Source organism: Desulfotomaculum sp. OF05-3 (assembly GCF_003435535.1).
Classification (GTDB): Bacteria; Bacillota; Clostridia; order Lachnospirales; family Lachnospiraceae; genus Pilosibacter; species Pilosibacter fragilis.
On record NZ_QWGO01000003.1, the window covers coordinates 1 to 115,343 of the forward strand.

Annotated in this window: 113 protein-coding genes and 10 tRNA genes; 101 read left to right on the forward strand and 22 right to left on the reverse strand. The window is 47.6% G+C overall.

Annotated features, from left to right (window positions below; all coding sequences use genetic code 11):
* Positions 1-148 precede the first annotated feature (148 nt).
* Positions 149-736: an HD domain-containing protein gene (locus DXA87_RS02460; protein ID WP_015553866.1), complete on the reverse strand. Its 588-nt coding sequence runs from the start codon at positions 734-736 to the stop codon at positions 149-151.
* A 433-nt stretch (positions 737-1,169) separates the two neighbouring features.
* Between DXA87_RS02460 and DXA87_RS02465 the strand changes: the two genes are divergently transcribed.
* The 63 genes from DXA87_RS02465 to DXA87_RS02775 all read left to right on the forward strand — a co-directional run bounded on the left by DXA87_RS02465 (position 1,170) and on the right by DXA87_RS02775 (position 45,381).
* A tRNA-Asn gene (locus tag DXA87_RS02465) sits at positions 1,170-1,242 on the forward strand.
* A 53-nt stretch (positions 1,243-1,295) separates the two neighbouring features.
* Positions 1,296-1,367 (forward strand) — tRNA-Glu (locus DXA87_RS02470).
* A gap of 7 nt (positions 1,368-1,374) precedes the next feature.
* Positions 1,375-1,447 (forward strand) — tRNA-Thr (locus tag DXA87_RS02475).
* Positions 1,448-1,464: 17 nt separating this feature from the next.
* Positions 1,465-1,538, forward strand: a tRNA-Ile gene (locus DXA87_RS02480).
* A 40-nt stretch (positions 1,539-1,578) separates the two neighbouring features.
* A tRNA-Asp gene (locus tag DXA87_RS02485) sits at positions 1,579-1,652 on the forward strand.
* A 35-nt stretch (positions 1,653-1,687) separates the two neighbouring features.
* Positions 1,688-1,760: transfer RNA gene (locus tag DXA87_RS02490), tRNA-Val, on the forward strand.
* A 37-nt stretch (positions 1,761-1,797) separates the two neighbouring features.
* Positions 1,798-1,881: transfer RNA gene (locus tag DXA87_RS02495), tRNA-Leu, on the forward strand.
* A gap of 114 nt (positions 1,882-1,995) precedes the next feature.
* Entirely contained in the window at positions 1,996-2,688 is a 693-nt protein-coding gene (locus tag DXA87_RS02500; protein ID WP_117484611.1) for an AzlC family ABC transporter permease, read from the forward strand.
* A 143-nt stretch (positions 2,689-2,831) separates the two neighbouring features.
* Positions 2,832-3,155: a branched-chain amino acid transporter permease gene (locus DXA87_RS02505; protein ID WP_015553864.1), complete on the forward strand. Its 324-nt coding sequence runs from the start codon at positions 2,832-2,834 to the stop codon at positions 3,153-3,155.
* A 281-nt stretch (positions 3,156-3,436) separates the two neighbouring features.
* The gene (locus DXA87_RS02510) at positions 3,437-3,919 is read left to right on the forward strand and encodes a pyridoxamine 5'-phosphate oxidase family protein (protein WP_158552997.1); all 483 of its coding nucleotides are present in this window, start codon (positions 3,437-3,439) and stop codon (positions 3,917-3,919) included.
* Positions 3,920-4,038: 119 nt separating this feature from the next.
* Complete coding sequence (locus DXA87_RS02515) at positions 4,039-5,475, forward strand: M20 family metallopeptidase (RefSeq protein ID WP_117503159.1); 1,437 nt, start codon at positions 4,039-4,041, stop codon at positions 5,473-5,475.
* Between the two features lie 170 nt (positions 5,476-5,645).
* Positions 5,646-7,082 carry a M20 family metallopeptidase gene (locus tag DXA87_RS02520; protein WP_117503223.1) on the forward strand — a complete coding sequence of 479 codons (1,437 nt, stop codon included), beginning with the start codon at positions 5,646-5,648 and terminating at the stop codon, positions 7,080-7,082.
* Positions 7,083-7,381: 299 nt separating this feature from the next.
* Positions 7,382-9,100 carry a M28 family metallopeptidase gene (locus DXA87_RS02525; RefSeq protein ID WP_117503160.1) on the forward strand — a complete coding sequence of 573 codons (1,719 nt, stop codon included), beginning with the start codon at positions 7,382-7,384 and terminating at the stop codon, positions 9,098-9,100.
* A gap of 51 nt (positions 9,101-9,151) precedes the next feature.
* The gene (locus DXA87_RS02530; protein WP_158552998.1) at positions 9,152-10,759 is read left to right on the forward strand and encodes an ABC transporter substrate-binding protein; all 1,608 of its coding nucleotides are present in this window, start codon (positions 9,152-9,154) and stop codon (positions 10,757-10,759) included.
* 176 nt (positions 10,760-10,935) lie between these two features.
* Positions 10,936-11,009 (forward strand) — tRNA-Arg (locus tag DXA87_RS02535).
* Positions 11,010-11,122: 113 nt separating this feature from the next.
* Positions 11,123-11,671, forward strand: a complete 549-nt coding sequence (locus DXA87_RS02540; RefSeq protein WP_117503162.1) for a M48 family metallopeptidase — start codon at positions 11,123-11,125, stop codon at positions 11,669-11,671.
* Between the two features lie 39 nt (positions 11,672-11,710).
* Complete coding sequence (gene recJ / locus DXA87_RS02545; protein ID WP_117503163.1) at positions 11,711-13,432, forward strand: single-stranded-DNA-specific exonuclease RecJ; 1,722 nt, start codon at positions 11,711-11,713, stop codon at positions 13,430-13,432.
* 91 nt (positions 13,433-13,523) lie between these two features.
* Positions 13,524-16,178: a cation-translocating P-type ATPase gene (locus DXA87_RS02550; RefSeq protein WP_181968020.1), complete on the forward strand. Its 2,655-nt coding sequence runs from the start codon at positions 13,524-13,526 to the stop codon at positions 16,176-16,178.
* Positions 16,179-16,504: 326 nt separating this feature from the next.
* Positions 16,505-17,272, forward strand: coding sequence for a tRNA pseudouridine(38-40) synthase TruA (truA, locus tag DXA87_RS02560; protein WP_117484616.1), 768 nt, complete (start codon positions 16,505-16,507; stop codon positions 17,270-17,272).
* The gene (locus tag DXA87_RS02565; RefSeq protein ID WP_117503164.1) at positions 17,272-18,561 is read left to right on the forward strand and encodes a hypothetical protein; all 1,290 of its coding nucleotides are present in this window, start codon (positions 17,272-17,274) and stop codon (positions 18,559-18,561) included. Before truA ends, DXA87_RS02565 begins: the two co-directional genes overlap by 1 nt.
* A gap of 72 nt (positions 18,562-18,633) precedes the next feature.
* Positions 18,634-18,706: transfer RNA gene (locus tag DXA87_RS02570), tRNA-Gln, on the forward strand.
* 43 nt (positions 18,707-18,749) lie between these two features.
* Positions 18,750-18,822 (forward strand) — tRNA-Gln (locus DXA87_RS02575).
* 188 nt (positions 18,823-19,010) lie between these two features.
* Entirely contained in the window at positions 19,011-19,763 is a 753-nt protein-coding gene (locus tag DXA87_RS02580; RefSeq protein WP_117503165.1) for an acyl-ACP thioesterase domain-containing protein, read from the forward strand.
* Positions 19,760-20,602, forward strand: coding sequence for a S1-like domain-containing RNA-binding protein (locus DXA87_RS02585; protein WP_117503166.1), 843 nt, complete (start codon positions 19,760-19,762; stop codon positions 20,600-20,602). Before DXA87_RS02580 ends, DXA87_RS02585 begins: the two co-directional genes overlap by 4 nt.
* A 22-nt stretch (positions 20,603-20,624) precedes the next feature.
* The gene (locus tag DXA87_RS02590; protein ID WP_117503167.1) at positions 20,625-20,999 is read left to right on the forward strand and encodes a RidA family protein; all 375 of its coding nucleotides are present in this window, start codon (positions 20,625-20,627) and stop codon (positions 20,997-20,999) included.
* A 341-nt stretch (positions 21,000-21,340) separates the two neighbouring features.
* Positions 21,341-22,441 carry an ABC transporter ATP-binding protein gene (locus DXA87_RS02595; RefSeq protein WP_117503168.1) on the forward strand — a complete coding sequence of 367 codons (1,101 nt, stop codon included), beginning with the start codon at positions 21,341-21,343 and terminating at the stop codon, positions 22,439-22,441.
* Positions 22,442-22,658: 217 nt separating this feature from the next.
* Complete coding sequence (locus tag DXA87_RS02600) at positions 22,659-23,747, forward strand: helix-turn-helix domain-containing protein (protein ID WP_015553849.1); 1,089 nt, start codon at positions 22,659-22,661, stop codon at positions 23,745-23,747.
* Positions 23,748-23,750: 3 nt separating this feature from the next.
* Positions 23,751-24,437 carry a cell division ATP-binding protein FtsE gene (ftsE, locus tag DXA87_RS02605; protein WP_015553848.1) on the forward strand — a complete coding sequence of 229 codons (687 nt, stop codon included), beginning with the start codon at positions 23,751-23,753 and terminating at the stop codon, positions 24,435-24,437.
* Entirely contained in the window at positions 24,427-25,341 is a 915-nt protein-coding gene (locus DXA87_RS02610; RefSeq protein WP_117503169.1) for a permease-like cell division protein FtsX, read from the forward strand. Before ftsE ends, DXA87_RS02610 begins: the two co-directional genes overlap by 11 nt.
* Before the next feature lie 13 nt (positions 25,342-25,354).
* A complete protein-coding gene (locus tag DXA87_RS02615) occupies positions 25,355-26,587 on the forward strand; it encodes a M23 family metallopeptidase (protein WP_117503170.1) in 1,233 nt (410 codons plus the stop codon).
* A 134-nt stretch (positions 26,588-26,721) separates the two neighbouring features.
* Positions 26,722-28,119, forward strand: coding sequence for a S41 family peptidase (locus tag DXA87_RS02620; RefSeq protein WP_117503171.1), 1,398 nt, complete (start codon positions 26,722-26,724; stop codon positions 28,117-28,119).
* A gap of 485 nt (positions 28,120-28,604) precedes the next feature.
* Positions 28,605-28,922 carry a 30S ribosomal protein S10 gene (gene rpsJ / locus DXA87_RS02625; protein WP_015553845.1) on the forward strand — a complete coding sequence of 106 codons (318 nt, stop codon included), beginning with the start codon at positions 28,605-28,607 and terminating at the stop codon, positions 28,920-28,922.
* A gap of 222 nt (positions 28,923-29,144) precedes the next feature.
* Positions 29,145-29,780, forward strand: coding sequence for a 50S ribosomal protein L3 (rplC, locus tag DXA87_RS02630; protein WP_117503172.1), 636 nt, complete (start codon positions 29,145-29,147; stop codon positions 29,778-29,780).
* Between the two features lie 27 nt (positions 29,781-29,807).
* A complete protein-coding gene (gene rplD, locus DXA87_RS02635) occupies positions 29,808-30,428 on the forward strand; it encodes a 50S ribosomal protein L4 (RefSeq protein WP_117470152.1) in 621 nt (206 codons plus the stop codon).
* Positions 30,428-30,727 (forward strand): 50S ribosomal protein L23, encoded by a 300-nt coding sequence (gene rplW / locus DXA87_RS02640; RefSeq protein WP_117470153.1) that lies wholly within the window; start codon positions 30,428-30,430, stop codon positions 30,725-30,727. Before rplD ends, rplW begins: the two co-directional genes overlap by 1 nt.
* A gap of 75 nt (positions 30,728-30,802) precedes the next feature.
* Entirely contained in the window at positions 30,803-31,648 is an 846-nt protein-coding gene (gene rplB / locus DXA87_RS02645; RefSeq protein ID WP_117470154.1) for a 50S ribosomal protein L2, read from the forward strand.
* An 18-nt stretch (positions 31,649-31,666) separates the two neighbouring features.
* A complete protein-coding gene (rpsS, locus tag DXA87_RS02650; protein ID WP_015553840.1) occupies positions 31,667-31,948 on the forward strand; it encodes a 30S ribosomal protein S19 in 282 nt (93 codons plus the stop codon).
* A 29-nt stretch (positions 31,949-31,977) separates the two neighbouring features.
* Positions 31,978-32,364 (forward strand): 50S ribosomal protein L22, encoded by a 387-nt coding sequence (gene rplV / locus DXA87_RS02655; RefSeq protein WP_015553839.1) that lies wholly within the window; start codon positions 31,978-31,980, stop codon positions 32,362-32,364.
* A 12-nt stretch (positions 32,365-32,376) separates the two neighbouring features.
* Positions 32,377-33,033 carry a 30S ribosomal protein S3 gene (gene rpsC, locus DXA87_RS02660; RefSeq protein ID WP_015553838.1) on the forward strand — a complete coding sequence of 219 codons (657 nt, stop codon included), beginning with the start codon at positions 32,377-32,379 and terminating at the stop codon, positions 33,031-33,033.
* Positions 33,033-33,470, forward strand: a complete 438-nt coding sequence (rplP, locus tag DXA87_RS02665) for a 50S ribosomal protein L16 (RefSeq protein ID WP_015553837.1) — start codon at positions 33,033-33,035, stop codon at positions 33,468-33,470. Before rpsC ends, rplP begins: the two co-directional genes overlap by 1 nt.
* The gene (rpmC, locus tag DXA87_RS02670; protein WP_021905521.1) at positions 33,460-33,669 is read left to right on the forward strand and encodes a 50S ribosomal protein L29; all 210 of its coding nucleotides are present in this window, start codon (positions 33,460-33,462) and stop codon (positions 33,667-33,669) included. Before rplP ends, rpmC begins: the two co-directional genes overlap by 11 nt.
* A gap of 107 nt (positions 33,670-33,776) precedes the next feature.
* Positions 33,777-34,031: a 30S ribosomal protein S17 gene (rpsQ, locus tag DXA87_RS02675; protein ID WP_021905520.1), complete on the forward strand. Its 255-nt coding sequence runs from the start codon at positions 33,777-33,779 to the stop codon at positions 34,029-34,031.
* A gap of 25 nt (positions 34,032-34,056) precedes the next feature.
* On the forward strand, positions 34,057-34,425 hold the full coding sequence (gene rplN, locus DXA87_RS02680) for a 50S ribosomal protein L14 (RefSeq protein ID WP_015553836.1): 369 nt from the start codon (positions 34,057-34,059) through the stop codon (positions 34,423-34,425).
* Positions 34,426-34,439: 14 nt separating this feature from the next.
* Complete coding sequence (gene rplX / locus DXA87_RS02685; RefSeq protein WP_117503173.1) at positions 34,440-34,745, forward strand: 50S ribosomal protein L24; 306 nt, start codon at positions 34,440-34,442, stop codon at positions 34,743-34,745.
* A 23-nt stretch (positions 34,746-34,768) separates the two neighbouring features.
* On the forward strand, positions 34,769-35,308 hold the full coding sequence (rplE, locus tag DXA87_RS02690) for a 50S ribosomal protein L5 (protein ID WP_021905519.1): 540 nt from the start codon (positions 34,769-34,771) through the stop codon (positions 35,306-35,308).
* 16 nt (positions 35,309-35,324) lie between these two features.
* Entirely contained in the window at positions 35,325-35,510 is a 186-nt protein-coding gene (locus DXA87_RS02695; protein WP_008396318.1) for a type Z 30S ribosomal protein S14, read from the forward strand.
* 251 nt (positions 35,511-35,761) lie between these two features.
* The gene (gene rpsH, locus DXA87_RS02700; RefSeq protein ID WP_015553834.1) at positions 35,762-36,163 is read left to right on the forward strand and encodes a 30S ribosomal protein S8; all 402 of its coding nucleotides are present in this window, start codon (positions 35,762-35,764) and stop codon (positions 36,161-36,163) included.
* Between the two features lie 165 nt (positions 36,164-36,328).
* Positions 36,329-36,871: a 50S ribosomal protein L6 gene (gene rplF / locus DXA87_RS02705; RefSeq protein WP_117503174.1), complete on the forward strand. Its 543-nt coding sequence runs from the start codon at positions 36,329-36,331 to the stop codon at positions 36,869-36,871.
* Between the two features lie 18 nt (positions 36,872-36,889).
* Positions 36,890-37,258, forward strand: a complete 369-nt coding sequence (gene rplR, locus DXA87_RS02710; protein ID WP_015553832.1) for a 50S ribosomal protein L18 — start codon at positions 36,890-36,892, stop codon at positions 37,256-37,258.
* 18 nt (positions 37,259-37,276) lie between these two features.
* Complete coding sequence (rpsE, locus tag DXA87_RS02715) at positions 37,277-37,786, forward strand: 30S ribosomal protein S5 (protein ID WP_015553831.1); 510 nt, start codon at positions 37,277-37,279, stop codon at positions 37,784-37,786.
* Positions 37,787-37,801: 15 nt separating this feature from the next.
* Positions 37,802-37,984: a 50S ribosomal protein L30 gene (gene rpmD, locus DXA87_RS02720; RefSeq protein ID WP_015553830.1), complete on the forward strand. Its 183-nt coding sequence runs from the start codon at positions 37,802-37,804 to the stop codon at positions 37,982-37,984.
* A gap of 26 nt (positions 37,985-38,010) precedes the next feature.
* Entirely contained in the window at positions 38,011-38,451 is a 441-nt protein-coding gene (gene rplO, locus DXA87_RS02725; protein ID WP_015553829.1) for a 50S ribosomal protein L15, read from the forward strand.
* 1 nt (position 38,452) lies between these two features.
* Positions 38,453-39,775: a preprotein translocase subunit SecY gene (gene secY / locus DXA87_RS02730; RefSeq protein ID WP_117503175.1), complete on the forward strand. Its 1,323-nt coding sequence runs from the start codon at positions 38,453-38,455 to the stop codon at positions 39,773-39,775.
* A gap of 106 nt (positions 39,776-39,881) precedes the next feature.
* A complete protein-coding gene (locus tag DXA87_RS02735) occupies positions 39,882-40,526 on the forward strand; it encodes an adenylate kinase (RefSeq protein ID WP_117470223.1) in 645 nt (214 codons plus the stop codon).
* A gap of 4 nt (positions 40,527-40,530) precedes the next feature.
* Positions 40,531-41,295 carry a type I methionyl aminopeptidase gene (map, locus tag DXA87_RS02740; protein ID WP_015553827.1) on the forward strand — a complete coding sequence of 255 codons (765 nt, stop codon included), beginning with the start codon at positions 40,531-40,533 and terminating at the stop codon, positions 41,293-41,295.
* Positions 41,296-41,305: 10 nt separating this feature from the next.
* Positions 41,306-41,479 carry a hypothetical protein gene (locus DXA87_RS17875; RefSeq protein ID WP_158552999.1) on the forward strand — a complete coding sequence of 58 codons (174 nt, stop codon included), beginning with the start codon at positions 41,306-41,308 and terminating at the stop codon, positions 41,477-41,479.
* 5 nt (positions 41,480-41,484) lie between these two features.
* Complete coding sequence (gene infA, locus DXA87_RS02745; protein ID WP_015553825.1) at positions 41,485-41,703, forward strand: translation initiation factor IF-1; 219 nt, start codon at positions 41,485-41,487, stop codon at positions 41,701-41,703.
* Positions 41,704-41,935: 232 nt separating this feature from the next.
* On the forward strand, positions 41,936-42,049 hold the full coding sequence (gene rpmJ / locus DXA87_RS02750; RefSeq protein WP_003022746.1) for a 50S ribosomal protein L36: 114 nt from the start codon (positions 41,936-41,938) through the stop codon (positions 42,047-42,049).
* A gap of 108 nt (positions 42,050-42,157) precedes the next feature.
* Complete coding sequence (gene rpsM / locus DXA87_RS02755) at positions 42,158-42,526, forward strand: 30S ribosomal protein S13 (protein WP_015553824.1); 369 nt, start codon at positions 42,158-42,160, stop codon at positions 42,524-42,526.
* An 87-nt stretch (positions 42,527-42,613) separates the two neighbouring features.
* Positions 42,614-43,015, forward strand: coding sequence for a 30S ribosomal protein S11 (gene rpsK / locus DXA87_RS02760; RefSeq protein ID WP_015553823.1), 402 nt, complete (start codon positions 42,614-42,616; stop codon positions 43,013-43,015).
* 15 nt (positions 43,016-43,030) lie between these two features.
* A complete protein-coding gene (gene rpsD, locus DXA87_RS02765; protein ID WP_015553822.1) occupies positions 43,031-43,624 on the forward strand; it encodes a 30S ribosomal protein S4 in 594 nt (197 codons plus the stop codon).
* 112 nt (positions 43,625-43,736) lie between these two features.
* Positions 43,737-44,699 carry a DNA-directed RNA polymerase subunit alpha gene (locus tag DXA87_RS02770; RefSeq protein ID WP_117470158.1) on the forward strand — a complete coding sequence of 321 codons (963 nt, stop codon included), beginning with the start codon at positions 43,737-43,739 and terminating at the stop codon, positions 44,697-44,699.
* Positions 44,700-44,844: 145 nt separating this feature from the next.
* Positions 44,845-45,381 (forward strand): L17 family ribosomal protein, encoded by a 537-nt coding sequence (locus DXA87_RS02775; RefSeq protein ID WP_015553821.1) that lies wholly within the window; start codon positions 44,845-44,847, stop codon positions 45,379-45,381.
* A 281-nt stretch (positions 45,382-45,662) separates the two neighbouring features.
* On the opposite strand, the gene DXA87_RS02780 is transcribed toward DXA87_RS02775, so the two are convergent.
* Entirely contained in the window at positions 45,663-46,283 is a 621-nt protein-coding gene (locus tag DXA87_RS02780) for a DUF4190 domain-containing protein (protein WP_117503176.1), read from the reverse strand.
* A gap of 250 nt (positions 46,284-46,533) precedes the next feature.
* On the opposite strand from DXA87_RS02780, the gene DXA87_RS02785 reads away from it, so the two are divergent.
* From DXA87_RS02785 to tsaB, 5 genes are all read left to right on the forward strand, one after another.
* The gene (locus DXA87_RS02785; RefSeq protein WP_117503177.1) at positions 46,534-48,684 is read left to right on the forward strand and encodes a Tex family protein; all 2,151 of its coding nucleotides are present in this window, start codon (positions 46,534-46,536) and stop codon (positions 48,682-48,684) included.
* A 96-nt stretch (positions 48,685-48,780) separates the two neighbouring features.
* Positions 48,781-49,971, forward strand: a complete 1,191-nt coding sequence (locus tag DXA87_RS02790) for a MalY/PatB family protein (protein ID WP_117503178.1) — start codon at positions 48,781-48,783, stop codon at positions 49,969-49,971.
* Complete coding sequence (locus tag DXA87_RS02795; RefSeq protein WP_117503179.1) at positions 49,968-50,462, forward strand: YcxB family protein; 495 nt, start codon at positions 49,968-49,970, stop codon at positions 50,460-50,462. Before DXA87_RS02790 ends, DXA87_RS02795 begins: the two co-directional genes overlap by 4 nt.
* A complete protein-coding gene (tsaE, locus tag DXA87_RS02800) occupies positions 50,459-50,884 on the forward strand; it encodes a tRNA (adenosine(37)-N6)-threonylcarbamoyltransferase complex ATPase subunit type 1 TsaE (protein WP_015553816.1) in 426 nt (141 codons plus the stop codon). The genes DXA87_RS02795 and tsaE overlap by 4 nt, the downstream gene beginning before the upstream one ends.
* Positions 50,885-51,598 (forward strand): tRNA (adenosine(37)-N6)-threonylcarbamoyltransferase complex dimerization subunit type 1 TsaB, encoded by a 714-nt coding sequence (tsaB, locus tag DXA87_RS02805; protein WP_117503180.1) that lies wholly within the window; start codon positions 50,885-50,887, stop codon positions 51,596-51,598.
* Positions 51,599-51,854: 256 nt separating this feature from the next.
* Here tsaB and DXA87_RS02810 read toward each other — a convergent pair whose 3' ends face one another.
* The 4 genes from DXA87_RS02810 to DXA87_RS02825 all read right to left on the reverse strand — a co-directional run bounded on the left by DXA87_RS02810 (position 51,855) and on the right by DXA87_RS02825 (position 55,780).
* Positions 51,855-52,325, reverse strand: a complete 471-nt coding sequence (locus DXA87_RS02810) for an L-2-amino-thiazoline-4-carboxylic acid hydrolase (protein WP_117503181.1) — start codon at positions 52,323-52,325, stop codon at positions 51,855-51,857.
* 130 nt (positions 52,326-52,455) lie between these two features.
* Positions 52,456-53,448: an agmatinase family protein gene (locus DXA87_RS02815; RefSeq protein WP_117503182.1), complete on the reverse strand. Its 993-nt coding sequence runs from the start codon at positions 53,446-53,448 to the stop codon at positions 52,456-52,458.
* Positions 53,449-53,566: 118 nt separating this feature from the next.
* Positions 53,567-54,499: a glutaminase A gene (glsA, locus tag DXA87_RS02820; protein ID WP_117470165.1), complete on the reverse strand. Its 933-nt coding sequence runs from the start codon at positions 54,497-54,499 to the stop codon at positions 53,567-53,569.
* Positions 54,500-54,538: 39 nt separating this feature from the next.
* A complete protein-coding gene (locus DXA87_RS02825) occupies positions 54,539-55,780 on the reverse strand; it encodes an Nramp family divalent metal transporter (protein WP_015553811.1) in 1,242 nt (413 codons plus the stop codon).
* Between the two features lie 173 nt (positions 55,781-55,953).
* Between DXA87_RS02825 and DXA87_RS02830 the strand changes: the two genes are divergently transcribed.
* Entirely contained in the window at positions 55,954-56,754 is an 801-nt protein-coding gene (locus DXA87_RS02830) for an IclR family transcriptional regulator (protein WP_117470166.1), read from the forward strand.
* Between the two features lie 23 nt (positions 56,755-56,777).
* On the opposite strand, the gene DXA87_RS02835 is transcribed toward DXA87_RS02830, so the two are convergent.
* Both DXA87_RS02835 and DXA87_RS02840 read right to left on the reverse strand, forming a co-directional pair.
* Positions 56,778-57,509, reverse strand: a complete 732-nt coding sequence (locus DXA87_RS02835) for an SDR family oxidoreductase (protein ID WP_117503183.1) — start codon at positions 57,507-57,509, stop codon at positions 56,778-56,780.
* A 403-nt stretch (positions 57,510-57,912) separates the two neighbouring features.
* Positions 57,913-58,236 (reverse strand): RraA family protein, encoded by a 324-nt coding sequence (locus DXA87_RS02840; RefSeq protein ID WP_147326506.1) that lies wholly within the window; start codon positions 58,234-58,236, stop codon positions 57,913-57,915.
* 436 nt (positions 58,237-58,672) lie between these two features.
* On the opposite strand from DXA87_RS02840, the gene trxB reads away from it, so the two are divergent.
* The 7 genes from trxB to sdaAA all read left to right on the forward strand — a co-directional run bounded on the left by trxB (position 58,673) and on the right by sdaAA (position 66,370).
* Positions 58,673-59,653, forward strand: coding sequence for a thioredoxin-disulfide reductase (gene trxB / locus DXA87_RS02845; RefSeq protein WP_015553807.1), 981 nt, complete (start codon positions 58,673-58,675; stop codon positions 59,651-59,653).
* Between the two features lie 69 nt (positions 59,654-59,722).
* Positions 59,723-61,045, forward strand: a complete 1,323-nt coding sequence (locus DXA87_RS02850) for a C40 family peptidase (RefSeq protein WP_117503184.1) — start codon at positions 59,723-59,725, stop codon at positions 61,043-61,045.
* A gap of 459 nt (positions 61,046-61,504) precedes the next feature.
* Positions 61,505-62,989, forward strand: a complete 1,485-nt coding sequence (locus DXA87_RS02855; RefSeq protein WP_117503185.1) for an RNA-binding domain-containing protein — start codon at positions 61,505-61,507, stop codon at positions 62,987-62,989.
* A gap of 132 nt (positions 62,990-63,121) precedes the next feature.
* Positions 63,122-63,304 carry a hypothetical protein gene (locus tag DXA87_RS18095; RefSeq protein WP_199537896.1) on the forward strand — a complete coding sequence of 61 codons (183 nt, stop codon included), beginning with the start codon at positions 63,122-63,124 and terminating at the stop codon, positions 63,302-63,304.
* A 104-nt stretch (positions 63,305-63,408) separates the two neighbouring features.
* Positions 63,409-64,413 (forward strand): tyrosine-type recombinase/integrase, encoded by a 1,005-nt coding sequence (locus DXA87_RS02860; RefSeq protein WP_348982195.1) that lies wholly within the window; start codon positions 63,409-63,411, stop codon positions 64,411-64,413.
* A gap of 380 nt (positions 64,414-64,793) precedes the next feature.
* On the forward strand, positions 64,794-65,471 hold the full coding sequence (sdaAB, locus tag DXA87_RS02865) for an L-serine ammonia-lyase, iron-sulfur-dependent subunit beta (RefSeq protein ID WP_015553802.1): 678 nt from the start codon (positions 64,794-64,796) through the stop codon (positions 65,469-65,471).
* A gap of 14 nt (positions 65,472-65,485) precedes the next feature.
* Positions 65,486-66,370 (forward strand): L-serine ammonia-lyase, iron-sulfur-dependent, subunit alpha, encoded by an 885-nt coding sequence (gene sdaAA, locus DXA87_RS02870; RefSeq protein WP_117503186.1) that lies wholly within the window; start codon positions 65,486-65,488, stop codon positions 66,368-66,370.
* Positions 66,371-66,543: 173 nt separating this feature from the next.
* Here sdaAA and raiA read toward each other — a convergent pair whose 3' ends face one another.
* The gene (raiA, locus tag DXA87_RS02875; protein ID WP_015553800.1) at positions 66,544-67,071 is read right to left on the reverse strand and encodes a ribosome-associated translation inhibitor RaiA; all 528 of its coding nucleotides are present in this window, start codon (positions 67,069-67,071) and stop codon (positions 66,544-66,546) included.
* A 354-nt stretch (positions 67,072-67,425) separates the two neighbouring features.
* Here raiA and DXA87_RS02880 point away from each other — a divergent pair, with 354 nt between their 5' ends.
* From DXA87_RS02880 to prfB, 3 genes are all read left to right on the forward strand, one after another.
* Positions 67,426-67,698 (forward strand): hypothetical protein, encoded by a 273-nt coding sequence (locus tag DXA87_RS02880; protein WP_147326507.1) that lies wholly within the window; start codon positions 67,426-67,428, stop codon positions 67,696-67,698.
* Between the two features lie 316 nt (positions 67,699-68,014).
* Positions 68,015-70,591 carry a preprotein translocase subunit SecA gene (gene secA, locus DXA87_RS02885; protein ID WP_021905488.1) on the forward strand — a complete coding sequence of 859 codons (2,577 nt, stop codon included), beginning with the start codon at positions 68,015-68,017 and terminating at the stop codon, positions 70,589-70,591.
* A 148-nt stretch (positions 70,592-70,739) separates the two neighbouring features.
* Positions 70,740-71,879 (forward strand): peptide chain release factor 2, encoded by a 1,140-nt coding sequence (gene prfB / locus DXA87_RS02890; protein WP_117470224.1) that lies wholly within the window; start codon positions 70,740-70,742, stop codon positions 71,877-71,879.
* A gap of 225 nt (positions 71,880-72,104) precedes the next feature.
* On the opposite strand, the gene DXA87_RS02895 is transcribed toward prfB, so the two are convergent.
* The 4 genes from DXA87_RS02895 to DXA87_RS02910 form a co-directional block, all read right to left on the reverse strand.
* Complete coding sequence (locus tag DXA87_RS02895; protein WP_117503188.1) at positions 72,105-72,722, reverse strand: hypothetical protein; 618 nt, start codon at positions 72,720-72,722, stop codon at positions 72,105-72,107.
* Positions 72,723-73,056: 334 nt separating this feature from the next.
* Complete coding sequence (locus DXA87_RS02900) at positions 73,057-74,472, reverse strand: cell wall-binding protein (protein ID WP_117503189.1); 1,416 nt, start codon at positions 74,470-74,472, stop codon at positions 73,057-73,059.
* Between the two features lie 237 nt (positions 74,473-74,709).
* A complete protein-coding gene (locus tag DXA87_RS02905; RefSeq protein ID WP_117470177.1) occupies positions 74,710-76,236 on the reverse strand; it encodes a BCCT family transporter in 1,527 nt (508 codons plus the stop codon).
* Positions 76,237-76,414: 178 nt separating this feature from the next.
* Positions 76,415-77,770: an MATE family efflux transporter gene (locus DXA87_RS02910; protein WP_117503190.1), complete on the reverse strand. Its 1,356-nt coding sequence runs from the start codon at positions 77,768-77,770 to the stop codon at positions 76,415-76,417.
* Between the two features lie 243 nt (positions 77,771-78,013).
* On the opposite strand from DXA87_RS02910, the gene DXA87_RS02915 reads away from it, so the two are divergent.
* Positions 78,014-78,904, forward strand: a complete 891-nt coding sequence (locus DXA87_RS02915) for a LysR family transcriptional regulator (protein ID WP_117503191.1) — start codon at positions 78,014-78,016, stop codon at positions 78,902-78,904.
* Positions 78,905-79,039: 135 nt separating this feature from the next.
* On the opposite strand, the gene gltS is transcribed toward DXA87_RS02915, so the two are convergent.
* The 3 genes from gltS to DXA87_RS02930 form a co-directional block, all read right to left on the reverse strand.
* Positions 79,040-80,230 carry a sodium/glutamate symporter gene (gene gltS, locus DXA87_RS02920; RefSeq protein WP_015553794.1) on the reverse strand — a complete coding sequence of 397 codons (1,191 nt, stop codon included), beginning with the start codon at positions 80,228-80,230 and terminating at the stop codon, positions 79,040-79,042.
* Positions 80,231-80,446: 216 nt separating this feature from the next.
* Entirely contained in the window at positions 80,447-81,289 is an 843-nt protein-coding gene (locus DXA87_RS02925; RefSeq protein WP_117470180.1) for a response regulator, read from the reverse strand.
* Entirely contained in the window at positions 81,286-82,584 is a 1,299-nt protein-coding gene (locus DXA87_RS02930; RefSeq protein ID WP_015553792.1) for an ATP-binding protein, read from the reverse strand. Before DXA87_RS02930 ends, DXA87_RS02925 begins: the two co-directional genes overlap by 4 nt.
* Positions 82,585-82,835: 251 nt before the next feature.
* Between DXA87_RS02930 and DXA87_RS02935 the strand changes: the two genes are divergently transcribed.
* The 5 genes from DXA87_RS02935 to DXA87_RS02955 all read left to right on the forward strand — a co-directional run bounded on the left by DXA87_RS02935 (position 82,836) and on the right by DXA87_RS02955 (position 90,421).
* Positions 82,836-84,116 carry an aminotransferase class I/II-fold pyridoxal phosphate-dependent enzyme gene (locus DXA87_RS02935; protein WP_117503192.1) on the forward strand — a complete coding sequence of 427 codons (1,281 nt, stop codon included), beginning with the start codon at positions 82,836-82,838 and terminating at the stop codon, positions 84,114-84,116.
* Between the two features lie 164 nt (positions 84,117-84,280).
* The gene (locus DXA87_RS02940) at positions 84,281-84,754 is read left to right on the forward strand and encodes a GtrA family protein (protein ID WP_158553000.1); all 474 of its coding nucleotides are present in this window, start codon (positions 84,281-84,283) and stop codon (positions 84,752-84,754) included.
* Positions 84,755-84,811: 57 nt separating this feature from the next.
* Positions 84,812-87,565, forward strand: a complete 2,754-nt coding sequence (locus DXA87_RS02945) for a YfhO family protein (RefSeq protein ID WP_117503194.1) — start codon at positions 84,812-84,814, stop codon at positions 87,563-87,565.
* Complete coding sequence (argH, locus tag DXA87_RS02950; RefSeq protein WP_117470183.1) at positions 87,562-88,935, forward strand: argininosuccinate lyase; 1,374 nt, start codon at positions 87,562-87,564, stop codon at positions 88,933-88,935. Before DXA87_RS02945 ends, argH begins: the two co-directional genes overlap by 4 nt.
* A gap of 580 nt (positions 88,936-89,515) precedes the next feature.
* Complete coding sequence (locus tag DXA87_RS02955) at positions 89,516-90,421, forward strand: LysR family transcriptional regulator (RefSeq protein ID WP_117470184.1); 906 nt, start codon at positions 89,516-89,518, stop codon at positions 90,419-90,421.
* A 60-nt stretch (positions 90,422-90,481) separates the two neighbouring features.
* On the opposite strand, the gene DXA87_RS02960 is transcribed toward DXA87_RS02955, so the two are convergent.
* Positions 90,482-91,825 carry a butyryl-CoA:acetate CoA-transferase gene (locus DXA87_RS02960; RefSeq protein ID WP_117470185.1) on the reverse strand — a complete coding sequence of 448 codons (1,344 nt, stop codon included), beginning with the start codon at positions 91,823-91,825 and terminating at the stop codon, positions 90,482-90,484.
* A 479-nt stretch (positions 91,826-92,304) separates the two neighbouring features.
* Between DXA87_RS02960 and DXA87_RS02965 the strand changes: the two genes are divergently transcribed.
* From DXA87_RS02965 to DXA87_RS02995, 7 genes are all read left to right on the forward strand, one after another.
* A complete protein-coding gene (locus DXA87_RS02965; protein ID WP_015553784.1) occupies positions 92,305-93,489 on the forward strand; it encodes an acetyl-CoA C-acetyltransferase in 1,185 nt (394 codons plus the stop codon).
* Between the two features lie 41 nt (positions 93,490-93,530).
* Positions 93,531-94,307 carry an enoyl-CoA hydratase-related protein gene (locus DXA87_RS02970; protein WP_117470187.1) on the forward strand — a complete coding sequence of 259 codons (777 nt, stop codon included), beginning with the start codon at positions 93,531-93,533 and terminating at the stop codon, positions 94,305-94,307.
* Positions 94,308-94,346: 39 nt separating this feature from the next.
* Positions 94,347-95,186: a 3-hydroxyacyl-CoA dehydrogenase NAD-binding domain-containing protein gene (locus DXA87_RS02975; RefSeq protein WP_021905470.1), complete on the forward strand. Its 840-nt coding sequence runs from the start codon at positions 94,347-94,349 to the stop codon at positions 95,184-95,186.
* Between the two features lie 344 nt (positions 95,187-95,530).
* Positions 95,531-96,682 (forward strand): acyl-CoA dehydrogenase, encoded by a 1,152-nt coding sequence (locus DXA87_RS02980; protein ID WP_117470188.1) that lies wholly within the window; start codon positions 95,531-95,533, stop codon positions 96,680-96,682.
* A 54-nt stretch (positions 96,683-96,736) separates the two neighbouring features.
* The gene (locus tag DXA87_RS02985) at positions 96,737-97,522 is read left to right on the forward strand and encodes an electron transfer flavoprotein subunit beta/FixA family protein (protein ID WP_117470189.1); all 786 of its coding nucleotides are present in this window, start codon (positions 96,737-96,739) and stop codon (positions 97,520-97,522) included.
* Positions 97,523-97,552: 30 nt separating this feature from the next.
* Positions 97,553-98,602 carry an electron transfer flavoprotein subunit alpha/FixB family protein gene (locus DXA87_RS02990; protein ID WP_117503195.1) on the forward strand — a complete coding sequence of 350 codons (1,050 nt, stop codon included), beginning with the start codon at positions 97,553-97,555 and terminating at the stop codon, positions 98,600-98,602.
* Positions 98,603-98,994: 392 nt separating this feature from the next.
* On the forward strand, positions 98,995-99,633 hold the full coding sequence (locus tag DXA87_RS02995; RefSeq protein WP_117503196.1) for an AEC family transporter: 639 nt from the start codon (positions 98,995-98,997) through the stop codon (positions 99,631-99,633).
* 98 nt (positions 99,634-99,731) lie between these two features.
* Here the strand turns inward: DXA87_RS02995 and DXA87_RS03000 are convergent, their stop codons facing one another.
* Entirely contained in the window at positions 99,732-100,796 is a 1,065-nt protein-coding gene (locus DXA87_RS03000; RefSeq protein WP_117503197.1) for a LysR family transcriptional regulator, read from the reverse strand.
* Between the two features lie 440 nt (positions 100,797-101,236).
* Between DXA87_RS03000 and DXA87_RS03005 the strand changes: the two genes are divergently transcribed.
* Together DXA87_RS03005 and DXA87_RS03010 are read left to right on the forward strand one after the other, a co-directional pair.
* Complete coding sequence (locus tag DXA87_RS03005) at positions 101,237-102,547, forward strand: Na+/H+ antiporter NhaC family protein (RefSeq protein ID WP_117503198.1); 1,311 nt, start codon at positions 101,237-101,239, stop codon at positions 102,545-102,547.
* 98 nt (positions 102,548-102,645) lie between these two features.
* Complete coding sequence (locus DXA87_RS03010) at positions 102,646-102,921, forward strand: hypothetical protein (RefSeq protein WP_117470194.1); 276 nt, start codon at positions 102,646-102,648, stop codon at positions 102,919-102,921.
* 80 nt (positions 102,922-103,001) lie between these two features.
* Here the strand turns inward: DXA87_RS03010 and DXA87_RS03015 are convergent, their stop codons facing one another.
* Positions 103,002-103,469, reverse strand: coding sequence for a hypothetical protein (locus DXA87_RS03015; RefSeq protein ID WP_117503199.1), 468 nt, complete (start codon positions 103,467-103,469; stop codon positions 103,002-103,004).
* A 284-nt stretch (positions 103,470-103,753) separates the two neighbouring features.
* Positions 103,754-104,971 carry an argininosuccinate synthase gene (locus tag DXA87_RS03020; protein ID WP_117503200.1) on the reverse strand — a complete coding sequence of 406 codons (1,218 nt, stop codon included), beginning with the start codon at positions 104,969-104,971 and terminating at the stop codon, positions 103,754-103,756.
* 570 nt (positions 104,972-105,541) lie between these two features.
* Here DXA87_RS03020 and DXA87_RS03025 point away from each other — a divergent pair.
* The 3 genes from DXA87_RS03025 (at position 105,542) to DXA87_RS03035 (ending at position 107,893) form a co-directional block, all read left to right on the forward strand.
* A complete protein-coding gene (locus DXA87_RS03025; RefSeq protein ID WP_117470225.1) occupies positions 105,542-106,162 on the forward strand; it encodes a cyclodeaminase/cyclohydrolase family protein in 621 nt (206 codons plus the stop codon).
* On the forward strand, positions 106,159-107,004 hold the full coding sequence (locus tag DXA87_RS03030) for a bifunctional 5,10-methylenetetrahydrofolate dehydrogenase/5,10-methenyltetrahydrofolate cyclohydrolase (protein WP_117503201.1): 846 nt from the start codon (positions 106,159-106,161) through the stop codon (positions 107,002-107,004). Before DXA87_RS03025 ends, DXA87_RS03030 begins: the two co-directional genes overlap by 4 nt.
* A gap of 460 nt (positions 107,005-107,464) precedes the next feature.
* Positions 107,465-107,893 (forward strand): DMT family transporter, encoded by a 429-nt coding sequence (locus DXA87_RS03035; protein ID WP_015553770.1) that lies wholly within the window; start codon positions 107,465-107,467, stop codon positions 107,891-107,893.
* On the opposite strand, the gene DXA87_RS03040 is transcribed toward DXA87_RS03035, so the two are convergent.
* Positions 107,844-109,091, reverse strand: a complete 1,248-nt coding sequence (locus DXA87_RS03040; RefSeq protein WP_147326508.1) for a hypothetical protein — start codon at positions 109,089-109,091, stop codon at positions 107,844-107,846. The genes DXA87_RS03035 and DXA87_RS03040 overlap by 50 nt on opposite strands.
* A 933-nt stretch (positions 109,092-110,024) precedes the next feature.
* Here DXA87_RS03040 and DXA87_RS03045 point away from each other — a divergent pair.
* The 4 genes from DXA87_RS03045 to bioB all read left to right on the forward strand — a co-directional run bounded on the left by DXA87_RS03045 (position 110,025) and on the right by bioB (position 113,942).
* Entirely contained in the window at positions 110,025-111,050 is a 1,026-nt protein-coding gene (locus DXA87_RS03045; protein ID WP_021905458.1) for an ATP-binding cassette domain-containing protein, read from the forward strand.
* A 1-nt stretch (position 111,051) separates the two neighbouring features.
* The gene (locus DXA87_RS03050) at positions 111,052-111,732 is read left to right on the forward strand and encodes a methionine ABC transporter permease (protein WP_015553767.1); all 681 of its coding nucleotides are present in this window, start codon (positions 111,052-111,054) and stop codon (positions 111,730-111,732) included.
* A gap of 27 nt (positions 111,733-111,759) precedes the next feature.
* Positions 111,760-112,635 carry a MetQ/NlpA family ABC transporter substrate-binding protein gene (locus tag DXA87_RS03055; protein ID WP_117503203.1) on the forward strand — a complete coding sequence of 292 codons (876 nt, stop codon included), beginning with the start codon at positions 111,760-111,762 and terminating at the stop codon, positions 112,633-112,635.
* 323 nt (positions 112,636-112,958) lie between these two features.
* A complete protein-coding gene (gene bioB / locus DXA87_RS03060; protein WP_117470227.1) occupies positions 112,959-113,942 on the forward strand; it encodes a biotin synthase BioB in 984 nt (327 codons plus the stop codon).
* A gap of 375 nt (positions 113,943-114,317) precedes the next feature.
* Here bioB and DXA87_RS03065 read toward each other — a convergent pair whose 3' ends face one another.
* Positions 114,318-115,082: a TSUP family transporter gene (locus tag DXA87_RS03065; RefSeq protein WP_015553764.1), complete on the reverse strand. Its 765-nt coding sequence runs from the start codon at positions 115,080-115,082 to the stop codon at positions 114,318-114,320.
* Between the last annotated feature and the right edge of the window lie 261 nt (positions 115,083-115,343).

Here is a 115,343-nt window from a genome sequence, read left to right on the forward strand (position 1 = left end):
ATGGATTTCAATATGTGGTTTTGAAGGTATGTGTGAGTAGACCAGGCAGAGATGTCTGGTCTTTTTTTGTAAAGCGCAGATTGATGCAAGAGTCCTCATAGTAGTAGCTTTAAATTGATTTGAAGTGTTATTATGAGGACTCTTTTTATTATTCTTTCACAAAACCTTTCTTGATCGCATCCTGGATCAGATGATCCGTAATTTCGTAGAGACGCTCGGAGCCGAGCTTCGTCTTGCTCTGGCGGCCGTAGACCTGCTTGGAGGTGATCTGGTGCTGCTTCCAGTCATCACCGTTATTGCTGTGATTTAAGAGAAGCGGTTGAAGATTGTCCATGGCATGGGCATATTTGGATTCAGATGTTTCGCAGTCCTCAAACTCGTCGAAGAGAGCGATGAGCTCATTTTTCTGATCCTCCGGTAGGATGGAGAAGATACGCTCTTTAGCAGCGTCTTCGCGGGCCTTTTGGGTCTTGCGACCTTCCTCGTCGTAGGCGAAGGTGTCACCTGCATCAATCTCCACGATATCGTGGATCAGGCACATCAGCATGACCTTTGCGATATCTACGGATTCATTGGAATACTCACGGAGAAGGTAGGACATGATGGCCATATGCCAGGCATGTTCTGCGTCATTTTCCCGGCGGCCATGGCCGGAGAGATGTGTCTGGCGCAGGATATTCTTTTCTTTATCAATCTCAAGTACAAAATCTAACTGTTGTTTTAAACGTTTATCCATGAATGTTTGCCTCCCGATATGTAAATTGACCTATAGGGTGTGTTTTTTGATGAGTCCAGAGGATTGATGAGTTTATCCTACCAATTTATGAGAGAAAAGTACAGCGGTTTTTTAGAATGGGAATTGTAACTGTTCCGTAGATCTGCGCACTTGCTGCGCAGACCGTAAGAAAACATAATCTGGAAGACAAAAATCCCATCGGTGCAGCCGATCTGAAATGGATTTTTGCTTGTAACTATGAAGGTACTGAATAGTTGCTGGAAATTCAAAGCAAGGCATGAACGGGTGAGAATACTGATAAAATAAGGATAAAACATACCGGAAAATAAAGTGTAGAAATTTTTCAAAAAATATAAAAAACGGGTTGACAGATGCGAAAACATATTATATAATAGCACTGTTCTTAAGGAACAGCTAAGAACAAAGGAAATATTCCTCGATAGCTCAGTCGGTAGAGCACGCGGCTGTTAACCGCGCTGTCGTAGGTTCGAGTCCTACTCGGGGAGTTTTTATTTTGCCAGTTTCATGGATATGAGCTTCTGGTACAAATAATGAACGCGGCCCCATGGTCAAGCGGTTAAGACATCGCCCTTTCACGGCGGTAACAGGGGTCCGAATCCCCTTGGGGTCATTGATGTGCCGATGTGGCTCAATTGGCAGAGCAGCTGATTTGTAATCAGCAGGTTATCGGTTCGAGTCCGATCATCGGCTTTCAGTCCTAAACTTATGGACCTTTAGCTCAGTTGGTTAGAGCAACCGGCTCATAACCGGTCGGTCCCGGGTTCAAGTCCCTGAAGGTCCACTCTACCTGGTAAAAGCTTCATACAACTGATAAAATATTTGGCCCGGTGGCTCAGCTGGTTAGAGCGCCGCCCTGTCACGGCGGAGGTCGTGGGTTCGAATCCCATCCGGGTCGTTTCCTTAGAAATAAGGATTATTAATTTCATATCTGGGATCTTAGCTCAGCTGGGAGAGCATCTGCCTTACAAGCAGAGGGTCATAGGTTCGAGCCCTATAGGTCCCATTTGATGGGAAACCATCATCGACATATTTATATGTCTGCCGGTGTGGCGGAATAGGCAGACGCAAGGGACTTAAAATCCCTCGGGGGCAACCCCGTACCGGTTCAAGTCCGGTCACCGGCATGAAAAGAGCTTGTTTTGCAAGCTCTTTTTTTGTTTAACGAAAAACCCGAATTATGGGAGCGTGATGGAGATGAACAGGAGAGATCTCGAAATAATATGGATAGGAGAACAGATATGACATTTCGATATGCGTTGAAACGATCAATTCCGGTAATGGCGGGATATATCGTTCTGGGAATCGGATTTGGAATGCTGCTGGGAGCGAAGGGCTACGGCATCACCTGGGCGCTCGCGATGAGTGTGTTCATTTATGCGGGGTCAATGCAGTATGTGGCAATTGATCTGATAACAGGTGGCGCGTCGCTGATCTCAGCGGCACTTATGACACTGATGGTCAACGCAAGACATTTATTTTATGGAATCTCCATGCTGGAACGATATAAGGACACAAAACCATATAAGCCGTATTTGATCTTTGCGCTTACGGATGAGACGTATTCGCTGGTGTGCAGTGGAGATGTACCGGAGGGGGTCGAGGAGAAGAAATATTTCTTCCTTGTCTCGCTGTTGAACCAGATTTACTGGGTAATTGGAAGCGTGATGGGATCGGTGCTCGGGAGTGTATTGAATATCAATACGGAAGGGATCGATTTCTCGATGACAGCTCTGTTTCTGGTGGTATTTACGGAACAGTGGATGAGCACGAAGGATCACAGAAGCGCCGTTGCAGGTGTTGCTGCATCCGTGATCTGTCTGTTGATCTTTGGGGCATCAGCCTTTCTGATCCCGTCGATGATCTCTATCACGGTGATTTTGACGCTGATGCGTGGGAGTAAGAAAACTGAGAGCAGCCAGATGACGGCATAATTCATGACATTTTCCGAAGGACAGGAAATAGTATGAAAACAGTGCCCAGGTTGCTGCACACGGGTAGGAAATTTCCGAACTGAAAATTCCGTACAATACAGCGGTAGCGGTGGATTTTGCTTGATTTAGGAGGAATAGAGAGGATGGATTTGAGGGCGGTCACACTGATCGCGGTATGCGTTGCAGTAACGATTGTTTTAAGATTTCTTCCGTTTGTGATATTCGGCAGGAAGAAGGAGATCCCCGGATACATTACATATTTATCGGGAGTTCTTCCGTATGCGATCATGGGGATGCTGGTGGTGTACTGCCTGAAAAATGTGAGCTTTTTTGCGGGATCTCATGGAATTCCGGAGATTGCAGCTTCCGCAGTGGTTGTCGGGCTGCACGTATGGAAGAGGAATACACTGCTCAGTATTGCGGCAGGAACTGTACTTTATATGTTTTTGATTCAGGCCGTATTTTAGGATAAGAGGAGAAAGCTCTGGAATTGTGATCATGGGTCATGATCAGTCTGCGGTGGTGCTGGAACTGCAATTTAGTATTCTGAATTGAGGGATAATTTCAGACAGAAGGAACAAGATAACGGTATATTACTTGAGATATTAAAAAAATTATGATATGATAGTCTCATCTTACGGGAAGTCTGGCGGATGGCACTGAATGCGGAATTTCGATGAAAATCCTGAAGGATCGAAATGGAGAATGGCAAAAGTGTAGGATCTTTATGACTGGAATGGAGGTCTGGATGAGACGAAGTGACAGAGAATTGAAGGACATGGCTGATATTGTGGCGATCGCGAAACGGGAGACTGTGTGCACCGTTGCGTTCCACGATGAGTCATGTCCTTATTTAATTCCATTGAATTATGGTGCAGAAGTGGAAGAAGGAAAGCTGGTTCTGTATTTTCACGGAGCGAAGGAAGGGACGAAGATCGATAAGATCAGAGAGAATCCTCAGGTTTCATATTGTATTTACGGGAAAAATAGCCTGGAGATCGATTATGATGCAGCCTGCAAGTCGACGACAAGCTTTGAGAGTATCTGCGGAAACGGAACTGCATATTTCGTGGAAGATCTCACATCGAAGAAAAAAGCTCTGGCGAGCCTCATGAATCAGATGAGTCAGAAGAAGGCATTCGAAGAGAACTCGTTCGCGGAGGCAATGGTGAACGCAGTGACGGTCTGGAAGATCGTAACTGAGAACGTCACCGGAAAAAGACATGAATAACATGAGGGACGGGTGTGTGCACGAACGGAAGCCCATGTGGGACAAAGAGGTGAAGAGAGCCGGAAACGTGCCTGTATGGTTCTGATGGATAAGGGAAACATAGAAAGGAGCATATACATATGGGAACAGATTTTAGAAAAGAGATCGGCACGACGATCGATCAGAGACGCGATGAATATACAAAAATCAGTGACGCGATCTGGGGTTTTGCGGAGCCGAGATTTCAGGAGTACGAGTCCACGAAGCTTCAGCAGGAGTTCTTAAAAGCGAGAGGATTTTCCGTCAAGGCAGATCTCGCAGGAGAAGAGACCGCATTTATCGCCGAATGGGGAAGTGGAAAGCCGATCCTCGCATTTTTAGGTGAGTTTGACGCACTTTCCAGCCTTCAGCAGGAGGCAGACTGCACAGAACGTCACCCGATCGAGGGAAAGACAAACGGACATGGCTGTGGTCATCACCTTCTCGGAACAGCGTCGGTAGCGGCTGTTGATGCGTTAAAAACTTATATGGAAGAGAATCACATGAGCGGAACGATCCGTTACTATGGCTGTCCGGCGGAGGAAAATGCGGGTGGAAAGGCATATCTGGTCCGGGATGGATATTTTGATGATTGTGATATCGCGATCACCTGGCATCCATACACAATGAATAAAGTTATGAAGGGCGGATTCCATCTGGCAAACTTCCGGGCATTCTTTACCTTCCACGGAATCTCATCCCATGCGGCCGGGGCGCCGGAGCTTGGACGTTCCGCGCTGGATGCCGTTGAGATCATGGATATCGGTGTGAACTATATGAGAGAGCATATGATCGATGCAGCGAGAGTTCACGGCGCGATCACAAACTCCGGCGGAATCGCTCCGAACGTGATCCCGGCTGAGGCGCAGATCCTCTATGCGATCCGTGCTCCAAAGGTAACACAGGTCAAGAAGCTTTATGAGCGGATGTGCGATATTGCAAAGGGCGCGGCTCTGATCACAGGCACGACCGTTGATATCAAGCAGGTTGCAGCATATTCCAACCTGATCAATAATGATACACTGGCGGATCTTGTTCAGGAGAATCTGGAGCATGTGGTTCCGATCGGCTATACGGAGGAAGAGCTTGCATATGCAAAGAAATTCCAGGGTGTGATCACAGAGCTGGATAAAGAAGGAATGAAGGATCAGGCGGCAGTGATCGGAGGAAAAGAGCATAAACAGGAGCTCTTAGAGCAGCCGATGTGGGATCTTATTGTCGATAAAAACAGTGCTTACGGCGGTGGCGGCTCCACGGACGTCGGAGATGTCAGCTGGGTCGTTCCGACAGCACAGGTCTATACCAGCTGTTACGCAGCAGGTACAGCGCTTCATTCCTGGCAGGCTGTTGCACAGGGAAAATCTTCGATTGCTCACAAAGGGATGTTGGCGGCAGCGAAGGTTATGGCGTATGTCGGCGCGGAACTTCTTCTGAATCCGGAATTAATTGAGAAGGCAAAGGCAGACTGGAAGGAAGAGCTTGACGGAGAGACATATCCGAATCCGCTTCCGGCAGATTTAAAACCATCGATCTGGTAATAGGATAGATCAGGCAGTCGGAATGAGAACCATCAAGGGCGATGGTTTTCAGAAGACTGCCTAAAAAAATAGGTATAACAAGCTTCTGCTTATGGAAGTGTTGCACATAGTGCCTGTTGATGGAAATGTGTGTGGCAGGAACAAGGATTACACAGGAAGGAGTGGACAGCATGGAAACAAAGAATCAAGATAGAATTTCTGAACTGGTGGAGAAACAGAAGGACACATATACATCTATGGCGGATGAGATCTGGGGATATGCGGAACCTCGTTTTCAGGAATATGAATCTTCGAGGGTACAACAGGAATACCTTGCGTCTCGCGGATTTTCAATCCGGGCTGACCTTGCCGGAGAGAAGACAGCGTTTATTGCCGAGTGGGGAAGCGGAAAGCCGGTCCTCGCATTTCTTGGTGAGTTTGACGCTCTTTCCAGTCTTCAGCAGGAAGCAGACTGTACGGAGCGTCGTCCGATCGCAGGAAAAACAGATGGACATGGCTGTGGCCACCATCTTCTCGGAACGGCATCTGTGGCGGCTGTCGATGCACTAAAGTCCTATATGGAAGAAAAAGACCTGAAGGGAACGATCCGCTACTATGGCTGTCCGGCGGAGGAGAATGCGGGCGGAAAGGCATATCTGGTCCGGGACGGATATTTCAATGACTGTGATATCGCTATCACCTGGCATCCAAGCACGACGAACAGAACAATGGGAGACGATAAATTCCTTGCCAATTTCCGTGTGTTCTTTACCTTCCATGGAATCTCCTCCCATGCGGCGGGAGCGCCGGAGCTTGGACGTTCTGCGCTGGATGCAGTGGAGATCATGGACATTGGCGTGAATTATATGCGAGAGCATATGATCGACGCAGCGAGAGTTCATGGTGCGATCACAAACACCGGTGGAATTGCCCCGAATGTGATTCCAGCGGAGGCACAGGTACTCTATGCGATCCGCGCACCAAAGGTAACTCAGGTCAAAAAGCTTTATGAGCGGATGTGCGATATCGCGAAGGGCGCGGCGCTGATCACGGGAACGACTGTGGATATTCGTCAGGTTGCCGCTTATTCCAACGTGATCGGAAATGATGTTCTGGAAGAGGTCATGGACAAAAATCTTGACCATTTTATTCCGATCGGATATACGGAAGAGGAGCTGGCGTACGCGGGAAAATTCAAAGAGGTCGTTACGGAGTTAGACAAAGAGGGCTTAAAGGACATGATCGCTCATGTCGTTGAAAAGGACAAGCGGAAGGAAGTCCTGGATATGCCACTGTTGGATTTTAAACTGGACCGGAGCGAATCATATGGCGGTGGTGGCTCTACCGATGTCGGTGATGTGAGCTGGGTGGTTCCGACGGTGCAGACAAATGTGTGCTGCTATGCGGCAGGAACAGCACTTCATTCCTGGCAGGCTGTTGCTCAGGGAAAGGCAAGTATTGCCCATAAGGGCATGCTGACGGCGACAAAAGTCATGGCATGCACAGGAGCGGATCTTCTGGAAAATCCGGAGCTCATCAAAAAGGCTCATAAGGACTGGTTGGAAGAGCTGGACGGTGAAACATATCCGAATCCGCTTCCGAAGGATGCAAAACCGGAACTCTGGTAAAAACATAGTCATTTTTTAGATATTTTAGCGTTAGGAAAAAGCTCCAGGAGAATCAGATATGGATTCTCCGGGGGCTTTTTGCATATAGTACAAATTGAATATAATTTCAGTATATTATATCGTATTCGCAAAAATTATATATAATATTCGAATTAAGCATTAGACGATATAAAAATTGATATTGTATAATATGCTTAAATACTGAGGACAAAAATAATTATTTTACAACAAAACAGACAAATACACAAGAAATGGATCGTGCCCAAATGAATGGGGAAAGAAGAAGGGAAAATTAGAACATGCAGGGTATGAGTCTTTGTTCATCGGAAGGAAATAAGCTTATTGAAAAAATTGACAAAGCCTTAGAAATATCCAGAATCATGAAGGATGTAGAGTGTTTCAGTTACCTGGACCGCTATACAGGTTCTGAGGATGGAGAGAAAGCGGCAGAACGAATCGCAAAACGAATGGAAGAACTGGGAATCCCGGTAGAGCGGGAAATTTATCAGGTATATAGAAGCCTTCCGGGAGAAGCATCCATACGGATCCAAGGGGATTCTTCGGAAGCAATCGTGCCTCTGACTCCGTATGTGTATAGTGGAACAGCGGAAAATCTGGAAGCTGAACTGGTTTTCGACCGGATCAGCGCAACCGGAGGCTGCAGCCAGAAGGAGCAGAGAGCAAGAATGGCAGAATTTGCCGGAAAGATCGTTCTGACATATGAGAACAGCTTTGCGTTTGCATGTGAGGCAAAACGTGCCGGAGTTTTGGGCGTGATCACAATCTGGCATGCGGATCTGGCACACCATGGAACGCTTGGAGGTGTATGGGGAACACCTGAGCCGGAGGATCTGGCTTGTCATTATCCGAGAATTCCGTTTGTGGAAATCACAAAAAGTGCAGGAAAGGAATTGCAGAAAAAACTGGAAGAAAGTCCACTGACGGCATGCCTTAACGTTGAAATGTGTCAGTCAATCGTTTCCAGTACCATGCCGGTAGCACGTATTCAGGGAAGATCGGATAAGTATGTGTTGGTTTCCGGTCATTATGATTCCTGGTATGAGGGGATAACGGATAATGGCGTTGCCAATGCTGCTATGATGGAGATTGCCAGGGTATTTCAAGAAAATCAGGAACATCTGGAGCGGTCTGTAGTGCTTGCCTGGTGGTCCGGTCATTCAGATGCCCGTTATTCCGGATCGACCTGGTATTATGATCACCATTGGGAAGATCTGAAAGAAAATTGTGTGGCCCACATTAATATGGATATTTGCGGCTGTAAAGGTTCGGATGTGGTTGGAATGCGGACATCTATGCTGGAGGGCGAAGCCTTTGACCGAGAGTTTTTAAGGGAGTTTAATGATAAAGAACCGGAGGCACCGACGCCGATGGTACGATTCGCAGATCAGACCTTCTGGGGAGCGGATATTCCGTTTGCTATGATGCCGCAGTTTATAAAACAGGATCATAAAATATTTTCCTGGTGGCATACGAAAGAGGATACCTTTGATAAGGTAGATCCGGAGGTGACACTGCGAGATACAAGAGTCATTGCAAAGTTGACCGCCATTTTCGCTAATTGTGAGAAGCTTCCTGCAGAGATGAGCGGGTTTGTCAGCTTTATGGAAAACGAGCTTCGTTCTATAGAACAGAAGCTTAGTGCGGAATTTGATCTTTCTCCGGTCTGGAGGGCGATCGGCAGCCTGAAGGAAGCGGTTGCAGATCTTGAAAACGCTATGGAGAATCAGAAACATACAGACGATGTCATCATGGAAATAGCGGGAGAATTGGCAAGGATCATGTACACGACATCCAGCCCATACCATCAGGATCCGGCGGTAAAGGGAACGGTGTTTGCCGGACTTGCTATGGCAGAGGGTCTGACAAGGGAAAATACAGAAGCAGATTATTATTTGGCAGTCCAGACAAGATTTGTGCGTCAGAGAAACCGGCTTACAGGACAGATGAACGTAGTTGCGGAGAATTGCCGGAAATGGATCTCTGGATGGGGGAAATAAAGTGAGAAGGAAAAAATTATGTAACAATATAATAACAAGGAGGACATGTGCATGAGAAAAAGGATGTATGGAAAACTGACGGCATTGGCATTGGCCGGGGCTATGGTATTGTCGGGCTGCGGACAGAGTGGGGGAAACTCCGGTACATCGACAGCGGATTCAAAGGCGGAGACATCAGCTTCATCCAGTGCGGAAACATCGTCAGAGAAAAAACCAGAGTCCATTGGACGGACAGACATTATTTCGGCGAATAGCAGCGATATCCGGTCTATGGATCCACAGGTGGGGGTGGATTCACCATCTGCAACGCTGAATTTCCATATTTATAATGGTTTGATCAAAATTGATGATAATCGTGAGCCTGTAGGGGATCTGGCAGAGAGTTTTGAGATTGTGGATGACACAAAGTACAAATTTAAACTGCGGAAAGGCGTAAAGTTTCACAATGGAGATGAACTGAAGGCCAGCGATGTGAAATTCAGTTTAGAGCGTGCCAAGACCATGCCAAAAGCAATGTCTAATGCATCAGCCATTGATCATGTTTCTGTTGACGGGGATTACGAGGTGACGATCCATCTTTCAAATCCGTGTCCAGCATTCCTGTATATCCTTAATGATACCAGTATGAAGATCTTATCAGAGAAGGCAGTAACAGAGGCTGGCGATACATATGGAGAAGCTCCGATCGGAACAGGTCCGTTTATGTTTAAAGAGTGGGTTCCGAATGACCACTGGACGTTGGTCCGGTTTGATGACTACTTTGATGGACCTGCTACAGCCACTTCGATTACAACCCGGATCATTCCGGAAGGAAGTGCTCGTACAATCGCACTGGAAACAGGGGAGATTGATGTGATCTTAGCCGTAGATCCGGTGGATGCTGTCAATATTGAGAACTGTAAAGATCTTGTTCTGGAAAGCTGGCCGGCACCTTCTGTAGAATTTATGGCTATGAACACAACTAAAAAAGGATTGGATGATGTCCGGGTACGTCAGGCGATCAATTATGCCACGAATCGTCAGGAATTCGTAGATACGATTGTAGAAGGTCGCGGCGAAGTAGCCACCTCCGTTGTTGCAAAGACTGTGCCTGGGTGGAATGAGGACGTAAAGCCATATCCTCAGGATCTGGAAAAAGCCAAAGAACTTCTTGCAGAAGCAGGATATGAAAATGGACTGGATCTTAAGATGTACGTATCCGGAGAAGTAAGAAGTCGTGCTGCACAGGTAGTTCAGGCTCAGTTAGCTCAGGTTGGCATTAATGTAGACATCAATGTGTATGAATGGGGAGCATTTCAGGATGCGATCAATGCCGGAGAACATGATCTCCTGATTCTTGGCTGGGTAAATACTACTTGTGATCCGGCATATAGTGTAACTCAGTTATTCCATTCAAGAAACTGTGGAATGAGCGGCAATCGTGCATATCTCAAAGATGATAAGGTAGATGAAATGATCGATGCTGCAGCGGTGGAAACAAATCAAGAAAAACGCCTCCAGATATATAAAGACCTTCAGGTTCGCTTAAATGAGCTCTGTCCGTGGGTACCTCTGTATTACAAATATAGCATGGTAGGAAGAAGAGCAGACCTTAAGGGATTCAAATTTAACAAAAATACGTCCTTCCATTATTTGGGAGATTGCTATTACGAGAAGTAAAAAAAGACGGGGCTGTTACGCTTTGGCGTGATGGCCCCAAAGCTTTTTTGCGGCTTATGATATTGGTGCAAGGGAAAAGAAAAAAATTAAAAAAATTTAAAAAGTGTTGACAAAGAAGAAAATATATAGTAGAATATTCTTTGTTGAGTGACAGACATCTGAAACTCAGAGAGCGTGCGTCAGTAGCTCAGCTGGATAGAGCATACGGCTACGGACCGTAGTGTCGGGAGTTCGAATCTTCTCTGGCGCGCTGATTAAGGCATCTGCAATTGCAGATGCCTTTTTTCGATTTCATGGGAACTTTTGATGGAACTTTCTGTGAAACTTGTGCAGTGAAAAAGGAAGAAGCTTCTGGAGGAAATCATGAAAAGAAGAACGGAACATTTTACATATGAGCTGGTCCGGTCCAGGCGCTGTTCCATGTCTTTGAAGGTGGAGCTTGACGGAACGATTACGGTGCGTGCTCCTTTCCGGACACCGCCGGAGACTGCAGATTGGTTTGTGGAGAGTCATCGGGATTGGATCGAGGTGAGGCTCCGTGCCGGAGAACAGATCCTTGCAGTGCGTCCGTCCTACACAGAAACGGAACGTCTTGAAGGAAAAAAACGAGCGGAAAACGTGTTAAAAGAACGATGCTGTTATTACGCAGGGCTCATGGGCGTTTCCTATGGATCGATCACGGTCCGGGAGCAAAAGACGCGCTGGGGGAGCTGCAGTGCAAAGGGAAACCTGAATTTTAATTGGAAGCTGGTTCTGATGCCGGAGGAGATTCTGGACTATGTTGTGGTCCATGAGCTTGCCCATCGGCTCCAGATGAACCATAGCACGGAATTCTGGGATGAAGTGGAGAAGATTCTGCCGGACTATCGAAAACGGCGGCAATGGCTGAAGGAAAATGGCCAGAAGTATTGAACGTGCCGGAATGAGGAAGCGCAAAGAGGGAGAGAAACGATGCAGAAAAAGAAAGAAATCTGGATGCTTCAGACAAAACGGGCAGATTTTAACGGGCTTGCGATGCGTCTGGGGGTGAGTCCGGTGGCTGTTCGGATCATGCGAAACCGAGGTCTTTTGGATGAACGTGAGATGAGAAAGTATCTTTACGGGACACTGGATGATCTTTATGATCCGCGACAGATGAAGGGAATGGAGACCGCTGCGGGGATCATTGAAAAGAAGTTGATAGAAGGGAAAAAAATCCGGATCATCGGCGACTACGATATTGATGGTGTTTGTTCAACATATATTCTTCTCAAGGGCTTTCACCGTGCTGCCGGAAATGGGCAGATTGATTATGAGATACCGGACCGGATCCGGGATGGCTACGGGATCAATGAATCCATCATCCGTCAGGCAGCAGAGGACGGGATCGATACACTTGTGACCTGTGATAATGGAATCGCGGCATTAAAGGAAATCAGCATCGCAAAGCAGCTTGGCATGACGGTTGTGGTGACCGATCATCATGAAGTACCGGTAGATGTTTATGGACAGATTCTGCCGCCGGCAGATGCAGTGGTTGATCCGAAGCAGGACGGGGAGACGTATCCGTACCATGAAATTTGCGGTGCGGTCGTAGCATGGAAGCTTATAAACGTGATCTATGAGGATCTTGAAATTCCGGAGCATGAGTGGATGGAGCTTCTGGAGTTTGCGGCCATTGCGACCGTGGGAGATGTCATGAAGCTGCAGGATGAAAACCGTCTGATCGTCAAATATGGACTGAAAAAGATCGGTTCGACGAAGAACACCGGTCTCAGAATGCTTGTAGAGAAAAATAATCTGGATATAAACAATCTGAGCGCATATCACATTGGTTTTGTGATCGGACCGTGCTTAAATGCAGGTGGACGGTTGAAAAGTGCGAAGGTTGCGCTCCGGATGTTGTTAGAACAGGATCCGGACCGGGTCAGTGGGCTGGCGGATGAATTAAAGGAACTCAATGATGTGAGAAAGGATATGACGGCAAAGGGAGAAACAGAGGCTATCGAACAGGTAGAACGTTTCTATATGTCGGATAAGGTGCTGGTGGTGTTCTTGCCGGAGTGCCATGAATCACTTGCCGGGATCATAGCCGGAAGACTCCGGGAGCATTTCCATAAGCCATCCTTTGTGCTGACGAGAGGCGAGCAGAGTGCGAAGGGATCCGGACGTTCCATAGAGGCATACCATATGTACCAGGGGCTTTGCGAGGTGGCGGATCTGCTGGTGAAATTTGGCGGGCATCCAATGGCAGCGGGACTTTCCATTGAGGAAAGTGATATTGATGAGTTCCGGAGAAGACTGAATGAAAATGCAAAGCTTACGGAAGATGATTTCGTTCCGCAGATCTGGATCGATGTTCCGATGCCGTTTGAGTATGTGAATGAAAAAATCGTGGATGAGCTCAAAGGTCTGGAACCATTCGGGCAGGGAAATGAAAAACCGTTGTTTGCCCAGAAAAGTCTGACGATTCGAAATGTACGTGTTCTTGGAAAAAATCGAAATGTCGTGAAAATGAATCTGGTGACGAACACTGGACATCCGTTCGATGGTCTGCTGTTTGCAGATGGAGATCGTTTTTTGGAAGAGCAGACAGGGCAGAATACGATCGACATGATCTATTATCCGGATGTAAATGAATATAATGGGACACGTACCTTGCAGGCGATCATAAAAAATTATAAATTTCGTTGATCGGTCAGTCGGAGAATGGGAATGCAGGCATGATTTCCTCTCCATCCTCATAAACTTGCTTTGAGCAAAAGAGGATGGAGAGAATTTTTTTATGGAAAAGCCGGGGGATTTTGAACGCTGCTCTGTTTTTGAGACAAAAATGCTGCTGGGATCGTCGGATGACGGGGGATTGAGTGGGAAGGAAGCGACAAAGCGGCTTCGGGAGTATGGGCGGAACGAGCTGGAGGAGAAAAGGCCTCCGTCTGTGGCAGAACGGATGCTTTCGCAATTGATGGATCCGCTGATCTATGTACTTTTGGCGGCAGGAGGAATTTCTGTATTTCTTGGAGAACGAGGAGATGCGGTGATCATTGCAGCAGTTGTGCTGCTCAATGCAACGGTTGGTGTGATTCAGGAGGGAAAGGCCCAGAAAGCGCTGGAGTCATTAAAAAAGCTGACAACAAGGAAGGCGCTTGTCCGGCGGGACGGAAAGCTTTTGGAGATGGACGCGGCGGAGCTGGTGCCGGGCGACAGGGTGCTTTTAAATGCCGGTCAGCAGGTACCGGCGGATCTCCGACTGATCCGTTCGGAAAATATGAAGGTACAGGAGGCATCACTTACCGGAGAGTCTGTACCGGTGGAAAAGGATGCGCAGTATGTGGCTTCGACCGGAACACCTCTCGGTGATCGAAAAAATATGGCATATATGTCAACCTTTGTGACTGCCGGACGCGGTGAAGGGATTGTTACAGATACCGGGATGCAAACTGAGATCGGACGAATCGCGAAAATGATCCATGAAACACCGGAAGAGATTACACCGCTTCAGAAACGGTTGGGAGAGTTGGGAACATTTCTTAGTATTCTGGCTGTGGGTCTCTGTACGATCCTTTTTCTGGCGGCAGTCTGGCAGAAGCGGGATGTTGGGGAGATGTTTCTGACAGCGATCTCTTTGGCTGTGGCAGCAGTTCCGGAAGGACTTCCGGCTGTGGTGACGATCGTCCTTGCGCTTTCTGTTTCGAGGATGGCGAAGGTACATACGATCGTGAGACGTCTTCCTTCTGTGGAAACTCTTGGAGCGGTTAATGTGGTTTGCTCGGACAAAACGGGGACATTGACAAAAAATCAGATGACGGTGCGGAATCTGGATGGGGACAGAGAGTGGCTTTTACGAACATTTTTACTCTGCAATGATGCAAGATGGGGAAAGCACGGAATCATCGGAGATCCTACAGAAGCAGCTTTTCTTTTATATGCGGATAAAAATGCAAGGAATGGGGAAAAACAGTCCGAACAGATCCGGGATGCGTGGAAAAGAATTGCGGAGCGTCCGTTTGACTCGGAGAGAAAGTGTATGACGACGGTGCATCAAAACGGAATGCGGACAGTTTCGTTCACGAAAGGTGCACCGGACATGATTCTTGGAAATTGCACCTCCTACCGAGACGAAATGGGAGTTCATCCGATGGGAGCATCGAAACGAACATGGTACATGAGGCGGGCAGAAAAAATGTCTGCGTCCGGTGGGCGTGTTCTTGGGGCGGCGGTAAAGGAGGGAAAGGATCTTTCCGAGAAGGGAATGACCTTTCTGGGAATGGCAGTGCTTGAGGACCCGGTCCGTCCGGAGGTTTCCGGAACAGTGGAAGAATTCCGCCATGCAGGTGTTACGACCGTCATGATTACAGGGGATCATAAGGATACGGCACTTGCGACCGCAAGAACGCTTAAGATCGCGGATTCTCCCTCTCAGTGCATGACAGGGTCAGAGCTGGATTGCCTGGGCGATGGGGAGCTTGCTGATAAGATTTCGGAGATCCGGGTATTTGCACGAGTTTCTCCGGATCATAAGGTACGGATCGTCCGGGCATTGAAAAAAAACGGCGGAATCGTGGCGATGACCGGGGATGGAGTCAATGATGCCCCATCTTTAAAAGCGGCGGATGTCGGGATCGCGATGGGAATGAGCGGAACGGATGTGGCAAAGCAGGCAGCAGATATAGTATTGACAGACGACAATTTTGCAACGATCCGGGAAGCTGTCCGGGAAGGAAGAGAGATCTATGCCAATATTAAAAAGACGGTCATTTTTCTTTTATCATCGAATTTTGGTGAGATCATGACCATGTTTTTTGCGATCCTTTTTTCCTTTCCGGCACCTCTTAAGGCAAGTCATATCCTGTGGATCAATCTGATCACGGATTCGTTGCCGGCTCTGGCCCTGGGGACAGATGTATGTGACGGGAGAGAACTGATGAAAGAAAAACCGAGAAAGCAAGGAGAGAGCCTGTTTGCGCATGGCGGCGGAGTCTGTACGTTGTTTTACGGTTTCCTGATCGCATTGATCAGTCTGACCGCGTTTCTGATCGTTCCTGCAAAGCTTCTTGTAAGCAGCGGACGGCAGCTGACCCCGGCAGCGGTGGCGGACGTCTTACAGTCTCCAAAGCTTCTTGCATGCTGCCAGACATACGCATTTACGGTTCTTGGATTGTCACAGCTTTTTCATGCGATCGGAATGCGTGATGTGGAAAAATCTGTATTTCGGATGGATCATGGAGGGAACCCTCTGATGATCGCTGCAGTATTCATTGGATTTGCTCTGCAGCTTATGGTGACGGAACAGCCGGCTCTGGTTGCGGCATTTCAGACGGTGCGTTTGAATGCCGGGGAATGGAAAACTTTGCTCGTGCTTGCGGCCATGCCGCTGTTCGCCCATGAGATGTTTATTTTCCTGACACATATATTCAACCCGTCTAAAACGGCGGAATGATAAAAAACAGGCACAGAGATAAAAAAACGGTCTCCGGGTATTCCCAACAGAGAAAAAAATTGGTAAAATAATGGTGAAATCTGCGGAAAAAGAATGCCCGTACTGCAAAACGAAAATCAATATTCATGCGACACGCTGTCCGCATTGTACATCGGTTCTGGAAGATCAGTAGTCTTTTTCAGACGGTAACAGGCAGATGAGCCAGACATTCCCGGCGGATAAGGAGTAATTTCTGCCGGGAATTTTTGTTTAAAAGAAAATAAGCGGCCGCGGGGACATCTGAATGTGACGGGCCGCATTCAGTTGGAGATCAGGAAGGAACAATCATGAAGAATAATATCCGCATTACTCTGGAATACGACGGAAGCCGGTATGATGGGTGGCAGAAACAGGGAAATACCGACAATACGATTCAGGGAAAACTGGAAAACGTGCTTTTCAGAATGGCTGGAGAAGAGATAGAGGTCCATGGCTCCGGAAGAACGGATGCGGGGGTCCATGCGAGAGGTCAGGTAGCTAATTTCCATATTAATGCGGAAATCTGTCCGGACGGAGAGTCAGCACGGGAATATCTGAACCGGTATCTTCCGGATGATATCAGGGTCCTCTCTGCGAAGATTGTGCCGGAACGGTTTCACAGCCGCCTGTCTGCCACATCAAAGACATATGGATATTATGTGGAGACCGGGGATAAGAAAAACGTATTCGAACGAAAATATGTCTATGGCTGCGGGAAGAAGCTGGATGTGAAAGCGATGAGACAGGCGGCGGAATTTCTTATCGGCGAACATGACTTCAAAAGCTTCTGCGCGAACCGCAGAATGAAAAAAAGCACGGTGCGCCGGATCGATGAGATCCGGATCGTGGAACATGGAACGAAGCTCGAATTCCTGTATACAGGAAACGGCTTTCTCTATAACATGGTGCGGATCTTAACGGGAACGCTTTTGGAGGTCGGCAGTGGAACGCGGAGACCGGAGAAAATGAAAGAGATCATTGCAGCGAAAAACCGTGATATGGCGGGAAGAACAGCTCCGCCCGAGGGATTATTCCTTCTCCACGTGGGCTATGAGGGCGAAAGGGAAACGGTATGATGAATCAGAACAAAGAATATGAGGACATGCCAGTTAAGGAAAAGAAAAAGAAGCAGGAGTTACGGGAAGCCGGGATGGACGTAAACGGTGAATTCTCTATGGACTCCCTGAAAAAGTGGTTCAGACGGGCCGGAGGAGCTCTGTCAATCTGCGCGGCAGCAGTATGCCTGATGGCGGTGCTGATGATGGGGAAGAACCGGAAGGAGTCACTGATCATGGAAGTAAATTCGGATATTATGATGGAATTTACCATGAACCGGCGGGGATCCGTGTTATCTGCAAAGGGAATGATGGCCAGATCAAATGAGGCAGTCTCCATGACCGTGTTTGAGGGGAAAAGCCTTGGAATCGCAGTGGGGAAGATCTTTGACAGGCTTGCGGATAACAACAGTCTCGGAGAGGATGGGGGAATCCTGATCTCCGTCCGGAAGTCCGGCGCGGAAGTAAAGGCGTCACCGGAAAAGATCGTAAAAGAGCTGCAAAAGCAGACGGAATCCGAGCTTCAGAAAAAGGAGTCCAGGGCGACGGTCTATGTGTTTGAGTCAGAAGAGGACACAAAAACCCGGGAGATTGCGGAAAAATATGGGATCACGGTGACGAAGGCAGAATTTTTAAAGCATCTTTTTTCGGAAAATCCGGGGATCACGATAGGAAAGCAGGAAGAACTTGCCGGGTATTCCTCAAAACGCCTGATCCGGGAGATCAATGAGCAGGAATATCAGATATCCTTAAAACCGGTGGTCGTAAAGACAACTTTCGAAAAAGCAAGCGAAGAGACCACGGAGGAGACAGCAGCTTTAGAGACAACAGAAGCTGTGTCAGAACAGAAATCTGCGGCTTTGGATACGGGTGACGAGAGAGAATCCACGAAAAATGACGGACTTTCCGAGATGCAGAGACGGAGAAAAGCTCTGGAGGCCGGGGAGAGCGTGGACTGGGTGGATCAGGAGACGAACAGGGAGCTGGGCGATCCGGATGAGAAAGACCGGCATTCATCGAATTCCCGGACCTCTCCGACAGAGACTGTGCCGCCGAAAACTGCGGAGCCGAAAACTACGGAGCCGAAAACTGAGGAACCGAAAACTGCGGAACCGGAAACTGCGGAACCGGGAACTACAGCATCGGAAACTGTGCCGCCGGAAACTGCACCGCCGACAGCCCCGGAGACAACAGCAGCGGTTACAGAGACTACCGCCGCGTCCGGAACGCTGGCGCCGGAGACGAAAACACCGGCGTACTTAAGGGGACCGGGATTTGAAGATCCGGATAATCCGAAAAATCAGAATTAAAAAAGTAAAAAAATTGAAAAAAACAGTTGACGGATCAGAGTCGTTGCGTTATAATACAACCTGTTGATGCATTGGGCTATCGCCAAATGGTAAGGCAACGGACTCTGACTCCGTCATTTTCAAGGTTCGAATCCTTGTAGCCCAGTTTAAAAACTAAATATTGTCCAAGTGTTTCAGACACATATTATTGGGCTATCGCCAAATGGTAAGGCAACGGACTCTGACTCCGTCATTTTCAAGGTTCGAATCCTTGTAGCCCAGCTAACGAAAGGCTGTTAATCTTTGTGAATGCAAGGCTTAATGGTCTTTTTTCTTGCGCTTGGCAGGCATTTGTGTTAAGGTAGTGGTGCGAAAGGACGGTTTGCATTGACAGACATCTGAGCATTGAAGGCCCGTGTTTATGAGCGGGAAGTTCGAGACAGATTGAGACAACAACATGAGGTTAGACTATGTACGAATTAAACAGCCGGGTCCGGTACAGCGAGACGGATATTGACGCGAAGCTGTCCCTGACCGGAATTATGAATTATATGCAGGACTGCTCGACGATGCAGTCAGAGGATGCCGGCGTCGGGATCGGATATCTTGGACGGGAAAAGAAGGCGTGGCTTTTGTCCTCCTGGCAGATCGTGATCGGACGCCGTCCGGTCCTCGGGGAACGGATCAAGGTTCTGACATGGCCCTATGCAGTCAAGGGACTTTACGCGCTGAGAAATTTCGCAATCCTCGATGAAAAAGGAGAATATCTGGTAAAAGCCAATTCCTACTGGTTCCTGATGAATACGGAGACTGGCCGGCCTATGAGGATTACGGATGCGGATACTGATCCGTACGGCGAATTTAATCCGAAGATCGAGATGGAGGACGCGGGACGAAAGATCGCCGTGCCGAAGGAGATGGAAGAGACTGGACGTCTGGTGGTCATGAAACATCTTCTGGATACAAATCTCCATGTAAATAACGCCCAGTATGTGGATATCGCGAGAGAGCTTGTCCCTTCGGGAACCGAGATCGGCGAGATCAGGGCAGAGTACCGGAAGGCGGCGGTGCTCGGGGACGAGATCGTTGTCAAGCGCGCAAGAGAGGGGATGTCGCATCTCGTATCTCTTTGCAATGCAAATGGTGATGTGTTCGCGAATATTGAGTTAAAAGAGAGGACGCAGCCGCAAAAGTATCCGGCTGCGGGAGGACGAAAGACATGATGGAAATTGGAAAAATTCAGAAACTAAAGGTGATCAAGGAGAAAGACTTCGGAATTTACCTTTCTGACGGGGACAAGGCGGACGCCCAGGGTGTTCTTCTCCCCAAAAAACAGGTGCCGGAAGGAACAAAGATCGGTGATGAGCTGGAGGTATTCCTCTACAAGGACTCTGAGGACCGCCTGATCGCCACCACATCAAAACCGAAGGTGACTCTCGGTGAGACGGCTGTCCTTGAGGTCAAGGAAGTTTCCAAGATCGGTGCGTTTCTCGATATGGGACTGGAAAAGGACCTTCTTCTCCCGTTTAAGGAGCAGACCCATCAGGTGCGTAAAGGTGAGAAGTGCCTTGTGGCTCTTTACGTCGATAAGAGCAGGCGCCTTGCCGCAACTATGAAGGCATACCAGTATTTGAGAAGCGACTCCCCGTATCACACCGGTGACGAGGCGGACGGCTTCGTATTTGAGATCAATCCGGATATCGGTGCCTTTGTTGCAGTCGATGGCATCTATCACGGCCTGATTCCGAAAAAGGAACTCTTTTCCGGATACCGGGTGGGCGATGAGGTCCGCGTCCGTGTGACGAGAGTCCGTGGGGATGGAAAGCTTGACCTCACAACACGCGACAAGGCAGGCAGCCAGATCTTTTCTGACTCCGATCTTGTCATGAAGGTCATTGAAGAGTTTGACGGAGTTTTACCGTTCAACGATAAGGCATCACCGGAAGTTATCGCGAGAGAATTTAAACTCAGTAAGAATGCGTTCAAGCGCGCGGTAGGTCACTTATTAAAAGAAGGAAAGATCGAGATCACGGAGAAGAGCATCCGAAAAATCGATAAATAAGGAAAATATGGAGGACAATCACATGAAGAAAGTAATCAGCACAACAAAAGCACCGGCAGCAATCGGACCGTATTCTCAGGCAATTGAGGCAAACGGCTTCGTATTCGCGTCAGGACAGATCCCGGTAGATCCGGAGACAGGTGTGATCCCGGAGGGAATCGAAGCACAGGCGGAGCAGGTTATGAAGAACATGAAGAATCTTCTTGAGGCAGCAGGAACATCCATCGACCAGGTCGTAAAGACAAGTGTATTTATCAAAAATATGGATGATTTCGCAATCATCAACGGCATCTACGCGAAATATTTCGAAAAAGACTGCCCGGCACGTTCCTGCGTGGAGATTGCAAGACTTCCGAAGGATGTTCTGCTTGAGATGGAGGCAATTGCTGTAAAATAAGCGGGGCTGGAATGGATTTGTGTGTGACTGTGAATGGAATTAGCAGTTATGAAATTTTTGGAACCTAAGCGGCGGCTGTCAGAAAAGGACAGCCGCCACTTTTTGGCAATTTTGATAATGATTTAACTATCTTCCTGCCTGTTTTTATGAAAAAAGAGTATATTTGTCAAAAACTTAAATTCACTATATGGAATATGCATGGAAAAAACGGAATTTTTTTGTGGAATAACCATATGGAAAAACAAGTGTTATTTGTGTATGATGAATACAACCGATATAAAAATAGGTTAAGTCTGCAATTTTCCAGTTAACCATGAAGAATACAGATCAGGAGGAAGTCAATGTCCGGTTTAACGTTAAAGAATATCAACAAGACATTCCCGGGTGACCAGCAGGCAATCCGGGATTTCAATCTGGAAGTGAAGGACAGGGAATTTTTGATCCTGGTGGGACCGACGGCATGTGGAAAATCGACACTGCTTCGGATGATCGGCGGCCTGGAGGAGATTACCTCCGGCAGTCTGATGATTGATGGAATGGATATGACGGACGCGGACCCGAAAGAGAGAAACGTCGCAATGCTTTTCAAGAACAGCGTGCTCTATCCTGGAATGAGTGTGGAGGACAACCTTACATTCTCCCTCAGAATGGCAAAGATGCCGGCTGCCGAGATCGCGAAAAGAGTGGATGAGACTGTGGGGATCCTGAAAATCGATGGAATCCTTGAAAAAATGCCGGAGGAACTTTCGGCAGCGGATACATACCGTGTTCTTCTCGGACGCGCCCTGATGCGCCGCCCGGGGATCCTGCTCTTGGACCGCACCATCGCGGAGGCAGACCCGGATGTCCAGGAACTGATGAGAAAAGAGTTCGTAAATATCAACCGTGAGCTTGGAATTACCGTGATCTACGCGACGGACAACCAGAAGACCGCTATGGCATTAGGAACGAGAATGATCGTCATGAACGAGGGCGAGATCTGCCAGGAAGACTCCGCGCAGAATATCTATGACCATCCGGAGAGTCTGTTTGTGGCAGGATTCTTCGGAACACCGAGAATGGATCTTTCCATTGCCAAGGTGTTGGAGGAGAACGGAAATATTATTCTGAAGTTTGCGTCAGGAAAGATCCGGCTTTCCGGAGAAAAGGCTGAACTTTTAAAGAAACTCGGCTATGTCGGAAAAGAAGTCTTCACAGGCGTACGACCGGAAAAGATCGTTCCGGCGGAAGATGGAAAGGGTGAGATCACCGGAGACATTCTTGGCAGCGAGGAGATTGAGGATGCCACATACATCCGTTTCCATGTTGGAGAAAACGAATTTCTTGCAAAAGCATCCGACGGTGAAAAGCCGTCCGAAAAGAAAATGTCCTTTGCGGTCTCCGGAGATGATGTGTACCTTTTCGACAAAGAAACAGAAAAAATTATTGTAACTGTTCAGTAGGTCTGCGCACTTGCTGCGCTGACCGTAAGGAAATATATGAAGGTACTGAATCGTTACGAATAACCAAAATATCAGGCAGACCGGTTCCAGATGGGAAATCCGGTCTGCCTTTTTCCATGTTTTTTAGTAAAAAATACAAAAAAAAATCTTTTCTTTTTTGTGATTTTGCATTAGAATAAATGTGGATATGTCCATACTGCGAAAAGGAGAGGGCGCTATGATTTCAAATCAGATTTTACAGTCGAATATCGAAGGACTGAAAGAGATTACAAGAATTGACCTGTGCGTCTGTGATGTGGAGGGAAAGGTCCTGGCTTCCACATTCGAGCATGCGGAAGAGTATGAAAGTTCCATACTTGCGTTTGTGGATTCTCCGGCGGACAGCCAGGTGATTTCCGGTTATCAGTTCTTTAAAGTATTTGATGAACATCAGCTTGAGTACATCCTGCTTGCAAAAGGCGGCAGCGATGACGTGTATATGGTAGGCAAACTGGCAGCATTCCAGATCCAGAATCTTCTGGTGGCCTACAAAGAAAGATTCGATAAAGATAATTTCATCAAGAACCTGCTTCTTGATAATCTTCTGCTCGTTGATATCTACAACCGGGCGAAGAAACTTCATATCGAGACAAATGTAAAACGTGTCGTATTCCTGATCGAGACAAAGAATGAGAAAGATACGAATGCCCTGGAGACCATGCGCAGCCTGTTCTCCACAAAGACAAAAGACTTTATCACCGCAGTCGACGAGAAGAATATCATTCTTGTCCGTGAGGTGAAACCGGGTGAGACCTATGAAGATCTCGAGAAGACAGCAAATACGATTTTAGATATGCTGAACACAGAGGCGATGTCCAAAGTGCGCATCGCGTTCGGTACCATCGTTGGCGAGATCAAGGATGTTTCCCGTTCCTACAAGGAAGCAAAGATGGCTCTCGATGTCGGAAAGATCTTCTACAGCAGCAAGAACGTTGTAGCGTACTCCAACCTCGGTATTGGCCGTCTGATCTATCAGCTTCCGCTTCCACTCTGCCGGATGTTTATCAAAGAAATTTTTGATGGAAAGAACCCGGATGAGTTCGACGAGGAAACACTCACAACGATCAACAAATTCTTTGAGAACAGCCTGAATGTCTCCGAGACATCAAGACAGCTCTACATCCATAGAAATACGCTTGTTTATCGTCTGGATAAGCTCCAGAAGAGCACCGGACTGGATCTGCGAGTATTTGAGGATGCGATCACCTTCAAAATTGCCCTGATGGTTGTAAAGTACATGAAGTACATGGAGAATCTGGACTACTAAATTATGATAGAAATTTCAAAACTGACAAAGACCTATGACAGGGGTACGAAAGCCCTGAAGGACGTGAACATCACCATCGATGACGGGGAATTTGTCTTCATAACCGGCCGGAGCGGTTCCGGAAAATCTACACTGATCAAGATCCTCTTGAAGGAAGTGGAGCCGACCTCCGGTCGTGTTGTCGTTAATGACATGGACCTCAGAAAGATGCCGCGAAGATATGTTCCGAAGTATCGCCGGCGTCTCGGTGTCGTATTCCAGGATTTCCGTCTTTTAAAGGACAAGACGGTCTATGAGAATGTGGCATTTGCCCAGCGGGTGATCGGGGAGTCCAGCCGGACGATCCGGGAATCGGTTCCGCAGATGTTAAAGATGGTAGGCCTTTCTTCCAAGTATAAGTTTTTCCCGCATCAGCTCTCCGGCGGAGAACAGCAGCGCGTGGCGATTGCCCGGGCACTGATCAATCGCCCGGAGATCCTGCTTGCCGACGAGCCCACAGGAAACCTGGATCCCCACAATGCGATGGAGATCATGGGACTCCTGGAGAAGATCAACCGGCGTGGAACAACGGTGATCGTTGTCACACACAGCCATGAGATCGTGGACCTGATGAAGAAACGCGTCATCACGATCGACCGCGGAATGGTGGTCTGTGATGAGGAGGAAAGTGGGTACCGTTATGAGGATTAGCACATTCTGGTTCTGCATGAAGCAGGGACTGGTAAATATATGCAGAAATATCTGGTTTTCCCTTGCGTCGACCGCGATCATTTCTGCATGTATTTTTTTATTCTGCGTATTTTTCTCCGTGATCACCAACATCGAATATATGGTCCGCATGGCGGAGACCACAATGGGAATCACGGTATTTTTTGATGAGAACCTGACGGAGGACGAGATCAAAGACATCGGCGCGAAGATCGAGTCGGACAAGTCGGGAATGATAAAAGAGATAAAATTCGTCTCCGCTGAGGAGGCGTGGGACGGCTTTAAGACAGAGTATTTCGGTGAGGATGAAGCCTTAGCGGAAGGTTTTGCGGATGACAACCCGCTTGCAGGCTCCTCTTCCTACGAGATCCGCCTGAACAATATTACGGATCAGGATGGAATGGTGGCATACCTGGAAAGTATTGATGGTGTGCGGAAAGTAAACTATTCCAACAGTGCGGCTACGGGACTTGCAAGCTTCAATAAGATCCTGGGCCTGCTGTTCGGCGTCCTGATCGCCATGCTGTTGGCTGTTGCGGTATTCCTGATCAGCAATACGATCTCCGTTGCGGCTGAATTCCGGAAGAACGAGAACAGGATCATGCGTCTTATCGGAGCGACGAACTTTATGATCCGGGCCCCATTTGTGGTAGAAGGAACGATCCTGGGGCTTGTCGGAGCGGCGATCCCGCTGGGGGTCATGCTTTTTGTCTACCGACAGACGGTGGAGTATGTGATGAACCGGTTTGAACTTCTCTCCGGAATCATCCAGTTCCTGCCGCTTGGAACCTTCTATCCGATGATGGCGGCGATCGCCCTGGCGCTGGGCGGCGGACTTGGATTTTTTGTAAGCTTCTTTACGATCCGCAAAGAGCTGCGCGTGTAGGAGGGGACAGCATATGAGAAAATCAGGAAGATTTCTGGCTACGGTCCTGTCCTTTGCCCTGGTTCTTGCGACACCGCTTTCTGCCCAGGCGACAAAGAGCGGATTGAGTGACGCGAAGAGCAAAAAGACGGCGCTGGAGGCGGAAAAAAAGAAGACGGAACAGGAGCTAAAGAACCTGGAAGACCTTAAAAGCGATACGACGGCCTATGTCAAAAAGCTGGATTCCAGCCTGGAGTCCATCGGAAATGAGCTTTCAAAGCTTGGCGATGACATAGACGCGAAGGAAAAACAGATCGATACGACGAAACAGGAATTATCCGAGGCGAAGGAGACGGAGAAAAGCCAGTATGAATCCATGAAGCTGCGGATAAAATATATGTATGAGAAGGGCGACAGCACCTATGTGGACCTACTCATGGAGTCCGGCTCCCTCTCGGAGCTCTTGAGCAAGGCGGAGTACATCACAAAGATCTCGTCCTACGACCGGCAGAAGCTCGATGAATATGCCGCTACGAAGGAGAAAATCGCGGAGAAGGAAAAGAGTTTAGAGAGTGAACATGCCGAGCTCCTGATGCTTCAGGACGAGACGGAGGCAAAACAGGCGTCCGTGGAGAAGCTTCTGGCTGCAAAACAGACGGAGCTTCAGAACTACGAGACGAAGATCGCCTCCGCGGAGGGACAGATCTCCGAGTACGCGAAGTCCATCGAGGCCCAGGAGAACCAGATCAAGTCCATCGAGGCAGAGATCAAGCGGAAGGAAGAGGAAGCGAGAAAGAAAGCCGAGGAAGAAAAGAAAAAGGCCGCAGCGGCAAACAAGGCGGCACAGACGTATAAAACCGTGAGTCTTGGGGACATTAGCTTTACATGGCCGTGTCCTGCCAGCGGGCGGATTACTTCCGGCTTTGGAGGGCGAAAATCCCCGACGAAGGGCGCGTCCTCGAACCATCAGGGAATTGATATCAGCGCGCCGACGGGAACATCGATCGTGGCTGCTGCTGCGGGTGAGGTCGTGATCGCGACTTACAGTTCTTCTGCAGGAAATTATGTGATGATAAGCCATGGCGGCGGCGTGTATACAGTTTATATGCATGCATCGAGCCTGCTTGTATCACAGGGGCAGAGTGTGAAAAAGGGACAGACCATCGCGAAGGTCGGTTCGACGGGATACTCCACCGGGTCTCATCTCCACTTCGGAGTCCGGGTGAACGGGTCCTATGTGAATCCGACGAAATATGTGAGCCCGTAGGGACTGACAGGCAGAAAAGAGAGCCTGCGGTGCTGAATGCAGGGAAATATGACCTGTAGACTTTTTACATAAAGATCCTGGCACAGTTTTTATCGGATGAGATCTGGCTGCCCTGGGATGAAGGAGAAAAGACATTGGAAGAGAAAGAGACAAAAAATAAATTTTGGAAAGGCGTCCTTGTCGGAGTCCTTGTGACAGCATTCTCCGGACTTGCAGTCGTAGGTGTTGCAACGGGGATCTGGACCGTAGGAAGGCGTGCATCTGAGAGCCAGAGCACACAGACCGCGGAGACATCCGGCACTCAGCTGGATATGAACAAGATCACGCCGAAGCTTCAGTATATGGAGGCACTGATCGATAAGTACTTCCTGTTCGATGAGAACATGACGGAGGAAGAACAGGCAAAGAACGGAACGGCGGAAGACTGGATCTACCGCGGTTACATGTCCTCGTTGAACGATCCGTATTCCGTATATTACGATAAGGACGAGTACACAAGCCTGAATGAGGAGACTTCCGGAACTTACTGCGGAATTGGTGTACAAGTGAGCCAGAATGTATACACAGGAATCATCACAGCGGTCAAGGTGTTCAAGAACTCCCCGGCCCAGGAAGCCGGAATGCTGCCGGGAGATATCCTCTATAAAGTAGAAGATATCGAGGCTACCGGAGAGGACCTGTCTCTTCTCGTCAGTGACCACATCCGAGGTGAGGAGGGGACGAAGGTTCATCTGACTGTGTACCGCCAGTCCACGGATGAGTATGTAGAGATGGACGTGGAGCGCCGTATGGTGGAGAACCCAACAGTAGAGTATGAACTGCTGGATAATCATGCCGGCTACATTTCACTTTCTTCCTTTGAGGAGGTAAGCTCTGAACAGTTTAAGAGCGCTGTGGATGATCTGGCATCCAAGGGAATGGACAAGCTGATCATCGATCTTCGAAACAACGGCGGCGGCGTTGTTCAGGCGGCGAAGGATATTGCGGACTACCTGCTTCCGGATGGAAAGACCATTGTAAGCTTCAAGGGAAAAGGAATCGATGACAGCGTCTATACTTCCGATGACGGACATGAGGTAGATGTCCCGATCATTCTTCTTGTAAACGGTGAAAGCGCCAGTGCGTCCGAGGTTCTGACAGGTGCCTTAAAGGACAATGCCTGGGCAACGATTGTAGGCGAGAAGACCTTCGGAAAAGGAATCGCTCAGGGCATCTTCAACCTGCCGGACGGCAGCGGTCTGAAGCTCACAACGGCATACTACTACACCCCGTCAGGCGAGTGCATCCACAAACTTGGCATTGAGCCGGATGTGACCGTAGCTCTCGACGAAGACTTAAAGTCAAAGATCGAGATCCCGAAGGATGAGGACAACCAGCTTCAGACAGCTCTGGAGGTCTTCGATGAAGGCGTGGATGCCGTAAATGAAAAGATCTCCGCAGAGAACGGGGAGACAGCGACTGCGGACGATGATTTTGAGGCGAAGGTGAAGGAGAATCTGGAGATCGAGAACGAAGCAGGGGCTGCGCAGTAGAATCTGCCCGGCAGATAAATTTGCGTTTCTACTATATTATATATAGAAGAAACAGTGCATTATACAGCTCATCAAAGAGGAAAAAGACACTTGAAAATTAATATGAAGTGTACTTTTTCCTCTTTTTCGTTTCAATCTGTGCATGGAAAACCATGATTTGAACATGCTCCTGCCGGTTATCCACAAATTGAAAAAACCCTTGAAAAATAAGCAAAAAAAGCTTGATTTTTCGATTTCGATGTGTTATTCTTATCTGGCTGTGACATGATAGCGTTGAAACGAGAGGTTGCTGCCTGAGAATGGCAGGTGTTCCGTGGAGCGAATGTCAAGTTAGGAAACTGGCGACAAGTCACTGTACCAAATTAACAGCTGCTCAGGGTAAGGGGCAGTAACAACGTGTGAATCGGCATGATACACACGAGACCGTGTACAGTCACCGCTTGTCGTACTTCGATTAAAAGTGCGAAAAGGAGGCGACTTTTTTTATGGCAAGTCAGGTTATGAGAATCACATTAAAGGCTTACGACCATCAGCTGATCGACCAGTCCGCTGGAAAGATCATCGAGACAGTAAAGAAAACAGGAGCACAGGTGAGTGGTCCGGTTCCGCTGCCGACAAAGAAAGAGGTTGTAACAATCTTAAGAGCTGTTCATAAGTACAAAGATTCCAGAGAGCAGTTCGAGCAGAGAACTCATAAGAGACTCATCGATATCGCAAGCCCGAGCCAGAAGACAGTAGATGCACTGTCCAGACTGGAAATGCCGGCTGGTGTTTATATCGACATCAAAATGAAAAATAAATAATTGAAAAATATTTACTTTTCATGCTACTGAAATGTAGCCACTAAAATTAGAAATCCTGAATGGTTCTGATATAAAAGCAACACTACTCATCCTGAAAGGGAATCAACATCATTACAATATGTAATGTCATAGTGTTCCACCTATGTTGGGCTGCTCTAGGATGAACGCACAGTAAATTCTGTTTTGCGTTCCGCTGTAGATTAGTAACAGGAGGTAAAAACAATGAAGAAAGCGATTTTAGCTACAAAAGTCGGAATGACTCAGATCTTCAACGATGAAGGCGTTCTTGTTCCGGTAACTGTTCTTCAGGCTGGTCCGTGTGTAGTAACACAGGTTAAGACAGAGGAGAACGATGGATACAAAGCTGTACAGGTTGGCTTTGTAGATAAGAGAGAGAAACTTGTAAACAAGCCGGTAAAGGGTCACTTCGACAAGGCTGGCGTATCTTACAAGAGATTCGTTAGAGAGTTCCGTTTTGAGAATTCTGAAGAGTATAACGTAAAAGACGAAATCAAAGCTGATATCTTCGCTGCTGGCGATAAGGTTGATGCAACTGCTATCTCCAAAGGTAAAGGTTTCCAGGGCGCTATTAAGAGACTTGGACAGAGCAGAGGACCGATGGCTCATGGTTCTAAATTCCATCGTCATCAGGGTTCCAATGGTTCCGCAACAACTCCGGGCCGCGTATTCAAGGGCAAAGGCATGCCGGGTCAGATGGGTAACAAGAAGATTACCACTCAGAACCTCGAGATTGTCAAGGTTGACGTTGAGAACAACCTGATCCTTGTTAAAGGCGCTGTACCGGGACCGAAGAAGTCCTTAGTAACATTAAAGGAAACAGTAAAGGCTAACAAATAAGCTTTTACAGGAAAGGAGGAAACAGAAATGGCAAACGTATCCGTATACAATATGGAAGGTAAAGAAGTTGGCACAATCGAGCTGAACGACGCTGTATTTGGTGTTGAAGTGAACGAGCATCTCGTACACATGGCTGTTGTTGCACAGCTTGCAAATAAACGTCAGGGAACACAGAAAGCAAAAACACGTTCTGAGGTTTCCGGTGGCGGCAGAAAGCCGTGGAGACAGAAAGGAACAGGTCACGCTAGACAGGGTTCCACAAGATCTCCGCAGTGGACAGGCGGCGGAATGGTATTCGCTCCGACTCCGAGAGATTACACAATCACTCTTAACAAGAAAGAGAAGAGAGCTGCTCTTAAGTCCGCTCTTACAAGCAGAGTAAACGAGAACAAGTTTGTAGTTGTTGACGAGTTAAAGTTCGACGAGATCAAGACAAAGAACTTCAAGGCTGTTATGAACAACCTCAAAGTTTCCAAGGCTCTTGTTGTTCTTGCTGACAACGATCAGAACACAGTTCTTTCCGCAAGAAATATCCCGGAAGTTAAGACTTCCCTTGTTAATACAATCAATGTATTCGACATTCTGAAATACAACACTGTAGTAGCTACTAAGGCTGCTGTAGCATCTATCGAGGAGGTATACGCATAATGGCAAACGTACAGTACTACGACGTAATCCTCAAACCGGTTGTAACTGAGAAGAGCATGAACGCTATGAGCGAGAAGAAATACACATTCCTCGTACATCCGGAAGCAAACAAGACCATGATCAAAGAAGCTGTTGAGAAAATGTTCCCGGGAACAAAGGTTGACAGCGTAAACACAATGAACGCTGACGGTAAGAACCGCAGACGTGGCATGGTAGTAGGCAAGACTGCTAAGACTAAGAAAGCAATCGTTAAGCTTACAGCAGACAGCAAAGATATCGAAATCTTCCAGGGTCTGTAATTTTTGAAACTATGCGGCAACCAAAGCCGCGATACGAAAAATAGAAACGCCAGAAGGCGTTGAAAGGAGTCAGAAATGGGAATCAAAACCTATAACCCATATACACCTTCCAGAAGAAATATGACAGGTTCTGATTTCTCCGAGATCACAAAGACAACTCCGGAGAAGTCCTTAGTAGTTTCTTTAAAGAAGAACGCTGGTCGTAATAACCAGGGTAAGATCACCGTTAGACATCAGGGCGGTGGAAACAGACAGAAATATAGAATGGTTGACTTCAAGAGAAATTCCAAAGACGGAATTCAGGCAACTGTAATCGGTATCGAGTACGATCCGAACAGAAGCGCTAACATCGCTTTAATCTGCTACGCAGATGGTGAGAAGTCCTATATCCTTGCACCGCAGGGCCTTACAAACGGCATGAAGGTTATGAGCGGCGAGCACGCAGAGGCTAAGGTCGGCAACTGCTTACCGTTATCCTTAATTCCGGTTGGTGCACAGGTTCACAATATCGAGCTTTTCCCGGGCAAGGGCGGCCAGATGGTTCGTTCTGCAGGAAACGCTGCACAGTTAATGGCTAAAGAAGGAAAATACGCTACACTTCGTTTACCGTCCGGCGAGATGAGAATGGTTCCGATCGAGTGCCGCGCAACAATCGGTGTTGTAGGCAACGGCGACCACAACCTTGTTAAGATTGGTAAAGCAGGTAGAAAACGTCACATGGGTATCCGCCCGACAGTCCGTGGTTCCGTTATGAACCCGAATGACCATCCGCATGGTGGTGGTGAAGGTAAGACTGGTATCGGCCGTCCGGGTCCGTGCACACCGTGGGGCAAGCCTGCTCTTGGTCTTAAGACTAGAAAGAAAAACAAACAGTCTAACAAGTTAATCGTAAGAAGAAGAAATGGTAAGGCGATTTCATAATCGATAGGAGGTAAAACGATGGCTCGTTCACTTAAAAAAGGACCATTTGCAGACGCTAGCTTACTGAAGAAGGTAGACGCTATGAACGAGGCAGGACAGAAACAGGTTATCAAGACCTGGTCCCGCCGTTCTACAATCTTCCCGCAGATGGTTGGTCATACAATCGCAGTACATGACGGCAGAAAGCATGTACCGGTATACGTAACAGAAGATATGGTTGGTCACAAACTTGGTGAGTTCGTTGCTACAAGAACTTACAGAGGCCACGGCAAAGACGAGAAAAAGTCCGGACGTAAATAATAGATACGCTTTGAAAGGAGGTTCCAGTAATGGCTAAGGGACATAGAAGTCAGATTAAGAGAGAGAGAAATGCCCAGAAGGATACAAGACCGTCTGCAAAGCTGTCTTACGCAAGAGTATCCGTTCAGAAGGCTTGTTTCGTATTAGATGCCATCAGAGGCAAAGATGTTCAGACAGCACTTGGTATTGTAACTTACAATCCTAGATATGCTTCCAGCTTAATCGAGAAATTATTAAAATCTGCAATCGCAAATGCTGAGAACAACAACGGCATGAACGCAGAGAACCTGTATGTGGAGGAGTGCTACGCATCTCAGGGACCGATTATGAAGAGAGTAAAACCGAGAGCACAGGGTAGAGCTTACAGAATCGAAAAGAGAATGAGCCACATCACCATCGTGCTGAACGAGAAATAATAGGAGGCAGTTATGGGACAGAAAGTTAATCCACACGGCATGAGAGTCGGCGTTATCAAAGACTGGGATTCCAGATGGTACGCTGAAGCTGATTTCGCTGACAACCTCATCGAGGATCATAAAATCAGAACTTACCTTAAGAAGAGATTATACAGCGCTGGCGTTTCCAAGATCGAGATCGAGCGCGCATCTGATAGAGTTAAAATTATCGTTTTCACAGCAAAACCGGGCGTAGTTATCGGTAAGGGCGGATCTGAGATCGAGAAGGTCAAAGCTGAAGTTCAGAAGATGACTGCTAAGAAGGTATTTGTAGACATCAAGGAAGTTAAGAGACCGGACCGTGAAGCTCAGCTTGTTGCAGAGTCCATCGCTCAGCAGCTTGAGAACCGTGTTTCCTTCCGTCGTGCTATGAAGTCCACAATGTCCAGATCCATGAAGGCTGGCGTTCTTGGTATCAAGACAGCTGTTGGCGGACGTCTTGGCGGTGCTGATATCGCACGTACAGAGTTTTACAGCGAGGGAACAATCCCGCTTCAGACATTAAGAGCAGATATTGACTATGGTTTCGCAGAGGCAGATACAACTTACGGCAAGCTTGGCGTTAAAGTTTGGATCTACAAAGGCGAGGTTCTTCCGACTAAGGGAAATAAGGAAGGGAGCGATAAATAATGTTAATGCCGAAAAGAGTAAAGCGCCGCAAACAGTTCCGTGGAACTATGGCCGGTAAAGCTTTAAGAGGAAATACAATCTCCAACGGTGAATATGGCCTTGTTGCCCTTGAGCCGTGCTGGATCAAATCTAATCAGATCGAGGCAGCCCGTGTTGCCATGACTCGTTACATCAAACGTGGTGGTAAAGTTTGGATCAAGATTTTCCCGGACAAACCGGTAACAGCTAAACCGGCTGAGACTCGTATGGGTTCCGGTAAGGGCGCTCTTGAGTACTGGGTAGCAGTAGTTAAACCGGGCCGTGTTATGTTCGAAATCGCTGGCGTTCCGGAGGAAACAGCAAAGGAAGCTCTTCGTCTTGCTATGCACAAACTCCCGTGTAAGTGTAAAATTGCTTCCAAGGCAGATTTAGAAGGCGGTGATAACAGTGAAAACTAATAAGTATGTAGAAGAATTAAAAGCGAAAACCGCTGCAGAGTTAAATGAAGAATTAGTTGCAGCAAAGAAGGAGCTCTTCAACCTGAGATTCCAGAACGCAACCAACCAGTTAGATAACACAAGCAGAATCAAAGAGGTTCGCAAGAACATCGCAAGAATTCAGACTGTTATCACAGAGAAGGCAAGAGTTGCTAACTAATCCCGTATCGGTGAAGAACCCCAAGGCATGCCTGCGGGTTGATTAGTTGTCATTATGACACACGCCGATGCGTGTAACAAATCGATTTTGAAAGGAGATTATCCGTCGTGGAAAGAAATCTTAGAAAAACACGTACTGGTAAGGTAGTTAGCAACAAGATGGACAAGACAATCGTCGTTGCTATCGAGAACCACGTAAAACATCCGTTAATCGGAAAGATCGTTAAGAAGACATATAAGTTAAAAGCTCATGATGAGAAGAATGAGTGCAATATCGGCGATACAGTTAAAGTGATGGAGACAAGACCGTTATCCAAGGATAAGAGATGGAGACTTGTTGAAATCGTCGAGAAAGCAAGATAATTGATTCGAGGAAGGAGTATCAGGCATGATTCAGCAGGAATCCAGATTAAAGGTTGCCGATAATACAGGTGCAAGAGAACTGCTTTGTATCCGCGTTATGGGCGGTTCTACAAGAAGATATGCTAACATCGGTGATGTAATCGTAGCCTCCGTTAAAGAAGCAACACCAGGCGGCGTTGTTAAGAAGGGCGATGTAGTCAAAGCCGTTGTAGTTCGTTCTGTAAAAGGCGCACGTCGTAAAGACGGTTCTTATATTAAATTTGATGAGAACGCAGCAGTTATCATCAAAGATGACAAGACTCCAAGAGGAACCCGTATTTTTGGGCCGGTCGCAAGAGAGCTTCGTGAGAAACAGTTCATGAAGATCGTATCTCTGGCTCCGGAAGTATTATAAGGAGGTGCCAGGTAATGCATAAAATCAAAAAAGATGATATGGTAAAGATCATCGCAGGTAAAGATAAAGATAAAACTGGTAAAGTTCTGAGCGTAGACACCAAGAAGAACGAAGTTGTCGTTGAAGGCTGCAACATGGTAACAAAGCATACCAAACCGAGCCAGACAAACCAGAACGGCGGAATTGTTCATCAGGAAGCTCCGATCGACATCTCCAACGTAATGCTGTTCATTGACGGAAAAGCTACAAGAGTTGGCTTTGAAGTTAAAGACGGTAAGAAAGTCCGCGTTGCTAAGGCAACCGGTAAAGTAATTGACTAATAGCAGAGAGGAGGAAACACAAGTTGGCTAGATTAAAAGAAATGTACCAGAACGAGATCGTTGAAGCAATGATCAAGAAATTTGGTTATAAGAATATCATGGAAGTGCCGAAGCTCGATAAGATCGTTATCAACATGGGCGTAGGCGAAGCAAAAGACAACGCGAAAGTCCTTGACTCTGCAGTTCGTGACCTCGAGATCATCACAGGTCAGAAGGCAGTCCTTACAAAGGCTAAGAAGTCTGTCGCAAACTTCAAACTCAGAGAGGGCATGGCTATTGGATGCAAAGTTACCCTTCGCGGCGAGAAGATGTATGAGTTCGCTGATCGTCTGATCAACCTCGCTCTTCCGCGTGTACGTGACTTCCGCGGCGTTAACGCTAACGCATTCGACGGCAGAGGTAACTACGCACTCGGCATCAAGGAACAGTTAATTTTCCCAGAAATTGAATATGACAAAGTTGACAAGGTTAGAGGTATGGATATCATCTTCGTTACAACCGCTAAGACTGACGAGGAAGCTCGTGAACTGTTAACATTATTCAACATGCCGTTTGCAAAGTAATTAGGAGGATTTATCCATGGCTAAAACTTCAATGAAGATTAAACAGCAGCGTCCGGCAAAGTTCTCCACAAGAGAATACAACCGCTGCAGAATCTGTGGTCGTCCACATGCATATCTGAGAAAATATGGCATTTGCCGTATCTGCTTCCGTGAGCTCGCTTACAAGGGCGAGATCCCGGGCGTAAAGAAGGCAAGCTGGTAGGATTTAGCTGCTTAGAAAAGCGTCAGAAGTCAGGTGGGAACATCGTGTTTCCCCGCCTGGCCGTGCAGAGAAGCGCTTAATAGGCTGACTGGTCCCGTTCTTCGACCACAGGGAAAAGAACTTCCCTATACATCGTAACAACGCCTATACGGAAAACTTGTTTTCCCCAGGCCGAACAACACTCCTGTGCAGCGCGAATGATTCGCGAACCACAGTGACAAACCAACAATCCATTAGGAGGAAATATAATCATGACAATGAGCGATCCGATTGCAGATATGCTTACAAGAATTCGTAATGCAAACACTGCTAAACACGATACAGTAGATGTTCCGGCTTCCAAGATGAAATTAGCTATCGCTGATATCCTTGTAAGAGAAGGTTACATCAAGAAATATGACATCGTTGAGGACGGTGCATTCCAGACAATCCGCATCTCCTTAAAGTATGGCGCTGACAAGAACGAGAAGATCATCTCCGGAATCAAGAAGATCTCCAAGCCGGGCTTACGTGTATACGCTGGCAAGGAAGATATGCCGAAGGTACTTGGCGGACTTGGTATCGCTATCGTATCCACAAACCAGGGCATCATCACTGACAAGCAGGCTAGACAGCTTGGTGTCGGCGGCGAAGTTCTTGCATTTGTTTGGTAATTATTCCCATTGATGTTATCGCACCCCGCCTGCAAAGCTGAACATTGATCCAGCAGGGCGGAGTTTGCGTGCGTCTGGAGGCAACTTCAGACCAGATATAACATAGAAACTGAAAACAGAAAGTGTAAAAGCACTTTCCGAGAATCTAAGTAGGAGGTAAAAGGCATGTCACGTATTGGTAGAATGCCGGTAGCGATTCCAACAGGCGTAACTGTAACAATCGCAGAGAACAACAATGTGACCGTTAAAGGTCCGAAGGGAACACTGGTAAGAGATTTACCGGTAGAGATGGAAATCAAAGAAGAAGATGGACACATCGTCGTAACAAGACCGAACGATTTAAAGAAGATGAAATCTTTACACGGTCTTACAAGAACGCTAATCCATAACATGATCCAGGGTGTTACTGAAGGCTACGAGAAGAAGCTTGAGGTAAACGGTGTTGGTTACAGAGCTCAGAAGCAGGGCAAGAAGCTCACACTTTCCCTTGGTTACTCCCATCCGGTAGAGATGGAAGATCCGGAAGGTATCGAGACTGTTCTTGAGGGTCAGAACATCATCATCGTTAAGGGCATCAGCAAAGAGAAAGTCGGCCAGTATGCAGCTGAAATCAGAGAGAAGAGAAGACCGGAGCCGTATAAGGGCAAAGGTATCAAGTACGCTGATGAGGTTATCAGACGCAAAGTTGGTAAGACTGGTAAGAAATAATTTAAGGAGAGTGTAAAAATGGTTAGCAAGCAGTCAAGAAGCGAAATCCGCAGAAAAAAACACTATAGATTACGCAATCGCTTTGCTGGTACAGCAGAGAGACCGCGTTTAGCAGTGTTCAGAAGCAATAATCATATGTATGCTCAGATCATCGACGATTCCGTTGGACATACTTTAGTATCTGCTTCCACTCTTGAGAAAGAGATCAAAGCAGAGTTAGAGAACACAGATACCGTTGATGCAGCTGCATATATCGGAACCGTAGTAGCTAAGAGAGCAATCGAGAAAGGCATCAAAGAGGTCGTTTTCGATAGAGGCGGTTTCATTTATCAGGGTAAGATTCAGGCATTAGCAGATGCAGCCCGTGAGGCTGGTCTCGTATTCTAATAGAGAGGAGAAAACAGCATGAAGCGTACAATCATTGACGCAAGTCAGTTAGAGTTAAATGACAAAGTTGTTGCCATTAAGCGCGTATCCAAGACTGTTAAAGGTGGACGTACCATGAGATTTTCCGCTCTGGTAGTAGTAGGAGACGGCAATGGTCACGTAGGCGCAGGCCTTGGTAAAGCAGGTGAGGTTCCGGAAGCTATCCGTAAAGGTAAAGAAGCTGCTATGAAGAACCTTGTAGAGATCCCGATGGATGAGAACAAGAGCATCCCGCACGACTTCCTTGGCGAGTTCGGAAGCGCTTCCGTACTGATCAAGAGAGCTCCGGAAGGTACTGGTATCATCGCTGGTGGTCCGGTTCGTTCCGTAGTAGAGCTTGCAGGCATCAAGAACATCCGTACAAAGTCTTTAGGTTCCAACAACAAGACAAACGTAGTTCTCGCAACAATCGAAGGTCTTACAAAGTTAAAGACTCCAGAAGAGGTTGCTAAGAACCGCGGCAAATCTGTTGAAGACGTTGTTTGCTAATAGGAGGATAATAAAATGGCAGAGAAGTTAAAAATCACATTAGTAAAATCCCCTATCGGCGCTGTTCCGAAGCAGAGAGCGACAATCGAAGCACTTGGTTTAAAGAAGATGCACAAGACTGTCGAGATGCCGGATAATGGTGCAGTTAGAGGCATGATCCAGAATGTTAGACATCTGGTTAAAGTTGAAGAAATCTAATTGATATAAAGTAAGGAGGTGCAGTGATGAACTTATCTAATTTACATCCTGCTGAAGGATCTAAGCATAGTGATAGTTTCAGAAGAGGTCGTGGCCACGCTTCTGGAAATGGTAAGACAGCTGGTAAGGGACATAAGGGCCAGAAGGCACGTTCCGGCGCACCGAGACCTGGTTTCGAGGGCGGCCAGATGCCGTTATACAGACGTCTTCCGAAGAGAGGATTTACAAACATCAACTCTAAGGAGATAGTTGGAATTAATGTAAGCGTATTAGAGAGATTTGAGAATGACTCCGTAGTATCCGTTGAGACATTACTGGAGACAGGTGTGATCAAAAACCCGCAGGACGGCGTTAAGATTCTTGGTAACGGAGAGTTAACAAAGAAACTTGTCGTTAAAGCCAATGCTTTCAGTGAAGGCGCAAAAGCTAAAATTGAGGCAGTAGGTGGAACCTGCGAGGTGATCTAATATGTTAAAATCCTTACAGAAAGCATTTAAGGTGAAAGAAGTCCGCGACAGACTTCTTTACACCTTTATGATGCTTGTAGTCATCCGAATCGGCTGCTGTCTTCCGATACCGGGCGTTGATCCGAGCTATCTGCATGATTTCTTTTCAAATCTGCAGAACTCTGGAATGGGATTCTTTAATGCGATCACAGGAGGATCTTTCTCCTCCATGTCGATCTTCGCATTGAGTATCACCCCGTATATCACATCTTCCATCATTATGCAGTTACTCACAATTGCAATTCCGAAGCTTGAGGAAATGCAGAAGGACGGTGAGGATGGAAGAAAGAAGATTGCAGAGTACACCAGATATCTTACCGTCGGCCTGGCTCTCTTTGAGTCCTGCGCAATGGCAGTTGGCCTTGGCGGAAAGGGACTTCTTCTCGAAGACCACCGTAACATCTGGGGATATCTTACGGTCGTAGCCGCTATGACCGCAGGTTCTGCTCTTCTGATGTGGATTGGCGAGAGGATTACAGACAATGGAGTAGGAAACGGTATTTCCATCGTACTTCTGATCAATATCGTATCTGGTACTCCGCAGGATATGATGACATTATATGAGCGCTTTATGGCAGGCAGATCAGTTGCAGTCGCAACTGTATCAGGCATCATTGTACTGGCAATTATCGTTGCGATCGTTGTCTTTGTCCTCGTTTTAAACGATGCAGAGCGCCGGATCCCGGTACAGTACAGCAAGAAGATGCAGGGCCGCAGAATGATCGGCGGACAGTCTACCTACATTCCGTTGAAGGTAAACACCGCGAACGTTATTCCGGTCATCTTCGCTTCTTCCATCATGTCAATGCCGGTTATGATCGCTCAGTTCTTCCACGTTGATTATTCAACCATCGGTGGAAAGATCCTGTTAGCGTTGAGCTCATCCAACTGGTTTAAACCGGAAGCTCCGGCTTACTCCATTGGTATGCTCGTATATATCGTATTAGTCGTACTGTTCGCGTATTTCTATACGTCCATTACGTTTAACCCGCTGGAAGTTGCTAATAATATGAAGAAGTCCGGCGGCTTTATCCCGGGCATCCGCCCAGGTAAGCCAACCTCAGACTACCTCAACAATATCTTAAACTATATTGTATTTATCGGTGCCTGCGGACTGGTGATCGTGTGCATTATCCCGATCATCGCATCCGGTCTCTTCTCTGTCGGCAGTCTTTCCTTCGGCGGCACATCCCTGATCATTATTGCAGGTGTAATCCTCGAGACGATCAAGGCTGTGGAGTCTATGATGCTTGTAAGAAATTACAAGGGATTCTTAAATGATTGATCAAATAGAGAAATAGCAGCAGCTGCGTGCTGAAAATCGGAGCGGGCGGAAAGATGCTTTTCGCCCGCTTTTCGGTTTTTTAGGACGAGTGGAGGAAATTACAATTATGAAAATCATTATGTTGGGCGCACCGGGAGCCGGAAAAGGCACCCAGGCACAGAGAATCGCGGAAAAGTACGGAATCCCGCACATTTCCACCGGAGACATCTTCCGGGCAAACATTAAGAACGGAACAGAGCTTGGCAAGAAGGCAAAAGCATTCATGGACCAGGGACTTCTTGTTCCGGACGAACTGACGGTTGATCTTGTTATGGACAGAATCAGCCAGCCGGACTGCGAAAAGGGTTACATTCTCGATGGTTTCCCGCGTACGATCCCGCAGGCAGAGGCTCTCACAGAGGCTCTTGCCAAAAAGGGAGAGGCGATCGATTTCGCGATCGATGTTGACGTACCGGACGAAAAGATCGTTACCCGTATGGCAGGCCGCCGTGCATGCGTAAAGTGCGGAATGACTTATCACATCGTATATGCTGCTCCGAAGAAGGAAGGCATCTGCGACAAGTGCGGCGCTGAACTCATTTTAAGAGATGATGATAAGCCGGAGACTGTTACAAAACGTCTTTCTGTTTATCATGAGCAGACGCGCCCGCTCATCAGCTTCTATGCGGATAAGCACGTCCTCTACACCGTAGACGGAACGCAGAATATGGAACAGGTATTTGAGGCTATCACAAAGATTTTAGGAGCTTAAAATAATGGCAGTAACAATTAAATCGCCGAGAGAGATCGAACTGATGCGAAAAGCCGGAGAAATTCTGGCGCAGGTGCACGAGGAGCTGCATGCAGCTGTTCACCCGGGAATGTCCACTCTGGACATCGATAAGCTGGGAGAGCGTCTGATCCGCAGCCATGGATGTATTCCTTCCTTTAAAAATTACAATGGATATCCTGCATCCATCTGCGTGTCCGTAAATGATGAGATCGTACATGGAATTCCGAATAAGCACCGTATTTTAAAGGATGGCGATATCGTCAGCCTTGATGCGGGGACGATCTATAAGGGATACCATTCCGACGCAGCCCGCACCTGGGCAGTAGGAAACGTCTCCCCGGAAGCACAGAAACTGATGGATGTCACAAAACAGTGCTTTTACGAAGGTATTAAATTCGCGAAAGCAGGCAATCATCTGAATGATATCTCCACGGCAATCCAGGCATACGCCGAAAAATTCGGCTATGGCGTTGTCCGCGAGCTGGTTGGACATGGAATTGGTACCCACCTTCATGAAGATCCGGAGGTCCCGAACTTTGCGACAAAGAGAAGGGGAATCCTTTTACAGCCGGGTATGACTCTGGCCATTGAACCGATGATCAATGCCGGCACACCGGATGTAATCTGGATGGACGATGACTGGACCGTTGTTACAGCAGATCATGCCCTGTCCGCTCACTATGAGAATACGATCCTCATCACTGAGGGCGAGCCGGAGATTCTTTCCCTGCGCCCGGGCCTCGAATAGGAGGCACCGTATGGAAATGACCCCGGGATTCCTGGCAAGATCGCTTGCCGGAAATGACAAGGATAAAATCTATGTCATATCGGAGGACCTTGGAACATACGTTTCTCTGCTTGCAGAAAACGGCCGGGTCCTCCGGAAAAATAAAAAGCATGTCCAGATCATTAAGAAACGAAACAGGAGGTAAATTTTATGTCTAAGGCTGACGTAATCGAGATCGAAGGCGTCGTTGTTGAGAAACTGCCGAACGCTATGTTCCAGGTTGAACTTGAGAATGGCCACAAGGTATTAGCTACCATCAGTGGAAAACTGCGTATGAATTACATCCGTATTCTTCCGGGTGATAAGGTAACATTAGAGATGTCCCCGTACGATTTATCCAAGGGACGTATTATTTGGAGAGATAAATAGTATCCTTGACAAAGGGCTAAAAAAGTTGAAGAAAACCAATAAAAATGCTTGATTTTCCGCCAAGGAAGTGTTATAATGCTCAAGCGAACTTTGTTGGAACGCTTGTATTATGCCCATTTTCAGGTGCTTTTTATACAGGTATAGCAACCCGTAATGCCGTTCCCAGATGGCACGGAATCGGTGTGTTTCCGGCAGTAAAGGGAAGCGGACTACGAAGGAAAGGAGAATTACTGTGAAAGTAAGATCATCAGTAAAACCGATTTGCGAGAAGTGCAAGGTTATTAAGAGAAAAGGCAGTATCAGAATTATCTGTGAAAATCCTAAGCACAAACAGAGACAGGGCTGATGCCGCAATTTGCCTGTATTTTTTCGCGCGGCTTTGACATGAAACGCGAGAGTGCGTTGTTGTGTCGGCAATAACTATTTCTACAATATTTAAATGGAGGTACCACTCATGGCTCGTATTTCAGGTGTTGATTTACCAAGGGAAAAACGTGTCGAAATCGGCTTAACTTATATCTACGGTATTGGTAGAGCAAGTGCAGACCGTATTCTTGCTGCGGCTGGTGTAAATCCTGACACACGTGTAAAGGATTTAACCGATGACGAAGTAAAGAACATTGCAGCAGTAATCGCTGAGACTCAGACTGTTGAAGGTGACTTACGTCGTGAGATCGCTTTAAACATCAAGAGACTTCAGGAGATTGGATGCTACAGAGGTATTCGTCACAGAAAGAGTCTTCCTTGCCGTGGTCAGAAGACCAAGACAAACGCAAGAACATGCAAGGGTCCGAGAAAGACTGTTGCAAACAAGAAGAAATAATTATCAGTAACAAATGTTTTGAATCACGTTGCATGTTTTAAAGACAGGAAACAGGGTTCAGTAAATGAGAAAGTAGGTTAGTTTAAAATGGCTAAAAAAGTGTCCACTGCTAAAAAAGTGACAAAAAAGCGTGTAAAGAAAAACGTTGAACGCGGACAGGCGCACATCCAGTCATCTTTTAACAACACAATCGTGACATTAACAGATGCACAGGGTAATGCCTTATCTTGGGCAAGTGCAGGCGGTTTGGGATTTAGAGGTTCAAGGAAATCTACTCCATATGCAGCACAGATGGCTGCAGAAACTGCAACTAAGGCAGCTCTTGTACATGGTTTAAAATCCGTAGACGTTATGGTTAAAGGACCGGGATCTGGCCGTGAGGCTGCTATCCGTGCCCTTCAGGCATGTGGTCTTGAAGTAACAAGCATTAAGGACGTAACACCGGTTCCGCACAACGGATGCCGTCCGCCAAAGCGTAGAAGAGTCTAATTAGGAGGAAGTAAAATGGCAGTTGATAGAGTTCCTGTTCTTAAAAGATGCAGATCCCTTGACCTTGATCCCATTTATTTAGGAATAGATAAAAAATCCAACAGAGAATCTAAAAGAGCAAACAAGAAGATCAGTGAGTATGGTCTTCAGTTAAGAGAAAAACAGAAAGCTAAGTTCATCTATGGCGTTCTGGAGAAGCCGTTCCGTAACTACTACGATAAGGCTGAGCGTTTAAACGGACAGACAGGTGAAAACCTTATGATCCTTCTTGAGCGCAGACTTGACAACGTTATCTTCCGTCTTGGTTTCGCAAGAACAAGAAAGGAAGCAAGACAGATCGTTGACCACAAGCACGTTCTTGTAAACGGCAAGTGCGTAAACATCCCGTCCTACCTTGTAAAGGCTGGAGATGTTGTTGAGATCAGAGAAAAGAACAAAGGCGACAACCACTACAAGCTGGTTCTCGAGACCACAGCTGGCCGTCTTGTTCCGGCATGGTTAGAGTCTGACCATGAGAACTTAAAGGGCGAGATCAAAACTCTTCCGACAAGAGAAGAGATCGACGTTCCTGTAAACGAGATGCTCATCGTCGAGTTATACTCCAAATAATTCACCGGAGCGGTTTTTACAAAGTATCTGGCCATTTCCGGCCGGATGCTTTGTGTTCTAAAAGAACGCTTCGTGGCATTTGTCAAAGCATACCCAAAAGGAGGGGCTTTTTGTGTTCGATTTTGAGAAACCAAACATTGAGATTGCTGAGATTTCCGAAGATAAAAGATACGGAAAGTTTGTCGTAGAACCGCTTGAGAGGGGTTACGGCACAACTCTGGGAAATTCCCTGAGAAGAATCATGCTTTCTTCTTTACCGGGTTCTGCTGTCAGCCAGGTGAAAATTGATGGTGTACTTCATGAGTTCAGTTCCATCGCCGGCGTTAAGGAAGACGTAACTGAGATCATCATGAACATCAAGAGCTTAGCAATTAAGAACAACAGTGATACAAACGAGCCGAAGACTGCGTACATCGAGTTCGAGGGTGAGGGTGTGATCCACGCTTCTGACATTCAGACAGATGCTGATATCGAGATCCTGAATCCGGACCAGGTTATCGCAACCTTAAGCGGCGGCGCAGACAGCAAGTTCTACATGGAACTTACGATCACCAACGGCCGTGGCTACGTAAGCGCTGATAAGAACAAGAGCGACGATCTTCCGATCGGAGTTCTCGCTGTAGATTCCATTTACACACCGGTTGAGCGTGTCAATATGTCTGTTGAGAACACCCGTGTTGGTCAGCAGACAGACTACGATAAGCTCACACTTGAGATCTACACAAACGGAACACTGGATCCGGACGAGGCAGTCAGCCTTGCTGCTAAAGTTTTAAGCGAGCATCTGAATCTCTTCATCGACCTCTCTGAGAATGCAAAGACTGCAGAGGTTATGGTTGAAAAGGAGAACAACGAGAAAGAAAAAGTTCTTGAGATGAACATCGACGAGCTGGAGTTATCCGTTCGTTCCTACAACTGTCTCAAGAGAGCAGGTATCAATACCGTTGAAGAGCTTTGCAGCCGCACTTCTGAGGATATGATGAAGGTTAGAAACCTTGGTCGCAAGTCCCTCGAGGAAGTACTTGCAAAGTTAAAAGAACTGGGCTTACAGCTCAATTCCAGTGACGAACAGTAAATTTTGGTTGTGATACATTCACCCGGAAGGTAAGTCCGAAGGGCGCAGAAGGGGCGTAGAGCGACTCATTATGGAGAAAAAGGCGGCAGCCCAGTAAGTCCAAAGAAGCGTGGGCGGCTGTTCCACAAATGGAGGAAATTAAATCATGGCAGGTTATAGAAAACTCGGAAGAACTTCCAGTCAGAGAAAAGCATTACTTAGAATCCAGGCTACAAACCTTTTATATCATGGAAAGATCGTTACAACTGAGGCTAGAGCTAAAGAAGTAAGAAAGATCGTTGAGAGCCTGATCGCTCTTGCAGTAAAAGAGAAAGATAACTTCGAGACTGTTAAAGTTACAGCTAAGGTTGCCCGCAAGGACGCTGACGGCAAGAGAGTAAAAGAAGTTGTTGACGGTAAGAAAGTTACTGTATACGACGAAGTTGAGAAGGAAATCAAGAAGGACATGCCGTCCAGACTTCATGCAAGAAGACAGATGGTAAAAGCTCTTTATGACGTAACAGAGGTTCCGACAGCAGCAGCTGGTAAGAAGAAAAACACAAAGAAAGTTGATCTTACAAACAAGCTGTTCAACGAGATCGCTCCGAAGTACGCTTCCCGTAACGGTGGTTACACAAGAATCATCAAGATCGGTCAGCGTAAGGGCGACGGTGCTATGGCAGTTCTGATCGAGCTCGTTTAATTCTAATTTAATACGAAATCGCTGAAGACCGGTAGAATACGTGTGAGCGTGTTCTGTCGGTCTTCTTTTAGTGAGCGCAGAGGAAATACAAGCGGCTGCGAAGAAGAAATCTGTTTTTTCCGTGCCATTAACGGGCAAACTGCCTGCGAAGCAGGCGGTAGAGTGCGTAAACGCGGGTTTGCAAGTGAGCGGATGGTTCATGTTGAGTACTCATAGTACGAAAAAAGACCATAGACACTATCTGATAAATAATGTGTCTATGGTCTTTGTGACTTTCGTGTTTAGTTTATTCCGAGCTGTCGCTGGAACTGCTCAAAGAACTCGTTGAATGCCGCGGCGTTTGCCGGGTCTTTCATTAAGTTTGTGATGGTGAGTACATAGAAGAACTCGCCGATGCCGAGAAGAACGGCGATAACGCCGAGGATGATTCCGGCTGCTGCGGTGCCTCTGAAGGGCTGGCCTTTTTTGGAGATGATGGCGAAGCAGACCGCCCCGACGCCGCAGATGATAGCGACCGGGAAGGCGAAGCAGCAGAGCGTTAAGAGAGCGAAGATCCCGCTGATCAGGGAGATCGTCGCGAAGGAGTTCTTTTCGCGTCTCGGGCGCTGCGGCTGGTTCTGCCAGTAGGGCGGCTGTCCGTTATTGTACTGATTTTGCCAATACGGCGGCTGCCCGTTCTGCGGTGGGAACTGTCCGCTGTTCTGCTGATTCTGCCAGTATGGATTCTGTCCAGGATTCTGAGGCGGGATCTGTCCGTCATTCTGTGGATTCTGCCAGTATGGATCCTGTCCGTTATTCTGAGGCGGGATCGGCTGTCCGTTCTGTGGATTCTGATCTGCAGCCTGTGTTTCCTGGCTTATATCTTTATATTCAGATGAATTCTGATCTTCGTAATCTGCCATGAAAATTCCTCCTGTTGTAATTCTGCGGCGCTGCCGCCAAAATGCTCATAGCACTGTTCCCTGATAAAAAAGGCTGGTCAGCTCCTCGATGTTTAAGAAAAATAATACGGAACAGTTATCGTATAGTTTAACATGAAACGCCGTCCATGTCCACATTTAAGTTGCATAAGAGCATGGATTGAATTATAATGGAGAATGACATCTCCGGCGGCTTTATGCTTTCCGGGGTAGAACTAGAAGGAGAAAGAACATGGACATTTTAGGCGTACTGACTGCGGAATTGGGAGTGAAAATGAGCCAGGTCGAGGCGGCTGTGAAGCTCATTGACGAGGGAAACACGATTCCGTTTATTGCCAGATACCGGAAGGAAGTAACCGGTTCCTTAAACGATGAGGTATTAAGAAACCTGGATGAACGATTAAAATATCTGAGAGGTCTTGAAGACCGCAAGACTCAGATTCTCGCATCGATCGAGGATCAGGGAAAACTGACGGCTGATTTAAAGAAGAAGATCGAGGAAGCCGAGACTATGGTGGCGGTGGAGGACTTATACCTGCCGTTCCGCCCGAAGAGAAAGACAAGAGCCAGCATGGCGAAGGAGAGAGGTCTGGAGCCGCTGGCTGATACGATCCTGCTGCAGATGACAAAAGAACCGATGGAGACACTGGCTGCCCAGTATGTCTCCGAGGAGAAAGGCGTTGCAAACGCGAAAGAGGCCATTGACGGCGCAAAGGATATCCTTGCAGAGCGCATCTCCGAGGTGGCAAAATACCGTGCATACATCCGCAATGTGACAAAAGAGGAAGGTTCTATCGTCTCCGCGGCGAAGGACGAGAAGACAGAGTCCGTTTACGAGATGTACTATCATCACGAGGAGCTTGTAAGAAAGTGCGCTGGACACAGGATTCTCGCCTTAAACCGCGGTGAGAAGGAAAAGATCCTGACTGTAAAGATCGCGGCTCCGGAGGAGAAGATCTTACGCTACTTAAATAAGATGGTCATCACAAGAGAGAACCCGGTGACAACTCCGGTCTTACAGGAAGTGATCGCAGACAGCTACAACCGTCTCATTGCCCCGGCTATCGAGCGTGAAGTGAGAAATCTCATGACCGAGAAGGCGGAGGACGGTGCCATCAAGATCTTCGGAAAGAACTTAGAGCAGCTTCTCATGCAGCCTCCGATCGCAGGCCGCGTGGTATTGGGATGGGATCCGGCGTTCCGTACCGGCTGTAAGTTAGCAGTCGTTGACGCCACAGGAAAAGTCCTGGATACCGTGGTCATTTACCCGACCGCACCGCAGAACAAGGTGGAGGACGCGAAGAAGACCTTAAAGAAGCTCATCGAGAAATACAATATCTCCCTGATCTCCGTCGGAAATGGAACGGCTTCCAGAGAGTCCGAGCAGATCATCGCGGAGTTTATCAAGGAGATCCCGGAACACGTCCAGTACGTGATCGTAAATGAGGCGGGAGCTTCCGTATATTCCGCCAGTAAGCTTGCCACAGAGGAATTCCCGAAATTCGACGTGGGACAGAGAAGTGCCGTCTCCATCGCACGACGTCTCCAGGACCCGCTTGCGGAGCTCGTAAAGATCGATCCGAAGTCCATCGGTGTCGGCCAGTATCAGCATGATATGAACCAGAAACATCTGAGCGAGGCTCTTGGAAACGTTGTTGAGGACTGCGTAAATAAGGTGGGTGTCGACTTAAATACGGCGTCCGCATCTCTTTTAGAGTATATTTCCGGTATCTCCAAGGTGATTGCGAAGAACATCGTCGCATACCGTGAGGAGAACGGCGCGTTTACGAACCGCCGCCAGCTCTTAAAGGTCGCAAAGCTTGGCCCGAAGGCATTTGAGCAGTGTGCCGGATTTATGAGAATCGCAGGCGGGGACAATCCGCTTGACGGAACCTCCGTACATCCGGAGTCTTATAAGGCAGCGCTGGAGTTATTAAAGCGTGCAAAGATCGAACCGGAGGAGATCGCGAAGGGCGGCGTGGCCGGAATCAGCAAAAAGATCACAGATTACAAGAAACTTTCCGCGGAGCTTGAAGTCGGTGAGGAGACCTTAAAGGATATCGTAAAAGAGCTGGAAAAACCGGCGAGGGATCCGCGTGAGGAGATGCAGAAGCCGATCTTAAGGACCGATGTCCTTGATATGAAGGACTTAAAGCCGGGAATGATCTTAAAGGGAACCGTCAGAAATGTCATCGATTTTGGCGCTTTCGTAGATATCGGTGTCCATCAGGACGGTCTGGTGCATATTTCCCAGATGTCCAGGAAGTATATCAAGCATCCGCTTGAGGCTGTCAGCGTTGGGGATATCGTTGAGGTGAAGGTCCTTGGAGTGGATATGGCGAAGAAGAGGATTTCCTTATCTATGATATTGGATGAGGAATAAATTTTAAACTATCGATACGAAGGAACGTTTAGTTGACGGAATACACGGGCCAGACGGAGAATATTCCGGCGAGCCGAAGAAATGGAGGAGTCAGTCATGAAGTATAATTTTGATGAAGTGATCGACCGTAAGGGAACCTATGCAGTGAAGGTTGAGCGCCTGCCGAAGGGAGCGGACAAGGATTCTCTTGCCCTCTGGGTGGCAGATATGGACTTTGCCTGCGCAGAACCGATCTTAAAGGCTCTCCATGAGCGGATCGACCGGAAGATCTTTGGCTATACCATGTACGATGCGGACGAGTGCATGGACGCTGTGACAGGCTGGATGAAGAAGCGCTATGGCTGGGATGAGAGCAGAGAGAACCTGTTCTTCTGTCCGGGCGTTGTGGCTGCCTATGCAGCGCTCATCAACCTCCTCACGGAGCGGGGGGACGGGATCGTTCTCCAGCGCCCGATCTACTATCCATTTACGAATAAGGCCAACAGCAACGGCCGCATTCCGGTGGACAATGCCCTGATCTATGAGAACGGTGCTTACCGGATCGACTTTGAGGATCTCGATAAGAAGATGGCGGACCCGGCAAACAAGGTTCTCGTGGTGTGCAGCCCGCATAACCCGACAGGCCGTGTCTGGACAGAAGATGAGCTTAAAAAGACGGTTGAGATCTGTAAAAAATATGACAAATGGATCATCTGCGATGAGATCCACTGTGATCTGATCCGCCGCGGCGTGACCTTCACACCGATCATGAATGTAGCTCCGGAGTATGCGGACCATATCGTTGTCTGCACGGCACCGAGCAAGACCTTCAACCTTGCCGGAATGAAGACCTCCAACATCGTGATCCACAATAAAGAGCTTCAGAAAAAGTGGAAAGACTATGTAAATGGCAGCCTGTCCATGGACGGTGCTTCCGCTCTGGGCATGACGGCGATGATCGCGGCCTACACAGAAGGGGAAGAGTGGCTGGAGCAGCTGAAGGACTATCTGGATGGAAACTTCGCGTATATCGACGAATATTTAAAGAAATATCTTCCGAAGGCTCATCTCGTCAAGGCAGAGGGAACCTACCTCGCGTGGATTGATCTCAACGGGTACGTTGACCGGGATGAGAAAAAACTGGAAGAACTGATGCAGAAGAAAGCAAAGGTCGCTCTGGATGAGGGATATATCTTCGGTGAGGAGGGACGCGGATTTGAGCGCATCAACGTCGCTTCCCCGCGCAGCGTCATCGAGGAGTGTATGAACCGGATCCGGACGGCATTTGAAGAGGAAAAACTGGTATGAAAATTCAGGTGAAAATGACAGCGAGAGATATTTTTGATTTCTCCATGTACAGCGCGTATTCGGGATTTGCCGGGATCTTTACATTCGTGTTCCTGATCCTGGTCATCGGGATTCTCGGATACGCATGGAGCTCAGTGGCAGTGATGCAGAGAGTCATGCTTTTGGGCTGTATCATCCTTTTTGTGTTTGTCCAGCCGATCATGATCTGGATGAAGGCAAAGGCGCATGCGAAAACGACCGGATACTCAACGCCGATCAATCTTGACGTTTCGGATGAGCAGATCGGGGTCGAACAGGCCGGTGTGACCGGAGAATTGAAATGGGATCAGATCTGGAAAGTCGTTCGGATCCCGAACATGTATATTATCAAGGTCGGACCGACAAACGGATATCTTGTGCCATTCCGGTCTATTGAAGGGAGACAACAGGAGTTTGTCGATTTCTGCAAGCGGAATCTTCCGCCGAAGAAGACGAAAGGATTAAAGGCATGATAAAAGAAACAAACGCACCGGAGGAGACCTTCGCCTTTGGAAAAATGCTTGGGGAACAGGCAAAGCCAGGCGAAGTGATCTGCCTGAACGGCGATCTCGGCGTCGGAAAAACAGTTTTTACGAAGGGCTTTGCTGAGGGACTCGGGATCACGGAGCCGGTAAACAGCCCTACCTTCACGATCGTCCAGCAGTATGACAGCGGAAGAATGCCGTTGTACCATTTTGATGTGTACCGGATCGGTGACATCAGCGAGATGGATGAAGTCGGATATGAAGACTGCTTTTACGGGGAAGGCGTGACTCTTATTGAGTGGTCCAACATGATCGAGGAGATCCTGCCGGAGCATGTGAAGACTGTCACCATCGAGAAGAACCTGGAAAAGGGCTTCGATTACAGAAAGATCACGGTGGAGGAAAAATAGATGCGGATTTTAGGAATTGAAAGTTCCTCACTGGTGGCATCGGCGGCCATCTATGAGGACGGGATCACGATGGCGGAATATACGGTGGATTTTAAGATGACCCATTCGCAGACCCTGCTGCCGATGATCGATGAGATGGTAAAACTTGTGGGGATCGATCTGAATACGATCGACGCCATCGCAGTATCCGGCGGTCCGGGATCCTTTACGGGCCTCAGAATCGGGTCTGCGACGGCGAAGGGACTTGGACTGGCATTAAATAAGCCGCTGATCCATGTTCCGACGCTTGACGCGACAGCGTACAACCTGTTCGGTGCATCCGGACTGATCTGTCCGATCATGGATGCGAGAAGAAACCAGGTCTACACGGGAATCTATCGCTTTGAGAAGAAATTTGAGACCGTGATGGATCAGGATGCGATGGATATGGGTGAGCTGATCGAAAAACTGAACGCGATGGGCGAGCGCGTGATCTTCTTAGGTGACGGTGTGCCGGTCTACGAGAAGCAGATCGCGGAGAAGATGACCGTGCCTTATGATCTTGCCCCGGCGCATGTAAACCGCCAGAGAGCCGCATCTGTGGCCGCTCTCGGTGCTGTCTATTTTGCGGAGGGAAAGATGGAGACTGCCATGGAGCATAAGCCGGACTACCTGAGAAAGTCCCAGGCGGAGCGGGAGCGCGAGGAGAGAGAAGAGAAGGAAAAGAACGCCTGATATTTCGCAAAAATAATAAAAATCATATACAGAGAAATCAATAAATAAAAAGTGGGATTGCTGTCCGGCGAGCAAAGCGTCGGTGAGTAGTCCCACTTTTTAACTGTCATGGAATTCTGAAAATTTCCCCAGCAAGGAATGGGGGATATAGGGGAATATGATGTCATTCGTTATTTGAATTTTCAAGAAAGTCCACCGCCCTCGATCTTGCCGAGATAGTCATTTTTCGCTTTTACGAATTTCAGAACGTCCACAGCTATTCCTCCAGATCAAATACAAAATCACAGCATTTACCGTCCTCCATCAGAGTTCTTGTTCTTGTCATTTTGATCTTGGAATTCATGCCTTTATAAAACGGTTCATCGCGTCCGCAGGATAAGACAGCTCCGAGATCCTTCATCCCGATACGTTCATACATGGCAACATACTGACATTCCAGAACATCTTCACAAAGATGTTTTTTTCCGTCTCCACTCCATGCAAGGTTTAAGGCACCGTTCGATGACCAGGGTTCCATCTGCATACGGATTGCCTGCAGGTCATTTCTTCCGAAGAGCGCCGCATATTCCTGACCTTCTTTAAAGGCGATGTCGAAGATGACTTTTTTTACGATCTCATATGTTTTTTCGTGTCCGAGTTCCTTTTCAAACGCGTCGATAAATGGCTTGACCATAAGCGCTTCAATTTCTCTTCTCAAAATGATCGGTACATCGTAAATTGTCTTCATGTGGTTTCCTCCTTCATGTGTACAAAGTCCCGGCTGCTACAGACCGGTAAGAAAATTGATTTTTTGATTCTTTTTATAAAAAAGCAGCAGTCCGACCACGGATTGGCTGAACTGCTGCGTCTTTCAGAAGTTATTTCTGTTCGCCCTCGTTTTTCTTTCTCTCTGCAAGTCCATTCAGGTAATAGAGAGTTGCCCAGCATGCATCGTGTGCGGCGGTCTGGTAGCTCAGAGTATCTGGATAGATCTCCACGAAATCCATGCCCTTTGCACCTGCGAGTCCGGCCTCGTGAAGCATCATGCACAATTCATAAGATGTTAATCCGCACATATCCTGCGGTCCCTGCGGCATGCTCGCTGCGTCAAGGCAGTCGGAACAAACAGTGATATACATCAGATCGGTATCTTTTGAGGCGATCTCAATTGCTTTTCGGATGGATTCTTTCCAGCCATTCTCTTTGATCTCTCTTGCGAGAATCACAGTTGCACCATATTTTTTTGCATTTGCAAATTCCTCTTTATGGTTACGCGGTCCGCGGATACCGATGTGAACGATCTTTGTGGAATCCATATTCGGATCATTGTAAAGCTGATAGAACGGAGAGCAGCGGGCATATTCATCATCACCAAAGTTGGAGTAATTGTCAAGATGGGCATCAATATGGAGAACGCCGACCCGCTTTGGATGACGTTTTGCAATCTCACTGATGATCGGATAAGCGATTCCATGGTCACCACCGAATGTGATCGGGAGTGCGTGGGCATCTTCAATCTGGCCGATCCTCTCTCTGATCGCTTCAAAGGTAAGCGGATAATCACCGTTTCTGCATGCGACATCGCCGAAATCACCGACTTTTAAGTAATCGAATGCATCAAGGTCAAAGTCCGGAAGATAGCCGGTATAGCGGATCGATACAGAACGGATTGCTTTCGGTCCTTCTGTGCAGGAAGAGTATCCGCCGATCGTGCATCCGCCTTCCCACGGAACACCGGTGACAACGGCATCCATGGAGGAAAGTTCACTTTCATTTTCAAGAACCGGAAGATTCAGCCAGGACGGAACTCCGCTGTAAATGTTGTTGGGTAAAAACGCCGGATCATAAATCGTTGGTTTGCTGTTTTTCATAATGTCATTTCCTTTCTTTGCTCAATTGCCCCATTGTCGAGGGCCATTTTTTACTTATGGTTATGAAGCAGTCAACAGTTACATGAAAACTGTATATGTCGCATTAAAAGACTTAATTTTATGCTTCTTTTGCATCGGCGGAATCAAGGATGTGAAGATTCAAATGTTCAGAGAGATATTCCAGTGTATATCCGCCGCCGATGCTGTTGCCTTTTTCGTCAAGTGCCGGTCCATAGATTCCAATTCCCATACGGCCTCCCACACAGGACAGGATTCCGCCGCCGACACCGCTTTTGGATGGGATTCCCACACGAACGGCAAATTCCCCGGAACGGTCGTACATGCCGCAGGTCAGCATAAGGGTTTTTAATGTTCGGACGACTTTTTTGTCGAGAAGGCGTTTTCCGGTAGTGGTGGAAATACCTCCGTTTGCAAGAAGAAGACCTAATTCGGATAATGATCTGGCATTTACACTTAAGGAACAAAGCTTAAAGTAGAGATCCAGAGTCTGGAGAACATCCCCCTTTAACACGCCCTTGCTCTTTAACAGATATCCGATCGCCCGATTCCTGTCGCCGGTCGCTTTTTCGGAGCGGTAGACGGATTCATCCAGAACGATTTCATTGTCATTACATAAGGTGCGGATAAATTCCAGCATCTTCTCGAAAGAGAAACGCCCTGCCAGAAGACTTACAACTTCAATGGCCCCAGCATTGATCATTGGATTGAACGGGCGGTTGCTCGCTGTGTCAAGCTTTAAAATTGAATTGAACGCATCCCCGGACGGTTCCATCATCACATTCTTAAAGACCTTTTCTTCACCGATGTATTGCAGTGCTGCTGCGAGGGAAACAATTTTACAGATACTCTGTATAGTAAAACGGCATTCGGAATCGCCAAATTCGATATGACGACCATCTTCTGTTTTAATACATAGTCCAAAATGTACTGGATTTGCTTTCCCAAGCTCAGGGATATAATCTGCGACTTTTCCCTGCAGCAGAAATTTTCGCCCATACTCCCAGGCATCTTTCGCAACTTCCTCCAGCATATATTCACCTCTTCTCATGTGCATGTATGTGTTAATGCTTTAACCGGCAAAAACACCAATAAAACTTGAAATACCAAGGATCAGGGAGATCGCAAAGATCATCAGACCAATAATGTTCTGAAGCATGGAGTTCTTATATTCACCCATAATTCTCTGACGGCTTGCAAGGTAAAGAGTAACACCTACAACGACCGGGAGTGCGATTCCATTTACAGCCTGAGCAGTCATGATCAGTGCTAACGGGTTGGTGCCAATTGCGGAAATAATAATTCCGACGATCAGAATGATTGCGCTTGTTCCTAAGAAACGTTTATCGGAGCCGTCTGTCTTCCAGTCAAAAAGTCCGGCTAATACGTAAGAGACACTGATCGGAGAGCAGAGCGCACTGGAAATACCTGCGGAGAGAAGTCCTAATGCCATGAAAGGCTGAGCGAAACGTCCGAGTGTACCTTCAAGCTGTACAGCCATATCCATTGCGTTGTTAACGCTCATGCCGCGCATAACCACTGCGGATGTGATCATAATGGAACCGGTGATAACACCGCCGATGATCATCGGTACGGTTGTGCCAAACATACAGAGCGGAAGTTCTTCCTTTGTATGCCATGTTCTCTGGGCACTTGCAGCATGCAGGAACATGTTGTACGGAACAACGGTCGTTCCGATGAGGGAAAGACATGTCATCAGTCCGCCCTTCGGGACTGTCGGGATGCAGCCGCGGAGCAGTTCGCCAAAATCGGGGCGAACAATGAGCATTGTCATAAGAAAGACGATTGCCATTAAGGTGACACATACACTTAAAAGCTTTTCCAGATATTTAACGGCATCACCGACAAAGAGGAGAACGATCAGAACGATAACTCCTAAGATCGGAGCCATGATTCTTGTCGGAACACCGGTCAGTGCGCTGGCTCCCATTGCCGTTCCGGTAAGGTCACCGCCCATATATGCGAGTCCGCCGATGGTGATCGCGATGATGACAAGGCCACATAAAATGTTTCGAAGAAGCGGACGGTCTGCAAAGTCATGCTTCATGTTTTCTGCGAGACCTTCCTGAGTGATGATACCGATCCTTGCCGCCATACCCTGCATGACGATAACTGCGATAACGGAAAAGACAACACACCAGAAAAGTGTGAAACCGTAAGTTGCACCTGCCAGTGTACAGCTTGTTACGGTTCCGGGACCGATGAATGATCCCACGATCACGAAGCCGGGTCCAAGGGAAGCAAGTTTTTCTTTCATAGTAAATTTACGAGTGACATTATTGGAATTCACCATGCTTTTTTCTCCTTTTTTAGTTGATCGATATGAATGTTCTAGTTATTCGGCCGAAAAAATGGAACTTTTGTAACTGTGTTGACAATATAGCATAGGAATGATAAAATGACAATAATTGTCAACTTGCTTTTGATAATATCAAACTCTGTTTGACAGGAGGAGGTATTTTGCCATTGGATGAATCGAAAAATGTTACGGAAAAGAATACAAAGGCTACGGAACGTCAGATCCAATCGGTTCAGCGTGCGATCAACATACTGAACTGCTTTACGATGACAAATTCTGCCCTGACGCTGGGACAGATCAGCAATCAGCTCAATTTGAACAAAGGCACAGTCCATGGAATCCTGAGTACGCTTTACCAGAATGGATATATCAGCCAGAATGGAAATGGGCAGTACATGCTGGGGGCGGCGCTGTTTAACAAAGCCTGTCTCGCTGCCGGGACGCGCCAGAGCATGTGCATTGACCGGGGTCATGACAGACTGCTGGCGTTAAGTAATCAGTTCCAGTTAAACGGAACCATGTTTGCAATGGAAGAAAAGCAATTGAGAGTGATTGACACAACTGAACCGACAAACTGCCCTTTTATTGTCCAGCGTGTGTCACCACAGATATCTCTGTATGATTCTGCAAGCGGAAAGATTCTGTTGGCATATTTATCGGAAAAAGAAAGAGCGGAATATCTGGAAAGGATGCCGATGACACCGTTCCAGAAGTCTTTCGAGGATAAGCAGAAGAATTTTGACGTGGAGTTATACCGGATCCGTAAAAATGGATATTCAGAAGAATACGACGCTCTTTTTACCGGAGTATCAGCGCTGTCAGTGCCGATCTTTAACCGATATCATAATGAATTGTTTGGAAGTGTGAGCCTGACGGGAATGAGTCCGATGATAAAGAAGAGAAGACAGGAGATTATTGCTGCGCTTCAGGCGCATGCGCGTTATCTGCAGGATTGTCTGCGTTTTTAAAGCAGAAAGAAATGGTGGCCGGATCAGATCCAGCCACCATCCATTTTTATGATCTGACCGGTCAGGTAATCCGGTGCTTCTACGAGTTTCATGACGAGGTCTGCGACTTCCTCCGGCTTTCCCATGCGGCCGGCGGGAATCTCGTCTAAGAGCATCTCATGCTCCTCCTCAGATAAAAATCCGTTCATCTCCGTATCAATGGCCCCGCAGGCGATGGCGTTCACCTGGATGCCGGAGGGGGCGAGTTCCTTGGCGAGGGCCATGGTGAGACCGTTGACGCCGCCTTTTGTGGCAGAGTAGGCCGCTTCGCAGGAGGCACCGCAGACACCCCAGACGGAGGAGATATTGATGATTTTTCCGCTGTGGTTGTGGATCATTCCCGGAATCGCCAGCTTCGTGCAGTGGAAGACAGAGGACAGGTTCGCGGAGAGGATTCGGTTCCAGTCCTCGAAACTTAGATCCTGTAAAAGGCCGATGATGGAGATTCCGGCGTTGTTTACGAGGACATCCACATGGCCGAAGTGGGACTCGATTTCCTTAAAAAGACGCTGGCAGTCATTCGAATTTCCGACATCCGCCTGTACCGCCAGACACTCTGCGCCCAGCGCCTCAACTTCTTTTTTCACTTCTTCCAACCGATCTGTGCTTCGGGCACAGTTGATCACGATCCGGTATCCACAGGAAGCAAATTTTAAAGCCACCGCCCGTCCGATCCCGCGGGATGAGCCGGTGACGAGAACTGTTTTTTTCATAATGAACTCCTATTTGCGTATAAAACTTTGTTGCTTTGTAACTGTTCAGTAGGTCTGCGCACTTGCTGCGCTGACCGTAAGAAAACATAGGCTGGAAGGCAAAAATCCCATCAGCGAAGCTGATCTGGAATGGATTTTTGCACGTAACTATGAAGGTACTGAATAGTTACGTTGCTTTTTGATGAGATCACAGCTGCCGGAAATGATCGGACTATAAGAATTCCGAGGATTGATGAAAACGGCAGATATGCATATTTTAAGGGAATAACACCGGAATTACAATAGGATTCCGGAAAAATCCACTGCAGTCCGGGCAGCGCATGGACTTTGGCTCGTTGTTCGCGTAAATAAGAGAGCCATGATCGCATCAGGATCAATGCAGTCATGGCTTTCGGCTTCGATATGGTTATTTCTGCAGTCTTGCCTCATTTAAGCTCATTCCGCCGCGGATATTGGCCTCAATGACGAGAAGGTCACCGTACTCCGTCTGGCTGTCGATAATGGAAGCCTGTTTTGTCAGAGATTTCCCGTCGAAAGCGGTTTTTCTGCGCATCTGGCGGAGTGTCTTCGCGAAGCCTGCGGTACGCGGCTGGTAAACATCTAACGGGTGGAGTCCAAGGACGACTCCGGAGCGGAGACCGAGGTTATCCATTGCGTCGGAGATGTTTGAGGTTGGGAAGTTCTTGTAGCTTTCGATCCAGTAGGTTCTTTCTTCTTTGTTGAAAATCATAATGTGTACCGCAGCCTGATATATATGTGCAGCTGCGATTCTCTTTTCAAAAAAATTGCAGGAAACGAATGGGGCTCTTCCCATGCAGCTATCATTTGATTTGCTGACAGTATCTTAATTATAACAGAAAGACATCAATAGTTTTATAAATTCAGGACAATTCACTATGCCAAAATATTATGAAGGTCAATTCCTGAAATTTATCGGTAACGCCCTTAAGGAAAATGCGGTCATACTCACTTGCATGTCTGCGTTTTCTCACATCATATTAATGGTAAATTTTGCCACAGGAATGCCACTTAAATTCCGGGAAAATTGATTGTATAATAGATATGTATGGTGCTATACTATAGAAGCCGCATTGTGTGCTGACTGACCGCGTGGTGCGGACAGAAGACGATAGGAAACAGGTGTAAATACTGAGATTGGAGGCATCATGGAACAGATCTATGACTTGATCATTATCGGTTCCGGTCCGGCGGGACTCGGGGCTGCGATCTACGCAAAACGTGCGGAGTTAAAGACCCTCGTGATTGAAAGAGAGATGATGAGCGGCGGACAGGTGCTTACAACATATGAGGTAGACAACTATGCGGGACTTCCGGGGATCGGCGGCTTCGATCTGGGAATGAAATTCCGGGAGCATGCCGATAAGCTGGGCGTGGAGTTTGCGAAGGATACGGTCTTAAAAATTGAGACCGCGGACCTTGCGGATGAGAACGAAGTCTTAGAGGCGGCAGAAGCGGGAGCGGGACACCCGCCTGTGATCCGTCAGGTAGTGGGAAAAAAGGAGACGAGACTCGCGAAAGCGGTCATTATCGCTTCCGGTGCCCACCACAGAAAGCTTGGCATCCCGGGGGAGGCAGAGCTTACGGGAAAAGGCGTTTCCTACTGTGCGACCTGCGACGGCGCGTTCTTCCGGAAAAAGATAACGGCGGTGGTCGGAGGCGGGGATGTTGCCCTTGAGGACGCGATCTTCCTTGCGAGACTCTGTGAGAAGGTCTATGTGATCCACAGGAGAGACGAATTCCGTGGAGCGAAAAGCCTGCAGAAGCGCCTAATGGAGCTTCCAAACGTGGAAATTCTCTGGGATACTGTGCCGGAGGAGATCTGTGGAACGGAAAAAGTGGAGACACTGAAGCTTCTCAATAAAAAGACCGGGGAAAAGAGAGATCTGGCTGTGGACGGCGTGTTCGTCGCAGTGGGAATCACCCCGAACAGTGAAGAATTTAAGGGATCCGTAGATATGGATCCGGCAGGATATATTGCGGCCGGGGAGGACGGAAAGACGAATGTTCCGGGAATCTTCGCGGCAGGAGACGTCCGTACAAAGGCGCTCCGCCAGGTCGTTACGGCAGTGGCAGACGGGGCAAATTGCGTTGCGTCTGTAGAACAGTACCTGTATGGTATAGAGTAGGAATTTTCTGAACTGAAAATTCCGTATGATACGGCAGCGGCAGCAGATAGACAGGAGAAAAAACGATCTATGAACAGAGCAGGAAGAATTATCGCGGTCTGCGGTCTGAGCGTGGCGCTCATGATGCCGCAGATCGCTTATGCGGCGGAAACCCTTTCGGTGCAGGTGAGTGAGAGAACGGGACTTACCACCGTCGGAAATAAACAGTCGGCTTATGACAACGTGGCAATCTCCCGCGTCAGCAACTATGTAAATATCCGTTCCGAGGCGAATACCTCCAGCAGTATCGTCGGCAAGATCTACAACAACTGCGCAGCAACGATCTTAGCTACAGTGGACGGAGAAGGCGGAACCTGGTATCAGATCAAGTCCGGTACCGTGACCGGTTACATAAAATCCGAATACTTTATTACCGGCGCTGATGCGGAGAGGATCGCGAAAGATATAGGTACGGTTTATGTGACGGTAAGCGCTGACAGCTTAAGACTCCGCGAGCAGCCGAGTACCGACAGCGCGATCCTCACCACACTTTCCAAGGACGCTGAGTACCTGGAAGTGAAGGAAGAGGGAGACTTCATCGAGATCCAGGTCGATGAATCCCTGAGCGGATATGTACATAAAGATTATGTCACCCAGCGCGTGGAGTTCAAGCAGGCCGTGAGCGTCGAGGAAGAGCGCCAGAAAGCGGAAGAGGACGCAAGGATCAGGAAAGAGGCGGAGGACGCTATCGCGAAGGTCGAAGCGTTAAAGAAAGAAGCAGGACAGGAGACTGCGTCTGCAAATAAGGACACCCCGTCCTCCACGATCGGAATGATTGCCCAGAATCCGAACGCGGATAACGGAACGACGAAAGAACAGAATAGTCAGGGCAGCCAGAGCACCCAGACCGGCACAAGCCAGAATACCGGAAATCAGGATACCGGCAGTACCGCAGGACCCGGCGGAAGCGGAACTTCCACCGGCAGCAGCACAGGAACCTCCGGCTCATATCAGAGTACCCAGAACGGTCCGGGAAGCGCAGTCTACAATTCCGCAGTCCGCACCGCGATCGTTGCATATGCGAAACAGTTCCTTGGCAATCCGTATGTATACGGTGGGACAAGCTTAACGAACGGAGCTGACTGCTCCGGATTTACGATGCGTATCTTTGAGCATTTCGGTGTGACGACCGGACGTACCTCAAGAGACCAGGCGGCAAACGGCAAGGAAATCTCCCTCGACCAGATCCAGCCGGGCGACCTGTTATTCTACGCAAGCGGAAAGACGATCAACCACGTTGCCCTCTACATCGGCGACGGAAAGATCATCCACGCCAGCACATCAAAGACCGGCATTATTATTTCTACGGCGTACTACCGTACTCCGGCGAAAGCGGTTACCTTCTTAGATTAAGAGCTGCAGGAATTTATTATGCAGCAATCTGTTCCAGCAGCAGATGTCCATTGATCTTCAGGATAACTGGGCAAAAGATAAAAGAAAAGATCATAAAGAAAAAATAAGGAGCTGTGGAAAAACAGCTCCTTATTGTGTATAATAAGAAATAGTGCAGTGTGTAAAAATCCCGACAATGAAGTCTGTTGATAAGTTAGAATAGCTTAAAATAAGACTTTGCAGGGTGTTTCGATGATGAAAAATTGGTCATTTACGACAGATTTACGACAAAAGTATAAAAAAGGATATTGAAAAACCTGGGAAGCGCTTGGCTAAGGTATGATTACCACCCCCTGTATATTATATATATTATTGTATTAGAAGAGAAGATGCAGAAAAGATGATAAAGAATAAATAAACTGATTAAGGATAGAATTGATGAGAAGCATTGTAAACATAGAACTCTAAGAGGTAATTGCTATGAAAGAAAACATGCTGTTTTCTGGCGAATCAAAGAATATCGAGTATAAGGTGACGGTACCTGATAAGAGCGAAAAATATATGAAAACAGTGGTGGCTTTTGCCAATGGTAAAGGTGGCAAGATTGTTTTCGGAGTAGACGATAAGACATTAGAAATTGTGGGAATGAATACGGAAAATATTTATAAAACCATGGATGCCATTACCAACGCAATTTCTGATGCGTGTGAACCAGCCATCAGACCGGATGTGGCTTTACAGACAGTTAAAGATAAAACGGTGATTGTTGTAGAAATTTTACCAGGTGCACAGCGTCCATATTATATAAAATCACAGGGGATGATTGATGGTACTTATGTAAGAGTATCTGGCACAACCAGACATGTGGAAGGGTATATGCTAAAGGAACTGATTTTAGAAGGGCAGAATCGCCACTTTGATAGTGAAATATGCCAGAACATGACGGTTTCAGATAGTGACATCAATGAACTTTGCAAAAGTATGAAAGAAACTGCTCTTGCCAACACATGGCAGGATAGTGAGAAGGCGAAGATAAAAGAGGTAACCAAGAACACATTGATTTCCTGGGGTGTACTGAAGGAGTCTGAAGGTGGTATATATCCCACAAATGCATATGCTCTTTTAACTGGAAGAATGCCACAGCAGCCTACTATCCAGTGTGGTGTGTTTAAAGGAACAAACCGTGCGTATTTTGTTGACAGGAGAGAATTTGAGGGTCCCATTCAGGAACAGATGGAAGCTGCATATCGGTATGTCCTTGAAAAAATCAATATGGGAATGACGATAAAGGGTATGTACAGACAGGATGTGTATGAATTGCCAACAGACAGCATTCGCGAGATTATTGCAAATGCTGTAGCACATCGTAGCTATCTCGAACAGGGGAGTATTCAGGTGGCATTGTTTGATGATAGACTGGAAGTAACTTCGCCTGGGATGCTCCTAAATAATGTCACCATTTCTAAAATGATGGTGGGGTATTCAAAACCGAGAAATCCTGCAATTGCAAGAGCCTTTGCCTATATGAAAATTATTGAGAAATGGGGAACCGGAATACCGAGATTGTTTGAGGCCTGTGCGGAATATGGTTTGCTTGAACCAGAACTGATTGATTTTGATGGGGATTTTAGGGTAAACATGTATCGGAAAAGAGATACGGACATAAAGACTAACACAAAAAAAGTCACTAACACTAACATAAAAACTGACACAGAAAAAGTCACTAACACTAACACAAAAACCAATACTAACATTAAAAAACAAAAAGCTAATGCGGAAACCGCAACCAGGATTCTGGAAATCATGCGAGAACAGCCAACGATTACTGTGAAGAAAATCGCAGATCAGATGCGATTATCAGTGGCCGGAGTCAGGTATCATATCAATAAAATGAAGAAAGATGGTTTGGTGGAACATGTAGGTCCTTCCAAAAAGGGTACATGGTTGCTACACGATGAATCATAGTATGCTTATTGTTGTAACGAAAAATTCAAAATTCACAGGATCAATCGAACTTGTTTACGATCATACCGCCTTAGTGTAAAATATTGTTTGAGAAGACGAGAAAAGGAGACAAAGCCAACGGAAATGGATAAAATGGCAGAGAAAGAGGAAGTAACCGCTGAGACTTCCACAGAAGATGCAGAAAAGGTTGTAGTAGAGCCTTATGATGCAGCAGATATCGATTTTGATACATTCTGCAAATCAGATATGAGAGTGGTAAAAGTAAAAGACTGTGTTGCAGTGAAAAATCCAAGAAGCTGCTGCAGTTTACATTAGATGATGGCAGCTACGAATATAAAGGTGCAGATGGCCGCAGGCATAGTGTGTATGCTGGAACGTTAAAGGAACTTCGGGAGAAGCGGAAACAGGCCGAGAAAAACGTGGAGGATGGAATCCTTTTTGTAAATCAGAACATCCTTTTAAATGATGTTTTTGATATCTATTTCAGTGGCAAGACGGAACTGAAAGAATCCACCAGATCGAATTATAAGTATATGTACGATAAGTTCGTACGTATGAAATTTGGAATGCGGAAAATCAACTTGATTAAGTATTCTGATATTCGGGAATTTTATAATTACCTGATCAATGACCTGAGTTTTAAACCGAACAGCCTGGAGATTATCCATTCATTGCTGCATCCGACATTTACACTGGCGGTGAGAGATGGTTATATTCGCTGTAATCCATCAGACGGGCTTATGGGTGATATCAAGAAAAGCCATTGTTGGGAGAAGCCACAAAGGCATGCACTGACAGAGGCAGAACAGGCAGCATTTGTTCAGTTTGTTTCAACCTCGCCGATTTATAGCCACTGGATGCCACTGTTTACATTTCTGCTTGGAACAGGATGTAGGATTGGTGAAACGATTGGTCTCCGATGGAATGATTGTGATTTTGAGAATAATGAGATTTTCATCAACCATAATGTTATTTACCGTTTCCGTGACTACGATGGTTGGCGGTTCCGTCTTACAACGCCCAAAACGAACGCTGGCAATCGTGTAGTTCCGATGCTGTCAGAGGTGAGGGAAGCGTTGCTTCAGGAACGTGAGAATCAGAAACGGTTCAAGCTGAAATCTCCGACGATAGATGGATATTCCAATTTTGTTTTTCTGAACAGGGAGCAGAATCTTCATAACCCGATGACTATAAATCGTGCAATTAAACGGATTATAAGAGATCACAATCGGGATGAAGTGAAACTGGCTGAAAAGGAAAAACGGGAGCCACTGCTGATTCGGGATTTTTCAGTTCACAATCTGAGGCACACGTTCTGTACCCGCTTCTGCGAAAATGAAACCAATCTGAAAGTCATTCAGGAAATCATGGGGCATTCGGATATCTCGACCACGATGAATATCTATGCGGAAGCAACGGCATAGAAAATGAAAAATTCTTTTGCAAATCTGGAAGGAAAACTGAGACTTTCATAGTCAGAAATGATGGATTTTTTACGACAGATTTACGACAAAATTTTTCAAAATATGCCACTTTATGCCACGATATGAGAAGTTACTGCATATGCGAAAAATGGCTTAAATACGCGCTTCGCAAGCATTTATGCGGGTTCCGGGAAAATGCCGGATACAAATCCAAAATATGAAGGCAGAAGATATAACTTCTCAGAGCCTTTAAAGTGGTATGTAAAAATTCATTTTAGATAGGAATTTTTGCCATTCAGCTTATGTTTTTATGGTCAGCGCGGCAGGTGCGCAGACATGCGGAACAACAAAATACAATATGTAAAAGTGAGGAAACACGTATGAATGAGATCGGAACGTTCGACATTCTGGGGCCGAACATGATCGGACCATCAAGCTCCCACACGGCTGGGGCACTGAGGATCGCTTTTATTGCCGGAAAAATGGTGGAGAAGCCGGCGGCGGTGCGCTTTGTGCTCTACGGATCCTTCGCCCGTACCTACCATGGACACGGAACAGACCGTGCATTAGTCGGCGGAATCCTTGGATATCACCCGGATGATGAAAGGATCCGCGATTCCTTTGAGCACGCGAAAGAGGCAGGACTTGACTTTACCTTCGAGGAAAACTTCACAGATAAGGAGATCTATCCGAATACGGTGGACATTTATGTAAAGGACGAAAATGGAAATGAGATGTCCCTGCGCGGAAAGTCCATTGGCGGCGGAAATGCGGTCATCACGCGGTTAAACGGCGTCGATGTTGATCTTACCGGAAATTACAGCACCATTGTTGTCCAGCACATCGACAAAAAGGGTACGCTGGCGTTCGTGACGGCCGTTTTGAGCGCTTACGACTTAAATATCGGTTCCCTGCGCCTTTACCGCGAGAGCAAGGGCAAGATGGCCTACGCGATCATCGAGGTGGATACTATGGTCTCCAGCCAGGTGATTAACGCGCTGCGGGGGTTTGAGGCTGTGAAAAACGTTCTTTTGGTTCCGGCGATCAATCTGGACTGATGGGGGGAGAAACGATGAATTTTATAAATGGTGCAGAACTTTTAGAGTACTGCGAAAAGGAAAATAAAAAGATCTCTGAGGCCATGTTCGAGCGGGAAACCACGTTTCTGGAGCAGGATCCGGAGAAGACAAGGGCGAAAATGAAGAAAGCATGGTCCATCATGCAGGCGTCGGCGAAGAAGCCGTTAAAGGAAAATATTGTCAGCATGGGCGGCATGATCGGCGGGGAGAGCAGAAAGCTCCACACGCTGAGGGAAAATAAGAAGAATCTCTGTGGGGATGTGGTTTCAAAGGCGATCGCCTATGCGGTGGGCGTTCTCGAGGTCAACGCGTCCATGGGACTCATCGTTGCGGCACCGACGGCTGGCTCTTCTGGTGTAATTCCGGGAGTCTGCTGTTCCCTGCAGGAAAACTACGGATTTACGGATGAGGAGATCTGCCAGGCGTTATTTAACGCGGCGGCAGTGGGATACCTCATTACGAGAAATGCCACGACAGCCGGAGCAGAGGGCGGATGTCAGGCGGAGGTGGGAGCGGCCAGTGCCATGGCAGCGTCAGCGGCTGTGGAGCTTTTCGGCGGAACACCGGCGCAGTGTCTCGACGCGGCATCCTTCGCGATCGTGAATATTCTGGGACTTGTTTGTGATCCCGTCGGCGGACTTGTGGAAAATCCATGTCAGAACCGGAATGCCATGGGGGCGTCAAATGCCCTGATCTCCGCGGAACTTTCTATGGCGGGAATCAAGAGCATCACCCCGATTGACGAGACCATCGGTGTCATGTATGCGGTGGGACGGTCGATTCCGTCAGAACTCAGGGAGACTTCCATGGGCGGTATGGCGGTCGCAAAGAGCGCATGTGAGGCTTGCGCGGCATGTGCAAAGGAAACTCAAAAATGAAGAAAAGAATAGTTGGCAACTGATAAAGGGCATCTAAACATAATAAACAGGCGGTACTTAATCTAAAATCAAGTACCGCCTGTATTTTTGCTGCCTGGCATTTCAGTCACTGTGCGGTTTCCCACATCAACGCTGCCGCCCGGCTATTCATTCTTATTAAGTTTCAGGATTCTTTAGAACTCCGGTTCAATGAGTCCGTAAGAGTTTCCTTTTCTCTTATAAACTACATTGACTTCGTTTGTATCAGCGTTGAGGAACATAAAGAAGTTGTGTCCTAAGAGTTCCATCTGTACGCAAGCCTCCTCGGCATCCATCGGTTTCATTGCGAAACGTTTTGTCTTTACGATATTAACGGTCTCCTCCGGCTCGGATTCTTCCTGAAGGAAGGCTTCGTTAAATGCTAAGGCGTTCTGCTTTTTGTCAACGATCTTTGTCTTATATTTCTTGATCTGACGCTCGATAATTTCTTCAACGAGATCAACAGATACATACATATCGCTGGAATCCTGCTCAGCTCGGATAATGCTGCCTTTAACAGGAATCGTAACCTCTATTTTCTGACGTCCTTTCTCTACGCTCAATGTAACCTGTACTTCAGTATCAGGAGAAAAATAGCGCTCCAGTTTTCCTAATTTACTTTCCACGGCATCTTTTAAGCCTGGTGTAATGTTGATATTTTTTCCGCTGATCGTGTAACGCATAAAATCAACTCCTTTGTTTGGGATGACTTAAGTATAGCACAAAATTCTGTAAAAGACAACCAAAATACATAAAAAATGAGAAAATTTAAAAAGGTAAAAAAAGGTGTATAAAAGCTCAAAAACTATATGAAGCCTTCCCGGTTTGTCAATGGGATTGGGCAAAAAAGTTGTCGGAAATGTAAATTTTATAAGATGTTCACAAAAATAAAACAAATATTAAGGAACCGTAAAATCCACCGATGGGGAGGAAAAAACTTGTGGATAATGTGGATAACTTGGTGTATAACTGCGAAATGGCGTGAAATCGGCATTTTTCGAGGTGGACAACTTTCCACATAATTTCGGTGGATGAGTGTGGATAAAGTGGATAACCAGCCAATCGAATGTATGGTTTGTGCAAGTTGTACATTTAAAGGGGAAAAGCGGCAGGAAGAGAGAAAAATAGACAGAAGTGAGGGAGAAGCCGGGGGAAGGAGTCAGGGAGATGTCGAAGAGGAAAAAATTGAATTGTCGAAAAATTGTCAAAACGGTTTTAGAAAAAACAGCAGGGATGCGGCGCAGATGGACGATGCGGCGGCGAGAAGATGTAGCAGGGAGTTTTATCGGGAATTGCGCAGGCGGAGATAAGGATTTATGTACGAAATGTTAAAATTACATGAAGTCATTGAATAAAAACCCGGAAGGTGTTAAAATATTAAGGATTGTACGATGCAGACGTATGCGGTTATGCGGTAAAATCCCGCAGGACGGAGCAGCGGACATCAAAAACGATTCAGATATAGAAACTTGTATGCAGTGGCCTGATGTGAGATGAACCATGCGTCATGTGGATAAAATCCGGCTCCGGCGTTTGAAAGACCGTGTATCCGTGGATAACTCCCGCGAGATGGATAAAAGGGTATCGCTGCATGTGTATATTTATTTATGTAGGAGAACAAGCAGAATGAATTTTGTTGAAAAAGTATTTGGTACGCACAGTGACCGGGAATTAAAGTATATTTACCCGATCATCGATAAGATCGAAAAAATGCGTCCGACGATGCAGGCGATGTCTGATGAAGAATTAAAGGATCAGACAAGAAAATTCAAAGAGCGCCTCGCACAGGGGGAGACCCTGGACGATCTTCTGCCGGAGGCATTCGCAACCGTCAGAGAGGCGGCCAAGAGAGTTTTAAAGATGGAGCACTACCCGGTACAGCTCATCGGTGGTATCGTCCTTCACCAGGGACGTATCGCTGAGATGAAGACAGGTGAAGGTAAAACTCTTGTTTCCACCTGTCCGGCATACTTAAATGCCCTGGCTGGAAAAGGTGTTCAGATCGTAACCGTCAACGACTATCTGGCAAAACGTGATGCTGAGTGGATGGGACAGGTTCATGAGTTCCTCGGCTTAAAGGTCGGCGTGGTATTAAACTCCATGACCTCCGAGGAGAGAAAAGCCGCTTACCAGTGTGACATCACTTATGTTACAAACAACGAGCTCGGTTTCGATTACCTTCGTGACAATATGGCGATCTACAAAGAGCAGATGGTACTCCGTGATCTCGACTACTGTATCATCGATGAGGTGGACTCCGTATTGATCGATGAGGCGAGAACCCCGCTTATCATTTCCGGACAGAGTGGAAAATCCACAAAGCTCTATGAGGTTTGTGATGTTCTCGCAAAGCAGTTAGTCCGCGGTGAGGAATCCGGCGAGTTTAACAAGCTCAACGCCATCATGGGCGAGGAGATCACCGAGACCGGCGATTTCATCGTAAATGAGAAAGAGAAAGTCGTAAACCTGACAGAACAGGGTGTTAAGAAGGTCGAGGCATTCTTCCATATCGACAACCTTGCGGATGCGGAAAATCTGGAGATCCAGCACAATATCATCCTTGCACTCCGCGCCCACAACCTCATGTTCCGCGATAAGGACTATGTGGTCAAGGACGACGAGGTCCTGATCGTTGATGAGTTCACAGGACGTATCATGCCGGGCCGCCGTTACTCCGATGGTCTCCATCAGGCCATTGAGGCGAAGGAGCATGTAAACGTTAAGAGAGAGTCCAGAACCCTCGCGACGATCACATTCCAGAACTTCTTTAATAAGTATGCGAAAAAAGGCGGTATGACCGGTACAGCCCAGACGGAGGAGAAAGAGTTCCGCAATATCTACGGTATGGACGTTATCGTGATCCCGACAAACCGTCCGGTTATCCGTAAAGACTTAAATGACGCGGTATATAAGACAAAGAAAGAGAAATTCCATGCAGTTGTTGAGGAGATCGTAAAGGCCCACGAGAAAGGACAGCCGGTCCTCGTCGGTACGATCACCATCGAGACATCTGAGATGTTAAGCCAGATGTTAAAGAAGCGCGGGGTTCCGCATAAAGTCTTAAACGCAAAGTACCATGAGCTGGAGGCTGAGATCGTAGCTCAGGCCGGTATTCACGGCGCGGTGACTATCGCGACGAACATGGCAGGCCGTGGTACCGATATCAAGCTTGACGACGAGTCAAAGGCTCTCGGCGGCTTAAAGATCATTGGTACAGAGCGTCATGAGTCCAGACGTATCGATAATCAGCTCCGCGGACGTGCAGGACGTCAGGGCGATCCGGGTGAGTCCCGCTTCTATATCTCCCTTGAGGACGATCTGATGCGCCTCTTCGGTTCCGACAAGTTAATGAGCATGTTCAATGCCCTCGGCGTTCCGGAGAACGAGCAGATCGAGCACAAGATGTTATCTTCCGCGATCGAAAAAGCACAGCAGAAGATCGAGACGAACAACTATGGTATCCGTGAGAACCTCTTAAAGTACGATGAGGTCAACAACGAGCAACGTGAGGTCGTATATGCTGAGCGCCGTCAGGTACTCGACGGTGAGAACATGCGTGAGCTGATCATGAAGATGCTCAACGATATCGTTGAGGGCGCTGTGGATATGTCCGTCAGTGACGAGCAGACTCCGGAGAACTGGGGCTTCAAGGAATTAAATGATCTTCTTCTTCCGATCATTCCGTTAAAGCCGATCGAGCTGACTGACGAGATCAGCAAGATGAGCAAGGACGAATTCAAGCACATGTTAAAAGAACTGGCAACGAAGTTCTACGAATCCAAGGAGGCAGAATTCCCGGATGCAGAGCAGGTGCGCGAGATCGAGCGTGTCGTACTCTTAAAGGTGATCGACAATAAGTGGATGTCCCATATCGACGATATGGATCAGCTCCGCGAAGGTATCGGTTTACAGGCATACGGCAACCGTGATCCGCTGGTTGAGTACAAGATGAACGCTTACGAGATGTTCGATGATATGACAGCGGCGATCCGTGAAGATACGATCCGTATTCTTTGCCATATCCGTGTAGAGGAGAAGGTGGAGAGAGAGCCGGCTGCCAAGGTTACAGGTACAAACCGTGACGATTCCGCGGCGAGAGCTCCGCAGAGACGTCAGACACAGAAAATCTACCCGAATGATCCGTGTCCGTGCGGATCCGGCAAGAAATATAAACAGTGCTGCGGAAGAAAACCGTTAGCATAGGATCAATACCAATTGTTTTATGAAATGATGGTCAGCGCGGAACCTCTGCGCTGACCTTGTTAAATCATTATAAGAAAGGTAACATTCCGTATGGTCCGCACAGGGAACAGGCGGCCTTGGTGAAATGTTATTAGAAAGGACAGATTCTATGGTTGAGTTAGACCAGTTTAAATATACATTATCCACATATGAAACTCCACTGAAGGAGGTCAGGGACTCCCTGAATCTGGAAGCGAAGATCAGAAGGATCGACGAGTTGGACAAGACCATGGAGGAGCCGAGCTTCTGGGAGGATGCGGAGAAATCCACGAGACTCGTGAAGGAAGCGAAAAACCTGAAAGATACGGTCGCAGAGTACAACAAGCTCCAGAATCAGTACGAAGAGATCGGTCTGATGATCGAGATGGGGTACGAGGAAAATGATCCGGAGATCGTTCCGGAGATCCAGGAGATGCTCGACGAGTTCACATCTGAGCTCGACGCACTCCGTCTCCGCACACTTCTCACAGGGGAGTACGATAACAACAACGCGATCTTAAGACTGAATGCCGGAGCGGGCGGAACAGAGTCCTGTGACTGGTGCAGCATGTTATACCGTATGTACTGCCGCTGGGCAGAGAGAAAAGGGTACCAGGTGGAGGTACTCGACTTCCTGGACGGCGAGGAAGCCGGAATCAAGTCGGTTACGATCCAGATCAACGGAGAGAATGCGTTCGGTTACTTAAAGTCCGAGAGAGGTGTACACCGCCTTGTAAGGATCTCTCCGTTCAACGCCAACGGAAAGAGACAGACATCCTTCGTATCCTGCGATGTAATGCCGGATATCGAGGAAGACCTTGATATCGAGATCAATCCGGATGATTTAAGGATTGATACCTACCGTTCCAGCGGTGCCGGTGGACAGCACATCAACAAGACATCCTCCGCGGTCCGTATCACCCATATCCCGACTGGCGTTGTTGTACAGTGCCAGAATGAGCGTTCCCAGTTCCAGAACAAGGACAAGGCGATGCAGATGTTAAAGGCAAAGCTGTATATGTTAAAGCAGCAGGCAAACGCGGAGAAGCTCTCCGACATCCGCGGCGATATCAAAGATATCGGATGGGGAAGCCAGATCCGTTCCTATGTACTCCAGCCGTACACGATGGTAAAAGACCACCGGACCGGCTTCGAGAGCGGAAACGTAAATGCGGTGCTCGACGGCGGACTCGACGGCTTTATCAGTGCCTACCTGAAGTGGGAGAGCCTTGGACGGCCGCAGGTGAAGGGCGGACAGGACGTAGAATAGAAAGAGACGGGAATGCCGTGAGGCGGAACTGTTATCATGAAAAAAGCGTATCAAAAGATGTGATAATACATCGGTTGATACGCTTTTTCTATATGCTTCTGTATCATAGATGCCCCCGGCAGGAATATTTCATGCCGAGGGCTGGGAGCGGGTATAGAAATTATAGTCGACAGGAAGAAAGCTTCATGTCTTCAAGGAATGGAGTGGTCAGCTCGCTATTAGCGATTAGTCCCTGATATAGGTTCTGTCGTTTACAATAATCGTATCATAATCTACGATCGTCAGATTACGTGAATTGGAGGAATCGCGGTATTTTGTATTGCTGACTTTAGAGAAGTTGTATATATGGGTATCTCCGTCGGTATCATAGTAGAATGCCGCAATAAAATCGCCGGCACCGAGCATAAACTCAAAGTAATCTTCTCTGTTCTCGTCGTTGATCCGGAAGGTTCCGACCATATCCTCGTTTGTGTAAACAGTATTGTCAGATGTGCTGTTATCAGCAGCGGTATTGTCGTTGGAACCGGATTCATTCTGCATATCTTTCGCAAATTTTAACTGTACGGAATTGCCGATGGTCCAGGCGCCTTCTTTGTTTACTGTATAGCCGTCCGGGGTTGTTGTATCCGCGTACATATATCCGTTTGAATCAAATGCGTAGCATTCGTAGATGCCATCTTTATTTCCATCCAGCCATTTCCACTGGGATACCGGGTAGGAGCCGTTGTCTTCCTGCCACCACCAGCCTGTGGTGTTCTGTACCCATTGTCCTGCGAAAGCAGTCATTCCCATAGAAGCAGCCATTGCTGCGGTAAGCGCGAGAGTCATAAATTTCTTTTTCATAGTGAAACCTCCTGAATTTTTTGGTTGGTTATGATTTCCTTTTGATGATCTAAGTATATCAGAGAAATGTGATTAAGCTGTGAATACTTTGTGGTGAAACCTTGAGGAATCTGTGGCGGAGGTGTGTCAGGAAGAAGAGGAAAATCAGGCAGGGAGAGGTGAAATGGTAAAGGTGCAGGAAGAGAAAATTTTGTTGACAGGAAATTGCAATATGTAGAAAAAGAAAAGGCACCTTCGCCAAGTCAGTGAAGATGCCCTCAATTGCAGATTGTAGAAGCTTATAGTAAATACTAAAAACATATTGTCAACATCTGCGGTGTATTTAGGTGGAAGGTTAATGCTTAATCGTACACTTCTCAGTGCTCCGCTCATGGCGTAAAACACCCTTACTATCTGTGCAATAATAGTAATCGTCAGCGTCTTTTATGTTCTTTTTATTTTTCTGGATCGTACCGTTTTCGTTGATAAGGTATTCCTGATCCTTGTATGTAACGGCTTGGTACTTTGTATCCTCATCAGCTGTCAGACGTAAACCGTTCATATAGATATATCCGTCTGAGGTACCGGTTTCGCCGACACCTCTTGGAGAACCATTAGACTTAAAGCTGAAGGTATATGTGGAACCATCAAGGCTGATGGTAGTTGTACCTGTTTTTGCAGCGCCACTGTCGGAAAGGTATAATAATTTTTTGGTGTCGGAATCCATATTTTTGATGGTATCGATGGAATCAACTTCAGAAGAAATCTTGGTGATTTTAGAACCATCGTATGTAAGAATTCTTAATCCCGTGAGCATCTCTCCGTCCTCGTTGAATAAGTAGGATTTTCCATCGATTGTTTTAGCAACTCCAACTTCGCCGTCGGCAGTAGGAATAGTGATCTCGCCCTTGGAGTTTGCATAATACCAATGAGTCGTACCATTTTCATGGTCATTGCTGTTTAACTCTTTAGACGGAACAGCCTGGAACCAACCGGTATGAAGCTTCGGTTCCTCTTCGTCACCATAATATTTCCATGTACCCTTGTCGCTGTTGTGTACCCAGGAATCCTGAGCAACACCTCTGTCATCGAAGGTGTATTTTACATTGCCGATGGTCTTCTCTGTGCTGACGGTCTTCTTACCGTTGGAAGCGAAGTAGAAGTGGTAAGTCGGCTCGTTATCGTCCTCGTTGTCATCGTCCTTAACGCTGATGTATACCCAGGCGTTTGTAACGAGACTTCCGTCGCCTTCCGAGTCACCGTAGTATGTAGCTGTTGCCCAGTCGGAATCATCGGAGATATTCTCACCGGCAGCTGTGATCCAGCCTGTGAGCATTCTTCCATACATATCAAACGCGAACTTCTTTCCGCCGATATCAGCGATCTTTACAGTATCGCCTGTTGTGCGGAGCGCACGTCCATTATTGTCGAAGTAGTACCAGCTTGCGTCGCCGACTTTATCGTCACCCTGCCAACTCGGGTTTTCAAGGAAACGCCAGCCGTTCTTTAACATCTGGCCGCCGTTTCTTAAGTAGTAGTAGTTTCCGTTGTCCTCAAGAAGTGTGTTGCGGACCATATATCCGTCAGAGCCGAGATAGTAAGACTCGCCGTTGTCAGATCTCCACGCGCTTGTCACGTTGTTGCCATTATTGTCAGTGTAGACCCATTCGCTGTTTACGGACTTCCAAGCAGCAAAAGAACTGAATGAAGCACCCAGAGCGAGAACTGCGGATGCGGAAAGTACTGCCAGGCAGAAATTTTTCTTTCTCATTTAATTTTCCTCCTCATAGAAATTGTAACAGCAGCCAGATCGTTGTTTTCACGGCTGCTGAAAATTCTCAAATTGTTTACATATTCTATTATACCAGAATTCCGATTTATGACAATGGTATTTTCCCTTCAACTTGTGGTAAATGTGTGGCAGGGGAATTACAAATTGTTTAAGAAAAACGTACGGATCAAACTTTATGATGAAAGTGATCGATCCGTACGTTTCGTAGCTCCTATTTTATGATTTCAGGTAATCCGACGCGTCCTTTAAGAAGCTGGCGATGATCAGCAGGATCACGAACGCCACCGGGAACGCCGCGATGATGGACACGCTCTGCAGGTTCGCCATGGAGCTGTCGGAAAATACAAGCGCCATTGGCAGCAGGATCAGCATGATCGCCCAGAAGGCCTTTACGGCGTTGTGGGGCTCCTCATCGCCTGTGATCTGGCGGTAGGTGTAGGAGGAAGCCACAAGGGCGATGGAGTCGAAGCTGGTGGCGTAGAAGGCTACCATGGCAACGATCAGAAGCACAAGGACAAGTGGCGCAAGCGGCAGTGTCTGGATGATGGAGATGATCGTTGTGTAGAGATCATTTCCGGCGGCGTAGATCGCCATCACGTCAAGTTTTCCGCTCACCTGGAGTCCGAGGCTGTAGTTTCCTAAAATAATGAAGCTCAGGCAGGTGGCGCTGACGCAGCAGGCATATCCGCCGAGGATCGTCTGCCGCACCGTTCTTCCGCGGGAGATGGATCCGATAAAGAACGGAGATGCCACGCACCACACCATCCAGTAGGCCCAGTAGAAGATCGTCCATGTCTGCGGGAAGGAAGTGGTCCGCTGCGGGTCTGTGAAGGTTGCGAGGCCGAGGAAATTCTGAGCAAGATTTCCGACAGCCGCAAAGCCTGTCTCCAGAATATACCGTGTCTCACCGCCGAGGAACAGCACATATGCGAGCAGGGCAAAGAACAGATACATGCAGGACTTTGCAAGAAGGGAGATCCCCTTCATGCCGTGGAGCAGGGCATATGTGTAGAAGACGCAGGTGACGCCTAAGATCGCGATCGTTATCCATTTGGAGGATGGAAGGTGGAACAGGGTCGTCAGTACCTGGGACATCAACGGAGTCGCCAGTGCAAATGTCGTTGTGGTTCCTGCGAGGAGCGCAAAGAGCGCCAGAAGGTCGATGAGCTTTCCGGAAATCCCATCTACCTTGTTTCCGAGCAGCGCGCGGCAGGCTTCTGAATATTTCTGCTTATGACAGCCTCTCACATGAAGCATAAAGCCGAAGGAGACGGCGAGTACCAGATAGAATGCCCACGGGATCGGACCCCAGTGGAACAACGGGTAGGTGCTGGACCAGGTCTGCATGGAACCGAGCTCTGCGATATGCGGATCGTTCGCGTAAAGGATCCATTCACAGAAGGAGTAAAACAGGATATCGGCTGCGAGTCCGGAGGTGAACATCATGCTCGCCCAGACGAAGAGGGGATATTTTGGCTTTTCATCCGGTTTCCCGAGGCGGATCGTACCGAATCTGGAAAATGCCAGATACAGGGATAGCAGGAAGACAAAGAGACCGACGGCAAGATAGAACAGGCCGAAGGTATCGCCAAGGATAAAACGGATCGTGTCGAGAACGCTCTTTGATGCATCCGGCATCAGGATGAAGCAGACACAGAGCGCCAGGATTGCAAGAAACGGTACGATCACAGTGACCCAGTCGATCCGGTCTTTTAATGGTGTTTCGGAATTTTTGGAACTCATAATTTGAAACCTCCTACGATGTTCAAAAATTAAATATTTATCAAGATATTGAACATTATAGCACTGTAGGAGGGAGAATGCAAGGGGAAATGATACGATTCTGCCACGGCCACTGTATTATACAACCCTTTCAGTTCAGAATTTGCCCGCCTCCCTGCACGGGAACAAGGACCCGGCGTCAGTTCGGATCATGGGAGAATGGAATGTTTGCGTTTTTCCCTGCGATTCGGATAAAATTGATCGTCAGGAATGTCACACAGAGTATCCAGCCGAGACCGGAAAAGAGAGCAACCGCGGTGAGCCCCATCTTTCCGATCATGATGGCGGAACAGATCGCACGGAAAATAATGTGTAGGGTTGTTCCGCAGAAGGCGATGACCATGTAACCCTGTCCTTTAAAGTATCCCATGTAAGCACTTCCTGTAAAGCAGAATATATAGAAAACAGAGATCAGTCTTATATAACTGTTTCCGTAATAGAGAGCCAGCTCGTCTGAAGAACTCAAAAACAGCCGGAGTGCAGGATTGGAACCAAAGAACATGAAAAGGGAGATCACCACACAGACCGTCCAGTTTAACATCAGCCCCCAAAATAGACTTTTTTTCACCCGGTCATGATTTCCAGCCCCAAGATTCTGGGAGACCATGACGGAGACCGCATTTCCTCCGCTGTCACCGAAGGAATTCGCGAATCCCTCAATGCGGGTCGCTGCCGTATAGGCAGCGATTCCCGGTGTTCCGAGTGTATTGACACTGCCCTGAACAAGAATCTTTCCGATATACAGGCTGGAGGCCTGAAGCGCCGAGATGAGACCGTAGCGCAGAGTGTGGATCATAAGATCCTTATGAGCACCAATATCTTCTCTGCGGCAGAGCAGTCCCGGATAAGTATCCCGCAGATACAGAAAACAGCAGATTGCGGAGAAAAACTGTGACAGGATCGTGGCCGCGGCAGCACCGCCGGTTCCAAGTCTCAGAATGCCGATAAAGAGAAAGTCCAGAGCGATGTTCACTGTGATGGCGGCGGCGAGAAAAGACAGGGCAACTCTGGTGTTGCCGATAGACCGCAGGATTCCGGATAAAAGGTTATAAAGACAGGTAAAAGGAAGCCCTGCGAGGATAATGAAAAGGTAGGATTCAGCGTAAGGAATGAGTTCGTCCGGGGTGTGGATCAGGTTTAAGATCGGATCCAGAAAGACGGTACACACACCGCTGATGATAAGGGCGATGATCATGCCGAGAAGAAGAGCGGTGAAGACTTCCTCGCGGTATTTTTTTCTGTCACCGCTTCCGTAGAACTGACCGAGGATTACCGTGATCCCGGCGCAGAAGCCGTCGAGGATGAAGATAAAAAGGTTCATAAGACTGCCGGAGATTCCCACAGAGGCAAAGGCGTTGGTGCCGAGAAATCTGCCCACGATCAGTGAGTCGGCAGTGTTGTAAAGCTGTTGTAAAATGTTTCCAAGCAGCAGTGGAACGGCGAGGGTTAAGATCTGCTGTCGGATATTGCCGGAAAGTAAAGAGGTCTGGTTCATGGTTATGTACTCCTGAAATATAATCTTCTGATACCGGATGTTCCGCACTGCGTACTCCAAATTCTATGCGCTGCTCCGGCTGGTGCGAAATCTGATGGTTCAGTACCTTCACAGAAATCAGTGTATCACAGAAAATATTAATTGAAAAATGAATAATTAAAAAGTAAAATATAATCAAAATGATATATTTTGAACAGGATAAAATATTTGCAGTAAAGAAAATCGGAGAAAACGGAGATCATTATGACAAAAACAGAGTTGGAGGCATTCCTGGCAGTTCTCCAGTATGGCAGTATCTCAGCAGCGGCAGAACGGCTTTTTATCACACAGCCGGCTATGAGCCGCAGAATGAAATCGATGGAAGAGGAACTGGGATACAGCCTTTTTGAGCGTGGACGCGGTCAGAGAAGCGTGGAACTTACAGAGAATGGAAAAGAATTCGTTCCGGTCGCGGAACGCCTGTTGACACTTTACAGGGAGGCGGAGGAGATACCGAGAAGAAAGAAAAGTCCGCTTCTGCGGGTCAGCACAGTGAACAGCATTGCTTTTTATCTGATGCCGGCTGTATTGAAAGAAATGATGTCCGCTCGGGACACCTGCAGCATTGAATTTAAGACGGGGCGTTCTTCTGATATTTATGGGTATGTGGAAAATGGAAGTGTTGATGTGGCTCTGGTCTCGGATCTTTTAAATTCCAGAAGAATAGTTCCGTTCCCGGTGTTCAGGGAGCCGTTCGTGTTTGCCGGTGGTGAGAGCTGGAGAGAAACGGGGCGAGTGACTCCGGATATGCTGGATCCGGAAGAACAGATCCGGCTGCCGTGGAATCCGGAATATGATATCTGGCACAGCCGATGGTTTCCGCTGGATGCAAATCCGAGTCTCACAGCGGATAAGATGGAATTTCTGGAATACTTTCTGAATGGAAAAAAATGGGCGGTGATCCCGCTTCTTGTTGCAAGGCGATTCAAGAGACAAGACGTGTGGATCTGTCCGATGGAAGGCGGACCGGAGGACATGACGATCTATGGACTCACAAAAGAGAATCGGATGGATGATCAGATCCGAAGATTTTTTCAGTGTGTGAGAGAAGAACTGCAGATGATCGATGGGATAGAACTGTTTTCAGGAAGATAAAGAGAGATTCTGGTCGTTCAGAAAAATTTACAATTAAATTTCAGACAGGAAAAGAGCCCGGACACCGGAACATACCCCAGGATTCCGGTGCGGGCCCTTTTTCAAGAGTTACAATCTATGATCCCAAATTGGATCTTACAGGAAGTTCATAAATGTCGTAATAATAAGTGCATTGAAGAAATCGATGAACAGACTTCCTACTAACGGCACTACGAAGTATGCGGTCGGAGCCGGACCATACTTTGCGGTGATCGCCTGCATGTTTGCCATAGCGTTCGGTGTAGCGCCCATACCAAATCCACAGAAGCCGGATGTCATAACGGCTGCGTCGTAGTTCTTTCCGAGAAGGTTGAATACTACGAAGTAAGCGAAGATTGCCATGAGAACTGTCTGTGCCGCAAGCATTACGATCATCGGAAGTGCAAGCTCTGCAAGCTGCCATAACTTTAATCCCATCATTGCGAGACCAAGGAATAAGGAAAGAGAGAAGCTTCCGATCGTGCTGATCTCTTCCATCGGCATATCTTTGTGGGTTGCGTCAACAATGTTACGGATGATAGCAGCAACAACCATTGCTCCGATGTAGCTCGGGAATGTCATTAACTTGTTAAGGAATAAAGAAACGATCGTGCCGGCACCGATTGCGATTGCAAGGTATAATGCGCTGTCCAGGAATCTTCTGGAATCGATCGCGCCGGTAACTTCGTTCTTATCAACTGTAACCTCATCACTGCCGGTAGCAGTCTCTGTGGACTTTAAGTTCAGGGAATGGATACGACGGTAAGCGAGCGGTCCGCCGATCATACAGCCGGCAACAAGACCGAAGGTTGCGGATGCGATCGCAACCGCGTTAGCGCCTGCAACACCAGCTTCCTCAAGAACCGGTCCGAATGCACCTGCGGTACCATGTCCGCCGACCATCGGGATGGAACCAACCGCAAGACCAAGTCTCGGGTCGAGATGGAAAGCACCGGCAAGTACAGCGCCAAGGCCATTCTGAAGAGCAACCATGATAATGGAAACTAACAGGAATAAGAGTACCTGAACGCCGCCCTTCTTTAAGAGACGGAAACATGCGGTGTAACCAACACTACAGAAGAATACAGTCATGAAGAAGGACTGTAAAGTGTTGTCGAAAGAGATTTCGAGGATTCCTGCGGATCTTAAAATCAGGTGAACAACTGCGTAAACAACGCCGCCGACAACCGGCTCAGGAATACAGTATTTTGTTAAGAATGGGATCTTGCTTACAAGGAAACGTCCAAGAAGCAGAACGAGAGCAGCAACTGCGACTGCCTGATACATGTTAAGTTCAATTTGTAACATAGTTTTTTATACCTCCATACCTTTTATGGTCAGAGTATAAGAATGTTCCTTCAAAAAAAATCATAAAGTTACAAAAAGTTACAAAAATTACTTAACAAAAAATTGTAAATTCTTAACAAGATTTCTACATGTAATAGTTGAAAACATGTGAAAAGTTCTGAACCCACAAAAAATACGCCGAAAAAAGATATTCCGGCGTATAGAAATTAATATGTTTTAGCGCTCTGCTTCCAGCATCAGTCCGTCAATAAACTTTTTGATGCTGACCTTCCCTCCTGAGGAGCGCTTTCCTCTGAGATAGTCCATCTCCGCCTTCACATCCTCAAAGGAGAACAGGGTTCCGGAGTACAGGGTGTAGGTCTCGTTCATGAAATCCTCGATTCCCATATGGGCGATATTGGACATTCCGGCTGCGATGGTACGGCGGATCCGCTGCTCCATATTTTTCGGGGAATCACTGACCGCCTCGCACATCTGCGACACACTTAAATTGGATACAGGAATATGATTCTCGTGAAGATATTCGCAGATCTTTATGATATCCGGACATCCTTTTTCTCCGGACATGCCGACGCGGTTTAAGATGTATTTTAATTTCCTGCCGTAGTCATCTGATTCCGGCTTCGTTCCCTTTGGCATATGGTCGATCTCGTTCATGAACATCCGGCGGATATTCGCCAGAGTGTGTTCATTTGTGATCTGCTGTTCCACATTTTTTAATACGGAACGGACCTCGATCAGGTTGATCGGCTTGCTGATAAAGAAGTCGATCCCGGCGCTGTAGGCCTTGCTGATCAGCTCCTTGGCGGACACCTGGGAGATCATAATACATTTGACCGTGGTGTTCACAGCCCGCAGCTCCTTTACAAATTCAACGCCGTCCTTTACCGGCATGAAAAAGTCGACGAGGACAACATCAGGCTTTGCCCGCAGCACGTCGGACAGGTTTGCCGGCTCTCCGCCGCAATCGCCGCAGATTTCTCCGAGTCCCTGTGTCTCGATGATGTCTTCTAAAATGTTGATGACGGACAGGTCGTCTTCTACGATATAGATTCTCATAATTCTTCCTCCACAAGGGAAGCCGCCGGAATCACAACGGTAAAGGCAGTTCCGCTGCCCTGCTCCGATCTCACTTCGATGGTTCCCTTAAACTGTTCCTCCACGGTCATTTTTACCCCATAAAGGCCGACACCGCGGAAGATATTTCCGGTCTTATGGTCAAATTTCGTTGAATATCCCATTTTAAAAATGTTCGGCAGATGGCGCGGTGAGATTCCCGGTCCGTCATCTGTGACACAGAAGATGTAGTTCCCGTTACGAAGGTGCTCTTCGATGCAGATCGTGCCGATCTTCCGGTCGGATTCGATGGCCTCAATGGCATTGTTGACAAGATTTTTTAACACGGCCATGAGTTCGTAGTGCTCCTCGGTCATAAAGTTGTCCGAGCATCGGAACTCCAGCTGGATATGGACATTTTTCGCCTCCAGCATATGGTAGGTGGTGTCTTCAAGGATCTTTAAGATATCCTGAAAGCTCATCCGTTTCTCATCGTATTCCTCGGAGATCTCCTCCTCAATTCCCTGAATGATCCGGATATAGTCTTTCTTGATCTCGTGGACATCCCGCGCGATGGAGAGTGACATGTGCTTCATATCATCCGGCACGTCCATCTCGTTTAACTTCTCGTAGAGCTTATAGGCGTTCGCCATGACGGATTCGATCTCCTCGGAATTCTTCCGCATGAAGTAGATCTCATTCTTTAAGCCTGTAGTCATTAAGAACAGGCGGCGGTAACGGTTCTCGTGCTCTTCGTTTTTTAAAAGAGTCCGGTAGTGACTTTCCGCCATTAAGATCAGGCTTGTGAGGAAAGTCCGGAACAGGGCGATCAGGAGAAGGTATCCGGCCTTTTCCGGTGTCATAGTGTGGAGTGAGCTCTCTGAGATACAGAGTTCCACCAGATTCGATCCAAAATCTGCAAAAAAGACCGCCGGAAATAACCGGCTGAAGGACACGGTATGTTTTCCGGGGATCATGGCGTTAAAGATGATCCCGTAGCAGAAATAGAAGACCGCGTTTGGAAATAAATTTTCCGCGGATGTTATGAGATCAGCACCACCGTTTACCGCTGCAATCAGTCGGAACAGAAAAACGATCACTGCAGTTACCGAACAGGTCATCGTCGTGGAAAGATTTTTTCCCAGCGTCATTAAGAGGACCGGGAGCACGATAACGGAAGAAGAGATACGGAAATTATATACAAAAAGATTCCAGTAGAGCTGGGATACGAGGGCGACGATCGCTCCGATCAGAACCATGCGTTTCAGATCCCTGACGCTCTTATTTTCATTTATCATTCGGTATCCCCCTCTGTGGCTGTTCGATAAAAATCAATAATATAATGATACGTTATTGTTAAAAAAAAGTCAACGGAGCGAGGGTTAAGATATTTTTGTAAGAAGGCTCAAAATTGTGAGAAAAATAGGGCGAAACTTTATTTTTTGTGTTGTAAGATTTTCGGTCTTCGATTATAATATAGTCATAGGGGACAGACACCGTAAGGGGTTTTCGGTGCTGTAAAAAACGAAAAAATGAGGAGGATACTGACATGAAACCATACCGCGAAATGTCAAAGGAAGAACTTGCATCTTTAAAGGAGCAGCTTGAGGCTGTGTACAAAGAGTATCAGGGAAAAAATTTAAGCCTGAATATGGCACGTGGCAAGCCATGTAAGGAGCAGCTCGACCTTTCCCTTCCGATGATGGATGTCTTAAACAGCTCCAGCGACTATATCTCCGCTGACGGCGATGTAAGAAACTATGGAATCCTGACCGGTATTCAGGAAGCAAAAGAGCTGATGGGAGCTATGATGGATGCTCCGGCTGAAAATATCGTTATGTACGGAAATGCCAGCCTGACATTGATGTTTGATACGGTAAGCCGTGCCTGGACACATGGTGTTTGCGGAAGCACTCCGTGGTGCAAACTCGACAAAGTAAAATTCCTCTGCCCGGTTCCGGGATATGACAGACACTTTGCGATCACCCAGTACTTCGGTATCGAAATGATCAATATTCCGATGACAGCTGATGGTCCGGATATGGATCTTGTTGAAAAATATGTAAATAACGATGAGACCGTAAAAGGCATCTGGTGCGTTCCGCTTTATTCGAACCCGTCCGGACAGTCTTATTCCGACGAAACAGTAAAGAGATTCGCAAACTTAAAGCCGGCAGCAAAAGACTTCAGAATCATCTGGGATAACGCTTACTGCGTACATCATTTACACCCGGATCATCCGGATCATATCCTTGATATCCTCTCCGAGTGTGCAAAAGCCGGAAATCCGGATATGGTATATAAGATCGGTTCCACAGCGAAGATCACATTCCCGGGCTCCGCTATCTCCGCAATCGCTACATCCAAGGCGAATATCGAAGATATGAAGAAACAGATGAACGTACAGTTTATCAGCCATGATAAGATCAACCAGCTCCGTCATGTGCGCTTCTTCAAGAACCTTGATGGAATCAAGGCTCAGATGGCAAAACATGCCGCGATCCTCTGCCCGAAATTCGAGGCGGTTGACGAGATCTTAAATAAGGAGCTCGCCGGACTTGAGATCGGTAAGTGGACAAAACCGAACGGAGGATATTTCGTTTCTTTCGATGCTCTTGATGGATGCGCGAAGGCGATCGTTGCAAAGTGTAAGGATGCCGGTGTTGTTATGACAGGCGCAGGTGCAACCTACCCATACGGCAAGGATCCGCATGACTCCAATATCCGTATTGCTCCGTCCTTCCCGACACTGGAAGATCTGAAGCTTGCAGCTGAGATTTTCTGTGTATGCGTAAAACTTGTAAGTATCGACAAGCTTCTTGCTGAATAAAGTGGGAAAAACGGCAGACAGGCTGCCGGAGAAATAAAAACTGAAATGATCGTAAAAAAAGAGGGACTGACAGCCGAATTACCGGCTGTCAGTCCTTTACTTTTTTGCGTTGGTATACTAAAATGAAAAAGACTATCGAGAAAGATAGAGGGATGGAATTATTTATGGAAGAAAAAGATATAAATCAGAAAAAGAAACCGGATGATCCGGCGGAGCAGGAGACAGGAAAGAGAAAGTCCGGTCTGGCCCGCGAGGGGATCGCTTACCTGATCTTCGGTGTCCTGACAACAGTGATCGACTATGCGATCTCAAATCTTCTATATTATATATGGAAGATGGATCCGGTTCCTGCTCAGACCATTGCGTGGGTGGCTGCGGTGCTGTTCGCTTTTGTGACGAATAAGTGGTGGGTGTTTGAGAGCCATACGCTGAATCCGGGGAAGGTATGGAGAGAATTTGTTTCATTTGTTCTCTGCCGGGTAGCGACCTTCCTGTTTAATCTCGCGGCACTGTTTGTTATGGTGGATCTCATGAAGATGGAGTTCTTTCTCTGCAAGCTTCTGATCTCAGTCGTGGTCGTGATACTGAATTATGTGTTTAGCAAGATCCTGATTTTTACGAATGACAAAAAGAAATGACCGGATCAGATCTTGGAGTGCGAAATACCTTTTGCGTAGACGGAGGAGTTTTACGGTATGACAGAAATAAAAGAAATTGATGATGCAGTCCGGGAAGAAATACCAGAAAGAATCCCGGAAGCGCGTAAGAAGAAACGACGAACGGTGCCGGTGTTAAAGTCGAGAGACGGTCTTATGATCGCGTTTTTTGTCCCGGTACTCGTTATGATCTGCATATTTGCCCAGAGAGGGATCTTCCCGTTCGGCGAGAGGTGCTTTCTGAGGACGGACATGTATCATCAGTACGCCCCGTTCTTCTCAGAATTCCAGCATAAGCTGCGGACAGGCGGAAGTCTTCTGTACAGCTGGGATGTGGGAATGGGTGTTAATTTTGCGGCGCTTTACGCATATTATCTCGCAAGCCCTTTAAACTGGCTGATCCTGCTCTGCCCGAAAAAATTCATCATCGAATTCATGACGATCATGATCGTCATAAAGATCGGACTTTCGGGACTCAGCTTTGCCTGGTATTTAAAGCAGCACAGTAAAAACTGTATTCTGGGTGTCGGATTTTTCGGGATTTTTTATGCGTTGTCCGGATATATGGCGGCGTACAGCTGGAATATCATGTGGCTGGACTGCATTCTTCTCTTCCCGCTGATCGTTTACGGACTGGAGCGTCTTGTGAGGGAACAGAAGGGAATGCTCTACTGCGTGACCCTTGGGCTTTCTATTTTGTCCAACTACTATATTTCCATCATGACCTGCCTGTTTCTGGTGCTTTATTTCATCGCGCTTCTTATTTTAGAAGAGCCGGGTCCGGTGAGAAAATACGTGGAGAGCTGCGTGAGATTTGGAATCTACTCCCTGCTTTCCGGCGGACTCGCGGCGGGAGTTCTGCTGCCGGAGATCTGTGCGCTCCAGAGCACGGCATCCGGCAACTTTGATTTCCCAAAGGCGTGGACTTCCTATTTCCCGATCTTCGACATGATCGCCCGCCATATCGGAAATGTGGAGACGGAGATCGGTCTGGACCATTGGCCGAATATTTACTGCGGCGTCGCGGTATTTCTCTTCTTTTTGCTGTATCTGGCATGTAAGAAGATCTCCGTGAAGGAAAAGGCTGTGTACTGCGGACTGCTGCTGCTCTTTTTTGCAAGCTTTTCCATGAATGTGCTGAATTTTATCTGGCATGGATTCCACTATCCGAACAGCCTTCCATGCCGACAGTCCTTCATCTATATCTTCCTGATGCTGTTTATCTGCTTCCGGGCTTATGCGCATCTGGATGAGACACCGAAAAAGTATGTTGCTGTCGCGTTCTGGGGAAGCATCTGTTTTGTACTTCTGGCAGAAAAGCTGGTGACACAGGAACATTTCCACTTTATTGTCTACTATGTGTCTATCATCTTCCTTGCGGCTTACGCGGGACTGATCTACATTTATAAAGGAGGAAGGCGGGCCTTAGCCGGCTTTCTGGCACTGGCGCTGGTCTCCATGGAGGCAGCCATCAATACAACCGTGACGAGTGTCACGACCACGAGCCGTGAATCCTACACTGCGGATAACGAAGAGGCCCGGATCTTGAAGGATTCTCTGGAACCGGCATCGGATTTCTACCGGGTGGAGAAAAAGACGAGGAAGACGAAAAACGACGGCGCATGGATGAATTTCCCGTCGGTATCCCTGTTCTCCTCAACGGCAAACGCGGATCTTTCGAAGATCTTTAAGAAGCTTGGATGCGAGTCCTCCACGAACGCCTACAGCATCACGGGCAGCACACCGCTTGTGGACAGCATCTTTTCCGTAAAATATGCGCTCTATTCCGATGCAGTGTCCAACACGGAGCTTATGATGTATTTGAGGGAGAGCGGCGGGACATATCTCTATGAGAACCTGTATACACTGCCGCTAGGCTTTGTTCTTCCTTCGGATATTGAGGAGAACTGGCAGTATGAGATGGATAATCCCGCGGAAGTACAGAATGATCTGTGTCTGGTCACAGGGGCAGACGAAGTTCTTGTAGATACAGGCGGAACAGTGAATAAAAATACGTTCACCTTCACACCGGATATGACCGGGGAATACTATGTGTTCGTTCTGAATAAGAAGGTGAAGAACGTGAAAGCGGATCTGCCGTCGGGTTCAAAGTCATTTGGCAATGTAGACCGCGGATATCTTCTGGAACTCGGAACCCTGTCTCCGGGATATGAAGTGAAGCTCACGGCAGATGAGGCGGGGGAGCAGTTGAATGCCATTGCCTATCGGTTCTCCGAGGATGCCATGATTCAGGTCTATGACCGTCTGAACCGGATGCCGATGCATCTGACGAGCTGGAAGGATACGAAGCTTTCCGGAACTGTAACTGCTGACCGGGCTGGAATGCTCTTCACATCGATCCCCTTCGATAAGGGCTGGACTGTGAAGGTAGACGGGCAGAAGGTGGAGACGAGGAAAGCGTTCGGCGCATTCCTCGCCATCGATGTGGACGCAGGGGACCATGTGATCGATTTTTCTTATTTCCCGGAGGGATTAAAGCCCGGCGTCCTGATCACAGGCGGATCGATCGTGATCCTGATCTTTTTATGGTTTTTGCGCAGAGAGATGGAGAGGCGGAGAGATCGAGCGCGGATGCTCAGGATCCGGAGAATGCAACGGGAATCAGAAGAAGAACATGCGGATGAAGATGAATTTGAAGAAATTCCGGAGATCGATGAAGAACCGGAAGAGAGCTCAGATGAAATGGAGGAACCGGATTCCGAAATTCCCGACATGCCGGAACCGGAGAAACATATAAATCATAAAAAACAGACAACGGAGGAACAGACATGAAACTTTGGGGCGGAAGATTTACGAAGGAAGAGAACCAGTTAGTACACAATTTTAATGAATCCATCTCCTTCGATCAGAAATTTTACAGACAGGATATCGCAGGCAGCATCGCCCATGTGACGATGCTCGCGAAACAGGGGATCCTCACAGAGGAAGACCGTGACGCGATCATTGCCGGCTTAAAGAGTATTCGTGAAGATATCGACAACGGAACCTTAAAAATCACAACGGAATCCGAGGATATCCATTCCTTCGTTGAGGCGAACCTGATCGAACGGATCGGAGATGCCGGAAAGAGACTCCACACCGGGCGAAGCAGAAATGATCAGGTCGCTCTCGATATGAAGCTCTACACAAGAGATGAGATCGATGAGACAGATGTCCTGTTAAAGGGACTTCTTAAGGTTCTCTTAAAGCTTATGGAGGAAAATCTCCACACCTACATGCCGGGATTTACCCATCTTCAGAAAGCACAGCCGGTAACTCTGGCTCACCATGTAGGTGCTTACTACGAGATGTTCCGCCGTGACAGGGGACGTCTTGCAGATATCAGAAAGCGCATGAATTACTGCCCATTAGGATCCGGTGCCCTTGCCGGAACCACATACCCGTTAGACCGCGAGTACACAGCAGAGCTTTTAGGCTTTGACGGACCGACCTTAAACAGCATGGATTCCGTATCCGACCGGGATTACCTCATTGAGCTTCTGGCAGCGCTCTCCACGATCGCCATGCATTTAAGCCGTTTCTCCGAGGAGATCATCATCTGGAACAGTAACGAGTACCGTTTTGTTGAGATGGATGATTCTTACAGCACCGGAAGCAGCATTATGCCGCAGAAAAAGAATCCGGATATCGCGGAGCTGATCCGTGGAAAGGCCGGCCGTGTCTATGGTGCCCTGATGTCCATGCTGACAGTCATGAAGGGAATCCCGCTGGCATACGATAAGGACCTTCAGGAAGACAAAGAGCTGACCTTTGATGCCATCGACACCGTAAAAGGCTGCCTCTTACTCTTCACGGGCATGGTATCTACGATGACATTCCGCAAAGATGTGATGGAAGCCAGCGCAAAGAACGGCTTTACGAATGCCACAGATGCTGCGGACTACCTTGTAAACCACGGCGTTCCGTTCCGTGATGCCCACGGGATCATCGGACAGCTGGTGCTTCTCTGCATCAACGAGAACAAGGCATTGGATGACCTGACTCTGGAGCAGTTCAAGTCCATCAGCCCGGTATTCGAGGAAGATATTTACGATGCGATCTCCATGAAGACATGCGTGGAGAAACGCGTGACCATCGGTGCTCCGGGTGCGGAGGCGATGAAGAAAGTCATTGAGGTTTATAAGAAAGAACTGAACGCTTAAAGTTGACATTGCAGAAAAAGGCTTTCGGACCACTGAAAAATGTTTACATTTTCTCAGTGGTTTGAGAGCCTTTTTCTATAAGGGCGACGCCCGACGCTTCTTGTCGGATGCGCAGCATCCGGCAAGAAGAGAACAATGTCAACAAATCAGAATAACGAACACAGCCGCCAAGGACGATACCCCAAATATCGTTCCAAGGCGGCTGTGCGTTTAAAATATCGCGTTATAATATAATGAGAAGAAAGTTTCGGGAAGAGTTGGTGCGGCTCTTCCTTCCATTCGTGTATTATAGCATGGTTTGTCTGGAAAGTAAAATGGTTATGAGTAAATAAAAAGTGACAAATTATAATATTAAATATTAATAAAACTTAATATTTTGGAACGTCCAGGCATATAGGGCGCAAAATACCGTTTGTGCCCAAAATCGTAAGATGGTTTGATAGAATTGTAAAAGCGTCCCTGTTTTGATATAATAAATATAAATATTAACATTTTGGAACGAAACAGCATGAAATGAAGATGCTCACGCAAAAAAGATATCGAACATGTTGGTGTTGCGGCACAGAAAGGAGAATCGAACATGACGTTTCTTGAAATTGAAGCGTTTTTGAAGATCGCCCAGTGCGGAAGCTTTTCTGCGGCGGCAGAAAAATTATATATCACACAGCCGGCTCTCGGCCGTCGGATCCGCGCACTGGAGGAAGAACTGGGCTATTCCCTGTTTATCCGGAATAAAGGAGTCCGTCATGTGGAGCTGACAAGACAGGGGAGAGCCTTTGTTGGAATTGCACACCGCTGGCAGGCACTTTGGAATGAGACTCAGGAGGAAGCATTGCTGAGCAATGAGAAGAGTTTTTATGTGGCCAGTGTCGGAAGCCTCCTTGCATTCATGCTGCCAACGGTGTTTCAGGAATTTATAAGGAATACGCCGGAATGCAGCCTCCATGTGACGACACTTCATTCGAGTGAAGCTTACAGCTATGTAAACAACAAGACGGTGGACATCGCCTTTATCACGGATCCGATGTATTCGTCACAGGTAAAGACGGAGGTATTATTTAAGGAAAAACTGTGCCTGATAGTGGGAAAAGATCTGAATCTTCCCCACAACATCAAAGTCTCAGAGCTGGATCCGCGCCGGGAAATCCGGACACAGTGGGATCAGAATTTTGACACCTGGCATAACTATTATTTCAACAGCGCGGCAGTTCCACAGGTTTATCTGGATGAGATGGGATTTTTACAGTATTTCACCCAGAACGGTGATAACTGGGCGTTTCTTCCGATCTCTGTCGCAAAAAGCATCTTAAAGACGACGCCGGTATCGATCCATGAACTCGATGTGGAGCCACCAAGCAGAACGCTCTACTATCTGTACCGGACGGAGGACCAGTCCCCATATCAGAAGCCTCTTCTGGAAATATGCAGACGGAAGCTTGCAAATGAAAAGGGGATCACATTGATGGATCCGATCCTGAATGCATGATCATATTATACAACAACAGGGGCTGCCATTGACAGCCCCTGTTGTGCATTTTATTTATGATCAGCGTTTGTTGCTTGCTCTCCAGATATGCATCTTCTCAGCCTCTGCGATCAGCTGGTCGCGGAACTGCGGATGTGCTACGGAGATGATCGCTTCAGTCTTCTGCCATGTGGAGAGACCTTTTAAGTTTACTTTACCGTACTCAGTAACGAGATAGTGGATATTCGCACGGGTATCGGTTACGATGGAGCCAGGAGCCAGAGTCGGAACGATTCTGGACTCTAAGGTGCCGTCCTTCTTCTTGAAAGTGGAGGAGCAGCAGATGAAGCTCTTTCCGCCCCTGGAAAGGTAAGCGCCCAGAACGAAGTCGAGCTGTCCGCCGGCTCCGCTGATGTGCTTGATTCCTGCGGACTCTGCGTTTACCTGACCGAAGAGGTCAAGGTCAACAGCGTTATTGATGGACATGAAGTTGTCCAGAGCAGAGATCGTGCGGACATCGTTCGTGTAGTCTACCGGTGCGGACATACACTCCGGGTTCTTATTTAAATAGTCATATAATTTCTTTGTACCTGCGCCGAATGCGTATACCTGACGGCCTTTGTCGATATTCTTTCTTGCGCCAGTGATCTTTCCGGCGTTTGCGATATCCACGAATGCGTCAACATACATCTCAGTATGAACGCCGAGATCCTTTAAGTCAGATTTCGCGATCAGAGCGCCGACCGCGTTCGGCATTCCACCGATACCAAGCTGTAAGCATGCGCCGTCCGGGATCTCCTCAAGGATCAGCTTTGCGACAGCCTCATCGACATCGCTTGCAGCAGCAGCGCCGCCCATCTCAGCGATCGCCGGGTTGTCACCTTCCACGATCATGTCAACGTGAGAGATATGAACGCCCTCTTCAGTGCCGCCGAAGCATACCGGCATATTCTCGTTCACTTCCACGATAACGACCTTGGAAGTCTCACATACAGCCGCCATATGGGAAGCGTTCGGTCCGAAATTGAAGAAACCGTGCTCGTCCATCGGGGAAACCTGGAATACAGCTACGTCCGGCTTAGTCTGGGATTCTCTGTAATATCTTGGAAGCTCAGAGTAACGGATCGGAGCATAGTAGCTGAATCCCTGTGCGATCGCTTTTCTTTCGATACCGCCCATATGCCAGGAGTTCCAGGTCATATGTTCTGCCGGATTCTCGATCTTGAAGATCTCCGGCACCCACATTAAGATACCGCCGCGGAAGTTTACGTCGGTTAATTCCGGAAGTCTTTTTGCGATTGCCTTGTCGACAGCAACCGGTGTCGCTGTTGTCCAGCCGTAATCGACCCAGTCACCGGACTTGATTACGGAAGCTGCCTTCTCTGCGGAAACCAGCTTTTCCTGATACATCTGTTTGAAATCCATTTCAATACCCTCTCTTTGTAACCATAAAAATATAGTAGCAATATATTGTGCGGTTTTTTTGTTTCCATTGACACGAAAACAGGAAGCACAGGACACACGCCCTATGCCGGCACATATGGAAAAACTTATGCAAATGGATCTGCAGCACTTGTTTCCATATAGACCGCCGCACGGACAAACTATGAGATTATTTTAACATTTTCCGGGTGTAAGGTCAATAATTCCGGGAAAAAGCTTCGTAAATGTTCGCAAAACATGACGAAGCGCCAAAACACCGCATCAAAGCAAAAAAGTAACTTTTGTACGAAAGGATAAGGAAACTTTCTAATTTGTTTAGAAAAAATATATAAAAAGCTTGTCATAATTATTTGACACAAAAACGGTTTGGTGATATTATTAGTTATACATAATATACTGCCTTGCTTGTGGAAAAAATATGGTGTAGAGCATGGCAGCGGTATAATGAGGAGGAAAAGAAAATGGCAAAGAAAATTGTACTGGCAGGTGCATGCCGTACCGCAATCGGAACAATGGGTGGCGAATTAAGCACAGTTCCGGCTCCGGAACTTGGCGCGATCGTAATTAAAGAGGCTTTAAAGAGAGCAGGTGTAGCTCCGGAAGCTGTTGATCAGGTTTACATGGGCTGTGTAATCCAGGCAGGTCAGGGACAGAACGTAGCTCGTCAGGCTACATTAAAAGCTGGTCTCCCGATCGAGGTTCCGGCTGTAACGATCAACGTAGTATGCGGTTCCGGTCTTGAGGCTGTTAACATGGCAGCTGAGATGATCCTTTCCGGTGACGCTGATATCGTTGTTGCAGGTGGTATGGAGAACATGTCCATGGCTCCGTATGCTATGATGAAAGGCCGTTACGGATACCGTATGGGCAATGCTACCTTAGTTGATACAATGGTTAACGATGCTCTCTGGGATGCATTCAACAACTACCACATGGGTATCACAGCTGAGAACATCTGCGATCAGTGGGGTCTTACAAGAGAAGAACTGGACAAGTTCGCTGCAGTAAGCCAGCAGAAGGCAGAGGCTGCTCAGAAGTCCGGCGCATTCAAGGACGAGATCGTTCCGGTAGAAGTTAAGAAGAAAAAAGAGACAGTTATCGTAGATACAGATGAAGGCCCGCGTCACGGAACAACGGTTGAGACACTCGGCAAGTTAAAACCGGCATTCAAGAAAGACGGCGGCTTAGTTACAGCTGGTAACTCTTCAGGAATCAACGACGGTGCAGCAGCAGTTGTTGTTATGAGCGAAGAGAAAGCGAAAGAGCTCGGTGTTAAGCCGATGGCTACATGGGTTGCCGGTGCTCTCGGCGGCGTAGATCCGAAGATCATGGGTATCGGACCGGTTGCAGCTACAAGAAAAGTTCTCAAGAGAACAGGCATGGAGATCAAAGACTTCGATATCATCGAGGCTAACGAGGCATTCGCTGCACAGTCTGTAGCAGTAGGCAAAGAGCTTGGCTTTGACCTTAACAAGTTAAACCCGAACGGCGGCGCGATTGCTCTCGGACACCCGGTAGGAGCTTCCGGATGCCGTATTCTCGTTACACTTCTTCATGAGATGGAGAAGGCAGATGCTAAGAAGGGTCTTGCAACTCTTTGCATCGGCGGCGGAATGGGCTGTGCTACAATCGTAGAGAGAGACTAATCTGATCTGGGGCATAGACAAAATCTGAGGAGAACAACGATATGGGTTTTGTAAAATATGAGCAGGACGGTTTTGTTGGTGTTATCACCATCAACCGTCCGGAGGCTTTAAATGCGTTAAATACAGAGGTTATTCAGGACCTTGATGCTGTTCTTGACAGCATTGATCTTGGTACAACAAGAGTGCTGGTTGTGACCGGCGCAGGTGAGAAATCCTTTGTTGCCGGTGCGGACATTGCTGCAATGAGCACGATGACTGTACAGGAAGCACGTGAATTCAGTAAAGCTGGAAACGATGTTTTCCGTAAGCTGGAGACACTTCCGATCCCGTCGATCGCTGCTGTCAACGGCTTTGCACTTGGCGGTGGAAATGAGCTTGCAATGAGCTGCGATATCCGTTACTGCTCCGAAAACGCTATATTCGGACAGCCGGAGGTTGGTCTTGGTATTACTCCGGGATTCGGCGGAACCCAGCGTCTCGCAAGACTGATCGGAACCGGAAAGGCAAAGGAAATGGTATATGCCGCTGTCAATATCAAAGCTGACGAGGCATACCGGATCGGCCTTGTAAACGGTGTATGTGCGAAGGAAGAGCTTATTCCGACAGTTATGAAGCTGGCAAAGAAGATCGCCTCCAACGCACCGATCGCTGTCAGAAATTCCAAGGAGTCCCTGACAGACGGTTACCTTTCCGACCTTGACCACGCAATCTCTATCGAAGAGAAATATTTCTCCGAGTGCTTTGAGACTGAGGATCAGAAGGAAGGAATGAAGGCGTTCCTCGAGAAGAGAAAAGTGGACGGCTTCAAAAATCGATAAGATTACATAACATTGTTGCATATATAAGGAGATAAAATCATGAAAGTTGGTATTATCGGCGCAGGAACCATGGGTTCCGGTATTGCACAGGCATTCGCACAGACAGAAGGCTATGAGGTAATGCTCTGCGACATCAATGAAACATTTGCAGCGAACGGAAAGAAGAAAATTGCCGCTGGATTCGAGAAGAGAATCGCAAAAGGCAAAATGACTCAGGAAGAGGCTGACAAGATCCTTAACAAGATCACAACTGGTGTGAAAGATATCTGCGGCGACTGTGACCTCGTTGTAGAGGCTGCGATCGAGAACATGGAGATCAAGAAGCAGACATTTAAAGAGCTCGACGCGATCTGCAAACCGAGCTGCATCTTTGCAACAAACACTTCCTCTCTTTCCATTACAGAGATCGGCAGCGCTGTTGAGAGACATGTAATCGGTATGCATTTCTTCAACCCGGCACCGGTTATGAAGCTGGTTGAGGTTATCGCTGGATTAAACACAAAGCCGGAAGACGTTGAAGCTGTTAAGAAGATCTCTGAAGAGATCGGCAAGACTCCGGTACAGGTAGAAGAGGCTGCAGGTTTCGTTGTAAACAGAATCCTTATTCCGATGGTCAACGAAGCAGTCGGCATTTATGCTGAGGGCGTTGCTTCCGTAGAGGGTATCGATACTGCTATGAAGCTTGGCGCTAACCATCCGATGGGACCGTTAGCTCTCGGTGATCTGATCGGTCTTGATGTTGTTCTTGCAATCATGAACGTTCTTGAGACAGAGACAGGCGATCCGAAGTATCGTCCGCATCCGCTTCTTAAGAAGATGGTTCGCGGCGGCCTTCTTGGAAGAAAGACCGGCAAGGGCTTCTACGATTACACAAAATAATCCGGAGATAGTTACCGGTATGGGAAATGCCTGACGGGGATCTGATCCCGTCAGGCAGATAACCCGATAGCGTTTACTTTTTCCACTAAATATCAGCGAAAGAAGGCTTATGAGGTAAAGAAAACGCTAAATTTATTTTTTGACCAAGATTGTGTTTTTTTTCACAATCAGAATTCCGGGCACATATGTTGGGTTATATGCCGGGAGTTTTGAACCTGCAAAATGCGGGACCGGATAAATGCGGGCTGTCCCCATTTGTCCAATGGATAGGTACATCGGAGAAATGAAGCATCCACATTTCCCTATGTTATACATGATACAATTCACAAGGAGGAACTAAAAACATGGATTTTACATTAGGTAAAGAGCATGAGATGGCGAGAACACTGTTCCATGATTTCGCCGAGAAGGAAGTCAAACCCCTTGCTCAGGAGGTTGACGAGGAAGAGAGATTCCCGGTTGAAACCGTAGAGAAGATGGCTAAAAACGGTTTCCTCGGTATTCCGGTACCGAAGGAGTATGGTGGACAGGGCTGTGATCCGCTTACATACGCTATGTGCGTTGAGGAGCTTTCCAAAGTTTGCGGTACTACAGGCGTTATCGTTTCCGCACATACATCCCTTTGCATGGATCCGATCATGACATTCGGAACAGAAGAGCAGAAGCAGAAATTCCTCGTTCCGCTTGCAAAAGGCGAGAAGTTAGGCGCATTCGGTTTAACTGAGCCGGGCGCTGGTACAGACGCTCAGGGTCAGCAGACAAAAGCTGTTTTAGACGGCGACGAGTGGGTATTAAACGGTTCCAAGTGCTTCATCACGAACGGTAAGTATGCTGATACATACATCGTTATCGCTGTAACAGGCACTGTTGAGAAACGTGGCAAAATGCAGAAAGAGATTTCCGCATTTATCGTAGAGAAAGGTACACCGGGCTTCACTTTTGGTACAAAAGAGAAGAAGATGGGTATCCGCGGATCTGCAACATATGAACTTATTTTCACAGACTGCCGCATCCCGAAGGACAACCTCTTAGGTAAGAAGGGTGAGGGCTTCAAGATCGCTATGCATACTCTTGACGGCGGACGTATCGGTATCGCTGCTCAGGCTCTTGGTCTTGCAGAGGGCGCTCTTGACAGAACAGTTGCTTACGTAAAAGAGAGAAAACAGTTCGGCCGCACAATCGGTCAGTTCCAGAACACACAGTTCCAGCTTGCTGATATGGCAACAAAGGTAAAAGCTGCTCAGATGATGGTTTACCGTGCAGCAATGGCTAAGGCTACTCAGAAGTCCTACGGCGTAGAGGCAGCAATGGCTAAACTGTATGCAGCAGAGGTTGCTATGGAAGTAACAACAAAGGCTGTACAGCTCCATGGTGGTTATGGTTACATCAGAGAGTACGACGTAGAGCGTATGATGCGTGATGCTAAGATCACCGAGATCTACGAAGGAACAAGTGAAGTTCAGAGAATGGTTATCTCCGGCGCACTGTTAAAATAATAATTTAACAGCTGGAAGATCATAACTATAAATGAAAATAAGGAGTGAAATACAGTGAAAATCGTTGTTTGTGTAAAACAGGTGCCGGATACTAAGGGCGGCGTAAAGTTCAAACCGGATGGAACACTTGACAGAGCAGCTATGCTCACAATCATGAACCCGGATGATAAAGCTGGTCTGGAGGCAGCTCTTCGCTTAAAAGATCAGTATGGTGCAGAAGTTACAGTAGTTACAATGGGTCTTCCGAAGGCTGAGGAAGTTCTTCGTGAGGCTATGGCTATGGGCGCTGATAACGGTATCCTTGTTACAGACCGTGTTCTCGGCGGTGCTGATACATGGGCTACATCCCAGACAATCGCTGGTGCTTTAAGAAACCTTGACTATGACCTCATCATCACAGGCCGTCAGGCTATTGATGGTGATACAGCTCAGGTAGGTCCGCAGATCTCCGAGCACCTTGGTCTCCCGGTAATCAGCTATGCTGAGGGCATCGAGATCGATGGCGATTCCGTAATCGTTAAGCGTCAGTTCGATGATAGATACATGATGTTAAAGGCTAAAATGCCGTGCTTAATTACAGCACTTTCTGAATTAAATGAGCCGCGTTACATGACTCCGGGCGGAATCTTCGATGCATACAAGAAAGAGATCACCGTTTGGGGCAGAAAAGATCTGAAAGATGTCCTTGATTCCAACCTTGGTCTTAAGGGATCCCCGACTCAGATCGCTAAGGCTTCCGACAAAGTAAGAAAGGGTGCAGGCGTTAAGGAGACAAACCTTGATCCGTCCGCAGCTGCAAATTACATTGTTGAGAAACTTACTGAGAAACATGTACTTTAATTCAAAAAAAGAAAAGTGTGGTGAAAAGTGATGAATTTAGCAGAATATAAGGGTGTATATGTCTTTGCACAGCAGGTAGACAATCAGATCAGCAGCATCGCTCTGGAGCTGATCGGTAAAGGTAAAGACCTGGCAAAAGATTTAGGAACAACTGTAACAGCAGTTTTAGTTGGTTCCAACGTAAAAGGTCTTGCAGACGAACTCGGTGAGTACGGTGCAGACAAAGTTATCGTTGTTGACGATCCGGAATTAAAAGATTACAGAACTGAGCCGTATACTCATGCGATCACTTCCGTTATCAACGAGTTCAAGCCGGACATCTTCTTAATCGGTGCTACAGCAATCGGTCGTGACCTTGGCCCGCGTGTTTGCGCACGTATCCATACAGGTCTTACAGCTGACTGTACACAGCTTGATATCGGAGATTTCCCGCTTGTTGCTATGCCGGGTAAAGAGCAGAAACATGGTCAGCTCCTTATGACCCGTCCGGCATTCGGCGGCAACACGATCGCTACAATCGCTTGCCCGGAATTCCGTCCGCAGATGGCTACAGTACGTCCAGGCGTTATGCAGAAGCTTGACCGTGAGGCTGGCAGAAGAGCAGAAGTTATCGAGTTCAACCCGGGATTCACTCCGGACAACAAGTACGTTGAGATTCTTGAGATCGTTAAGGCAGTATCCGACGTAGCTGATATCATGGATGCAAAGATCCTTGTTTCCGGTGGTCGTGGAGTTGGAAGCGCAGAGAACTTCAAGCTTCTTGATGACCTCGCTGAGGCTATTGGCGGTACCGTAAGCTGCTCTCGTGCAGTTGTAGATTCCGGCTGGAAGCCGAAAGATCTCCAGGTTGGACAGACTGGTAAGACTGTTCGTCCGCATGTATACTTTGCAATCGGTATCTCCGGTGCGATCCAGCACGTAGCTGGTATGGAAGAGTCTGACATCATCATTGCGATTAACAAAGATGAGTCTGCTCCGATCTTCGATGTAGCTGACTACGGTATCGTAGGCGACTTAAACAAGATCGTTCCGATGCTGACAGAGAAGATCAAAGAAGCAAAAGCTGCTGCAGCTAACTAATTTGCGTGAATTGTATTATCAGGGTGAAAAGGTCTAAAGTCCGATGCAAGCTTGCTTGCGGGAGGAATTTTGACCTTAGCACCCGCTAAAAACATGAATATATTAAAGTAGGCAGAGTGATTCTGCCGGTAGTGTCACAACAGGTGATGATCCCCGTCCGGGTTTCCGGGCGGGGATTTTTGCGTCTATATAGTCGGAAGAAAGTGCCGGCGTCTGTTTTACAGGTGTTCTTTTTGCATTGGAAAACCATCACAAGATATTTGGTCAATTAAAATAAGGAAGTCTGATGCACAAATCAGGCTCCATATCTTCTGTTACAGTTCCCTTTACGCCTTCATGTCCTTTTTTCTTACGGGCAAAGTAAAGTACCTTTTCCTCATCTGGAGATACTGATGTCTGGAGGTTATATCAGCCAGAAGATCGAAGATGAGGTGCAGTGTTTTGGAATCGCTTTTTATAAGAGGCGCTGTATAGTAAAGAAAAATAGAGTCCTGGAAGTTCCCCGGTTGTTGGCTGTAATAAAGACCGACGATTGGGGGACTTTTTTGAAATCTTATTTTGTGGCGGATGAGAAGGTGGATAAGAAGAAAGTCGCGAAGAACGTGCTGACACATCCATGTCTGGTTGCAATTTATCTGGGCTTGATCTGCATGGTGACTCAGGTGAAGCTTCCAGCCGTCATCACGGCGACAGTGAAGTATCTTGGGAATTGTAACAGCGCCCTCACGATGCTGATCGTGGGAACGATTTTGGCGGATGTAAAAATTACAACGATCTTTAATAAAGATACAGCCATGTTTTCTGTATTCCGTCTGATCATTCTCCCGGCAGCAGCACTGGTCGTTGGACTTGGACTTGATGCCACATCACTGGGAATCAGCGTTCTGATGACCGACATGCCTGCCGGAGCTACGGCGGCGATTTTTGCGGCAAGATATGACAGTGACGCCCTGTTTGCAACGAGATGTGTGGTTATGACGACGCTAATGTCCATGCTGACCCTGCCAGTCTGGTGTTATCTGGCAGGGTGAGAGGGCCCGGGCAGGTCGATCGTTTTCAGTTAGGAGAAGAGATAGAAATTTTTGTTCATTTGAAAAATGGCACACCGCATGCGATAGAGAACGGAAAGCTAGGTGGTTGTGCCGGTTCTGGTGAGTGCAGCGTTCGCGGCATCCATAAAGTTCCGGATCGCCTTCCACTGGTAAGGTTGTTCCAGAGAACCGAAGCGGATCTTATATTTTGCGGATCGTCCGAGATGGATGATCCGCATTTTTTTGCGCTGCTCAGGGGAGAGGGAGCTCATGGCAAGGTTCAGCGGGGAGATGCAGGCGCCTTTTCCGGCGGCGCAGAGTTCCAGAAGCATTCCCATATTGTCGGACTGGGTCTTTACGATCGGTTTGAAATTGCCCATGGTGATGAAGTGTCTTCCGAGCTGACCGGCGATGTCTGTGGCGTAGTTTAGAAGGAATGGGCAGTGTTCGAAGATCGAGAAGTCTTCCGGGCTTCTTAACATTAACGGTTCTGGCTGTGAATCTGTCAGTGCAGGGAGATCCTGGACAGAAAAGGAGACAGTGCCAGCGGTGCCATGAGTGAAATCAGAGCCGGAGCAGCAGATAGTTTTTGGAAGATGTAAAAATATGGCATCTGCTGGGGCGGCATCGGAAATGACCTCATGAAACAGAGAATCAGCAAGCAGAAGGACGACCTCCTCCTCATAGAAATCGCTCAGAGTGATCCCTGGCAGAAAATCCGGGAACTTCGCGATGGCGAGATCGATCTTATGTTCCATCAGGTCTTTTTGTAGTCCAGAGTTCGCATTTTCGATGACCTGGATCTCCATATGCGGGTAGCGGCGCTGGTATTCCGTGATGATCGCAGGCATGATTGCGTGGCAGCGGGTAAAGGAGATGCCGATCCGCAGGATGCCCTGCTCATTTTTAGTCAGGTCGGCAAATTCGTGCTGCATTGCCCTGTATTTTTTCTGGAAGTCTGCGGCGTACTGCCAAAAGATCTCTCCGGCATAGGTGAGCTCCAGGGGAACATGGCGGACGAAGAGCTTGCAGTCCAGCTCCTGTTCCAGATTGGCGATGTGGGTGCTCAGGGTCTGCTGGGTGATATGGAGAGCATCGGCGGCTTTTGTGAAGCTGCGCTTCTCGGCGGTCATGAGAAAGTAGTCCATGGAAAGAAAGTTCATATAAAACCTCCGGAATATAAAAAAGAAAGGTAACTGTTCAGTAGGTCTGCGCACTTGCTGCGCTGACCGTAAGAAAACCTAGGCTAAAAGGCAAAAATCCATCGGCGTAGCCGATTTGGAATGATTTTTGCATGTAACTGTGAAGGTACTGAACAGTTACAAAGAAAGTTTAATTGTAAGTGTCGTGCAGAGTCTCGGATCAGCTGTGCTGACCATAAAGGATACAGGACAGCCAGAATGAACTGGGAAAATCGTGTAAAAGAATGAAATCTGTAACTTATATACAGTTTTTTAGCTGTATTATATATCGGAAAATACAGTTAGACAAGTGGGAAATCCAGGCGTATACTAGAATCATAAAGGTGGATCAGGATATCTGAACAGGGAACAGCTGGCTGAGGGAATGGTTCACGAAAGAAAACAGGGAAGAGGTAAACATTATGAAGGTACACACCAGTGAGACGGCTGTTCTGGTCGTGTTCGCGGTGACGCTGATCGGGTGCATCCTTGCGGGAATCCCGATTCTGGCAGCGTTGGCACTTGGATATCTGATCTTTTTCGCGTACACTTTGAGCCGCGGTTATACGGTCAGAGATATTTTCGGGATGTCCTGGAAGGGAATCAAGACGGCGAAAAATATTTTAATTACGTTTTTACTCATCGGGATGCTGACGGCGCTCTGGCGGGCGGCAGGAACGATCCCGGCAATCGTCTCCTACTGCGCAGGGCTTATGAATCCGTCGGTAATGATTTTGATGGCATTCCTTTTAAACTGTCTGGTGTCCGTCCTTACAGGAACAGCATTCGGAACGGCGGCGACCATGGGCGTGATCTGCATGACCATGGCGAAGGCGATGGGGTGCAATGAGATCCTGACGGGCGGCGCGATCCTCTCCGGCGTGTTCTTCGGGGACCGGTGTTCGCCGGTATCCACCAGCGCACTGCTGGTCTCGGAGCTGACCCACACAAATATTTTTGACAATATCCGTCTGATGGTGAGGACGGCCATCGTGCCGCTAATTTTGACCTGTGCCTTTTACGGTGTCTGCGGAATCGCATTTCCGGCGGCGGAAGCCGGAAATTTGTCGCTGACGGAGAGCTTTTCTGGCGTATTCCATCTGGGACTGATCCCAATTCTTCCCGCGGTGGTGATCATGGTATTATCACTTTTCCGGGTACAGGTGCGGATGGCGATGCTGGCAAGTATCATGACGGCACTCGGCGTGTGCCTTTTCTGGCAGCACACGGACCTGTTCCTGATCGTTGAAATTCTGGTCAACGGTTATCAATCTCCGGATCCATCAATCTCGTCCATGATCGACGGCGGCGGAATCATGTCCATGGTGCGGGTGGCACTGATCATCACGATTTCGTCCTCCTATTCGGGTATCTTTGAGGAAACCGGACTTTTAAATGGTTTAAAATCGAAGATGGGCTCGGTGAGCAGAAAAATCACCGTATTTGGTACGATCCTTATGACGTCCATGGTGGCGGGGATGGTGGCCTGCAACCAGACACTGGCAACGATGCTGGTGGACCAGGTCTGCAAGGATCTGGAGCCGGATCAGCAGAAGTTTGCGATAGATATGGAAAACTCGGTAATCGTTACGGCTCCGCTCATTCCGTGGTCCATCGCGGGTGCGGTTCCGCTGGCGTCTGTGTCGGCGCCGCTTGTGTCGATAGGGGCGGCGGTGTTCCTGTATCTGCTTCCAATCTGGCATCTTATTGTGAGAGCCAGGAAGGCTGTTTGATAAATTTTAACTTTTCCAGTTTTGGATGAAAAGGGCAGGGCTGGACAACAGAAATAAACAGGATAGAAAATGTGGATGATCGTCAGTGGAGATAGATTATGAAAACAGCAGAAAAATTAACAGATGAAGCAAATAAGAAAATATGTTCAGGGGAGATACTGCAGAATCTGAAACCAGCGGCAGGGAAAGAATTTTCTGACCTGCCGTGGGAAGAGAGCGAGGATATGAAAGAGATCTGCGATAACTTCCGTATCATTGAAAGGCAGCGGGACCTGTACCGGGAGCGCTGCACCAGACTTCAGAAAGAAAATGAGAATCTTAAGCGATTGCTTGATAAGATCCAGATCGTGGTGTGTCAATATTCTAACTGCTGACTACTTTCAGCCTTTTAGCCGCGGCACCGCCGGTCCTTTTTTGGGACCTGGCGGTGCCGCATTTCACACCCGTGTGTATATTATTTATCCTTTGTCACGGAAAGAATGGTTCCATCAAAAGCGTCTACTTCATTGACCGTTCCGGTATAAGTTACAGTAACTTTATCGCCGTCCTTGACTTCGGAGAGACCTTCCGGTTTTTTATCGGCTTCGAAGGTGAACGCGTAATCCTTTCCATCAGCACTTACCGTGAACATGAAATCTTTTATGTCACTGATGGTACCAGTCATTGTAGACTCTTTTGATTCGTCACTTTTTTCACTGCTGTTTTCGGAAGCTTTGGAATCAGCCTCTTTCTTGCCTTCTGATTTTTCAGCGGCAGTTGTCTCCTTTTCAGCAGCAGTTGTATTCTCCTTCACAGCAGCCGCTGTTGTCTCAGCCGTTGTAGAAGCAGCGGTCGTTGCAGCAGTTGTGCTCTGGGAAGAGCATGCGGTTGCCAGTGCGATGATACCTGCGATGCAAGTGGTAAGAAGTAATTTCTTTTTCATAATAATTTAAGTCTTCCTTTCTAATATCGAAAATATAAGAGAAAAAACGAAAGATCCAGGTGCTTCAAAGGATCTCTCTCTTTCTTTATGATCCATATTAAATCAAAAAAGTGTGACCAAATTGTCAAAAAAAAATGAAGGAATACGGTCAGATATAAGAGGTTTTGTGAAGAGAATGAAAGAAAAATGACAGAAATGTAAAGAATCTGAACAGCTGAAGAAAAGATCCCGGCGGGAACATGTCCTGCCGGGATCAAGCCTAAGTTTTTTATGAAAGAGAGTTATTATTTCTGGTTCTTCTCGACCTCTGCCATCTTCATTGCGCGAACCTTTGTGGAGAGTCCATAGAGGTTGATGAAGCCGGTAGCGTCATGATGGTCATAGAGATCACCGGTTGTAAAGGAAGCGATGCTCTCGTTGTATAAGGAATATGGGGAAGTTGTGCCCTGCTTGATGATGTTGCCCTTGTAGAGCTTCATCTTGCACTCACCGGTCACATATTCCTGAGTGGACTCAACGAATGCCTGTAATGCCTCCCGAAGCGGGCTGAACCACTTTGCGGAGTAAACGACATCAGCGTACTCGTTGTCGATGTTCTTCTTATATTTTAATGTCTCTTTGTCTAAGATCAGTTCCTCTAACTGCTTGTGAGCTTCGAGAAGGATCGTTCCGCCAGGAGTTTCATAAACACCACGGGACTTCATGCCGACCATACGGTTCTCAACGATATCGGTGATGCCGATTCCGTTCTTTCCGCCGAGCTCATTTAATTTTGTGAGGATCTCGGAGAATTTCATCTTCTCGCCGTTTAATGCAACCGGGAATCCTTTCTCGAAGGAGATGGAGATCTCAGTCTCTTCATCCGGTGCCTTCTCCGGTGTTACGCCGAGTACGAGCATATGATCGTAGTTCGGAGCCTGTGCCGGATCTTCCAGCTCAAGACCTTCATGGCTGATGTGCCAGATGTTGCGGTCACGGCTGTAGCTGTCGTTCTTCTTGAATGGAAGATCGATGTTGTGTTTTGCGCAGTACTCTAATTCTTCCTCACGGGACTGGATATTCCAGGTTCTCCACGGAGCGATGATCTTCATATCCGGAGCAAGGGCCTTGATGCCAAGCTCGAAACGAACCTGATCGTTTCCTTTACCGGTAGCACCGTGGCAGATGGCAACAGCGCCTTCCTTCTTCGCGATATCAACGAGGATCTTCGCGATCAGCGGGCGGGCCATTGCGGTACCGAGGAGATACTTGTTCTCATATGTAGCGTTTGCTTTTACGCACGGAGCGATGTACTCGTCGCAGAATTCATCGACAACATGCTCGATATATAATTTGGAAGCTCCGCAGTATTTTGCTCTCTCTTCCAGACCATCTAACTCATTTCCCTGTCCTACGTCGATGCAGACGCAGACTACATCGTAATCATAATTTTCTTTTAACCACGGAATCAGAACTGTTGTGTCGAGTCCGCCGGAATATGCTAAAATAACTTTCTCTTTCATAATTGTTATCCTCCGATCTGTTTCAGACGTTGTTTTCTTTATGCTTCATAAATATACATCCGAACATGCATAATGTCAAGCGTAAAATGCATTTTTATGAAATAAAGTGCATATTATACATAAACAATGCATAAATTGGGAGAGGCGGGAGGAGAAAGATATGTGCCGGCGGGGTAACTGTTCAGTAGGTCTGCGCACTTGCTGCGCTGACCGTAAGAAAACATAGGCTGGAAGGCAAAAATCCCCTCAGCGAAGCTGATCTGGAATGGATTTTTGCACGTAACTATGAAGGTACTGAATAGTTACCCGGCGGGGAAAATGAAAAGGATCTGGTGGTGGAAAAGCAGAGGGAGAGAGTGGCGGACAGGAAATGAAATCAGGGCGGATGTCAGAATGAAAATCATATAGAGATGGTAGGAAATATAGAGTCAGGATTGACAAGCACTGTGAAATCATGGATAATAGGTTTCAAGACTGCGCCAGCCGCCTGCCATATTGTATGGAAGGATATGGCAGTATCAGAAGACCGGGATAGCTGCGCAGAGAGTAAATATGGAAGGAAACGTGTTCATGGAACAGTGGAACGAATACCTGGAAGCCCTGGCATCCAAGGCACCGACTCCGGGGGGCGGAAGTGCGGCGGCAGTTTACGGCGCCATCGGAACGGCTCTCGGTGAGATGGTGGGGAACCTGACTTCGGGAAAGAAGAAGTTTGCGATATATGAGGAAGATGTCCAGAAGATCCTTGCGAGACTTGGCGGGGCGAGAATGGATTTTATCCGGCTTGAGAAGGCGGACGAGCAGGCGTTTCAGCCACTCTCGGAGGTTTACCGCATGAAGGCGGAGACGAAGGAAGAGAAGACGGAAAAGGAAGAGCGGATGGAAGAATGCCTGAAGGCTGCGGCGAAGGTCCCGATGGAAGTCATGGAGCGGGCGGTCAGCGTGATGGACGATATCGAGTTTCTGGCGCTCCACGGAAGCCGGCTTGCGGTGAGTGACGCGGGTGTCGGGATTCAGGGGATCCGGTCAGCACTTCTCGGAGCGGTCATGAGCGTGTATATCAATACGAAGATGATGAAGGACCGAGAGTATGCCGAGGAGATGAACAGCCAGGCGGAGCTTCTTATAAGGAAGGGAACGGAACAGGCAGACCGGATCTATGGGATTGTATTAAAGGCGGTAAGAGGATGATCACATTAAAAGGTGCAGAGGTTTCTGCGAAAATCAAGGAACAGGTTCTCGCGATGAACGGGAAATTAGGAGGATATGTGCCGACAGCGGCTATCGTCCGCATTGGCGAGCGGCCGGATGATCTCTCCTACGAGAGAAATGTCATGAAACGTATTGCGGCATATGGAATGGAGACAAAGTCATATGTGTATCCGGCGGATATCACAGAGGAGGAGTTCTTTGCGGAGTTCCAGAAGATCAATGATGACGAGGCCATCGACGGAATTCTGTTATTTCGCCCGCTGCCGAAGTATATCAATGAAAAACGTGCGGAGCAGATGATCCGGCCGGAGAAGGACCTCGACGGAATCTGTGCAGTGAATACGGCGAAGGTGTTTGCAGGAGAGAAGGACGGTTTTGCTCCGTGTACGGCTGAGGCGGTCATTGAGATGTTAAAGGCATTTGATATTCCAATGGAAGGAAAGCGCGCGGTGATCGTCGGACGCAGCATGGTCGTTGGACGTCCGCTGTCCATGTTGATGTTGAAGGAAAACGCGACGGTGACTGTGTGCCATACAAAGACGAAGGACTTAAAGGCAGTCTGCCGGGAAGCGGACATTCTCGTCGCGGCGGCAGGTAAGGCGAAGATGTTAGACGCGTCCTTCTTAAAGGAAGGAGCTGTGCTGATCGACGTTGGAATCAACGTGGATGAGAACGGAAAGCTCTGCGGCGACGTCCTCTGGGAAGGTCTGGAAGAAAAAGCCTCCGCGGCGACCCCGGTCCCGGGCGGCGTCGGAGCTGTGACGACGGCTGTACTGGCGAAGCATCTGGCGATGGCGGCGGAGAGAAAGGTGAATCGGTAAATTTTCTGAATTTTTCGGGAAAGAGCATAAATAAAGGATTTTTCGAACAGGGTCCCCGGCGGGTATAGCCGGGGATTTTTATGTAACAGGAAATTCCGAGGAATTCCCCGTTACATAAAAAGGCACTGACGTGCCAAAGCTGCACACTCGCGCGAAGATGTAGATAGTCGCAAGCGACCGCGCGAGGTGCGAGAATGTGCCAAAGCACATTCTTATTTAGACAGATAAAGAAGGCAGAGTTATCATTTTATTTGATGAAGTTAGCCACCTCTAATTATGCATTAAGCATGATTCTTACAAGGCGTGCGGTGCTGTCAATGATGCCGCAATATTACCTTTGGGAGATAAAAAAGAAATTAAAAATATGTTCGTATTCAGAAGAAAATATGGAATAGTCAGGCCGTATAAAAACCTCCTGACTATGGAATCCTAAGGGAAACATGGTTTCAGGAGGTTTTTTATGTGGGGAATTTTGGTGGCATTGCTTTCTGGGGCGCTTATGAGCCTGCAGGGGATCTTTAATACGGAGGTGACGAAGCAGAGCAGTATCTGGGCGGCGGCAGGATGGGTGCAGCTGACGGCGTTTCTGACATGTGTGGTTCTCTATTTTTTTACCGGGCGTGGGGAGATCTGGGGGATGTTCTCCATCGACCGGAAATATATGCTTCTCGGCGGTGTCATGGGCGCGTTCATCACCTGGACCGTGATAAAAAGCATGGACGGTCTGGGACCGGCTAAGGCGACGCTGCTCATTGTTGTGACCCAGATATTAGTCTCCTATATTGCTGAGGTATTTGGGCTTTTCGGCGTCGAGAAAGCAGCATTTGAGTGGCGGAAGCTTATTGGTGCGGCGCTGGCGATTGCGGGGATCGTTGTGTTTCGGTGGTAGCGCGGCGCAGGGCGTCTTGAAAATGGGCGAAGGTATCTGTGGTGGCAGCCGTTTCTACGAGATCTATGCGCTCGTCAGAGGTGAGGTATCTAATTGTGGGTGAGGCGAGTTCTCCTGCCTTTTTGCCGAAGCGCGAGACAATGATTTTCATGAGCATTTTATAGCTAGTTTCATCATTGCCTTGGGATATACCCTGAGAGAGGCCCTGAGAGAGGCCCTGAGAGAGGCCCTGGGAGAGACCCTGGGATATACCCTGAGAGAGGCCCTGAGAGAGGCCCTGAGAGAGGCCCTGGGAGAGACCCTGGGATATACCCTGAGAGAGGCCCTGAGAGAGGCCCTGAGAGAGGCCCTGGGAGAGACCCTGGGATATACCCTTTGCTTCCCTTTCTGCTAACCAAATATCTATCGCTTTGCACATATTTATCTTTCCTCCTCTTGTCTGCATCATACGGGGTTCTAGTAAAGTCGACATACTCGTATGAGTGGCAATCATTTCATATGCATCTTTATCTAACATTTGATATTCTGATGTATTCAACAACTTTTTTAGATACGTCTTATCATCAGAATACCGGATAAAATCAAATACCTGCCTGATATCCGTCTTAAAAACATCGGTATTCTGTAAATGCCGGACATCCACAAGATGAATCCGGTAATTCTGAATCAAAGGATGAAATTCTTCCGGAATCCCGGAAAAATCGATCATTCCGTGAAGGTCGACGGATCCATCCCAGGGAAGCTCGCCATAGTAGAGAACGATGATGATTGAAGGATGGAGATGACTCTCTTTGGAAAAACTGTAAAGATATTCTCCAGGATTCTGTTTGATGTCGGCATTTCGAACTGCGCGGCGTATCATTGCGGCCTGGCGCTCATATTCACCGGCTTCATAGGTCATACAGCGAAGCGGCAGTGAGTAATCGATGGTCTGCTGGTTTTCAATACCGATGACAAGAAAATTTACGCCAAAGGATGCTTTTTTAACCAGATCACGAAGCTTTACACGTCGTCGGTTCTTTGATTTGTGGATTGCCGGATCGTTCCAGATCCCGGTCTGGGTGTCCAGATCCTGCAGGTCTTCTTTTCGGACAACCGGTCTGCCCTGGCAGATGAGTCCATTGATCAGGTCAGCGTAGCGCTCATCGTCGGAAAAGAACTTTTTGTCACTGATGTCCGCACTTGGAATTGTGCTCAAGTTCATACCTCCTTTGCGCAGGAGTCAGAACATGCAAAGTGGACAACATGATCAGCCATTTTCCAATGCATCTCGGATTCTCCTGCTTTTAAATTGATTGAAAATAGGTAAAGGATATAAAAGCAATGAAGTTCCGAAATGTGAAAAGACGGATCGTAGTCCGGATAGAAACTTAGAGAATATGCTTTTATAGGATTATGTGTAACTGTTCAGCAGGTCTGCGCACTTGCTGCGCTGACCATAAGAAAACATAGGCTGGAAGGCAAAAATCCCGTCAGCGAAGCTGATCTGGAATAAATTTTGCGCGTAACTATGAAGGTACTGAATAGTTTACGATTTTGTGTGGATATCGTATCACAGGATATGCGGGATAGCAAGGTAGTCTGGTATATAAAATTATAAAAATTTTCGAAACTATGAGGAATTTTGCAGCGCGGGGAAAATATATAGGCATGGGAGAAGCGTGTTGATTCGGAATAGCAGTGATATGAAAATTTTAAAACGATCATGCAAGAAGTTTAAAAAAATTAAATATATGATTTAAAATAAATAAAATCATATTGACAAACTAGGAAATAGGGGTTATTATAGCGCCATCGGATTCGAACAGGGAGTTCAGACGATGAGGAAACATTGGACTGCAGGATAGCAGGCGGTTGGAAAGGAGATACAGGTATGGGAAATGCGGGAAGAAATAACATGAACAATATGTGTTGTTGCTGTTGTATGTGTATTTCCGGGCGTTTTTTACGGCCAGGAGCTTTGCTGTGCAGCCAGGTACCTGTATACAGAAAGTAGTTTCCTGTTAATGCCAGAAAAATGCGCCCGGAAGTGTTTACACTTCCGGGCTTTTTATTTACGCGGCGAATCATAGAGACCGCGAAAACTTGAGAAGTCCTAAAATCGCGCTTCTCAGATGGGGAGGAAGAAACATTGATCCAGATCGAACATGTAAGCAAAACCTTTTCAGGAAAATACGGAACCGTCCACGCGTTGGACGACGTGAGTATCCATGTGGAAAAGGGTGATATCTGCGGTATCATAGGGTTTTCCGGAGCCGGAAAGTCCACACTGATCCGCCTGGTAAACGGTCTTGAGACGGCGGACAGCGGAAAAGTCACTGTCTGTGGAAAGGAGCTTTCCACATTGAAGAAGCCGGAACTTCGGGCGCTGAGAAGAAAGATCGGAATGGTATTCCAGCAGTTCAACCTGCTGGAATCCAAGACGGTGTACCACAATATTGCGCTTCCGCTGATCCTTGCAAAGACTCCGAAGGTGGAGATCGACAAGAAGGTTAAGGAAGTATTAAAGATCGTTGAGCTGGAGGACAAGAAAGACACCTACATCAGTCAGCTCTCCGGAGGACAGAAACAGCGTGTGGGAATCGCGAGAGCGCTGACCACCGACCCGGAACTTCTTCTCTGCGACGAGGCTACAAGCGCCCTGGACCCGCAGACAACGGAATCGATTTTAAAGCTTTTAAAGAAGATCAACCGTAAAATGGGTGTCACGATCCTTCTCATCACCCATCAGATGCAGGTCGTCCAGATGATCTGCAACAAGGTAGCGGTCATGGAGAGCGGAAAGATCGTGGAATCCGGCAGCGTTCTGGAGGTCTTTGGATCCCCGAAGATGCCGGTGACAAAGCGGTTCGTCCAGACGGTTATCCGGGACCAGATCCCGGACAGCATCATAAGCCTCGTGAAGGAACAGAAAGAAAACTTCCGTGTGGACCGTCTGAAATTTATCGGTTCCAGCGTGAAGCGCCCGGTAATCTCCGATATCTGCAAGACAAAGGGTGTCGTGGTCAACATCCTCGGCGCGGCGGTACAGGAGCTGGAGGACAGCGTCATGTGCGTCTTCATCTTACAGCTCATCGGCGATGATGAGAGCATCGATAAGGCGGAAGCGGAGATCGACAAGAACGGCGTCTTAAGAGAACGACTGGAGGTGGAGTAAGATGGAAGAACTCATGAAAACAAAGATCTTTAAGGTCACGGTGGAGCGTCTGCTGTTGAACGGCGGACAGACTCTTTACATGGTTGGATGGTCACTTCTCATCGGAACGATCATCGGAATGATCCTGGCACTGATCCTGGTGCTTTGCAGAAAAGGCGGATTGGTGGAGAACCGACCGTTATATATGATCGTCAGCGTCTACATCAACGTGGTGCGCAGTATCCCCTTTGTTATTCTTCTTGTAACGATCATGCCGATCACCCGCGCTATTGTCGGAACGACCATCGGAAGTACGGCAGCGTTGGTGCCGTTAGTAGTTTATATAAGTCCGTACCTTGCGAGGCTGATGGAGAACAGCCTGCTTGAGATCGATCCGGGAATCCTGGAGGCGGCAGAGGCCATGGGCGCGACAACATGGCAGGTCATCCGATATTTCCTGGTTCCAGAGACATTAGGTTCCATGGTGCTTGCACTGACAACGGGAACCATCGGACTTCTTGGAGCGTCTGCAATGGCCGGATATGTCGGTGGCGGCGGAGTCGGAGATCTGGCATTGACATACGGTTATGAAAAGATGAACACACCGCTCATGATCCTCACAGTTGTGATCCTGGTGGTTCTGGTACAGCTTTTACAGATTCTCGGAAATACGATTTCTGGTAAATTAAGACAGCATAAATAAATTTTAAATAAGAGGAGAGAAAAAATTATGAGAAAAGCAATTGCGGGAGTACTTATGGGAGCAGCAGTGTTAAGCCTTGCGGCATGCGGAAAGAGCGACACCGCGCAGACAACAGCGGCGCAGGCTGCAGAGAGTGCAGACAGCACAGCGGCAGCGGTTGATACGGAGGACAAGAAAGAGATCGTTTACGGAAAATCCCAGGGGCCGTACACAGAGCTCTTTGAGGCTGCCATCGTTCCGATTCTTGAAAAAGAGGGATACACCGTAAAGGGCGTGGACTTCTCTGATCTTCAGACAGCTGACATCGGATTAAACGACGGCGATGTTGATGTCAACGTGGAGCAGCACACCGCATACGCTGAGAACTTCAACGCAAACTACAATGCGGATCTTGTGCCGATCAGCCCGATCCCGACTGTACCGGCTGGCGTATATTCTGCAAAATACACATCTGTTGATGAGATCCCGGACGGTGCGAAGGTTGCAGTTCCGAACGATGCCTCCAACACCGCAAGATGCTATCTGATGCTTCAGAAGATCGGCTGGATCAAGCTTGCCGATGATGTGGATCCGTCCGCAGTTACCCAGGATGACATTGTTGAAAATCCGCATAACATCGAGTTCACAGAGATGAAGAGCTTAACGATCCCGGCAGCGATCCAGGACTTTGACTATGTGGCAATTACCGGCAGCGTTGTATACAACGCAGGCATCGACCCGTCCACAGCCCTCGCAACAGAGGATATCCAGGATCACCTGGTACTTCAGGTCGTTGTGAAGGAAGAGAACAAGGACGCAGAGTGGGCAAAGGCAATTGTGGACGCTTATCATTCTGACGAGTTCAAGCAGTACATGGAAGAGAACAACGACGGATTATGGTGGATCCCGGACGAGTTAAAATAAGATTGGAAGCTTATTGAACGATCAGGAAAATAGTTGATGAAAAAGGTTCTTCGGCACTGGAATATAAATTCCGGTATCGAAGGACCTTTTTTGGTAGTGGTATTAAAATTATAAAACCTTGAAAGTTAACTGATAAACGGAAAATGGTTGACTTTCACGGCGTTTTTTTATATAATTGTGAACTATAACGTAGAGCAAAAGTTTACAATCGTAACATGAGAATTCAGAGAAAAAATCCGGAAGACGGACCAGGACCAGAGATCAAAGCCCGGATGACGAAAACGGCGATTGCACATAAAAATCAGAAAAATAAGGAGAATACTATGGACGCACTGACACTGGCACAGGAAATTATCGACGGAAGAAGAATTACAAGAGAGGATGACTTAAATTTCTTTCTGACATGCGATCTGAAGGAACTCTGCGAGGGCGCAGACCGGATCCGCAAGGCATGTGTGGGAGATAAGGTTGATCTCTGTTCCATCATCAACGGACGGAGTGGACGATGTCCAGAGGACTGCAAGTACTGCGCGCAGTCTGCACACCACCACACAAGCTGCGAGATCTATGATTTCCTTCCGGAAGAAGAGATCGTAAAGATGTGTCACGTCCATGAGGAAGAGGGCGTTGACCGTTTCTCCATCGTTACATCAGGAAGAGCATTGACGGGGGAGGAGTTCGATAAAGCGATCCACGCCTACGAGACTATGAAAAAGGAATGCAAGATCGACCTCTGCGCGTCCATGGGCTTTGTGACCGCGGAACAGCTTCACCGTCTCCATGAAGCAGGTGTCACAAGCTACCACCACAACATCGAGACATCCAGAAGAAACTTCCCGAACATCTGCACGACTCATACATACGACATGAAGATCAATACCCTAAAGATGATCAAGGCAGAGGGTATGTGCGCATGTTCCGGCGGCATCATCGGAATGGGTGAGACATGGGAGGACCGTCTCGATATGGCAGTGAGCCTTGCGGAGCTTGGAATCGATTCCATTCCGTTAAACGCCCTGATGCCGATTCCGGGAACTCCTCTGGAACATCTGGAGAGAATCTCTGAGGACGATATTCTCCGCACCATCGCATTCTTCCGCTATATCAATCCGGAGGCAAACATCCGCCTCGGCGCAGGCCGCGCGCTGCTGACAAACGATGGTGAGACCGCATTCTGCTCCGGAGCATCCGCAACAATTACCGGCAATATGCTGACAACGGTTGCATGCGCAACGATCCGCAGCGATAAGAAAATGCTGAAAGGCCTTGGAAGAGATGTGACACCGGAGTATATGAAGGAAAACTAAGAGAAAGAACAAGGGTAACTGTTCAGTAGGTCTGCGCACTTGCTGCGCTGACCGTAAGAAAACATAGGCTGGAAGGCAAAAATCCCATCAGCGAAGCTGATCTGGAATGGATTTTTGCACATAACTATGAAGGTACTGAATAGTTACGAACAAGGTTATATATAGAAAAGACAGAAATGTGAGGTTTCATTTCTGTCTTTTTTCGTACCATTCTTTAAACCCATCCACTGTGAGCCGGTCGCTGAGGTCCTGGATGGTCCTCGACGCGGACTCCATGATCTGTTCCGGAGTCTTTCTTTTTCGAAGCATTTCGTAAGTGGGGCCCAGCGGATCTCCGTATTTTCGTTCTGCCGGATCAGATTTTGCAGATATGTATCAGGCACCGAGAATCTCGCTCAATGTCTTTATAAAGAAGATCACCAGAACCACCATCATCAAGGGTTTTACAAACTTTGCGCCGCCCTTGTCGAAACAGCGTGTTCCGAGATAATTTCCGGCGATGCTGAAGATACCGGCAATGAGGCCAAGAAGGAAAATTACTTTTCCGTTCATGAGGTAGACCGCCAGGGCTGTCAGGTTCGTTGTCAGGTTGATGGCTTTTGTGATCCCGTTGGCTTCCTTCAGTCCCATGTGGGCAATTCCAGTGAGGAGAAGCAGCAGAAATGTTCCGGTTCCGGGACCGTAAAAGCCGTCGTAGATGCCGATGATGAAGGCGATCAGAGCGCTGAAAAGAATCATCTTGCGGACCGGGAAAGACTCTTTTTCTCCCACGAACGGTTTTCCAAATGTGAGATAGAGGGCGGTACAGGGCAGGATCACGAGAATCAGGCGCTTAAAATAATAATCGTCTAACTGCAGAGCAAGTTTTGCACCGAGAGAGGAACCGATGAGAGCTGTAACGATACAGAGAAGCGCGTTCTTCCAGGCAATATAACCGTTTTTCGCAAAGCGAGCTGTTGCCAGTGTGGTTCCCATTCCGGAGCTTAATTTGTTTGTTCCGATGGCAAAATGGACTGGAAGACCGGCGATCATGTAAGCCGGGAGTGAGATCAGTCCTCCGCCTCCGGCAACCGCGTCGACGAAACCGGCGAGAAATACCAGCGGGCAGACGATCAGAAAGTGCATCAGATGTAATTCCATAGCAGTAATTCCCCTTAAGTATGATTAAATTGAACGTGCTGTTTTCGCTGCCAGAGCGGATGAAACGGTCTTTGCACGCTTTTTGCCAAATATAGCATAATTTTAAAGAAATTGCAATGAAAGCAGGTGGGCGGAGCGTGAAATATCTGGCGGGAGAAAGCCAGAGAACGGTTGATTTGGCATCGAGTATGCTCGGTGCGAGAAGGAGAATGCGAGGCTTGAGAAAAAATCGGACTGAGGTTATAATGGAGAGCGTACATA

Bases quoted from the DNA above. Each gene is read 5' to 3' on its own strand.
- DXA87_RS02460 (WP_015553866.1), bottom strand. From the start codon at position 736: ATGGATAAACGTTTAAAACAACAGTTAGATTTTGTACTTGAGATTGAT.
- DXA87_RS02500 (WP_117484611.1), top strand. From the start codon at position 1,996: ATGACATTTCGATATGCGTTGAAACGATCAATTCCGGTAATGGCGGGA.
- DXA87_RS02505 (WP_015553864.1), top strand. From the start codon at position 2,832: ATGGATTTGAGGGCGGTCACACTGATCGCGGTATGCGTTGCAGTAACG.
- DXA87_RS02510 (WP_158552997.1), top strand. From the start codon at position 3,437: ATGAGACGAAGTGACAGAGAATTGAAGGACATGGCTGATATTGTGGCG.
- DXA87_RS02515 (WP_117503159.1), top strand. From the start codon at position 4,039: ATGGGAACAGATTTTAGAAAAGAGATCGGCACGACGATCGATCAGAGA.
- DXA87_RS02520 (WP_117503223.1), top strand. From the start codon at position 5,646: ATGGAAACAAAGAATCAAGATAGAATTTCTGAACTGGTGGAGAAACAG.
- DXA87_RS02525 (WP_117503160.1), top strand. From the start codon at position 7,382: ATGCAGGGTATGAGTCTTTGTTCATCGGAAGGAAATAAGCTTATTGAA.
- DXA87_RS02530 (WP_158552998.1), top strand. From the start codon at position 9,152: ATGAGAAAAAGGATGTATGGAAAACTGACGGCATTGGCATTGGCCGGG.
- DXA87_RS02540 (WP_117503162.1), top strand. From the start codon at position 11,123: ATGAAAAGAAGAACGGAACATTTTACATATGAGCTGGTCCGGTCCAGG.
- recJ (WP_117503163.1), top strand. From the start codon at position 11,711: ATGCAGAAAAAGAAAGAAATCTGGATGCTTCAGACAAAACGGGCAGAT.
- DXA87_RS02550 (WP_181968020.1), top strand. From the start codon at position 13,524: ATGGAAAAGCCGGGGGATTTTGAACGCTGCTCTGTTTTTGAGACAAAA.
- truA (WP_117484616.1), top strand. From the start codon at position 16,505: ATGAAGAATAATATCCGCATTACTCTGGAATACGACGGAAGCCGGTAT.
- DXA87_RS02565 (WP_117503164.1), top strand. From the start codon at position 17,272: ATGAATCAGAACAAAGAATATGAGGACATGCCAGTTAAGGAAAAGAAA.
- DXA87_RS02580 (WP_117503165.1), top strand. From the start codon at position 19,011: ATGTACGAATTAAACAGCCGGGTCCGGTACAGCGAGACGGATATTGAC.
- DXA87_RS02585 (WP_117503166.1), top strand. From the start codon at position 19,760: ATGATGGAAATTGGAAAAATTCAGAAACTAAAGGTGATCAAGGAGAAA.
- DXA87_RS02590 (WP_117503167.1), top strand. From the start codon at position 20,625: ATGAAGAAAGTAATCAGCACAACAAAAGCACCGGCAGCAATCGGACCG.
- DXA87_RS02595 (WP_117503168.1), top strand. From the start codon at position 21,341: ATGTCCGGTTTAACGTTAAAGAATATCAACAAGACATTCCCGGGTGAC.
- DXA87_RS02600 (WP_015553849.1), top strand. From the start codon at position 22,659: ATGATTTCAAATCAGATTTTACAGTCGAATATCGAAGGACTGAAAGAG.
- ftsE (WP_015553848.1), top strand. From the start codon at position 23,751: ATGATAGAAATTTCAAAACTGACAAAGACCTATGACAGGGGTACGAAA.
- DXA87_RS02610 (WP_117503169.1), top strand. From the start codon at position 24,427: ATGAGGATTAGCACATTCTGGTTCTGCATGAAGCAGGGACTGGTAAAT.
- DXA87_RS02615 (WP_117503170.1), top strand. From the start codon at position 25,355: ATGAGAAAATCAGGAAGATTTCTGGCTACGGTCCTGTCCTTTGCCCTG.
- rpsJ (WP_015553845.1), top strand. From the start codon at position 28,605: ATGGCAAGTCAGGTTATGAGAATCACATTAAAGGCTTACGACCATCAG.
- rplC (WP_117503172.1), top strand. From the start codon at position 29,145: ATGAAGAAAGCGATTTTAGCTACAAAAGTCGGAATGACTCAGATCTTC.
- rplD (WP_117470152.1), top strand. From the start codon at position 29,808: ATGGCAAACGTATCCGTATACAATATGGAAGGTAAAGAAGTTGGCACA.
- rplW (WP_117470153.1), top strand. From the start codon at position 30,428: ATGGCAAACGTACAGTACTACGACGTAATCCTCAAACCGGTTGTAACT.
- rplB (WP_117470154.1), top strand. From the start codon at position 30,803: ATGGGAATCAAAACCTATAACCCATATACACCTTCCAGAAGAAATATG.
- rpsS (WP_015553840.1), top strand. From the start codon at position 31,667: ATGGCTCGTTCACTTAAAAAAGGACCATTTGCAGACGCTAGCTTACTG.
- rplV (WP_015553839.1), top strand. From the start codon at position 31,978: ATGGCTAAGGGACATAGAAGTCAGATTAAGAGAGAGAGAAATGCCCAG.
- rpsC (WP_015553838.1), top strand. From the start codon at position 32,377: ATGGGACAGAAAGTTAATCCACACGGCATGAGAGTCGGCGTTATCAAA.
- rplP (WP_015553837.1), top strand. From the start codon at position 33,033: ATGTTAATGCCGAAAAGAGTAAAGCGCCGCAAACAGTTCCGTGGAACT.
- rplN (WP_015553836.1), top strand. From the start codon at position 34,057: ATGATTCAGCAGGAATCCAGATTAAAGGTTGCCGATAATACAGGTGCA.
- rplX (WP_117503173.1), top strand. From the start codon at position 34,440: ATGCATAAAATCAAAAAAGATGATATGGTAAAGATCATCGCAGGTAAA.
- DXA87_RS02695 (WP_008396318.1), top strand. From the start codon at position 35,325: ATGGCTAAAACTTCAATGAAGATTAAACAGCAGCGTCCGGCAAAGTTC.
- rpsH (WP_015553834.1), top strand. From the start codon at position 35,762: ATGACAATGAGCGATCCGATTGCAGATATGCTTACAAGAATTCGTAAT.
- rplF (WP_117503174.1), top strand. From the start codon at position 36,329: ATGTCACGTATTGGTAGAATGCCGGTAGCGATTCCAACAGGCGTAACT.
- rplR (WP_015553832.1), top strand. From the start codon at position 36,890: ATGGTTAGCAAGCAGTCAAGAAGCGAAATCCGCAGAAAAAAACACTAT.
- rpsE (WP_015553831.1), top strand. From the start codon at position 37,277: ATGAAGCGTACAATCATTGACGCAAGTCAGTTAGAGTTAAATGACAAA.
- rpmD (WP_015553830.1), top strand. From the start codon at position 37,802: ATGGCAGAGAAGTTAAAAATCACATTAGTAAAATCCCCTATCGGCGCT.
- rplO (WP_015553829.1), top strand. From the start codon at position 38,011: ATGAACTTATCTAATTTACATCCTGCTGAAGGATCTAAGCATAGTGAT.
- secY (WP_117503175.1), top strand. From the start codon at position 38,453: ATGTTAAAATCCTTACAGAAAGCATTTAAGGTGAAAGAAGTCCGCGAC.
- DXA87_RS02735 (WP_117470223.1), top strand. From the start codon at position 39,882: ATGAAAATCATTATGTTGGGCGCACCGGGAGCCGGAAAAGGCACCCAG.
- map (WP_015553827.1), top strand. From the start codon at position 40,531: ATGGCAGTAACAATTAAATCGCCGAGAGAGATCGAACTGATGCGAAAA.
- DXA87_RS17875 (WP_158552999.1), top strand. From the start codon at position 41,306: ATGGAAATGACCCCGGGATTCCTGGCAAGATCGCTTGCCGGAAATGAC.
- infA (WP_015553825.1), top strand. From the start codon at position 41,485: ATGTCTAAGGCTGACGTAATCGAGATCGAAGGCGTCGTTGTTGAGAAA.
- rpsM (WP_015553824.1), top strand. From the start codon at position 42,158: ATGGCTCGTATTTCAGGTGTTGATTTACCAAGGGAAAAACGTGTCGAA.
- rpsK (WP_015553823.1), top strand. From the start codon at position 42,614: ATGGCTAAAAAAGTGTCCACTGCTAAAAAAGTGACAAAAAAGCGTGTA.
- rpsD (WP_015553822.1), top strand. From the start codon at position 43,031: ATGGCAGTTGATAGAGTTCCTGTTCTTAAAAGATGCAGATCCCTTGAC.
- DXA87_RS02775 (WP_015553821.1), top strand. From the start codon at position 44,845: ATGGCAGGTTATAGAAAACTCGGAAGAACTTCCAGTCAGAGAAAAGCA.
- DXA87_RS02780 (WP_117503176.1), bottom strand. From the start codon at position 46,283: ATGGCAGATTACGAAGATCAGAATTCATCTGAATATAAAGATATAAGC.
- DXA87_RS02785 (WP_117503177.1), top strand. From the start codon at position 46,534: ATGGACATTTTAGGCGTACTGACTGCGGAATTGGGAGTGAAAATGAGC.
- DXA87_RS02790 (WP_117503178.1), top strand. From the start codon at position 48,781: ATGAAGTATAATTTTGATGAAGTGATCGACCGTAAGGGAACCTATGCA.
- DXA87_RS02795 (WP_117503179.1), top strand. From the start codon at position 49,968: ATGAAAATTCAGGTGAAAATGACAGCGAGAGATATTTTTGATTTCTCC.
- tsaE (WP_015553816.1), top strand. From the start codon at position 50,459: ATGATAAAAGAAACAAACGCACCGGAGGAGACCTTCGCCTTTGGAAAA.
- tsaB (WP_117503180.1), top strand. From the start codon at position 50,885: ATGCGGATTTTAGGAATTGAAAGTTCCTCACTGGTGGCATCGGCGGCC.
- DXA87_RS02810 (WP_117503181.1), bottom strand. From the start codon at position 52,325: ATGAAGACAATTTACGATGTACCGATCATTTTGAGAAGAGAAATTGAA.
- DXA87_RS02815 (WP_117503182.1), bottom strand. From the start codon at position 53,448: ATGAAAAACAGCAAACCAACGATTTATGATCCGGCGTTTTTACCCAAC.
- glsA (WP_117470165.1), bottom strand. From the start codon at position 54,499: ATGCTGGAGGAAGTTGCGAAAGATGCCTGGGAGTATGGGCGAAAATTT.
- DXA87_RS02825 (WP_015553811.1), bottom strand. From the start codon at position 55,780: ATGGTGAATTCCAATAATGTCACTCGTAAATTTACTATGAAAGAAAAA.
- DXA87_RS02840 (WP_147326506.1), bottom strand. From the start codon at position 58,236: ATGATTTTCAACAAAGAAGAAAGAACCTACTGGATCGAAAGCTACAAG.
- trxB (WP_015553807.1), top strand. From the start codon at position 58,673: ATGGAACAGATCTATGACTTGATCATTATCGGTTCCGGTCCGGCGGGA.
- DXA87_RS02850 (WP_117503184.1), top strand. From the start codon at position 59,723: ATGAACAGAGCAGGAAGAATTATCGCGGTCTGCGGTCTGAGCGTGGCG.
- DXA87_RS02855 (WP_117503185.1), top strand. From the start codon at position 61,505: ATGAAAGAAAACATGCTGTTTTCTGGCGAATCAAAGAATATCGAGTAT.
- DXA87_RS18095 (WP_199537896.1), top strand. From the start codon at position 63,122: ATGGCAGAGAAAGAGGAAGTAACCGCTGAGACTTCCACAGAAGATGCA.
- sdaAB (WP_015553802.1), top strand. From the start codon at position 64,794: ATGAATGAGATCGGAACGTTCGACATTCTGGGGCCGAACATGATCGGA.
- sdaAA (WP_117503186.1), top strand. From the start codon at position 65,486: ATGAATTTTATAAATGGTGCAGAACTTTTAGAGTACTGCGAAAAGGAA.
- raiA (WP_015553800.1), bottom strand. From the start codon at position 67,071: ATGCGTTACACGATCAGCGGAAAAAATATCAACATTACACCAGGCTTA.
- secA (WP_021905488.1), top strand. From the start codon at position 68,015: ATGAATTTTGTTGAAAAAGTATTTGGTACGCACAGTGACCGGGAATTA.
- prfB (WP_117470224.1), top strand. From the start codon at position 70,740: ATGGTTGAGTTAGACCAGTTTAAATATACATTATCCACATATGAAACT.
- DXA87_RS02895 (WP_117503188.1), bottom strand. From the start codon at position 72,722: ATGAAAAAGAAATTTATGACTCTCGCGCTTACCGCAGCAATGGCTGCT.
- DXA87_RS02900 (WP_117503189.1), bottom strand. From the start codon at position 74,472: ATGAGAAAGAAAAATTTCTGCCTGGCAGTACTTTCCGCATCCGCAGTT.
- DXA87_RS02905 (WP_117470177.1), bottom strand. From the start codon at position 76,236: ATGAGTTCCAAAAATTCCGAAACACCATTAAAAGACCGGATCGACTGG.
- DXA87_RS02910 (WP_117503190.1), bottom strand. From the start codon at position 77,770: ATGAACCAGACCTCTTTACTTTCCGGCAATATCCGACAGCAGATCTTA.
- DXA87_RS02915 (WP_117503191.1), top strand. From the start codon at position 78,014: ATGACAAAAACAGAGTTGGAGGCATTCCTGGCAGTTCTCCAGTATGGC.
- gltS (WP_015553794.1), bottom strand. From the start codon at position 80,230: ATGTTACAAATTGAACTTAACATGTATCAGGCAGTCGCAGTTGCTGCT.
- DXA87_RS02925 (WP_117470180.1), bottom strand. From the start codon at position 81,289: ATGAGAATCTATATCGTAGAAGACGACCTGTCCGTCATCAACATTTTA.
- DXA87_RS02930 (WP_015553792.1), bottom strand. From the start codon at position 82,584: ATGATAAATGAAAATAAGAGCGTCAGGGATCTGAAACGCATGGTTCTG.
- DXA87_RS02935 (WP_117503192.1), top strand. From the start codon at position 82,836: ATGAAACCATACCGCGAAATGTCAAAGGAAGAACTTGCATCTTTAAAG.
- DXA87_RS02940 (WP_158553000.1), top strand. From the start codon at position 84,281: ATGGAAGAAAAAGATATAAATCAGAAAAAGAAACCGGATGATCCGGCG.
- DXA87_RS02945 (WP_117503194.1), top strand. From the start codon at position 84,812: ATGACAGAAATAAAAGAAATTGATGATGCAGTCCGGGAAGAAATACCA.
- argH (WP_117470183.1), top strand. From the start codon at position 87,562: ATGAAACTTTGGGGCGGAAGATTTACGAAGGAAGAGAACCAGTTAGTA.
- DXA87_RS02955 (WP_117470184.1), top strand. From the start codon at position 89,516: ATGACGTTTCTTGAAATTGAAGCGTTTTTGAAGATCGCCCAGTGCGGA.
- DXA87_RS02960 (WP_117470185.1), bottom strand. From the start codon at position 91,825: ATGGATTTCAAACAGATGTATCAGGAAAAGCTGGTTTCCGCAGAGAAG.
- DXA87_RS02965 (WP_015553784.1), top strand. From the start codon at position 92,305: ATGGCAAAGAAAATTGTACTGGCAGGTGCATGCCGTACCGCAATCGGA.
- DXA87_RS02970 (WP_117470187.1), top strand. From the start codon at position 93,531: ATGGGTTTTGTAAAATATGAGCAGGACGGTTTTGTTGGTGTTATCACC.
- DXA87_RS02975 (WP_021905470.1), top strand. From the start codon at position 94,347: ATGAAAGTTGGTATTATCGGCGCAGGAACCATGGGTTCCGGTATTGCA.
- DXA87_RS02980 (WP_117470188.1), top strand. From the start codon at position 95,531: ATGGATTTTACATTAGGTAAAGAGCATGAGATGGCGAGAACACTGTTC.
- DXA87_RS02990 (WP_117503195.1), top strand. From the start codon at position 97,553: ATGAATTTAGCAGAATATAAGGGTGTATATGTCTTTGCACAGCAGGTA.
- DXA87_RS02995 (WP_117503196.1), top strand. From the start codon at position 98,995: ATGTCTGGAGGTTATATCAGCCAGAAGATCGAAGATGAGGTGCAGTGT.
- DXA87_RS03000 (WP_117503197.1), bottom strand. From the start codon at position 100,796: ATGAACTTTCTTTCCATGGACTACTTTCTCATGACCGCCGAGAAGCGC.
- DXA87_RS03005 (WP_117503198.1), top strand. From the start codon at position 101,237: ATGAAGGTACACACCAGTGAGACGGCTGTTCTGGTCGTGTTCGCGGTG.
- DXA87_RS03010 (WP_117470194.1), top strand. From the start codon at position 102,646: ATGAAAACAGCAGAAAAATTAACAGATGAAGCAAATAAGAAAATATGT.
- DXA87_RS03015 (WP_117503199.1), bottom strand. From the start codon at position 103,469: ATGAAAAAGAAATTACTTCTTACCACTTGCATCGCAGGTATCATCGCA.
- DXA87_RS03020 (WP_117503200.1), bottom strand. From the start codon at position 104,971: ATGAAAGAGAAAGTTATTTTAGCATATTCCGGCGGACTCGACACAACA.
- DXA87_RS03025 (WP_117470225.1), top strand. From the start codon at position 105,542: ATGGAACAGTGGAACGAATACCTGGAAGCCCTGGCATCCAAGGCACCG.
- DXA87_RS03030 (WP_117503201.1), top strand. From the start codon at position 106,159: ATGATCACATTAAAAGGTGCAGAGGTTTCTGCGAAAATCAAGGAACAG.
- DXA87_RS03035 (WP_015553770.1), top strand. From the start codon at position 107,465: ATGTGGGGAATTTTGGTGGCATTGCTTTCTGGGGCGCTTATGAGCCTG.
- DXA87_RS03050 (WP_015553767.1), top strand. From the start codon at position 111,052: ATGGAAGAACTCATGAAAACAAAGATCTTTAAGGTCACGGTGGAGCGT.
- DXA87_RS03055 (WP_117503203.1), top strand. From the start codon at position 111,760: ATGAGAAAAGCAATTGCGGGAGTACTTATGGGAGCAGCAGTGTTAAGC.
- bioB (WP_117470227.1), top strand. From the start codon at position 112,959: ATGGACGCACTGACACTGGCACAGGAAATTATCGACGGAAGAAGAATT.
- DXA87_RS03065 (WP_015553764.1), bottom strand. From the start codon at position 115,082: ATGGAATTACATCTGATGCACTTTCTGATCGTCTGCCCGCTGGTATTT.